The sequence below is a fragment of the Desulfosoma sp. genome (assembly GCA_037481875.1).
Taxonomy (GTDB): Bacteria; Desulfobacterota; Syntrophobacteria; order Syntrophobacterales; family DSM-9756; genus Desulfosoma.
Genome location: JBBFKY010000013.1, coordinates 1 through 88,887, shown reverse-complemented (window position 1 = coordinate 88,887; position 88,887 = coordinate 1). Strand labels below are relative to the sequence as shown.

Below are 88,887 nucleotides of genomic sequence, written 5' to 3'. Positions count from 1 at the left end.
AATCCCTTTACCAACATCCCAAAGGAGGCCCTTCCACCTCAATGACTTAATGACTTAATGACTCAATGACTTAATGACTTAATGCCTTAATGACTCAATGACTCAATGACTTAATGACTCAATGACTTAATGACTCAATGACTCAATGACTTAATGACTCAATGACTTAACCCCCCTTACCTACATCCCAGAGGAGTCCTTTTCACCACCATTACCCAGTCGAAGATTCCAAAACTGTGCTGCGAACACTCATGCACGCGACGCCGCCAACGCGCCCAGGGAAAGCCTCTCCCATTTGTCCCCGTGAAAACAAATCCCTGGAATAGCGGGTTGACGTGTCCGCCCCGCAATCGCCTACCATGGATCGCCCATCAGGGCGCACACTTGGGGTGCGCCCCTAAAGGATGTGGAACGTTTCACCTGAGGCAAAGTTTGCACGGTAGGCGCGTCTTTTCCAAAGTCACCGAGAAACTCGTACCTTTTCCCAGAAGGTCAGAAACGAATGCGGGCGAAACGCCCGCATTTCTTGAAAAACCAACACCTGCCCGTATTGTCGAGCAGGCTTCTAATGGGTCATCTTTTTGAGCTGTAATGCCAGTCGTCTGAGATGTTCCTGTTCTTCTTTCACCAGCAAGCCGATAAACTGACGCCCTTTTTCTTCTTCGGTGGCATCTTGCATACTCAGAAAAAAGATCACGGAATCCTTTTCGAATTCCATGGCCATGCGCAGAGCGTCCACGGCATCTTGCACCTTGGCGATCTTCGCATCCACGCTTTCACTGGTGCGAAAGACATGGCCGTCAGCCATCATTTTTAGGTAATGGGCCACTTCGTTATTGGGATCGTAAACCGTGGGTTCTGAGGCTTGAGGAGGCAGCTGCGCCTTGAGCTCCAGGAACTTTTTTTTGTGTTCCACTTCCTGTTGAGCCAAGTCTTTAAAGATGGCTTGCACTTCAGGATCTTCGATCTTGGCCAGAGCTTTTTCGTAAAAGGTCTTTCCGTTTTCCTCGATTTCCACGGCAATCTGAAAAACTTCCGCAGCATTGAATCCAAAAATCATTGAGTTTCTCCTCACAGTGCCTCGTTGCGACGGCTATTGCTATTCTTTGGCGAAGTCACCCTTGGAGGCGCCGCACACCGGGCAGGTCCAATCGTCAGGAAGTTTTTCAAACGGGGTGCCCGGAGCCACACCATTGTCGGGATCTCCTTTGGCGGGGTCATAGATGTATCCGCAAATCTGACAAACGTAACGGTCCATGGAATCCTCCTTCTGTGACAGTGTCCTCAATGAACATCATCTCTGCCTATCTATGTGCCGTTTCCAGAACACGGCACCAGGTGTGTCGCCCGTCAATATAATTCATTTGCCCGACATTGCAATGATCGGACGGCGCTTTTGCCAGATGCGACGTAATCGCAAAGCATTGCCGACCACGGAAACCGAACTGAAGGCCATGGCCGCCGCCGCCACCATGGGGTTCAGGAGAATGCCGAACGTGGGATAGAGCACGCCGGCAGCCACAGGAATACCAGCCGAATTATAGAAGAAGGCCCAAAAAAGGTTCTGACGAATGGTTCTTATGGTCAGCCGGGACAAGACCATGGCTTCGACCACCAAACGCACGTCGGGACGCATGAGAGCGATATCGCCGGCTTCTACGGCCACATCGCTTCCGCTGCCCATGGCGATCCCCACATCGGCGGCCGCCAAGGCCGGCGCATCGTTGATCCCGTCTCCCACCATGGCCGTCACATGGCCTTCACGCTGGAACCTTCGCACCACTTCCTCTTTATGCTCGGGCAACACTTCAGCCACCACATGGTCCACACCCACAAGAGAAGCCACTGCGTGAGCCGCTGCCTTGTTGTCCCCCGTCACCAAGCCCACGTGAACTCCCAAAGCCTTTAAGGCTTGCACCGCTTCTCGAGCGTTTTCTCTCAGCTTGTCCTGCAAAGCCAGCATGCCGACAGCCTCTGTCTCGCGAGCCACGTAAACCACCGTCTTGCCTTCTCGAACCCACGCGTCAGCCTGGGCTTCCAGGCCTTGGATCGGGATACCCAGGTCCTCCAGCAGGCGTCGGTTGCCCACCACAACCGTCATCCCTTGCACCTTGCCTTTGGCCCCAAGCCCTGAAAAGGCCTCAAAGCCCTCAACTTCTTGCAACGGCACCCCTTCAGCCCGACCATGCTCCACGATGGCTCGTCCTAGTGGATGTTCGGAAGCCGATTCCAGGGACGCCGCCAACTGCATCACTTCGCTCGGGGTCGTTCCCGACACCGCCGCCACATCGGTCACCACGGGACGGCCTTCTGTGAGCGTTCCCGTTTTGTCGAAGAGCACTGTGTCCACTTTATGGGCTTTTTCCAAAGTTTCGCCGCTCTTGATCAGGATACCGGCTTCTGCTCCCAAACCTGTTCCCACCATGACGGCGGTAGGTGTGGCCAGCCCCATGGCACACGGGCAGGCGATAATGAGCACCGAAACAAAATTGAGGACCGCTCGACCCCAATCCATCCCCGGCACCACCAAGGCCCACACCACAAAGGTGATCACGGCGATGCCGACGACAACGGGCACAAAAACCGCCGCGACGCGATCCGCAAGCCTTTGAATAGGCGCTTTGGACCCTTGGGCTTCCTCCACCAACTGAATAATGCGTGCCAGTGAAGTTTCGGCCCCCACCCGAATCGCTCGCACCATCAGGGCTCCAAATCCGTTGACCGTTCCCGCAAAGACCCGCGCCCCGGGCATTTTGTCCACAGGGAGGCTTTCCCCTGTGAGCATGGACTCATCCACCGCAGAGGATCCTTCCAGCACCTCACCATCCACAGGAATACGTTCCCCGGGTCGTATGCGAAGGAAATCCCCTACCATGACCGCCTCTATAGGAACCACTTCTTCCACGCCGTCTCGCACGATACAGGCGGTGGTCGGGCGCAGTTCCAAAAGCCTTTGAATGGCCATGGAGGTTTTGCCTCGGGCCCGCGCTTCCAGGAACCGTCCCAAAAGCACCAGGGCCACAATCATGGCCGCTCCATCGAAATACACATGGGGATGCAGACCGGATCGAGCAAAGAAGGAAGGAAAGAAGACAGCGGCAACGGAATAGATATAAGCCGACAGGGCCCCGACGGCCACCAGCGTGTTCATGTCCGAAGTCTTTTGCCGCAAAGCTTTCCAGGCTCCCTCAAAAAACCGACTGCCCACCCAAAAGACTGCGGGAGTGGTCAAAACGATAAGGAGCGTATCGAGCATGGACGAAGGGATGCGATCCAGCCCCGGCACATGGGTTCCCATGGAAAGGATCATGATAAGCCCGGAAAGCACGCACCCCACAACAACACGGCGTTTCAGATCGTCTTCTTCCGCCCGACGTCGTGCTTCTCCAGCCTCATCCCGCCGCCCTTCCTTGACGATGCCAAGGGATTCGTATCCCGCCTCCGTAAGAACCCGTTCGATGGCCTTGGGATCCAAGAGGCCCTCTTCATGGACAAGGACCGCTTTGCCGGAAGCCAAATTCACCGACACACTCGACACCCCGGGAAGATCCCTCAGCACGTTTTCCACACGCCGCACACAAGCAGCACAACTCATACCCCCAATGGAAACGATGGTTTTTCCGCCGACACCGAGGCTTGAGGCAAGTGTTCGACCGTTTTCGGTTGTCTCGATAAGGATCTTCTCAGAGGAGCTCATAGCCGGCTTTTTCGATTTTTTGGCGCACCAGCCCCATATCCAGGGGAGTTTCTGTTTCTACGGAAGCTGTCCCTTTCCCCAAGTCCACTTGGACGGAAAGAACTCCAGGAATTTCTTTCAAGGCCTTTTCCACCGCCTTCACGCAATGACCGCAGGACATTCCCTTGATTTTTAAAGTTTCTGCCATGTTTGCCCTCTCTTTTCCCATCGTGCTCGTATGTCTGACCCGTTTGTCAGTTCATGAAACAGGCCAAGCGCTATGGCCTCGCAGGCTTTCCCATCGTGATCGTATGTCTGACCCGCTTGCCGGAGAAACACGTGCCTCCGCCTGAAGACCACCAGGTCAGTCCGTGGTGCCGTATTTATCGGCTGCCCATGTTCTGGCATCCCTCTACGGCTGACCGATGTGATCGCCACAGGACCATGATTCTGTGTCGTTCTGCCCATAAGCCTACCCACGTTCCACAACATCGGTAGGGGTGGACCAATATGTCCGCCTCCGCTCGTCACCTACGGTGGGTTTCGGGGTGCACACACCGGTGCGCCCTACAGTAATCATCCTCAATTTAAGTGGACATCCAGGTGCGAACCTAAAGAAATCCAGGTGACGCTTTTGGCGCCGTACGGGGGCGCTTTTACGAATCATGGGATGCGCTGAGGCGCCGTTTCCAAAAGGCCAAAAGACCGTTTCTTCCAAAAACCACCTGCACCAATTCCCAACCTCGTTTGCCCCGCTCATTCAAAAGATTTTCCAGAATGGCCCCCTGATCTACCGGCACATCTTCCAGACTGCAGGCTCCTTGATCCGTGCAGAAGAAAGCCGTTTCACGAAAAGAATCCGCGGAGTGTCTCGTCACGGAATACTCAAACCTATCCACCTTTGTTCAACTCCTCAGTTTTTTCACAGGTCCCGACGCTGTGAGGTAAACCACATCCCAACCCGATCCTAAACGGAAAACAGTACGCAATTCGTCGTCGTAATAAGCACCGATGCCACAGCATCCCATTCCAAGAGCCGTGGAGGCAAGATACAGGCGCTGTCCCAACCTTCCGGCATCTAAGAGCGTCGATCGATATCCTCGCGGCCCATAGATCCCGAAAACCTTCTGCCAATCCACGCCATAGGCCACATGAAACAGCGCATGCCTCAGCCATTCCTGATCCAGACACGCGTGCGCCGAAGCCCGTCGAAAATCCCCCGAAAGGATCTCTCGTGCCTCCTGCGAAGACGCCTTCCAGGCATAGAGACCCGCCGGCAAATCTTCGGCTTCCCCGCATGCGATGAAGATTTCCACTGCCTCACATAAGGCCTTGTCCAGATGCAGGCTATGCCAGAGAGTCTGCCAGATCTGCGCGGAAACATGCGCCGGTACATAGTTTCGGTGCGACCGACGTCGCCACACACTTTCGACAAAGGAGAGACCTTCGGGCACAACGTTTGGACGTGGAATTTTCCTTACCTTTCCCTGATCCCCTTGCGGCGTCACGGCCTCATGGGCTTCTCCCTCTCTCACCTTTCCCAAGGCTTTGGTGGATTCCGTGGCCCGATGGGCTTCTAGAATGGCTGAAGGCACTTTGTCGGATACACTGAGGCGACAGGCTTCCGGTTGCACCATATCCCATGCATGACTCTTTTCAAGAAGACAAAACTCCCCTGAAACAGACCCGGTCGTTTCGGTTTCCTTCGTTGAACCTTCATCACTGAAGGCAATGACCGCCACACAGGCTTCCCTTTGGGGATCGACCCCAAGGAAACTGTTCAGTTCCCCGTCGTGGAAACAGTCCCAGACACAAGCTTTTATGCCTTCAGAGTGGAGAACCAATAAGGCGTTTTCCACCAGGTGTCCGGCATCCAAAAGACAGTATCGGTAGGCACGATCCCGATACTTCCAGGAACTTCGGAAAAAGAGTGTGGTCACGAAAAACGCAGCGGCCCACCGAGCCTTCGACCCGAGAAAACGTCCTGAACGCAGGCGCACCAAGCGGTATCGTGCCAGATCGTAATGATACAGGCCGTCTTCAAGGCCGACGATTCCCTGAACGGCTACGTAAAGCTCACAAGGATAAAGCGCTCCCGCCGACGGCACGGATCGAAAGAAGAAAGCGTCCGCACCTCTTCCACTTTGGGCTGTGATCCCGTAGGTCAAAGTGAGCATGCGGCTCAGGGTTTCGAAATCGAGCCGGTCCGGAACCGAAAGGACCGGGTCAAAAAGCACTTGAAAAAAGGGCCTTGAACTCCTTTGCAAATCTTCCGGTTTGGGCAAAGCCACCGTAGGAAGCCCTTGGTATGTTTTGAAAATCTCAGGACGGATATTCCAATCCAAAAAACCCCCGCCTAAACCGCCACGTCGATACGCCGTCCGCTCATGGTAGGAAACCCCGCCGCCCATCATCTACTCCCCAGAAGGCAGTCGAAAAACTCACCATGCCAAGCTCTAGAACGCCGTTTCAAAAAAGGGGCGAGGCGCCGCCTCGCCCCTCCAAGCCTGAAACTGTGTCTTTTCTTGAGACAATGGGCCTTCGGCCCGCAGTTTAGGCGGACGGGACGCCCGCCCTTCAAGGAAAAGATCCAAATTCAGGTGCCGCTCGGGACACTCTCATCGATGAACCCATTTTTCGGATGACAAAACCCGTGGTCCACGTCCCATGCTTCATGCCCTGATCTTTGATGGTTTTGGACTCATCCTCCCCACGGCATCTGGGCATAGGCTTCACTTAACTTGTCTCGAAACTGCCTGAAAAACATCTCATGTTGTTTTTCCCATCGGGACAGCATGGACAAGGCGTCCTTAACCTTTCCCTGCGCCTTGGACGCCATGTTGGCGTAAAACTCACTCAGATCCTTTTCGATGAGCCATGCCGTGTTGAACACCGTCACATCCGGCACCATGGACCCTTCCAGGCACTGTTCCATGAATTCCTTTTTCGCTCTTTCGTCAAAGTAATCCGTCGGCTCCAGAATCAATTCCTGAAGCTGACCGGGATCCACTTCTTTGCCGTGTCGCAGTTCGTCCAAAATGCGGCTGATAAAGGCAATATGCTTCTCTTCTTCGGCAATCAACCTCTTAAAGGCGCTCACCGCCGCCCCGATGCCCAAGCGCTGCAACGATGTTTGAAAAAAGAGCTTCCCGGTCTCTTCCTGATTCAAGGCATATTCGAACACTTTGATAACCGCTTGATTCGCGCTCATGACATCTCCTTTCTTTGCCCCTTCAAACCCTTATCCCCGCGCCTCGTTTAAGAGGGCTCTCAATTGTTCCAGATCCGTGGTCGGAGCCCCACATTGCCTGCCTCGGCACACATACGCCGTCGGTTTTCCTTCCACAGGATGCATAGAAGCAATAAAGGGAATCAGCTTTTCCAAGGAAACACGAGGCCCATCGTCGAAGGGTTTGACCACGACCACGGTGCGAGGCCGAAACCCTTCCCTCACGCACCGAAGCATGGCTTCGTTTTCCATATCTTTCCCCAGGCCCACCAGCACCACTTCACATCCAGGCCCTAACAGGCGATCAAAGCCGTTAAGAAAATGCGTGTAGGCTCGAGGGTATTTTTTCACTTCATGGGCAAAGCATCGCACCAAAGCCTCGGCGGTTATTTCCCAACGCATCTCTCCCGTGATCTGCGCAAGTCTTGTCAAGGTATTGAGAGCGGTAGAATTCCCCGAAGGCAGCGCTCCGTCGTAAACTTCCCTTTCCTTGATAATGAGTCGCTCTGCGTCCTTGGCCGTGTAGTCAAAACCACCCTTTTCATCGTTCCAAAACAAGGCCGTCATGGCCTCATGAAGCTCCATGGCTTTTTTCAGGTACGCCGGATCAAAGGTGGCCTCATAGAGCTCCAGCATGGCCCAAGCCAGAAAAGCGTAGTCGTCCAAGTACCCCGGATAAGCCACGTGACCGTGCCGGTAACGGCGGTACAGACGACCTTGAGCATCTCGAAGGGTGTTCCAAATAAACTCAACGGCTCGAATCGCCGCATGAAGGTAGGACTTTTCGCCCAGCACTCTGTAACCCAGGGCCAAAGCAGCAACCATCAGGCCGTTCCACGCCGTGAGGATCTTGTCGTCTTTGAGAGGGGCAGGTCGACTTTTTCGATGCCTCAAGAGGGACTGCCTGACGTTTTCCATGAGATTTTCAAATTCGGGCAGCGAAAGGCCTGCTTTTGGAGCAAGAGTTTCCAAGGGTTCGGCGAGATGCAGCACACTGCGGCCTTTTTCGAAGTTCCCTCGTCCCGTCACCCCGAAATAGGCACAGGCCCAGAGCGCCTGATCTTCAGGCAACACGGCGTGCACTTCTTCCGGCGTCCACGTGTAAAAAAGACCCTCCTCACCTTCGGTATCGGCATCCTCCGCGGAATAAAACCCTCCGTCGGGGTCGGTCATATCCCTCAAGACGTATTCAAAGATTTCCCGGGCCACCTGCGCATAAAAGGGTTTGCCGGTCACCTGAAAGGTTTCCACATAGGCCATGGCCAGAAGCGCCTGATCGTAAAGCATTTTTTCAAAATGAGGCACCAGCCATCGAGCATCCACCGAATACCGGTGAAACCCATAGCCCAACTGATCAAAGATACCGCCTTGGCGCATGGCCATGAGGGTTTCTTCCACCATGCCCAGGGCCGCCGGATTGCCAGTACGGGCATGATAACGAAGAAGAAAGGTCAACTGGTGAGGTGTGGGGAATTTGGGGGCTTCCCCAAATCCCCCCCAACGCGGATCAAAGGCTCCTCGAAGCTGGTTAAAAGCTAAATCCAAATCTCCGGCTTCCAGAAAGGATTCCTGCCCTTGAGAAGCCTGCCGCAGGACTTCGACGATCTTGAAGCCCGTGGACGTCAACTTGGCACGTTCCTCACGCCACAGCCGACTTACTTCTCGTAAGAGATCCAAAAAGCCCGGCATGCCCATTCGAGCCGTCTTAGGAAAATATGTGCCGGCAAAGATGGGCAAACCCTCCGGGGTCAGAAACACGGATAAAGGCCATCCGCCATGCCCGGAAATCACCTGACAGACACTCATGTACACGCCGTCGATGTCCGGGCGTTCTTCACGATCCACCTTGACAGAGACGAAGTGCTCATTGAGGTAACGAGCCACTTCAAGGTCTTCAAAGGATTCATGGGCCATCACATGGCACCAATGGCATGTGGCATACCCGATGCTTAAAAAGATGGGCTTGTCCTCACGCCGTGCCTTGGCAAACGCCTCTTCACCCCATGGATACCAGTCCACGGGGTTTTCGGCGTGTTGTAAAAGATAGGGGCTTTTTTCCCCCGCAAGCTTATTGGGCATAGATTGTCCTTATCGAGGCGTGTCATCTTGTCCGCCGGCATAGATACTGCACTTTGTAAAATCGATGGGTTGTCCGCATTGGGGACACATATGCTTTTTGTCAAATTCGTCGGAAAAGATTTCCTTTTCCGCACCGCATCCATCACATTTGCACACAAAAGAACGAAGATCCTTGAACTGCTCAAAACCCGGGCAATGTCTCGGCGTCGTCATGGCTTTCTCCTTTTCATCCCGCAGAGGCAAGGAAAAGGCCGAGATTTCTCGATGATTTTTCTCTGTACCTCTGCGTCTCTGTGGTTGATTTTTTAGACCCCCAAAGTCTGGCGCTCCCTTGGAGACGGTTAAGCACCGGCTTTGAGTTTTTGAGCGATCTCCTGTCCGTACCGCTTAGCCATCTGTGCGGCGCCGCTTAACGCTGAGGATTTAAGCTTCAAGGGCCCGCTGATCATGTCCATCTGGTAAATGTTTTTCATGGTTTCAAAGATACGCCCCGGAGCCTCGCCGCTCCAGCCAAAGGCTCCAAAGGCTCCGCCCACTTTTCCCTTCAAGTCGTATTGTTCCAGCTTGAAAAGGAAGGTTTTCATGGATGGCATCATTTCCCCATGATAAGTCGCCGATCCCAGAATCAACGCATCAAATTGCTCGGGATTTTCTTCGGCCTTTTCGAATTCTTGCACCCCTAAAACTTTCACGTCCACACCGGCTTCGCGCAGCCCTTCGGCGATGAGATCCCCTATGGCCTTGGTTTGGTTGGTCCGGGTGGCATAAAGCACGAGAGCTTTGGGCACAGCCGCGCTCCTTTTCTTTTCGTTTTATTGCTTGACCTCTTCCACGTGAACCACTTTACCTTTGTGCTTGGTGCCGCAGGCCGGGCAAAGGATCTCCATTTCCTCTTCCGGACCGATGTACTTTTCTCTGAGCTTTTCGGGACCCAGGAACGTCACGTCTCCACACGCACATTGAGGACATTCCCCTCGAACCGTGTATCTCCTTTTCGTCATAATGCCTCCCCCTTTGGTTAAAATGTGATCACCTGAAACCCCTGATCCACATACCTCGCCAGGCTCGCGTGACCTTTCATGTCCGCAAGCAACGTCAAGCCTTCTTTTTCCACGGCATCGAGCACGCCTAACTGCACAGAGCACGCTCGGCACACGCCGTGAATCAAACCCGCGTTCCTGACCTGAAGGTAAAGTCCCTGCATGGCATGTTCGGGCGCCGCGATCACCGGCACGACTTTCACAGCCGCCCCTTCCACCACCACAGCCGTTTCGTAGCCTCTTTCGTTAAAATCCAGGGCATTAAGTAAAACATGCACAAAACACATGACCTCGCCATTGAAGGCGCATAAAAGTACCTTTTTCATGGCATGGGTCTCCTTTCTTCGGCAGGCTTTGGAGTTCCCGAAAAGCTCTGAGACACCCTCTGCTTAAGGTTTCTTGAGCTTATCCAACTCTTTGAGGATCCCTTCCAAAGGAGGCCTTTCATTGATGTCATGCACATCGATAAAGCGAATCACTCCTTCTTTGTCGACGATGAAAATGGCCCGTTCTGAAACTCCATCGGAACGTAAGACCCCGTACTGGGATGCCACCGCTCCATGCGGCCAAAAATCGGAGAGAACGGGAAACCATAAGCCACCCATTTCCTGAGTCCAGGCAAAAAGGGTAGGGAGATTGTCCACGCTGATGCCTAAAAGAACGGCATCACGAGCCTCAAAAAGCTCTTTGGCGATGTTGTAGCCCGGCCATTGATCCGAACACACCGGTGTCCAGGCGGCTGGAACAAAAGAGAGTACCACATTCTTTTGGCCGCGGAACTGAGACAATCGAACTTTTTCTCCCGAGATGGAAGGAAGTGTGAAATCGGGTGCTGCATCTCCCACGCGCACCTTAAGCTGCGAATCCACGGGCTTCAGCGGTCCCGGCGTGTAGATCTTGCCCTGAAAAACTTCAGAAATTCCATAGACGCTTCCGTCATAAGCTAATAGGGCCGCCAAGCCGAGCACGACCATGCTTCTTCGAAGAAACACCGTCAAGATCCTTTTCATTTTTTTCTGCCTCTCCATGAGCTTCTTGGCTCACCGAACCATGCCCTTACCCACCCCTAAGACAGGCTTCTAAGGGCCCATAAGACGCCGGTAAAAATCTTCCGGGGTACCAAAACCGCCCGGTTGCGAATAAATGACCTTAGGTGTTCCCTTGGCGTCCTTTTGAAGCACGATAAAATATGGGGTTCGCACTTGCCCCAACGTCTTATGCACCAAATAGTCTCCATCGGGAATCACCGGAAAGGGCACCTTGTACTTTTGAACAAAGACATCCACTTCAAAGGCCGTGTTCCCTGCCCCGATACCCAGAATCTTCAGTATTTTTCCAGGACGGTTTCTTTTTTGGGCCAATTCGTAAAAGGCGTTCACTGTAGGCGCTTCCCTTTGGCAGTAAGGGCAATACATGCTCAAGATTTCCACAACCACCACATCGGCGTCCACCTGATCCACGGTAAAGGTCTTCACGTCGCCTATCCCGAGGTAGGCTCTCATAGCGGGATCCTTGGGCGCTTCCAAAACCAGAGGTGGAAAGGTTCCACCGACCTCAGGAACCCCCGAAGCCGCGTGCCCCCATCCTGCACAACCAAACCATGTTCCAAGGAGCACAGCCACAGACAAAACCGCATAAAAACCCTTGGATCCCTGCACGATTTCACCTCCCCACCGATCCGGGCGACAGCATCCGCTCCATCCATTCCATCTCCCGAAGCCCTTTGGATTGAAACCACCTTCCATTGTCAAACACACTGTAGTCGGCACCCATCATGGCCGATGAAAAGCGAATGGAATTGGCGAAAAAGAGCCATTGTTCCACCCACCTTCTTTCCAAGGGTTCGTCAAATGGATTGTCCGGAGGCCCTTGAACGCGTTGATTTTTCCACGCATGCACCATGATGTCCGTGGCCGTTTTCGTCATGCGGTTGGTTTCGAGAATGGTTTTTTCAAACCGTTCCCAATGGCCCTGCACCCACTGGGTTCCATGACAGGCTCGACACACCCCCTGCATGGCGGCTCGCCGTTTGCCCTGCTCGGTTTCATCAATAAGGGCGTCAGCTTGCCAGGTCCCATCGAGGTTCGTCGGTAAGGTCAAGCCATCGGCGCTTCTAAGGGTATGCACCTGAGCTTCCCGAGGGTGCGGATGGGCATAGACTAGGCCGAAAATCCGCCATGGAAGCCGGTCATTCATGGCATGGGATCTTTGAGCCACCACATTTTTGCCTTCATCCACAAGGAGACTCACATGGCATGTGGCGCAGGTAGGCGCGTTCATGTCTTTTCCCACCACCCAGGGAACATTGGTGAAATTCCACGACCCCTTTTGAGAGCCGTAGAGGTTCCCGTGTTTGCTCACGCTGTAAACTTTATAGGCGGGAACATCGGGACCTTTGTGGCATTGACTGCATGTTTCCGGTTTTCGAGCCACCTCGATGGAGAAGCTGTGTCGTACATGGCATGAGGCGCATGAGCCGTTGGAGCCGTCGGGATTCAAGCGTCCCACACCCACATTCGGCCATCCGGTAAGCACGACGAAATCCATTTCGCCGAAATCCGTGTCTCGGGAAACGGTCCCTCGCACTTGCACATCCGTGCCGTGACAGCTTAAACAGGAATCCTCGTTGGTATGCGGCATGGGAGGCATGGCTTGAAGGGCTGCGTTCTGAAAAACCTGAAGGCCGTTAATGGCATCCACAAGTTGGCCATACAAAGGGTTTTTCATGAGGTTGGTGTGCGCATGGGCCATGAGATTACGTTGGTATTGACCCGCTTCTTCCTGATGGCATATGCGGCAGTCTTCCGGACTGGTCACCACATAGACCTTGTAGCCATGGTGTTCCACGGTGTCTTTGTGAGCGTCGGCTCGCAGCGTGTGGCATTCGGCACATCCCACGCTGTGGTTTTTGAGTTCTTGAGGCACATTGGGAGAACTCACTTTGCGAGCCATCGGCTCTACGGCCATGGCTTCACCGGGCGTCACCTTGGCATGCCGGCTTCGCTGCCAATCGGAAACAATGCCTGGAGTGGCCTGCACATGACAGGATAAACAGTCTTGGGTTGCCGCACTATGAGGTGCGGCAAGTATCGGTTTGGGAAAATTCATGCCAAGAACCGTCATCATACCAAGGACCATGAAAGGAACAAACCGAAGTCCACTCTTCACCGCGGTGTCTCCTTTGTCAGCCTAAAGCCACGTCCAAAACCATCATGCACACAAAACCCACAAGACACGCCATGGTGACCACGTCGGCATGACCGCTTCTTTGCGCTTCAGGAATCACTTCTTCGACCACCACGTAAATCATGGCACCGGCCGCAAAACTCAAAGCATAGGGAAGCAAAGCCATCGAAGAAGCTGCCATGGCCGCTCCCAGAACCGCTGCCACGGGTTCCACGGCCCCGGATAACTGTCCATACCAGAAGGCTTTGAACGCCCTCAGACCTTCCCGTCGAAGAGGCACGGAAACCGCCGTCCCCTCCGGGAGATTCTGTAATCCGATACCCAAGGCCAGAGCCACTGCTCCGGCAAGGCCGGCTTCCTGGATCTGGGCTGAAACGGCTCCGAAAGCCACTCCCACGGCAAGGCCTTCGGGAATGTTATGAATCGTGACCGCCAAAACCAGAAGGATGCTGCGACGCCAGTGCGTCGGTAGACCTTCCGCTTGGTCCGTTGGAAACCCGATGTGAAGATGGGGAAGAATCGCATCGATGCTCCGAAGAAAGAGGCCTCCCGCAAGGAACCCGACAGCCGCAGGCATCCACGGCACGGCCGCTCTTTCCGAAAGCTTTAGAGCCGGTTCCAGAAGAGACCAATAGCTGGCGGCAATCATGACACCTGCGGCAAAACCCAGCATGGCGTCCAAAAATTTCTGGGGAAAAGATCGTCGCCACAGCACGGCGGAAGCTCCCACCGCCGTCATGAGCCAGGTGAAAATTGTCGCCGCCAGCGCCTGGCCTACCGCGGGCCAGGTGTGAAAAGCGTTCCAAAGGCTTTCCACGGTAAGCGCCATGGTTCGAGATCTCTCAGGTGACCGCTCCGGCTCCGTCCAAACGGGCTCGGCTCTTTTCCATGAACCATCCCTGAGGGTCCGAGTAATAGAATTTCAAGTCCTGAAGGAGTCGGCGATGCTCCCGTTCTTCGGCCGAAAGGCGCTGGAGGAACTCCTTTTGGGAAGGTTCCTTCACCTCGCTGAGTTTTTCCTCAAACAGACGAATGCAGGCCTCTTCCAGTTGAATACCCGCATCCAGAGCCTTGATCTCGTCCGTGCAGGCTTCGGGAAGCTTGTCTTTATCGAGGGTTATTCTTTGAGCCACGCGTCTGAAGAGATCCTGTTCAGGCGGGACATAGCGACAGGCGGCCGTCCAGTCCTTCCCTGCCTGAAGTTCTTCTTGAATGCGAGCCAGGGCTCTTTCATGTTCCTGTTCCGCTTCGTAAAGGACTCGAAAGGTCTCTCGACCGACGGCATCCTCACAGAAGCCCATGGCTTCCTGATACAGTTTTTCTTTCCTTTCTTTGATCTCCAAGACCTCGCACAGAAGATCGAGCAACATGTTTTCCGCCGCTTCCATCGGTTTTTCTCCTTCCATGATTTTCTGTGGCAGGTTCAAGTTCCCTGGATGCCTTTGATTTCAGATTCCCTGGATCCCTTTCTGAATGAAGGTCCGCTCCCTTGGAAGGGCCTACAATGTTCTCGGTGGAACACACCCCCGCAAGGGTCCTTTGGATGACCTCAATGTCGGTCCTTGCCCCATGAGTTCAGGTTTCGTCGGAGCCGCAATCGTAGGGGCGCACAGAGGTGTGTTCGCCGTGTTGGAAGGCTAGCCTGGCGATTTCTTGGGTACTGACAATGTAGGAATGCACCGGTGTGTGTCCCCTATGGCCGATCCCGTCCAAGGGGTTCGGGGGCGGACCCATCGGTCCGCCCCCTCAAGGACCCGGAACATTGGTCGGAAACGCCTTGAAATCCCCAGAGCTGCGTTCCATCCTGACAACATTTCTTTGGGCGGACACTTCGATTCGCCCTTACCACGATGAGAAGGATCTCACGGGGGACAAACCCCAACGGAAACGGCGCTCATTCGGCCGGAGGCGCGACCAGGGTCGTTCCAGGCGGTAGTGTAAACACCCTCTGGCCCAGTTCCTTGTCCAGCATGAAAAGGGCGCCTTGTGCGTCCCCCATGAGTTTCATCTGTTGGACGATTTCTCCAACACTGGCCTCTTCTTCCACCTGCTCCGAAACGAACCATTGGAGAAAATTGTTGGTGGCATGGTCCCTTTCCTCAATGGCCAGGTCCACCAGATGATGAATGAGACCCGTCACCTTGTTCTCATGCTTGGCCACCTCTTCAAACATGGCCAAAGGAGAATCCCAACGGTTTGGCGGCGCCGCGATAGAGCTCAAAAGGACACGTCCTCCGCGTTCCGTGACGTAGTCATAGAACTTCACGGCATGGGACAGTTCTTCGAGAGCCTGCGCTTCCATCCAACGGGCACATCCGTTCAAACCCACATCACGGCAATAGGCCGCCATGGCAAAGTACAGGTACGAAGAGTAGAGTTCGGCGTTGATTTGATCGTTCAACGCTTCAGCCATTTTTTCACTCAACATGCGTTCTTACCCTTTCCACAGGCCATGGAGGTTGCAGTATTCGCGAGCGTACACATTTTGCGCCTGAACACAAAAAGTGGCTTCGGGAGCATCCCCGGGTTTCAAGAAGTGGAAGTAGGAGATGTCATCGGCCACCAGCTCGATCCACTGAATGTAATGCTTTTCTTCCATGGGATGCGCCACGCTGCCTACTTTGACCTTGTAACCGTCAGCGGTCTTTTCCACCACCGGAACATGCTTTTCCTTGGAAGCATCCACGACGCCTTCCTTTTGCAGGTTCATGGGCTGACCGCAGCACACCAATTCACCCTTGCCGCCCCAAAGGACTTCCACAATGTTTCCGCACACATCACATTTGTACACTTCACGTCTTTCAGCCATTTGTACCGACCTCCCTCTCACATGATGAACGATAAGGTCCCTGCGGCAAACCAAATCCTGCCGCGTTTTGAGGCAGGGCGAAGAATCCCTTCGCCCTTACACGGGACACCCTTGAAACCCCAAGGCTTGAAGCTCTTCGGACTTCCCCGAGACCTTGGAGGCACCCTAAAGTTTTGACAGTGGCCCTAAAGTCGGTCGTTTTTCACGGCCTCCAGGACCGCGGCATAATCGGGTTCTTCGGTCAATTCCTTGACCAGTTGCGCATGCTTGACGATGCCGTCTTTACCAACGACGAAGACGGCTCGCGCCAAAAGGCGCAACTCTTTGATGAGGACGCCGTAGGCCTGACCGAAAGAGGCGTCGCGGTGATCGGAAAGTGTGATAACCCGTGTGATGCCTGCCGCCCCGCACCATCGCTTTTGCGCAAAGGGAAGATCCATGCTTACGGTCAAAACCACGACGTCTTCGCCGAGTTTTTCCGCTTCCTGATTGAAACGCCGGGTTTCCATGTCGCACACCGGCGTATCCAGAGACGGGACCGACGAAAGGATAACGGTTTTTCCTGCAAACTGGGAAAGTCGCACAGGTTGGAGATCATTATTGAGGGCCTGGAAATCGGGAGCCTTGTCTCCCACGGAAACAACGGATCCCACAAGGGTCAAGGGGGAACCTTTCATGGTCACAGCGCCGGGTCTTTCTGTCATGGGCATTCTCCTCTGCCTGGTGAAGGTGCACACGAAAAGAGTTCACGTGCCTTTGAGCCACCTTGATGCCATGCTTTGACCGTAACTTTAAGCGCCCCCTTGAGGATCGTCAACCGTCGAACCCCCTTTCTTCATGATTCTTGCACGGGTTCGAGGATCACACGCACATCGGCCACTGTGGCTCCCGATCCTTTAGGATGCACAAGGACCGGGTTCATATCCAATTCCTTGATTTCCGGATGGTCCAAGGCAAGATTGGAAAGACACACCAGATAGCGTTCCAAAATGGCCGTATCCGCTTCGGGACGTCCCCGAACCCCTTTGAGAAGATCGTAGCCTTGGATTCCACGCATCATGCGCCGAGCTTCGTTACGCCCGATGGGAGCCACCCGAAAATCCACATCTTTAAAAACTTCCACGAAGATACCCCCGAGGCCGAACATGAGCAAAGGCCCAAAAATCGGGTACCGGCTCATGCCCAAAATGACTTCTTCTCCGGGAGGGGCCATTTTTTGCACTAACACTCCCAAAATCTCAGCCTTTGGATCATACGCTTTGGCATTCGCGACGATACTGTCAAAAGCTTCCGCCACATCCTGAGCCGACGTCAAATGGAGCCGGACACCTTTGGCATCGCTTTTGTGAAGAATCTGGGGTGAGACGATCTTCATGGCCACGGGAAAGGTGAGACTGGTGGCATATTCCACAGCCTCTTCCCGCGTTACGGCCACAAAAGAAGGCAGAGTCTGAAACCCATAGCATCGCAACAGCTCCGCCCCTTCCCATTCCGTCAACGCTCTTCGGCCCTGACTCAAAGCGGCTTCAAGGATGCGGCGAGCCCCCTCTTTGTCATGTTCCAAAGCGAACTGAGCCAGCTTTTGACGGTTCAGCCAACTGGAATACCGATAGAGCGCCCCAAAAGCCTTGGCGGCATGCTCCGGAAAACGATAGACGGGAATACCATGTTCCTGAAGAACCTTGACGCCTGCCGAAACGTCAAAGATTCCCATGAAGCAACACAGAATGGGTTTTTGAGTCCTCTGGTCGATCTTGACAATGGCTTTGGCGGTTTCCAGAGCGTTGGTCATGGATTGAGGGGTCAGAATCACAAGAGCGCCATCCACGCCCTGGTCCTTGATGACGGCTTCCAAGGCCCGTTCGTATCGCTCCTGCGTAGCGTCCCCAATGACGTCTACAGGATTATGCAAATTGGCCGTGACCGGCAGATGGCTCTGCAGAGCTTCCACGGTCTCTTCTTGAAACCTGGCCAGTTCCAAGCCGGAAGAAACCGTCATGTCGGTGGCCACGATCCCCGGCCCGCCGGCATTGGTCACAATGGCGACCTTGTTCCCTTGAGGTGTTTTTCGACTGACGAAGGCTGCGGCAAAGTTAAACAATTCCTCGATGGAATCCACGCGAATGATTCCCGCCTGTTTAAAAATGGCGTCATAGACCGCTTCGGACCCGGCCAAGGATCCCGTATGAGAGGCGGCGGCTCGAGCCCCGGCTACGGTGCGGCCGGACTTGATCACCAAAACAGGTGTCGGTCGATCCCCCGAGGTCATTTCCTTGACTTCCTGAATGAATTCAGGACCGCGACGCAGTTCTTCCAGGTAGATCATGATCACCTGCGTGTCTTCATCCTGATGCAGGTATCTCAGGAGATCCAATTCATCCACATCCGCCTTGTTGCCGATGGAAATAAACTTGGAAAACCCAAAATCCCTTTCCGCGGCAAAATCCAACACCGATGTGCACAAAGCTCCACTCTGAGAAATAAAGGATATGTGACCGGGAGCGGGCATACGATTGGAAAAGCTGGCGTTCATGCGCACGGAAGGATGCGGGTTGATCACCCCCAGACAGTTAGGCCCCACAAGACGCATGCCCGCTTCGCGACATCGCGCCGCAACGGCCTCTTCGATGGATCGACCTTCAGGACCTACTTCACGAAACCCCGCCGACACAATGACAATGCCCTTGACCCCTTTCTGCGCGGCTTCTTCCACCGCATTCAGAGCCGCCTTGGGAGGCACCACCAAGATGGCCAAATCCACGGGATCGGGAATGTCGAGAAGGGTGGGGTAGGCTTTGACACTGAGAACCGACCGAGCTTTCGGATTGACGGGGAACAGAGTGCCTGTGTACCCCCCGCGCAAGATATTGGCGAAAAGATCGTGGCCGACCTTTCCGGGAACAGTGGAAGCTCCGATCACGGCCACAGATCCCGGAGAAAAGATGGCATCCAATCGTTCCATGAGTCCTCCTTGGCCCCGATGGCGATCCAATCCGGTCAACCGGTCGAAGTCGATCCCTGCACGCCTACATGGACTGTGCGCGTCCTCGGGCCATCGTAGTCACATAAAAAAATTCTTTGCCATGTTCCAAGAAGAAGCCGGCCTTTTTCCACGAGAACCGAGACACTGGAACCCGTGAGGGTTGTCTTGATATGGGCCGCGGCATTGCCTTCCGTATGCCGATAATGGGCCGTCCAGGGAATCAGGTGATCCAAGGTACGCAACACATCGTCCATGACCGCCGGATCCGCCCCTTCGTTGATGGTCACGCCCGCGGTCGTATGCGGCACATAAATGAAGCAGATACCGTCGGCGATTCCGGCTTCTCGCACTTTTTCGGCCACAGAAGATGTAATGTCCACAGCGTCGCTGCGGGACGATGTCTTCACCTGAAAACTCATCCGCTTCATGGAACGCCTCCCTGTCTTTATTCCAAGACCCCGCGAGGGACGTAAAGCCCCGAAGGGGTTCGCTTCAGTCCTTCGTCGAGTTCCTTCTCCATCTTTTCAAGGCGCCGAAGATCGGCATTCAGATCCGGAGTGAAGAAGTTGAAAAAAATGGCCATGGCCAACTCCACGATGCGTCTCATAACCGGGCTGGATCCCGAATCTTTAAGGTCTTGAGCGTGCTCGGAAAGGGCGAAGACCTTTTCCACTCGAAAAGGATCGTCTTCATTCAGCAGGGTCCACAGAGCCACCTCTTCCCAGTCCTTGGCAAGACCGCGACACACCTCCAGAGGGAATAACTCTCGCGTCGCTTCACCGAGGCTTTTATCCAGACGTTCTTCAGCAAGATACCGAGGAATCCTGATCACACCGTCTTGGATAGTTTTCAAACCCGTCACCCATCGCTCAAGAGCCGATTTGTCGGAAAAAAGTCCCTCATAAGGCACAACTTCCAGATTTGAGGTAATAAAGTCCACAAGATCAGGAAGATCCACTTCTCTTAAGGGGGCTAGCCCTTTTTGATCCCACATCTGAAGGAAGTAGGGGCGAGGGTCTTCGAGAACGTAAGGTTCGAGAAGTCTTCGAACCATTGGCACATCCGTTCTATATTCAGCGGGAATGCGGTTGAAAGACACCAGGGTCTCATGCACACGGGCCATGTGCCCTAAAGACACCTCGCGTATCGGGCTTTCCAAAAAGTCGGCTATTTTTCGAAGTTTATCCTTAAATTCTCTTCTAGACAGGGAATAGATTCCCAAAAGTTCACAGGAAAAACCTGCGCCGAGCGTCATAAGGATGACACAGGGACTGTCCTCGCTTTTTGAAAAAACGTAGGCACTATATTGAAACATGTGATCTTTAGCGGAAGCTGCAAGATAAGCTTCGTTTTTCATTTCTTGCGCCTTGACAAGAACCACCGGGGAAGAATCTTGCACGGGAGCGGAAGCTTCACAGACGACGAATCCCTTTTGTCGAAACCGATAAGCCGCCTGGCGCACGATGCGTGTCAAACGTTTATCCTGAACGATTTCTTGCAGGGCGCAAAAAGCTCGAAAACACACAGGACCGCCTTCGTGGCTTAAAGCTTCCAGCAAGGCCGCCGCAAGGGCTTCACGCTGCAACAAAGACTGTTTAAGGCTTCTTAAGCAGTTCTCCAGGCTGGGTCCTTGAGGGTCCTGCATGCGAAGGCGGTCCATAAAAAAGCTCAATTCCGCCTTTTCATTTTCGGAAATCTTCAGAAGATCGGCTGGTTTCTTTTTCTTGCTCATGCTTTTCTCCAACCATTGCTTGACCTCGTTCGCCAGGCTGTTTGAAAACTAGGTTGTGCAAAGTGTTCTTTGATCCAGAGCAGGCCATGAGTCTCGGTGTCAAGGCAAACGTTTTTCTGAATTTCCATCCGGTCCATGGCTTTAGGGGCGCAACGGTGTGTGTTCCCCCATTGGCCTTGCCATTACGGCTGTACAGGGGGCGGACACATGGGTCCGCCCACCTGGGGGCATGTCCCCCGGCTGTAGGGGCGCACCTCTGTGTGGGCCACCATTGTTCCTTCCCATACCGGCGGCTTTGGGGGCGGACACATGGGTTCGCTCCTACACGTTGCCGCCCGCCGATTTTATCGTTGCATCGGCAAACACGCTTGAGAACTTCGCCCAAGCCTTTCGCCGTCCTAAGGACAAAGATGCTTAGGCCCGTCCTTTCCGATCCCAAAAATTCTTGCGGCTGCAATTCACCCTATTCTAAAAGCTAAAAACCACGCAGGCAAAGAAAAAGCCCCGGAAACCATGCCGTGTTTCCGGGGCTCGCGAAGCTTCAAAACCTTCGAGAATCTATTCTTCCTCTTCCGCTTCCTCTCGAGGCTCGATGATGAGCGAATCCGCCACCAATTCCCAAAGGTATTTCACTTCCACATCCATGAAATCGTATTCTTTGCGCAGACTCTTCATGATCTGGTCGCGGCAGTTGTGGCACGGCGCAATGAGCAGCTTGGCACCCGTATCCTTGATCTGCTTGGCCTTGACACGTCCGTAAAAGATGCGTTCCTCTACATACGGAGCCGCCCACGCCCCGCCTCCGGCGCCGCAGCAATAGTTGTTGGCCCGGTTCGGGTACATGTCCACGAAATGCTCACAGCATTGCTGCACCACCCAACGAGGCTCTTCGTAATAGCCATGCCCAAAAGCTCGTTCACTCTTTCGAGCGTAATTGCATGGGTCATGGTAGGTGGTCAGTTCATGGTGGATGGATTTGTCCACCTTGATACGCCCTTCTTCCAGGTACTGCTTCAGGAGATCATGAATGCTGACAAACTTCACGCCTTCATCGGCAAACCAATTTTGCAGACCAAGCCTGGTCGCATAGTAGGCGTGCCCTCACTCGGGTAAGACCAGGTACTCGCATTCGAGTTCCTTGTAGTTCTGGACGATGCGTCCCACGATTTCTTTCATGGCCGCATCGTCGCCTGTAAACAAGCCCCAGTTCACCCCTTCCCAGTTCTTGGAAGCGATCGTCCAGGATTCATTGGCGGCATAAAGAATACGCCACCAAAACATCATGTCCTCGGGTTCGGCGAAGGGCTCCTTGGAATTGATGGTGAAAAGATACTTGGCTCCCTTTTTGTCGATGGGGATCTCAAACCCGGGCAACTCTTCAGCCAGTTCGGCGGCCAAATCTTCCAGCAGGTACCGGAAATCTTCCTCAGGAATACCCACGTTGTTTCCGGTCTTAAGGCACATCTCCACACCCTTGTGAAGCACCCCCGGTACCTTGTCCCGATCACGCATGCTGCGGGCGGAACGAAGCAGCTTCAAGAGATCGATATTCATGGGACAAGCGTACTCACAACGACCGCACAGGGTGCAGACCCATGGGAATTTGGAGTCCACCACTTCCTGGTCCAGACCCAAAACGGCCAGACGTACCACCTTGCGCACATCCAAGCCGTCCACCCCCGTGACAGGGCACCCACCGGCGCAGGTGCCGCACGTCAGGCACAGCTCGGCGTACTGGCTCGCCAGTTTGCGCCTCTCTCTTTTCGTCAACAGCAACGGCTCCATAGCTCTCTCCCCTGACTCGGTTCCCGTTTTATTGGTTCCACCTATACGTAACACAAGCTCGGTTCAGTTAAAAGAAATTTTTCCCAAGATCTTCGTTCTTGGACACCTAGTACTCATTGGGCAAGGAAGCCAGTTTTTGCATGGAAAACACGGGACCATCCTTGCACACGTATTCCGTGCCGATGTTGCAGCGGCCGCACATGCCGATGCCGCATTTCATGCGCATCTCCAAGCTGGTGATGATGCGCTCGGGCGGGAATCCTAAATCGGCAAGAACGGGCAGCGTGAACTTGATCATGATGGGCGGGCCGCACACAATGGCATAGGCGTTTTCGGCGCTGGGCGCTTTTTCCTTGGTGACGGCAGGAACAAAGCCCACGTTGTACTTCCACTGAGGATCGTCCGTGGCATCCACGGTAAGATGCATGGTGATGTCATCACGCCGTTCCCAAGCCACCAGCTCGTCCTTGTAAAGGAGCAGACCCGGATTACGGGCTCCATAAACCACTGTAATGTCCCCATAGTCCTTTCGGTGAGCGGGATCCAGCAACCAGACAATGGAAGACCGAAGGGTGGTAAAGGCGAAACCGCCACCGATAATCACCACGTTTTTGCCTTTCATTTCATCCCATGGGTACCAGTTGCCCAAGGGACCGCGCACACCCATGATTTCCCCAGGTTTCATGTTATGCAGGTAAGTCGTCACCCGGCCCACTCGATTCACGGTGAACATGAGAAAACCCTTTTCCGTGGGTGACGAAGCGATGCCGATAGGCACTTCCCCTTGACCGGCCACGGACAGTTCCGCGAATTGTCCGGGCATATACTGAAAAGCCGCTTCATCTTCTTTGTTCAAAAAAACGAGCTTAAAAGTTTTCAGGTTACGATCCGAGGTTTCCGTGATGATGTCCTGAATTCTGACCGGGTAAGGCAAATAGGGATTCTTCACGTCCATCCTCCACATTAGGTCGGGCACACACAGGAAGCCGCCATCATCCCTGCAACCCGTCGAATATCGATATTCACAGGGCAGTACTGCACGCATCGTCCGCAGCCCACGCACGCCGGCCCGTTTCCGTACTTGTCCACATAGTATTTGAACTTGTGCATGAATCTTTGGCGCACCCGCTGCAATTTTTGATTTCTCGGATTATGACCGGACCCATGCAACGTGAATAAAGGAAACATGCAGGCATCCCACAGACGTAGACGCACCCCTTCGTGCTGATACACTTCATCCTGAATGTCGAAACACCAGCATGTGGGGCACAGAAAGGTACAGGTCCCGCAATTGATACAGGCGAATTGGACCTCTTCCCAAAAAGAAGCCTGAAAAAGCTCCGTCATGGGTTTGTCTCGAAGAGGCTCGGGGGACAACAACCGAGGCAGGCTTCGTTCCGCTTCCTGGGCGATGGATGCTGCCTGGGCTCGAATGTCCTCATCGGCCGGTCGACCTTCTTCGATGTCAGCCAGCAGATCTTGCCCCGACTCCGTCACCGCCTCCAAAAGATAGCCTTCGGGCAGTTCGGTCATGAGCACATCCAGGGCTGTTCGATCAAAAGGGCCGGTGCCTACGGAAGTGCAAAAGCATGTGCTGCACGGTTCATGGCAGCCAAGCCCCACGAGTACAGTGGCCTGACGGCGCTTTCGCCACCACGGATCCACGTATTGTTCCGTGACGAAGTTGACATCCACCAGTTGAAACGCCTTGGCATCGCAAGGTCTAAGGCCCCACACGACGCGTTTTCCCAAATCCTTGGGAATCTCCGCCAAAATCCCTTCCTTGGGGTCGCCTTTTTTGAGGCTGAAGCGAAACATGGCTTCCTGCTGAGGATGCATCAATTCCTTGGGAGAGAGGCGCGTGTTCTGATAAGACAAATCCGCTTTGTCGGGCCGGTCCAAAAGCCGAAATCGGTAAGTGTCACCTTCCTTGACCGGCGCAAAGACTCGAGCTTTGTCCATGATACGGCCGATCAGAAGGGGCATTTTTTCTTTTGGCACATAGATTGTCAGCATGGATCCATCCTCTATCGCATTGGTTCTCGGCTGATGCGCGCTCTGGATTGGCGTCATTTGATAAAATCCTGCGGGTCATCGGGTCTATAGGTGTCTAAAGGCGGCCGCCCTTCCATGACCAAGCCCGCTTCATAGCCGTAGAGTTCCTTCACATCCTTTTCCAATTTCTTGGTGAACTGGCGAACGGAAATCCCCATGGGACAGGCCCGTTCACAAGCCCCACAGTCCGTGCATCTCCCGGCTAAATGAAAGGCTCGTAGCAGATGAAACGTGCGGGTGTCCGTGGCATCCAGTGTCTTCCCCACCCATTGGGGCCTCGATTCATCCACAAAGCAAGTGGGACAATAGCACATCGGACAAGCGTTTCGGCACGCATAACAGCGAATGCAGGAAGCGATAAGCTCCTCAAAATAACGCCATTTGTCTTGAGGCGGCATGGCTTCCACGCGCCGAACGTCCTCGTAGCGGTCGACTCCCGTCTGTTCCGACACCAAATCCCCAAGAAGTTCATCGTAGATCACAGGGTTGCGGTGCGTACAAATGCGGCAGTTGTCCTGCAGGTATTCCTCACGCCGAAGCACCTCTTCAAAGCCTTTTCCCGACACATGCAGTTCGGGACCGTTTTCCGTGACCTGCAAAGGCTCCCGCCCTTTCAAAAAAGCCCATATCTTGCGTCGATCCACCATGCCGTGACATGGGGCTCCAAGGATATAGAGCTGATTCCTCTGAAATTGATTTTCTTGCATCTGAAGGACCATGTTGCGACTGTCACACCCTTTGGCCACCACCGCCACACGGTCTTTGCGCTTGACGAGGTAATTGGCGAGATTCACGCCGCAGAAACTGTTCCAGACCAATTGATCCACCTGATCGACATGGCGGATCATGACAGGCTCACTCATCATGGGAATCGTCCCCTGACGAAACCCGATCACCCCGTCCACCTTCTTTTCCACCAAAAGACGCTGGGCAGCTTCCCGAATTTTTTTCGTGTACGCGTGCATCTATGCCACCTCAACTTGACAGGCCGCTTTCAAAGGCGCCTCAAGATCGTCCCATTCCGGTTTCCTTTTGATGAAATGCTTGGCCGGCCCCACGGCCCGCACCGCTTCCACCACTTCTCGAGCCGTCTCGGCAAACTTGGAAGCCTCCGCCGAAGAAATCCATGAAAAATGAAGCCGTCCCGGTTCGATGCCCGTATGCTCCAGGAAATTTTTAAGCAGAGCAAACTTTCGGCGGGCATAATAGTTGCCCTCGATGTAATGGCAATCCCCCGGATGGCAACCGGACACCCAGACGCCATCGGCACCATGGCGCAAGGCCGCCAAGAGAAACTTGGGATTGATTCGGCCGCTGCACGGCACGCGAATCACTCGAATGTTTACCGGATACTGCAACCGGCTTACACCGGCCAGATCCGCCGCTCCGTAAGAGCACCAGTTGCAAAGAAACGCTATGATTTTGGGTTCCCAGGCATTCATCGTATTCGCTCCCGGCATCGCCTTTTACAGGCTGTCGATCATGGTAAAGATTTGGGCATCATCGAACCCTTGGAGCTGGATCGCTCCTGAACGGCACGACGCCACACACAAGCCGCATCCCTTGCACAGGGCCGGATTGATTTCCGCCAGACCCCGCTCATTGAACCGAGGCGCCGAATAAGGACAAATGGCCACGCATGTGCCGCACGCACTGCACAGGAACGGATTGGTACGAGCCACCGTGCCGGGAAAATAGATGCGATCCCGAGCCAAGATCGTGGCTGCTCGAGCCGCCGCCGCTTGAGCCTGGGCGATACTTTCATCCAACGGCTTGGGATAATGGGCCAGGCCGCAGAGAAAAACACCGTCGGTGGCAAAATCCACAGGCCTCAGCTTGGCATGAGCTTCAATCAAAAACCCGTCTTCGTTCATGGGAACTTTGAACAACTGGGCCAAAGATTCGTCGGCATTGGGGAGTATGGCCGTGGCCAGCGTGATAAGATCGGCCGTCAACACCAAGGGTCGACGTAAAATGTGATCTGTGACGGTGACTCTTAAGGCACCGTCGTTTTGTTCCACCTTGGGCTTGTCTTCCAAGGAGTAACGAATAAAGAGCACACCGGCTCGGCGTGCTTCCTGGTAGAGCCTTTCTCGTTCCCCGTAACTTCGAATATCCCGGTAGAGTACATAGACATCGGTGTCGGGTTGACGCCTTTTAATTTCCAACGCGCTCTGAATGGTGTGGGTGCAGCACACTCGACTGCAATAAGGCCGCTCCGGTTCCCGACTTCCCACACACTGAATGAAGACCACGGACCTGGCCTGAGTGAGCGCAGCATCGTCTGTACGCAGCTTCTCGTCCAGCTCCAGATGCGTCAAAACCCGAGGATCTTGCCCGTAGAGGTACTCATTGGGTTTCCATTCTCGACCGCCTGTGGCGATGACGGCCACACCGTGTTCCACCGTGATCGGTTCGGCTCCGTTTTGAATCGTGGACTTGAAGTTACCCACAAAACCTTCCACAGCGGTCAAACGCGCATTCAGATGAACGGTGATGAGGGGATGTTCGTTCACCCTTTGACGCAGCTGCTCCACGTAGGCGCCGATATTCTCCCCACGCCACGTCTTGTGAAGCCTCAGAGCCTGGCCGCCAAGCTGCGGGCCGCTTTCCACCAAATTCACAGGATACCCCTGATCGGCTAGAGACAGTGCAGCGGTCATGCCGGAGACACCCCCGCCGACCACCAAAGCTCGCCGCGTCACGGCCAGTTCCGGTTCAGGCAGAGGTTCCAGGAGAGCCACCTTGGCCACGGCCATGCGTACCAAATCTTTGGCTTTTTCCGTCGCCATGGCCGGATCCATGCCATGCACCCAGGAATCCTGGTTTCGAATGTTGGCCATTTCAAACAGGTATTTGTTCAAACCCGCATCGGCCATGGTTTCCTGAAACAAGGGTTCATGGGTCCGAGGAGTGCATGCCGCCACCACAATGCGGTTCAGGTTGTGTTCGCGAATAACCTTTTTCATGACTTCCTGAGTGTCCTGGGAACAGGAGTAGAGATTGTCCGCGACATATTCCACATAAGGCAACGTCTTGGCGTACTCGGCCACGGCTCTGACATCCACCACGCCACTGATGTTGATACCGCAATGGCACACAAAAACCCCGATGCGAGGAGGTTCCCCGTAGACGTTACGCTGCGCCGGAATTTCCTTTTCCTTGACCAAAGTGCCCCGGACCGCCCCCAAAAGGCTTCCGGCAGCCGCCGCCGCAGCGCTGGCTTCCATTACCGATTGAGGAATATCCTTCGGGCCCTGAAAAGCACCGCACACAAAGACACCGGGTCGGGAAGACGCCACAGGATCAAAAGAAGAATGTTCGGCGAAAAGATCATCGTTCAGGCGAACTTGCAATCGCTCGGCCAAAGCCTTCGCCTCCGCAGGGGTCTGCAAGCCCACGGACAAGACGACCAGATCAAACACTTCCGAAACCACCCGGCCGTCTTCCGTGACGTAGGATACTTCCACATCACCGCCACTACCCGGCACTTCTTCCAGGCTATGGACTCGAGAACGAATAAACCGCACCCCGTGTTCTTCCTTTGCCCGGTTGTAGTATCTTTCGAAATCCTTGCCATGGGTGCGCATATCCATGAAGAAAATGGCCGTATCCAGGTCTTTTCCGATGTGTTCCTTGGCGATGACCGCTTCCTTGACGGCATACATGCAACAGACGGCCGAACAGTAAGCATGGTCGCAGTGATGAATGTCTCGAGAACCCACACACTGAAGCCACGCGATCTTTTTGGGTTCCTTGTGGTCCGAAGGCCGCACCACATGGCCCATGGTCGGCCCCGACGCCGAAAGCAGCCGCTCGAATTCCATGGCCGTCATGACGTTGGGCAATCGTTTGTAACCGTACGTGTCGTAAATGCTGGGATCAAAAGGTTCAAAACCGGGAGCCACAATCACGGCCCCAACCTGAAGTTCCTGAACATGTTCTTGATCCTCATGGACCACAGCGTCGGCCAAACAGGCATCCACACAGCGGTAACATTCCGAACATACGCCGCAGTCCAAGCATCTTTGAGCTTCCCGGCGTACCTGCTCTTCCGTGAATCCCAACTGCACTTCGTTAAAGTTTCCAAGGCGCTCCTTGGGGCTCAAGCGAGGCATGCGCTCTCGAGGTATCCGATCATAGCCTTCCGTCGGCACATTCTGGACCGCTTCCCAGCGCTTTTCTCGCCCTTGACGTAAATCTTCGCCGCGCAAAAACCGATCCATGGACACGGCGGCTTCCTTGCCGGCCGCAATGGCTTCAATGACCGTCCGTGGTCCCGTAACCGCATCACCTCCGGCAAAAATATCCGGATCGTCCGACTGCAAGGTCAGGGGATCCACCTTGATGGTTCGCCAATCACTCAAAGAGCAGGCACATTCCGGCGTGAGACACGACCAATCCGTCTCCTGCCCGATGGCGGCGATGACCGCGTCCACTTCCAGAATAAAATTGGACCCCTTCACTTCTACAGGCCGACGACGACCGCTCGCATCCGGTTCCCCAAGAGCCATCTTCACGCATTCGATGGCCTTGACCTTCCCGTTTTCCCCAATGATACGAACGGGATTGGTCAGGGTGAGAATCTCGATGCCTTCCTCATGGCATTCTTCAATCTCTTCCTCATTGGCAGGCATTTCCGCCAAACTGCGCCGATACACGATAAAAGGTTTCTTGGATCCCGTGCGCAGCGCCGTGCGGACACAGTCCATGGCCACATTGCCGCCGCCCACCACCGCCACGCGATCCCCAAGAAAGATTCGATTCCCCAGGTTCACTTCCCGCAAGAACTGAACCCCGGAATACACCCCTTCCAGATCTTCGCCTTCAATGCCCAGCTTCTTGCACTCATGGGCTCCGATGCCGATGAAAAACGCCTTGTAACCCTGCTCGCGCAACTGCCCGATGGTGAAGTCCTTCCCGATTTCCACTCCGGTTTTGAACTCCACCCCCATGTCACGAATCACCTGAATCTCCGCCTCGATGATATCCCGAGGCAGCCTATAGGCGGGAATACCTACCGTGAGCATCCCTCCCAGAACCGGAAGCTTCTCAAAGACCGTGACCCGGTAACCTTCCTGCGCCAAGTAATAGGCGCAGGTTAAACCCGCGGGGCCGGACCCGATAATGGCCACCTTTTCTTCCCGCTTTTGCTTGATTTCAGGAACAAACCGAGTTTCCGCCTTGAGATCCAAATCGGCGATGTAGCGCTTGATAAAGTCAATAGCCACCGGCTCATCCACTTTGCCCCGCATACAGGCGGTCTCACAGGGATGATGGCACACACGCCCGCAGATAGCCGGCAAAGGATTATCCTTCTTGATCAGCTCCAAGGCTTCCCGGTACCGCCCCTGGGCCGCCAAGGCCACATAACCTTGAACCGAAATATGGGCGGGACAGGTGGCCTTGCACGGAGAAGTCCCACGCTTTTCAATGGCAAAGGCTCCCGGAACCGCTTGAGGGTAAAGGCGATAGGCCGCCCGCCGCTCGCTTAAACCCATGTCGAATTCGTTTTTCAGGGTCACGGGACACACACGGGCACATTCTCCACAGCCCGTGCATTTTTCCAGGTCGATGAAACGAGGTTTTCGGCGAACCTTGACCCGAAAATTTCCAGGCTCCCCGCTCAGTTCTTCCACTTCACTCAGGGTCAAAACCTCAATGTTTAAATGCCGGCCGACCTCGACCAGTTTGGGAGAGATAATTCACATGGCACAGTCATTGGTAGGAAACGTCTTGTCCAATTGGGCCATCGCACCCCCGATGGACGGTTCTTTTTCCACCAGGTACACATAATAGCCCATTTCCGCCAAATCCAAGGCCGACTGCATGCCTGCAACGCCGCCGCCGACCACCAGGACCGATCCGACCATGGGGTTTCCAGTTCCGCTCGAATTCATCGTCTTTCTCCCTATCCACCCAGGATTCCATAAGATAATCCGCTCGGGATCGACCGCGCTGCGCTCTAAGCCCCATTTCCGGTGTCAAAAAGAAGACAACGGGACGGACAAGTTTGCTGCACGGCCGAAATCCCTTGGGGTTATAAAGCAGGGGTTCTAATAGAGTCAAGCCGCTGTGGCACATGGCCCAACTCTTTATTCAAACAGCTGAATTAAAAGCAGATGGGAAAGGAATCAGGTGTTTCGATCCTTTGGGTTCAGGCTTTTTCGACCAGTTTCGGTAGATGGGCCGGTTTGCTGTAGAGCACTTCACGAATTTTCCACAGAAGGGCTTCCCTTGTGAACGGTTTGTGAATAAAAAAGGATTGTTCCGCACCAACCCCGCGGTGCAGAAGCATATCGGCTGTGTAACCGGACATAAAGAGACAGGCCGCTTCGGGATGGGTTTTCGTCATATGATCCCAAAGTTCTCGACCACTCATCTCCGGCATGACCACATCGGTTAACAACAGGTGCACAGGGTCCCGTGTTTTTTCCGCCCATGCCAGGGCGGCCCTAGGATTGGGAAAAGCATGGACACGATAGCCGCTGTTTTCCAGGATCGACTGAGCCAGTTCCAGAACGACGGGTTCGTCTTCTACTAAAAGGACCGTTTCTCCAGCCCCGTAAAAATCTTCTTCCTTTAACAGCCCCGTCTCCGTGGCTTGACGTTCCTCATCCGTGAGCAAGCGAGGAAAGTAAATTTCGAACCGTGTCCCTCGTCCCGGTGTGCTCGTCACATCGATCCACCCCCTGTTTTGCTTCACAATGCCGTACACCGTGGACAATCCCAACCCTGTGCCCTTGCCCACTTCCTTTGTCGTAAAAAAGGGCTCGAAGATGCGTTCCAGCGTCTGAGCATCCATGCCGCATCCGGTATCCATCACCGTCAGTCGTACATACTGGCCTTTGGGAATGAAGACAGGGCCCGCCTTTTGGCTTCCATCCAAGGTGACGTTTTCCGTTTGCAGGGTGATTCTGCCAGTGCGATCGATGGCATCCCGGGCATTGATCACCAGATTCGCCACCATTTGATCCGCCTGGGAAGGGTCCAAAAGAATCGGCCACAAGTCACGTCCGGGTCGCATTTCCAAAACAATCTCTTCGCCGATAAGCCTTTGAAGCATGCGATGGGTTTCCGCCAGATGGTCGTTCAGGTTCAAGGGCACGGGGCGAATGACGTCCTTGCGCGCAAAGGTGAGCAGTTGTCGTACCACGCCGGCCGACCTTTGTGCGGCCTTGTGGATTTCGTTAAGCATCCGGTGCACGCGATCCTTGGAATCCACAAAACCCAAGGCCACCTCGGCATACCCCATAATGATCTGTAATGCGTTGTTAAAATCATGGGCGACGCCTCCAGCCAAACGCCCCACCGATTCCAGTTTTTGCGCCTGAGCCAGTTGATCTTCCAATTGCCGTTCCGCCGTGATATCGCGCTTCATGCCCAGGTAATGACTGATATGCCCTCTGTCATCCACAATGGGACAAATCACGGCATCTTCCCAAAAAAGCGTGCCATCTTTCTTTCGATTACAAAACACTCCTCGCCATACTTGGCCTCGGCTCAGTGTTTTCCAGAGAGCCTCGTAGGTTTCTTGAGGGGTTTGTCCGGACTTTAGAATTCTCGGATTTTGGCCGATCACTTCCTGAGGACTGTAGCCGGTGACCCGACAAAACTGTTCATTGACATATTCAATCTGTGCGGATGGATCCGTAATGACGATGGATATGGGACTTTGTTCCACAGCCCGTGTCAGCAGTCGCAAACGGGCTTCCATGGTTTTTTGTGCGGTGATATCGGTTTCAACACCAATGAAGCGCGCAGGCTTTCCCGCTTCATCCCAAGCGATCACTTTGCCACGGTCCAGCATCCAGGCATAGTCGCCCTTGGCGGTCCGAACACGGTAGATCGCTTCAAAATAGGGTGTTTTCCCTTCCAGGTGCTCTCGAAGCCGAGCCAACACTTTCGGGCGATCTTCCGGATGCACCGCTTCAGACCAGATTTTTTCATCCATGTAAGCCTTTAATGAATCCAGTCCTCGGCGTTCGGCCCACAGAGCATCCCGCACCACTTGCCGCCTCAGCACATCCCACTCCCAGGAACTCATGGACGCTGATTGGAGTGTCAGTCGATACTTTTCCAAAGTTTCATGAAGCAAGGACAAGGTGCGACGTTCCTCCGTCTGGTCTCGAAAGACCAGCACGCAGCCAAGGATGCGTCCAGAAGAATCCACCATAGGAGCTGCGCTGTCGGCAATGGGACGTTCTGTGCCGTCTCGAGCAATAAGCAAGGTGTGGTTGGCCAGCCCGACGGTCAGTCCCTTCTCCAACACCAAGGCTACTGGGTTTTCCACGGGTGATCGCGTTTTTTCATTAATGATTCGAAAAACTTCGGCACACGGTCGGCCTCGAGCATCAGCGAGATTCCAACCCGTAAGCTTTTCTGCCAAGGGGTTCATGTCCTGGATCATCCCGTCCTTGTCCGTCGTGATTACGCCCTCAGCCATGCTCCTGAAGGTGATGCGAAGAATTTCCTGTTGTTTTCGGCTTTCTTCCAAAAGAGCGGCGATTTCTTGCGTCTTTTGGCGCACGCGGGCTCTCAAAAGTCCCACCCACATAAAGCTCACAAAAACTAAAAGGCCAAGAGACCCGACGATCCATCCAATAAGGCGCCAGGGAAAGCGTGACTTCAAAGGCGTTCCCATCCATTTTCGATCGATGTCTTCAAGGGTTTTCGGAGAAAGGGCTGCAAAACCCTGCTCCACAGCCTGCAGCACATCTTCTCGGCCTTTGAGCACCGCTCGATGAAACCAGCCAGAATACAGTGTGAAGCCTTGCTTGAAATCCTCAAGCACGCCGTATTTGGTCATAAAGTAATAGGCCGGAGGATCATCGATACAAAAAATCTTGACCGCTCCCGAGGCGGCATCCCGCACAATGGCTTCGTAGCTGGAATATAAAACCAAGTTTGTGACACCCTTGGCGCGTAAAACCTCGATGCAGGCGTCACCTTCCTTCACCGCGACGGCAAAACCTCGGAGGGATTCGACATCCCCAAGGCCCGAGATGGTTTTATGGTAAAAGATACTCACAGGAATTTCAGCGTAGGGCTTTCCAAAGGAGTAGTGTTCGGCGCGTTCGGGTGTGAGAAAGATCGTGTCGATCAAATCCGCTTGACCTTGGCGAAACACCTGCTGCGCTATCGCCCAATCCATGGCCAGAAGTTCCACAGGACGTCCCGTAACCTTTTCCCACAAAGCCCAACGGTCCACCAGAATACCTTGAAGGCGCCCTTCGGGATTTCGAAAGATATATGGAGGATAATTGTCATCGAGAACGACGCGCAGGGGCCCTTCAGCAGCCGCCCTCACCCATGAAGTCGGGGCCATAAAGATGAGAAGAACCCACAGCATACAGACGGCTGCACCGATCCCTTGCGCCGAAAACGGCCAATGACCTCGATGCTTCGGCCTCATGGAACATGCTCCTGATGGAAGGAGGGAAACAGGGAAGCTTCGCCACACGCACAGCGAAATCGCTTATGCCTGATGTGACGGAAAGTTGTCAATATTCCGATGGGGTCGTTTATGTTCACGGTGACGCATTGATACTGCAGGACAACCCGAAACTTTGCGCCCAAAACCAATCGGTGAGGGGACACCGGTGTGTGACCCGTATGACCCGACCCATACCAGGGGATTCCGAGAAGGACATACGGGTCCGTCCCTACGGATGTTGGAGAACTCGCGCAGGCCGAAGAGAAGGACCATATAGGGTTAAGGTTCTGGCACGAATCCATCGTTCCGTCCTTACAGGGGTTTGTTTCTCGGCTGACATAGAATTTACCCCGCAGGGAGTGTTTCCAAGGAGGAATCCATGGCGTGGCCGAAAATCTGTTCATGCCGAGGGGAAACCACACGATTCTGTAGGGGCGCACCGATGTGTGCGCCCCGAAACCCACTGTAGGTGGCGGAAGACGGGACGGACAGACGGGTTCCGGCCCTACGGATGTTGGGGAACCTGCACAACCCGACGTGAAGGACCGTACAGGGTGGAGGTTCCGAAGCGGACATGTGGGGCTGCCCATAAAAGATCAGGGTGCATTTTGCGTTGAGGCATGTTCAATTTTTTCAGTGCAAACAAAACAGTCCGCCTCCATGCAAAAGATCACGGGCTGCTGTTTTTGCGGCATGCTCATGTGGTGACTTGACATTGTGTTTCAGGTGAGGCACCAGTGCGGGGAATTTATGGGCTGTGTCTGGAATTTCGGGGTAGCATATCGGTGGCGACAAGGAGCAAGACATGCAAGCGGACAAGCTGGATGAACGGTGCGTAACAACCCTTCGGCTCTTGGCGGTGGATATGGTGGAACAGGCCAAGTCGGGCCATCCCGGACTTCCTTTAGGGGCAGCACCCATGGCCTATGTGTTGTGGAGCCGCCATCTTCGCCATAATCCCTTGAATCCTTTTTGGGCAAACCGAGACCGATTCATTTTGTCCGCAGGACACGGATCCGCCCTCCTTTATGCCTTGCTCCATTTGACGGGCTATGATCTCAGCCTGGAAGAACTCAAAAATTTCCGCCAATGGAACAGCAAAACTCCTGGGCATCCCGAATACGGTCTGACACCCGGAGTTGAATGCACCACGGGTCCTTTAGGTCAAGGCTTTGCCATGGGTGTCGGCATGGCTTTGGCGGAAAAGTGGCTGGCCCAAAGGTTCAACCGGCCAGGGTTTCCTATTGTTGATCACTACACCTATGGGCTGGTTTCCGACGGAGACCTCATGGAAGGTGTTGCTTCGGAAGCGGCTTCTCTGGCGGGACACTGGAAACTGGGAAAACTTATTTACCTCTATGACGACAATCACATCACCATCGAAGGGGATACGGCCTTAACCTTTACGGAGGACGTGCTACAACGCTTTCAAGCTTATGGATGGCATACGGAACGCGTCCCGGACGGCAACGATCTGGAAGCGATCGATGCGGCCATCGTAAAGGCCAAAAGCGTCGCTGATCGTCCTTCCCTGATCGCCGTCCGGACTCTCATCGGCTACGGCAGTCCCAAAGAAAACAATCCCGCCTGCCACGGCGAACCCTTAGGTCCTGAGGCTGCGCAAAAGACCAAGGAATGCTACGGATGGCCTGCGGATCAACCGTTTCACGTGCCTGAAGATGTTCGTGAAAGCATGCGAAGGGCTGTTCCTGAAGGACAAAGGCTCCAAGAACAATGGCACGCTCTTTTAGCCCGCTATACCGAAACCTATCCCGAAGAAGCCACTCTTCTGAACAACTATCTTTCCGGAACACTGCCGCAAGGCTGGGAAAAATCGCTTCCCACCTTCGATGCTTCGAAAGGGTCTATGGCGACCCGCAATGCTTCCGGTATCGTTCTCAATGCATTGGCTCAAACCGTGACAAACCTCATGGGGGGATCCGCCGATCTGGCTCCGTCCAACAAGACGTTTCTGGCTCAGGGAGGTGACCGCAATCTGCATTTCGGCGTAAGAGAACATGCCATGGGCGCCATTCTTAACGGCATGGCCCTGCACGGCGGCGTGCGTCCCTACGGGGGAACTTTCCTTGTTTTCGCCGATTACATGCGCCCGGCCATTCGTCTGGCGGCACTCATGAAAACCAAAGTGATTTACATTTTCACTCACGATAGCATCGGGGTCGGCGAAGACGGCCCCACTCATCAGCCTGTGGAACATTTGGCTTCCCTTCGAGCCATTCCCAACCTGACGGTCCTTCGTCCCGGGGATGCCAACGAAACGGCAGCGGCCTGGAAGATCGCTCTGGAAACGGACGGTCCTGCGGCCTTGGCTCTGACACGCCAAAATGTGCCAATTTTGGATCTTGACCGCGCCAAGATCTTTGAAGGTGTCTCCAGAGGGGCCTATGTGCTCTCGGAAAGTGCCATACCTCCCCGCCTCATCCTTATCGCCACGGGCTCCGAAATCCATCTGGCTCTCCAAGCCCAAAAGGTTCTGGAACACGAAAAAGGGATTCCAACCCGCGTGGTTTCTATGCCCTCTTGGGAAATTTTTGAACGGCAAGAGGAGGAATACCGAAACGCTGTCCTGCCTCCCGAAATTCTTGCACGATGCGCTGTGGAGGCAGGATCTTCCATGGGCTGGCATCGATGGGTTGGATCTTACGGGGCTGTCATCGGGTTGGACCGTTTCGGAGCTTCGGCTCCTGGATCCTTGCTCATGAAACAATTGGGTTTCAACGTTGAAAACGTGGTGGCTACGGCTTTGAATGTGGTGGAACGGGTAGGCGCCTGAGCTTTTCCAAAAGAAACGAAAGGATCAAAAATCATGGACAAAGCCAGATGGGATTGGGGATTGTCCACACGATGTGTCCATGCAGGCACCTTTGCAGATACAGTGGCAGGCGGGGTCAACACCCCCATCTTTGCGTCCTCGGCGTTCCGCGTGCCCGGCCCTTTGGGGCATGTGGTTTACCCGCGTTATCAAAACATTCCAGGCCAGATGGCTGTAGCGGAAAAAATCGCTGCGTTAGAAAACGCCCAAGCCGGCATTGTGGTGTCTTCCGGTATGGCGGCCATAAGCAGCGTGTTTCTGGCCTTTTGTCAGAACGGAGACCATGTGGTTTTGCAGAGGGACCTTTACGGCGGGACTTTAGGCTTGACCCAAAAAGAACTGCCACGTCGAGGGATTCAGGTTTCGTGGGTGGATTCCCAAAGCATTGAGGACTTTGAAGCAGCCTTACGTCCCGAAACCCGCCTTATCTATGTGGAAACTCCTTCAAACCCTTTAATGAAAATTTTGGACTTGGAAGCTTTGGCACAATTGGCTCGATCCCGCGGCGTTCTCACAGTGGTGGATAACACTTTTGCCACGCCTATCAACCAAAACCCTTTGGACTTTGGGATTGATCTGGTGGTCCATAGCGGCACGAAGTATTTGAACGGACATAGTGACTTGTGTTGCGGCGTCGTCGTGGGTCGTGCCGAACTTTTGGCCGCTGTGTCTTCAGTAGTGTCCTTGTACGGACCCAGTTTGAGCCCCTATGACTGCTTTCTTTTGGAAAGAGGGCTCAAGACTTTGGCGTTACGCGTCGCCCGTCACAACCACAACGGGATGGCGGTGGCTTCTTTTCTCGCTCGGGATTCTCGCGTGGAAAGAGTTTACTACCCAGGACTTGCAGAACATGGCGATCATGCCATCGCCGTCCGTCAGATGCGAGGGTTCGGCGGCATGCTCTCCTTTGAACCTAAAGGAAACGCCGAAACCGCTCACCGCGTTATGGCACGATTCACTCTTTTTCAACCGGCCGTAAGCCTCGGAGGGGTGGAATCTCTCGCCTGTTTTCCCGCAGAAACCTCCCATGCCTCTGTTTCCCCTGCGCAAAGAGAAAACATGGGCATTCGTGAGTCGCTCATTCGACTTTCCGTAGGCATTGAAGATACGGAAGATCTTCTAAAGGACCTGGACCAGGCCCTGCGGGAAGTGCATTAAAATCGGCGAGTTATCACCTAAAACACCGGGGACGCTCTCAAGGGGGGAAACACGCTATGAAGCTTCCCCACGGACAATGCCGAAACCATGGAAAAGGCCATGCGCTTGGCTCATGGACCCGCAAAAAAGGGGATGAGTCACTGTCTTCATCCTGGGCAAAACATTTCTATGCAAACAGCACAACACCAAACCTGCCGGCTGATGCTGTGAGATAATGCGATAGGACACGAATCCGTAGGGGCGCACCGACGTGTGCGCCCCGCGACCACGCGCCCTCGTGGCGAGTTTTGGCGGATCCTTGGATTTGCCCCTACAGGTCGTTGAGGACCGGGAGGAAGGTTTCCATTTTCAAAGCGCCCGTGAATTGGATGTGGCGACTACAGTTCATGAAGAATTTCCACCTTGGCGATGGCACGCTGTTTGGCAAGCCAAGCCTGCCAAAGCTGGTTCTGCTTGATTTGGGTAAGGCGCGCTCGCGCACTTTCCCGTTCCTTTTCCAGCGTTTCCGGGTTCGGATTCTGTCGGCCGAGAAGTTGGCAAATGAGAAAAGTTCCTTGGTGAGACAAGGGATTTTGAAGCATATCGCCAGGTTTTTGCAATTGAAACACCGCTTCGGCGGCTTCTCCCCAGAGCCGCAACTTATCGTCCGGTTCCGTGCGTGAAAACCATTGGGTTACCTGAACGGCAACATCTTGGCTCACTTTGTCCAAAGTTCCCACGGAACGCGCTTTTTCCAAGAAAGCCTTGGCCGCCTTTTCCGCTTCTTCTCGAGCCCTTTCCATCCTGAGGTCTTGTTCCACAAGGCTTTTCACCTGCTCCAAAGGAGGAACCTGCGGCGGTTGAATGGCCTTGACCTGCCCCACCACAAACCCGTTGGTCCATTCCAGCACGTCGGAAACATCTCCTTCCCCAAGACTGAACAAACCCTTTATGACCTGTGGAGCCTGCCCCAGTTTGGGAAGCAAATCCCCGGCGGCAAAAGCTTTCTCGGGAGCTTCCACAGCGCGGTTAAGGCGCTGCGCGGCTTTGGCCACATCGCCGTCGGCATAGGCCGCATCGGCGAAGGCTCGAGCCTTATCATAGGCGATATCTCGAGCTTTTTCCCGCTTGAGATTCAGTTCAATCTGGGGTTTGGCTTTTTCTAAAGGCACCGTCTCTTCAGGACGAACGTCTTCCACTTTGATGATATGGAACCCGTAAGGTGTACGCACCAGATCACTCACTTCCCCAGGTTTCATGGCAAACGCTACTTCAGCGAAGGCGGGAATCATTTGATCTTTGCTAAACCAACCCAGATCCCCTCCATCTTGGGCCGACCCGTCCTGGGAATGGGCCTTGGCCAAGGCGGCGAAATCTTCACCTTTGCGCGCCTTTTCAAGAACAGCTCGAGCGGCACTTTCCGTCTTTTTCACTTCATCTTCGCTAGCTCCTTCGCTGAGGCGAAAAAGAATATGGCGAGCCTTGACCTGGTGTTGCTGATGGAACTTTTCGCGATGATCCTCGTAATAGGTGCGGATTTCGTCTTCCGTCACGGCCAAGCCGCCCAGTTCTTCATCCAAAACAAAAGGCACATAGACCAAAACCCTTTTTTCCGGCTCCTTGTAGCGGTCGGCGTTTTTTTCAAAAAAGGCTGTCATCTGAGCCTCATCCACGGTCACCTTATCCAAAAAGTTTTTGGGATCGAACTGAGCGTAAGCCACCTGAATTTTGCTGAATCGATACTGTAGGTCCGCCTCCACTTCCACGTCACTGACCATGGCTTGGCCTTTGACGAAGGCTTCCACACGCCTTAGGGTCAGATCCTGAGCCAGTTGTTGTTCAAACACCTGAGGGGTGAGCCGGTTATGCTGCAAAATCGACAAATACCTTTGCCTGTCAAACCGTCCATCCACCTGAAAAGCGGGAATGGACAGAACCTCCGCTTGAATGTCTTCCGGTCCGGCATGCAAGCCCAAAACATGGGCCGCTTGGGTGATCAGGATTCGGTCAATGAGCAGATTCAGGGCCTGTTGTTTCAGATTGAGACGTTCCAGCAGTTCCTGAGTGATCTGGTTGCCGAACTGGCGCCGATACATGTCCAATAGATGATCATAAGCCTTTTCGTAGTCGGCATAGGTCACATAAACATCCCCAACCCGCGCCAAACGGCTGGCCTTCATGGACTTATACGAATACCCGCCCCAAAAGATAAAAACCACGATGATGGCAAAAAGGGCGACTTTGATGATCCAACTGCCGGCATGTTCACGAAAAACGGTGAGCATGAGCTGTATATCCTCCTTTACGCAGCCATGATCGGTGTCGTATGGCGTCTTTCCAAAGCCCAATAGAGGATCGCTCCGAGGCACGGCACCGTGGCCACCACGGCAAACCAGACCATCTTGCGCCTTCGGCTGCGAAACTGACGCCTGGGAATCTCTTGAATGGCCCAAAAAGTAGGAACCATGGGAAGCACGAAAAGAGTCGCCAAAACGAGAATCTTCAGCGGTAAAGACATAGATCCGTCCTCAAAAAAATCGTGACCCGCACGCCCTCACATTTCCCGCCTGTTTCCTGGAGCTCCGCGTCCCCAGGAAAACCATCAGCCGCCCTGGCTGTGGAACAGCCTTCTAAGAAGCACTCTTGCCCAAGCGGCCCATGACGGCAAGCCTTTCTTTCATTTCTTCTCGGCACCGGCGGATCACCTCAAGGTGTTGTTCCATGGCTTGGCGAAACACCTGCTCCAGAGCCGATTGCAGCGTGTCTATAATCGCTTCGCTGCGCTGCTGCAAGGATTTCTTGTATTCTCGATAAAATCGAGCTCCCACCACCAGCTGTAGAAAAGCCCATGAACCCAAAGCCGCCAGACCCTGGCCGCTGAAAAGCTTTTCCACCATGGCGGCCACCAGGGCCACTGAGGACGTCATGCCCGGATCGGCCAAAGCGACCCGCCAAGCTTCCTGTCCTCCTAGGGCAAGCAGGAACAAGGTTGTGATCATAAAGCTCCACAGCCTTTGGCGACGACGCATGAAAGCTACGCCTTGTTTCTGGGCCTGAATAATAGCAAAGGTGACGGCTTCTCGAACTTCTTTCGCGATGGAAATCCGATCCAAGGATTCATGCAGCCTTTCCAGAAGTTCCCCTCGAAGAGGTTCCGCCAATCCTTCTCGTCGAGCCCAAATAACGCTTTGGTCCCGCATCGCGACCAGATGTTCCTGAAAACGTTTTTCAAGAGCCGAGGTCACTTCACGCGTCAAAAGGACGGCAGCATGCGACGCGTCGGGCTCCTTATCTCCTAGGCGATGCACCCAGGCCAACAGAGCGGCAGCGCCGCTGAGATCACCGGCATTCTGCAGGCTTTGGGAAAGGTTATGCACCAAAGGAAGATCACTCAAGACCCCTTGCACCACCGAAGCCGCCTCTTGAAGACTCCCGGACTCCAAAACACTACTTTCAAGAAGGTTCAAGGCCTGCACGGCCCGCTCCAGCTGCTCCATTCCTTCACGAAGGGCAAGGATCAAGGCTTGGAATTCAGCATCCAGATTGGCTTCTTTAATAGCCCGAATTTCTTTGGCGTTCCGCTCCCTAAACACCCAGCGGCGCAAAAAAGGAAACTGATTCCAGGGCGAAAGAGGTGATCCCTGCAAAACTTCTCCAGCGGAAATGACATAAAGGACTGGATCCTTGACTCCACTTTCCCGCACGAGCCGCTCAAAGGAACGAACCACCTTGAGAAGATCTTCGGAAAAGGCGGCTGCGTCCGATTCGGAAAACAGAAGGTCCGCTTTGTTAAGAACAAAGGCGAAGTTTTCTCGAGATTTGGGTGCTTCCCGAAGCATTTCGTAAAAGCGGCCGTCGGCGTATTTTTCCGGCGTTGTCACCCACAACACCAGGTCTAAGTGTTCCATGAACGCCAAAACCCGTTGTCGGTGCTCTTGAACTAGGCTGTCGAAATCAGGAAGGTCGGCCATAATCATGTGCCTGGCGGCTTCGGCTTCGTGGACCACTTCAGTCATGATGCCGTCTAGGGACTTAAGGGTTCCGGGCACCACACAGTGAACATGCCGATAAAGCAAGACTCGGTCCGTATGCGGCCTTCGGTGACTTACGGAAGCGATGGGTTCTTGGGCCAGAACGTTCATCAAGGTGGATTTGCCGACCCCTGTGCCGCCCACAAGCCCAATGAGGAGCGATCGATCTTCAAGCTGATGCAGCTTGTGCTCTATCTTCTGAAGTCGCTTTTGCAGAACCCGACGATCTTCATCCTTGATGGGCAGAAAGGATCCCGAAGTCAGCAGGGCATGCACATCATGGAGATGACCCCAAAGATCTTCAAGATTGGAAAAAGTCTGTCTCTTCTCAAGCATACGGCTTCCTTGAGTCTTCAGTATCCTTTTCGCTTCAGGCGCATGAACGGGAACTCGCAATCCCAAGATCTCTTATACCGTTTCGAAGCAGGGATTAGCCGGCGCCTCGCCCCTAGAAAGGGGAATTGGGCTGTTTTTTGAAAGGCCGGGAGTCTAACCCGCCATGTGCGCCGCCGGCTCACCCGCGCTCCGATGGGGGCGACCGTTACGGGACATGCTCCTTAATCCACACAGTGTCATCTTCCTACACTCGAATGTCATGGGTCCAACGACGCCATGTTTCCACGGCTTCCGCGGAAGGCATCAGAGGTTCCAAGCATGCTTCAAAACGGCGCTTTTGCGCTTCGACCACGGAAACAAGGCTGGCCCGGTATTTTTCGGAGAGCTGCCGTGCGATTTTTTGAATTTCCGTGTAAGCGAAGAGTTCCACGGCCCCTTTGGTGACAAACGGAGCGATGGCGGCATCCACGACGGCATCCACGACCGACAACCCTCCGCCCACCGCCACTTCCAGACTGAGAATCAAGAGTCCCCAAAGGACCGAAGTGGAATAAATACCCCACTTTTTCCCCTTGGGAATGTCTCGAGCCAGATCCAGAAAGACCTTTTCCAACCACTGAATAAGAAGTTCCTGTTCCCGATAGACATGTTCAGCCACTTCTTCGGGCGTCATGAGTACCCCAGGCTTTGTCACGGCCTGATGAATGGGGCTTTCGGGCCGGTCCGGCACTGTCTCTTCCAGCACCTTTCGTCCATAACGTTGAATAGCGGCCTGAATACCCCCCAAGTGAATACGGTTCTTGATCCTTTGCAGAGCTTCGCCACGATCGGGGGTCGGTTCGGAAGACTTGAGCCCCAAAAGGCGCAAAGGTGCCGTAACCCATCGGGACAACCAGCGCCTCGGACCCGCCAAAAGATCGTAGCGGGAAAACAAATCGCGAATTTCCGCCTGCAGATAGGATCGGGTTTCGGAAGAAAAACGGCTGTGCTGATCTTCGATGATCTGAGCCACGGCCTCTTCGCCATAACGCCGAAGCTGCTCTTTCCATCGGTGCGCCTGATGCAGCTCTGCGGAGATACCGTCCAAAACCTTTTCCATACGATGCTTCAGGGACTTCTTCCTCATGGATATCCAAGAGGCGCGCCTTCGGGTGGCTTCCTCTTGCTCCAGCTTGTTCTTGAGAGTCCTGGAAAAAGCTAGAAATGCCGGATCCCGCGGCAAACCCTGAAGAGGATTGGTGGCCATAAAAGGCAGAAGCCACAGAGCTCCTTCAGGAATCCGTGTTTCCTTTTCCAAAATTTCGCGAATGTCCGTCTCCTGAAATTCTCCCCCTAACTTGTTGCACACCACCAGAACGTCCGTGCCTTCTTCCACGATCTTCTTTAAAAACTTCGACGGCACCTCGTCGGCGTACTTTTCTTGACTCGTCACAAACACCACCAGATCCGCCAAGCGCCACAAGGTTTCCACCAGTTTTCGGTTGGCCACCTCCACACTGTCCACATCGGGTGTGTCCACCAAGATCACAGAAGCCCATTCCAGAAGATCATGAACCCAGAGATGAATCACACCCGGTTCCCCGAGTAAAGGAGACAAGCCATGGGACGGATCCAGAGGATGCTTGATGAAACGAAATTCCGGAAAGGGAAAGCCGGGCTCAAAGACCGCTTGCGCATGCACAAAACCGATGGCTCCCGCCGTTTTGGGCCTTTCCGCTCCCACGGCGCTCACGGCTGCACCACACACGGCGTCAAAAACCGTGGACTTGCCGGTTCCTGTGCCTCCCAAGAAAAAAACCCATAAAAGAGGCGTCTTTTCCTTGTAGGCCAGAAGGTTCTTTTCACGAACCACACTTTGCACTTCTTCGAAAAGTCGAAGGCCTTCCTCGGTAAATCCTGGTACCCTTAGGGATTCAGTAGGAAAAGTCGGCGAACCGTCGTTTGGCACCATGTCTTTAGAAGGTCTTAAGTTCTATGGGTTTTTGGCGTTCCACCATTGGGAAGGAAGAGTCTCGACAAGGGATCGGTACACGGCCATGGTCCAGGAGTTTCCGGCGGAAAGAAAGAGGTAGACACCGAAAAGTTTTCCTAAAGCCAGGCTGGTTCGAGTCCCATTTTCCCTGAGCAGCCTCAGATGCCGTTCTCGGAAAAATTTTCGGTAGAAAAAGGTGGCCGCTTTATTCGAAAGCACAAGATGCATGGACGCATAGCGGGGCACTCCTGGAAGCCGCAAGGCATAAGCTTTTCCCGCCCAAAGAATCTCTTCACCGTCTTCGCGGACTCCTTCAAAAGCCATCTGGACCCAAGGCGGAAGTTTTCTCGGTCCATAGCTCAAGGAGACCATACCCAAAACCGATCCGAGACGATGACCCAGACCCCGCACAGCCATCAAAACAGCTCGAAACAAGAGGGGAAGCACCAAAAGGACTCCCGCCACCAGAACAACGGTCAAAAAAAAGGTCAATCGTGGATAGGCCAAAGATAAGTAAGCATAGCCGATGGTCAAAAGATCTTCACCGAGGCTGATCACCATGTTGGAAAAGGGTTCCGGGCTCACCTGCACCAAAAGTCGAGTGCCAGCCTTGGTCATATGAGCTACTGAAGCCAGGCTCGCACCAATCATAAAAGCGATGACTTCCAAAGCCTGTGAACCTTCGCCCACTTGCAGAACAGCCAGCAACGCTCCACCTAAAGGACGGATGATGGTGTGCAGTGTATCCCATAGGGTGTCCATACCCGGAATCTTGTCTATAACAAATTCCACGAAATAAAGAAGGAGAGCCACAAAGATAACCGCATCGTCGGCCAATACAGACAGTTCCGAAGGCAGGCCGTGGACAAGTCCGTGCTTGAGGCAGAGGCCCACCACCGCCACCGTGGCATAAAGATTGATCCCACAAATAAAAGAAAGCCCCAAAAGCGATCCTAGTTGAGCGATGGCTTCCACGGTCCTCTCCCTCTTGGTTTTCGGGTCATCCTAGGGCCTTTAGGCTTCTCTGACAAGTGATGATCCTCGAGGTGATGACAACACCTTTGAAAAAACATGCTGTTCCTGTAGTATCTTTTGGACGTTGCTGGGATCCAGTCCTGGAACGAATCTTTCCCTGGCAGCGAGGGTGTCCCGTCGGAACACAAGGCGGGCCGGAGACCGGCTCTTTCAGAAAAAGACATGGTTTCACGCTTGTAGGGGCGAGGCGCCGCCTTCTCCCCTACTTTAAACCGGCAAGAGACCTTGCTCTTGCCGGTTCTCGGGGAGCCTCTAGGGGCTGCTCCAGCAATAAAGGATGGTGATCCTTTTCTTGGGAGTGCAGACCTTCGGCCCGCTCATCATGCGGGCGGAACGCCCACTCTCCTAGGAAAAAACCCGGGTTCCCATCGTCTTTCAGGCTCAATAGACATCCTCCGCACAAAAAGGCAGCAGGTTTATGAACGATGAAGCTTCTCGTTCCAAGAAAGATTCGATAATGCACCGTATTTCCGATATTGGGCCGAACCAAGAGGTGACCGGCGTTTTTGTGGTGGACGAAAAACAACTGCGCACCACCAAAAACGGCAAGCCTTTTCTCACGCTGAAGCTTCGGGATAAAACCGGGAGCCTCACGGCTCGGCTATGGGAAAACGCCGAGGAAGCGTCCCAAGCTATGGCCGGGCACAAGGTGTTTCAAGTTCAAGGGCGCAGTGAACTGTTTCGCGATGAAATCCAGATTCATGTGCATAGTTTTGAGCCGGTGCCCATGGCAAAGGTGAATCCAGGGGATTTTCTTCCCGTGTGCCCCAGGGACATAAACCAATTGTGGAATGAGCTTCAAGGCATGCTTCAAAAGCTGACCCAAAAGCCGCTACGAACCCTGGCCAAGTTTTTGTGCTCAGACAAAACCCTCATGCAACGTTTTCGAAAAGCTCCGGGAGCCAAATCCGTCCATCACGCTTATCTCGGCGGTCTTCTGGAACACACCGTAGGGGTCATGCGCCTGACGACGGTCATCGCCGATCAGTATACGTCCTTGGACCGAGAACTGCTGCTCATGGGAGCCTTTCTTCACGACATCGGCAAAGTTCAAGAATACACTTATGACCTGGTAATCGACTATTCGGACGAAGGGCGATTGGTAGGTCATATGGTTTTGGGAGTGGAAATCCTCAACAGCAAACTGGCTTTGTGCAAGGATTTTCCTCCCGAAACCGGTATGCTTCTGAAGCATTTGATTCTAAGCCATCATGGGGAAACGGAATACGGCGCTGTTCAGAAGCCCATGACTCGAGAAGCTTTGGCTTTGCACCTTGCCGATGATCTGGACGCTCGCATGAACAGCCTGGACGATATTTTGTCCAAGAATGAGGATCCCGAATCGGCATGGACGGCTTATCAGTCGCTTTATGGCAGATATTTTTATCGAGGCTATCGTAATGAGTCGCCCCCTGTAGAAGCTTCTTCGGCACTTTCCCGTGACGGTACCGTTCGAGAATCCTTTCAGCTGCCATTGTGGCCGGAAGCTGCTCGAAAAGGTTCAAGCCATGAGGACGCATGAACCTTTTGTGCGCGGCGTTTTTCTCAGTGTGGAAGGCATTGACGGTTCGGGTAAAAGCACGATTTTGGATCATGTCCGCCGCTGGATCGAAGGCTTGGGCCACAAGGTACGGGTGATTCGTGAACCGGGCGGCACAAGGTTGGGCGAAAGAATCCGTAATCTTCTTTTGGAACCTCGGCTTTCCCCCATAGCTCCATGGGCGGAAACCTGTCTTTATGCAGCTAGTCAGGCGCAACACGTATTCGAAACCATCGTCCCCTGTTTGGAACAGGGTGTCTGGATTCTCGCCGATCGTTTTCGGGACGCAACCGTAGCCTACCAGGGTTGGGGTCGAGGTCTGGGAGCCGAACGTGTGCAAGATCTTCAGAAAGTGGTGCTCGGCTCTTTGTTTCCGGACATCACTGTGCTTTTGGACTGTGAGGTAACCGTCGCCTGGCGGCGTTTGTCACAGCGTTCGGTGACGCGAGACCGAATGGAACAAGAAGGTCTGACGTTTCTGGAAAAGGTACGTCATGGGTATCTGGACCTGGCCCGTCGAGATCCAAAGCGCTTTATTGTGATCGATGCCGCACAGGATTTACCGAAAGTGATCGAGGATGTGATGACGGCTCTCGAGGCCACACGGCCCAAAGTCGAGGAAGACTTCCGAAGTAGGAAATGACCCATGTCCTTGCATCAAGTCTTTACAGGACAACCTCAGGCACAACATGTGCTCTTGCGTATGATTCGGAAGGGCAAACTTCCTCATGCCCTGCTCTTTACCGGTATGCCCGGAGTCGGCAAAAAGGCTCTGGCCTTGGAAGTCGCCAAAGCCTTGAACTGCTCGGAAAAAATGGAGCTTTCCCAAAACGAGTCGTCACCGATCATGGCCTGTGGGCGTTGTGTGTCCTGCAGCAAGATTGTCCGAGGTGTGCATCCTGACGTCATGGTCATTTCCAAGGACGGATCCGCCATTAAACTGGCTCAAATTCGAAGCCTCAAGGAAAGATGCCGTGTCCATCCCTATGAAGGCCGAAGACGGGTGATCATCCTTGAGGATTGTCAGGACCTTACCGAGGAAGCCGCCAACGCCTTGCTCAAAATCCTGGAAGAACCTCCGGCATCCAACGTTTTTCTGTTGTTGGCGCCGGAACCCTACAACCTGATGCCGACCATCGTCTCGCGTTGTTGCCACCTACGATGCCGTCCTTTGGATCCTCAAAGCGTGGCCGAAACGCTTCGAGATGAAATGTCCCTGGATGAAGAAACCGCCCTTCGCCTTGCGCACCTGAGCTTCGGAAGTTTGGAAAAAGCCCGCGCATGGGCTCAGGAAAAGCTTTTGGAACGCATGGAAAGTGTGATGGAGCGGCTGGAAAAAATTCTTCAAAGCCCTATGATCGACTTTTTTCAGGATGTGGCCCAATGGGCTAAAGAAACGGAAAACTTGGAACAAGACTTGGAATGTATTAAGTTCGCCGTGCGTGAGGTTTTGGTGACTCACCTGAAGTCGTCCGCAAACACTACGTGCACCGAAGCCGCCCCCGTGGCTCGAGCTCCATGGAAGCATTCACGGGTGGAAAGTCTGGTGCATGTGCTTGAAGTGCTAGAAACCGCTCTGCAGCACCTTAAGGCACACGCGGCCAAACAGCTTCTGCTGGAAGCCGTGTGTCTGAAGATAAAGGATGTGGTGTATGGACAAAGTGGAAAAGGTTATCGGTATCCGTTTCCGAGAGGGAGGAAAGGTCTATCACTTTGATCCCGGAAATTGGGATGTTCGCAAAGGTGATTACGTAATCGTTCATACCGAGCAGGGTATGGGCTTGGGAGAAGTTGTGGAAGGGCCGTGCAAGAGAAATCTCGACGTGCATCCCAAGGACATTAAAACGATAGAACGACCCGCCAATCCGGAAGAGATCGAAAAACACTTCGATAACATGCGCTTTGAAGAAGAAGCGGAAAGGTTTTGCTTGGAACGCATTCAGGCATTGAACCTACCCATGAACCTTGTGGATGTGGAATGCTTTTTTGATCGATCCAAAATCATCTTTTATTTTACGGCGGAAACCCGTGTGGATTTTCGAGAGCTGGTGAAAGATCTGGTGCGCCGTTATCGCACTCGAGTGGAACTTAGACAAATCGGTGTCCGTAATCAGGCCAAGATGGTGGGAGGATTGGGAACCTGTGGAAGGCCTTTGTGCTGTGCCACCTTTCTGCGTTCCTTTCATCCTGTTTCCATCAAAATGGCTAAGGAACAAAACTTGAGTCTCAATCCCGGCAAGATTTCCGGCGCCTGCGGGCGGCTCATGTGTTGCCTTCAGTACGAATACGATGTGTATCGGGAATACAAGCAAGGCATGCCCAAATTGGGCAAGAAAGTGGACACCCCTAAAGGTCGCGGCAAGGTGATTCGTCAAAATGTTATGGATCGCACCATCACCGTGCTTTTGGAAAGCGGTGAGGAAGTGGAAATTTCCTATGGACCTTTGCCGGAGGTCTCCTCAAGCCTGCCGCCGTGCCGCCGTGAGGCTCTGTCGGCTTCTCCCGCGAATCAGGACTCCTTGAAAAAAACCGTCTTGGATCCCGACCACAATGCCGACGACGAAGACGACGACCATGATGATGACGACGAAGAAGGAAGATAAAGCATGGAACAACGCTTCTACATCACGACGCCCATCTATTATGTCAATGCGGAACCCCATATCGGTCATGCGTACACAACCATTGTGGCCGATGTATTGAACCGGTTTTATCGCCTCATGGGTTATGAAACCTATTTCCTCACGGGAACTGACGAACACGGAGACAAAATCGTGCAGGCGGCCGAAGCCGCGGGAACCGATCCCAAAAGCTATGCGGACCGCATCAGCGCCTTGTTTCGAGAAACCTGGCCAAAACTGAACATCAGCCACAACGATTTTATACGCACCACCGAAGCTCGCCATGTGCGCGCGGTGCAAGACATTCTTCAAAAGGTTTACGACAAGGGGGACATTTATTTCGATACCTATCGAGGACTCTACTGCGTGGGTTGCGAACGTTTCATCACGGAACGGGAAATGGTGAACGGCAAATGCCCTGATCATGACAAAGAACCCGTGGAACGGGAAGAAGCCAACTATTTTTTTCGCATGAGCGCCTATCAGGATTGGCTTATTGATCATATCGAAAAAAACCCGGATTTTATTCGGCCGGAACGTTACAAGAACGAGGTTTTGGCTTTTCTGCGGGAACCTTTGGAAGACCTCTGTATTTCACGGCCTCGGGAACGGCTGAGCTGGGGTATCCCTCTGCCTTTTGATGAACGGTTCGTGACCTATGTATGGTTTGATGCCCTGATCAACTACGTGTCCGGTCTGGGCTACCCGAATGGAGAACTGTTTCAGAAATTTTGGCCTGTCGCCCAACACCTCATTGCCAAGGATATTCTGAAACCCCACGGCATCTTTTGGCCTACCATGCTCAAAGCCGCCGGCATTGCACCGTACCGGCATCTCAATGTGCATGGGTATTGGAAAATCAATGAAGGCAAAATGAGCAAGAGTCGCGGCACGGTGGTGCGTCCCTTGGATCTGGCTCCCACCTACGGCCTGGATGCCTTTCGGTATTTTCTGCTTCGTGAAATGGTTTTTGGGCTTGACGCCAATTTCAGTGAGGAAGCCCTTGTGCAGCGTCTCAATGCGGATCTGGCCAACGATTTGGGCAATCTGTTCAGCCGCACTTTGGCCATGACCGCTCGATATTTCGCGGGGTCGGTGCCGCCGTGGGGAGATCCGGAAGAACCCGAGGATACGGAACTGAGACATCTCTTGGAACAAACCATAGATGTCTATCGACAGGAAATACCGCAACTGGCCTTCCATAAAGCCCTGATGGCCGTCTGGGAAGTTATTAATGCGGCCAACAAATACATCGATCGCACAGCCCCTTGGGATCTTGCCAAAGAGGCTTCCCGTCGCGGTCGCCTGCAAAGGGTGATACGCACCTTGTTGGAAGTGAACAAGACCGTGGCTGTGCTTATCACCCCCTTTATGCCCGAAACCGCTGAAAAAATGCTTTCCCGGCTTGGGATAGCACGCAAGGCTCTGGAAGTGCGTCTGGACCGTGAAGCCGTATGGGGAAGCCTGGTGGAAGGAACAGCCGTGGAAAAAGGGGAAGCCCTATTCCCTCGGGTAGATACGAAAAAATCGGCTGCCCGCGAGGAAGCCCCGCCTAAGAAACCCGAGACGGCTTCGGCAAAAAAGGACACTTCTCTGAGCCGAACCGAAGCTCAAGACGGTCTCATCGGTATTGAGGAATTTCAGAGATTGGATTTACGAGTGGGCACGGTGGTGGCGGCTCAACGGGTGGCAAAATCCAAAAAGCTTGTGCAGCTTACGGTGGATCTCGGGGAAAAACGGCAGGTTGTTGCCGGAATCGGAGAACATTACGCCCCAGAAGATCTCGTGGGCAAAACCGTCATTCTGGTAGCCAACCTTAAACCGGTACGCCTCATGGGCGTCGAATCCCAAGGCATGATTCTGGCCGCCCATGACCCGCAAGGTCTTCGCCTCATCACCACGGACGCTCCCACTGTGCCGGGTTCCAAAGTTTCGTGATCTTTCCGCACTGCAGGGCGGCCAAAGCCATTCCAGCCGCACCAGACCATCCCGCCCTGCAGCCCCCACCGGCCCCTTCCATCACGCCCGACCAAGGTCTGTCTGACACCCTCAGCAGGGTTGGCCCTACGCCCTCTTCCGTCAAGCCTTTCCATCATGCCCGACCAAGGTCTGGGTAACACCCTCGGCGTGCTCCTTTACTTGCCCTGAAACACACGAGCCGTGAAAACGACGTGACAAAAAACCTGGTCGATCCGCCGAAGATCCTTTCAATGACGGTGGATGTGCAGCGCCACGTATATTAAAATTTTGACCCTCCTAAAAAGGTGTTTTCATCGACTGAGAGGACCAGAGTCGGTCAATCTGGGTTTTTTCAGTTAATTTGTGACAAAATTGGGTTAGGCAACGCAATTTGAAAAACTGAGAACGGAACAATTCGAAGAGGGCATTTTCGGTGAGCGCCCGCAACACCCAGAGTCGCACCCGGTCCGCAGACTACGGGCTTCGAAAAGGAGAATCCGGGTAAATGTGCAGGCGGGCGGGGGTAAGTCTTGGTGGACACGCGTGAAACGACGAGACCCCGAGGGGATCATTCCACGGGGTCTTGCGCGAAACAAGAACCGCTAAAATCAGCGGATTGCATTTTGGCTCCCCATGTGCAACCTTCTTCATAAACGTTTTCTTTGTCCCGCCGTTAACCGAAAAGTTTTCATATAAACGGGTTATCAAAGAGTATGTCGGTCCTGAGTTGCCGAAAGCGGTGTCAAAATCAATTTCCCTGACAATCGGTCGGCACAAAGAATTGATATCTAATGCAAGCCTACGTAGCGGCCCACGAGTGCCATGCTTTTGTACCACCTGCCGGTCGGCTGCCGCTCCGCCGTTACCGTCGCCCTCGGCCAATTTTGCCAGGTCGTCGGAAATGCCAAACCCAGGCCGGCGGTACTCGTGGCTGAACCACATCATCCAATCCCTCGGGCCACTTCGACCGGAAACAGCACTTTGTCACAACAGAATTTTGTCAATTTGTGTTAACCGCGGCGTAACTTCGTCCCTCCCACCCAATCAGGATCTTTCTTTTCCCTGGTGCGTCGACATGTCTCACTGATCAAACCCCAGTAACCGCTCCGCAAGCTCCAAGGCATCCACCGGCCAGAAACACTCGGGCCGAGGACGGTGCACATTCGGTTTTCCCGCTGCGGGCCGGCAATTCAGGACGGATTCGACCCACTGAGCGGGAACGGCGTCCCGGCCGTGGACAGCGCCTAGAAGTGCACCACAGATGGCGGCATTGGTGTCCGTGTCTCCCCCGCGCATGACCGTGTCCACAACGGCTTCCTCCAGGTTCGGGGCATACAGAAGCTGCCAGAGGGCGTTGCGAAAGGCCGTCAACACCCACCCCTGCAGGCGGACATAATCCGCTGGCGGTGATTCGGCGGCACCTCGGACCGCTTCCAAAAGGCTCCCATCCACCTTCATGTCTTCCGCCCAGGTCAAAATCTGCTCGTAGAGATTTCGGCCGTCGCATCCCTCGCGGATGGCATAGGCAATCGCCATAGCGAACAATGCGTTCGCTTGCTGACAGACCGGATGGGGATGGGTGATCGCCGCGTCCTGCCGTGCCCACTCCGCAACCAACGCCAGGTTGTGGTTGGCTCCGAAGATGCCTAACGGGCTGATCCTCATCATCGCGCCGTTGGCCTGGCTGTCCGGATTGGGACGGCCCCGCAGACCAGCTTCGACTGTCATACCACAATCGAAGGGACCGGATTTCAGCCAGAAGGTGTAGGCCTTTCTCGCTTCTTCGGGATCGTATCTTCTCTGGGCCGCCAGCAAGCGGGCCAGTGCAAGAGCCATTTCGGAATCGTCGGTCGGTTGGCCGGCAATGGTGTTCCACATGCCTCCATCGGCAAGTTCACGGACGCCATTCGGGTATTCCCGCCGAATGTCATCCGGAGTCCGAAACTCCACCAGGCTGCCTAGAGAGTCACCGGCAAGCTGGCCGAGAAGACACCCTTGGGCACGGGAGAGTACAGAAATGTCGCGAAGGTTCCGCCGCGTTGAGCTGTCGCCATTGTTCAATATTCTCATATGACCTCCCACCCTGAGTATTCGCTCAACACCATTCGAACAAACACGCCACCCGTTTCGACTACCGCATATCGATAACAATCAGGTTAAACCACGACTCAGCCACCTGAAAGCGGGAGTCGGTCCGAAAATTTCTAACACGCTCTCAGGAAGGCCCGACTCCAGATTTCCGGCCACAAGTCGATTTTGTCTTTGCCGCCGACCTGCTTGAACGCTGATCTTCGGTCACCGCTCGATATCTGAAAGGGCGCAAGACCGACTACGGCCGATTCCTCAGATTTTGAATACATTTTCTTTGCAGCATGCCCTCTTGAGACTTTTAGCCCAGGTTTGTCGTTTTTTGAAGTTATTGTTATTGCATGCTTTGTTTTTTCTTTACCACTGACTTGGATCTCATAGAAGTGAGCCACAATGCTGTATTTTCCTTTGAGACGCCCGATGCGTTCCAAAACCTTTTCGTTTTTTTGTGTCGCCTTATCTTCTATGAAGGGAATCGGCTGTCTTCTGAAGTTCCTGTTCAAACCTATGCCATTCAACGTTCCCAAGGGGCCATCGTCAAGCCCATCGAGTGTCCCCTCTGGTACTTAAAAACCTCGCCTTCTGTGGACACAAATGGAGTCCACGCCATTGCAGCGAAGCCTGCCAGATCGGCCTTGGTGGTTACCCCGGCATCCATCTCTCCAAAAGATTAGGCCGCCTGTTAGACAACAGCTCACATGGCACGGGAAACTTAAAGAATGATGGCGTGTCATAGATCGGTCCCACAGCATTCCTGTCTGGAAGCCAAAACATTTCAAACCCAGCGGCATTGATCTTCAGGAATCCAAGCCCACACCGGGGTTCCGAGCTGAAGACCTTCGGCGCTCACGCGATCCTTGGAAACCGACGCCAGTAGGCTTCTTTCGGCCAGGCGCACCGTAACCAAAATAAGGTCGTTTCGGCCATGAAGGGCAAGTTCCGTGATGATTCCTTGAAAAACATTGGGCCGATCTTTAAGGCTTTCAGGCAGACTTTTAAAAAGGCTCACATGTTCCGAAGGTACAACGGCTGTGGCTCCACGGGATCGGTTGAGCGCAAGCATAAGTTTCAGACCCCCACCAAGATCTTTCCAAACTTTTCCTGGCACACCCGCATCATTCCACGGACCTTCAAAAAGGTTCATTGGAGCTCGACCCAAAAGGCGCCCGCCATGCATCTGATGGATTTCGTCACAAACCCCCAGAAGCCATCCCCAATCGTGGCTGGTCATGACCACTGTGGTTCCCCACACCGCACGGGCTTTCAAGGCCGCCTGACGGAGAAGGTACGCGGTCTCCATGTCAATTTCGGCTGTGGGCTCATCCAACAGCAACACATGAGGCCGCAAAACAAGCCTCGCCGCCAAGGCCACTCGACGAGCTTCCCCTCCTGAAAGAGAGCGCACCGAACGAGGTCCAAAGACTTCGGGAAGCAATCCCACCCATCGGAGTGCCTCAGCCACGCGGGCCGTGCGATCCCGATGAATCCCTCGCACAGAGAGCCCATAGGCCACATTGTCAGCCACCGTGCGATCTAAAAGGTAGGGATTCTGGGGAAGCAACGTAACGACTTGGCGAAAGTGCGGGGCGTTATTCCGAGAGACCCTTTGGCCTTGAAACGAAATGCTACCCCTGACTGGGAACTCGACAAAGCCAAGGAGCCGAAGAAGCGTGCTTTTTCCGCTTCCGTTGGGGCCCACGAGACCCAAGACAACGCCCGGCGCCATCGACCAACGCTCGATGGAAAGAACCGGCCGGTCGTCATAAATGTGCACGACTCTGTCTAGTTCATAGAGCGGTGTCGATGAAGACATGAGAACATCCATCAAAGACTCGCCTTCATCATCACCGCACTTAGACCCGTTTTCTGAGACCATATAATGCGATGTTGACCAGGAAAGCCAGAGACAGAAGGATAAGACCCAAGGCCACGCCCGAGGCGAAATCGCCTTTGTTGGTCTCCAAGGCGATAGCCGTCGTCAATGTTCGAGTGTGCCACTTGATGTTGCCTCCAACCATGATGGCAATGCCCACTTCCGTGAGTACCCGGCCGTAGGCGGTCACCGATGCCGTCAGCAATCCAAAACGCGCCTCACGCACGCTGGTGAGGAACCGACGCCATCTTCCAGCACCCAGAGATAAAAGGGTTACATGAAGACGTTCGTCCAAGGCTTCCACAGCGGACGCCGTCAGAGCTATCACAATGGGAAGAGCCAAAAGGGTTTGCCCGATAATGATGGCGTGCACGGTGAAAAGCAAACCAAATCGGCCTAAAGGTCCATGGTGCGTCAGAAGCCCATAGACCAAAAGGCCAATGAGGACAGTTGGGAGCGACAGGAGCGTGTCCACAAGCGTGCGTAGAAAGCGACGCCCCGGGAATGAGGCGTACCCTAAAAGAAAGCCCAGCGGGACACCTCCAAGAAGGCTCATGATTAAGGAAGTCGTCGAAACCCAAAGCGTCGTTCGAAGAGCCGAGTAAGTTTCAGGATCACCACCTAGGAGCAGAGAGAGAGCTTTTCCAAATGATACGACAAAATAATCCACATGAGTCCTCTCAGAGCTTTGGATGCCGGGGAAGCCCCTCGTTTATTGAGGACCGCCAGCGTCCGGGAAAAAGACCTGCTTCCCCGAGACACGAAAGGCTTCGATGAAGGCCTGGCCCTCAGGTCCAACCATCCAATCGGTCAAACGCTTGGCTGCTTCAAGCTTAGTTTTAGGGCATTTTTCCGGACTTACAATGATCAAACTGTACCGATTAAGCAAAATCTCACCGCCTTCCACAAGTACGTCCAAAGATCCAGCACGCTTAGGATCCTCCAGGAATTTGGCCAAAGTGGCTCGATCCGTCAATGTGTAGCCGCGACGCTCAGCAGCCACATCCAACGTGGGCATCATCCCTTGGCCTGTTTCCAAGTAAGACGGCAAGGACGCAAAGTTTCCAATGCCGGCTGCTTTCCATAATTCCTTTTCCTTCTGGTGGGTTCCGGAATCATCCCCACGACTGACAAAAACCGAGGACGATGCGTAGATACGACGCAAGGCCTCTTCAATGGTCGTTCCACGGACAGAGGCCGGATCATTGGGGGGGCCCACGAGGACAAAATCATTGTACATCAGCCGACGCCGTTCCTTTCCGTAACCAGCATTCACATAAGCCTTTTCAGCCTCCGGAGCATGCACCAAAAGAATGTCCGCATCGCACCGCTTTCCAAGTTCCAGAGCCTTACCTGTCCCCGTCGGTACCCAACGCAGATCAATACCCAAAATTTTTTTGACTTGTGGAGCCAATGCATCCAGAAAACCAGTGGCATCCGTGCTGGTGGTCGTCGCCATCATAAGCACCTCTTCACCTGAGGCCATCGAAGTTCCCAGACCAGAGAGCAGCACCAGAAGGCCCAAGACACCAACCACACTCATCTTTTTCATGACTTCTCCTCCATGCACACAGCAACCCGTTTTAAGGAAACCTTTCGACTTCGATTCCTAGCCCCGGCACCCGCACCAAACAATCTCTTCAAGACCTTGATTCCAAAGAACAAAACACACACCGAAACATGCGTTGTATCTCATATGATATAACGGCGGGTCAATAAAAATTTGTGGTGACGCTCGGGGCGCGAAAGAGTTCTTTGGGCTATGGCCATGGAGAAAAGACGTCGAAAATGCCAACCACCGATGTTTTTCAAGCCAGGATAACCATTTTGAACAGGCTTGAGTCATCGGGTGATATTGGCTCGATCCGCCGTAAGCCCCTGAAGTTCTCCCAACAAAAAGGGCATGTGTATCTCATAAACATCATTCATACGTGACTTTTTCTTGCGTTCTTCGAGGAACGTAGAGATGGGTGGCGCTGCCGAGAAACACTTCAGCCGCTTCGCCTTCGGTTTCGGACAGTGTAGGATGGGCATGGACGGTGAGGGCCACATCTTCGGCGGAAGCACCCATTTCGATGGCCAAAACCCCTTCGGCGATCATGGTTTCGGCTCCTCGGCCCACAATTCCCATGCCCAGAAGCCGACCGGAATCAGGATCAAAAAGAATCTTTGTCAAACCGTCGGCAGCATCCATAGTCAGGGCCCGACCCGAAGCTCCCCAAGGAAACCTTGCGATTTTCACCGGAATTTTGCTTTGACGGGCTTCGTTTTCCGTAAGTCCCGCCCAAGCGATTTGAGGATCCGTGTAAACCACAGCCGGCACCGCTTGCACATCATACGCTGAAGGCATGCCTGCAATGGCCTCTGCGGCGACTTTCCCTTCACGCATGGCCTTATGCGCCAGCATGGGCTGTCCCGCCACATCGCCCACGGCGTAAATATGAGGCACCGAGGTTCGACGCTGATCATCGACCCGAATAAACCCGGCTTCGTTGACGGCAACACCGGCCTTTTCCAAACCTATGCCGCGGCTCCGGGGCGCTCTGCCGATGGCGATCAGAACACGATCAAACCTTTCGCGAACCGTCCCTGTAGGACCTTTAAGAACAACTTCCACGGCGTCGGCTTCTTCCCGAAGTTCTTCCACTTGGGTTTTGTAGCGCACCGATTCAAAAACAGCCCCGATCCTTTTGGCTAAAGGGCGCACCAAGTCTTCATCCACACCGCTCAAAATGTTGGTGCCTCGATGGACCAGTGTGACCCGACTTCCAAAGACAGCGTAGGCGTAACCCAATTCCAACCCGATATAGCCTCCTCCAACCACAAGAAGCCGTCTCGGAATCTCTTCCAGGGCCAAGGCTCCCGAGGAATCCATGATGCGCCCTTGAGGGCTCAAGGAAATGCCGGAAAGAGTTATGGGTTCGGATCCTACGGCGATGACGGCATGGCGAAATTTAAGATGCGTGATTTCGGAACCTTCTAATCGAAGAGTGTGCGCGTCTTCAAAAACAGCACGAGCCCTTAGAATCTGAACGCTTCGTCTCTTGGCAAGATTATCCAAGCCCGCGGCAAGTTTTTGGACAATACCGTCTTTCCAGCTTCGAAGTTTGTCCAAGTCCAGTTGCGGTTTTTCAAAACGCACGCCTCGATGATAGGCTTCCACAGCGTCCCAAATGATTTCGGCCGTCTGCAACAAAGCCTTGGAGGGAATGCAACCTCTTAGCAAGCATGTCCCTCCGCATTGAGGCTCTAGTTCCACCAGAGTCACCTCGAGACCCAAATCGGCGGCTCGAAAAGCCGCCGCATATCCTCCAGGTCCTCCCCCAATGACCGCCACCTCGGTTTCCTGACTCAATTCCCCCATCACCATAGCGCATTACCCCTCTATTGTCCTATGTGTGGAAAACCGGCTCGCTTCCCTTTGCCAAAGCCAATTGGTTCTCTTGGAATTTGGTTGATAACCAGACTCGGAATACTGCGGAACACCCTTTGAGTCATGTGCCTAAAAACGAAGTTTTCTCTGGGAGTGCGGGTGCCCCGTTTTCGTAAAGAGCGTTACGTCATTAGCGCGCTCTCTGGAAAACTGATGTTTCAAAGGTAAGGGCACGGCACACCGTGGCTTTACAAACCTGAACTGTGTCTGCTTCCGGAGGCGCGGACGTCTTGACCGCGAAGAAATGGGGCCAGAGGACCGCGCTTCCACAAAAACATCCGGTTTTTTTCCTGGTGCAGGAATTTTTTGAGAGAAACACGTCGAAGATGAAAAACATCCAGCGATTGTCCTAACACCGTGTGTCTGTCGGCAACCTGCTGTGAAAGCGGTCGGCTCGCCCGCGCCCATAGAAAAAGTACCTTCTTAGATAATCTTTTGGAGTCGTCATGCCGGTCAGCTTTTCGCGCTTTATAACGCGATCAAAAGTTTCCGCGGATCCTCCAGAAGTGCTTTTAGCCGATTGACGAAGCGAGCTCCATCCGCCCCGTCCACAACACGATGGTCAAAAGCCAAAACCACAGGCAGAATAAGCCGAACCGTTATGCTATGTTCTTCCAAAGTGCCTGTCACGACGGGTTCAAGCCGTGCTCTACCGGCCCCCAAAATAGCTACCTGCGGATAATTGATGATAGGCGTAAACCCTCGCCCACCCAAAGGGCCGATATTGGTGACCGTAAAGGTGCCTCCCGAAACATCGTCGGGGGTCAGTTCACCGGATCGAGCCCGTTGTGAGACCTGCCTGAGTTCAGCGGCCAGTTCCACGACGCTTTTACGGTCCACCTCTTTGAGCACCGGAACCACGAGACCTCGAGGCGAATCCACGGCCACGCCCACATTGAACTGCTCTTGAAAAACGATTTCCTGGCGGGCCTCGTCTAGGCGGGCGTTAAAAGCCGGAAACTCTTTGAGGACCGCCACGACGGCCTTGACAAGAAAAGGCGTGAGGGAAAGGTGCTTTTCAGCTTCGGGCGTTTCGGTATTCAGTTGCTGGCGAAGCCGTTCCAGCTCCGTGATGTCGATCCCTTCGTGGTGGGTCACATGGGGCACTTTTGCCCAGGATTCCGCCATACGGCGCGCGATAACCCGTCGAACCGACCGCAACGGGATACGACGTTCGCTGGGTACCGCCGGTGCCGCTGCCAGGGGTTTCTCGAGGCCGATTTCCTTGGCTGCAAGGCTCGGCGGCGGCACGGCTTCGGTCGGTACCGTCACATCGGGTACTCGGGCGGAAGGTGCCTCGGGCTTTTGCAAAGTCTGAGCCGCTTTTCGCACATCTTCTGCGGTCACACGCCCACCAGGCCCACTGGGACGCACGCTTCGAAGATCTACGCCCAATTCTCTGGCCAAACGCCGCGTTGCCGGAGAAGCCGCCACGGGAAGCCCTTCCTGGAGAGGCACGACCGGTTCCCGAACACTTGGAACCTTGGCCGGGAATTCTCGATCCTGGATCGCCGAGATCTCTTCGGCTTCAAGGACCGTCACCAAAGGATCTCCCACGTGCACCACTTGGCCTGCTTCCACATGCACCGTTTGGACCACACCAGTAAAGGGAGAAGGTATTTCCACACTGGCTTTGTCCGTTTCCACAATAAGCAAAGGCTGACCTTCCGTAACGGATTGTCCCGGTTTGACCAGCACCTCTATGATTTCTCCTTCATGAATGCCTTCCCCCAAATCGGGCAATCGAAAGACTTTTCCCATCGCCGATCCTCCGTTTCAGGCTGCCACCTCAAGGGTTTCCTTCACGGCACGCGCAATCCGCCCTGGGTTTGGAAAGTAGGCTTTTTCTCGAGCGAAAAGCGGCATGATGACATCAAAACCGGTCAGGCGACGTACCGGAGCTTCTAAATAGTAGAAAGCTCTTTCCACCAGGCGCGCCACCAATTCGGCGCCTGGGCCATAGCTTCGCGGAGCCTCATGGACAATGACCACGCGTCCGGTCTTTTTGGCGGAATTGACAAAAAGCGTGTCATCCAGCGGAGACAGGGTCAAAAGATCGATAACATCGGCTTCGATGCCGTCTTCTTTACTGAGTCTTTCGGCAGCTTCCAGGGTGGGTCGCACCAAGGCCCCGTAGGTAATGAGGGTCACATGACGACCTTCGCGCAGGAGCACAGACTGACCGATGGGAAAGGTTTCCTCTTCTTCAGGCACTTCCTCACGAAAGGCTCGATAAACAGCTTTAGGTTCAAAAAAAATCACGGGATCCGGATCCCGAATAGCGCTTACAAGAAGGGCTCGAGCATTTCTAGGACTTGAAGGAATCACCATCTTGAGTCCCGGCATGTGGGCGTAAAAGGCTTCTCGACTTTCGGAATGATGTTCCAAAGCTCGCACATTCCCGCCATAGGGGGTGCGCAAAACCATGGGAACCGTAAAACGCCCTTGAGATCGGTGCCGAAGTCGTGATGCATGGCATTCGATTTGATGAAAATTTAAATATGTAAATCCAGAGAATTGAATTTCGCATACAGGCCGAAGCCCATAAACCGCCATGCCGATGGACATACCCACGATGGCCGATTCAGCCAAGGGTGTATCTAAAACACGGTCCGGGCCGAAGCGATCGATCAGACCTTCGGTGACGCGAAACACCCCGCCGTCCACTCCCACATCTTCCCCCAGAACCACAACCCGATCGTCCTTTTCCATTTCCTGGCGCAACGCCAGGTTCAAAGCTTGCACCATGGTCATCTTAGGCATGGCGGGTCTCCTCCTCTTCTTCTTTCAAATACCGCCGGAGTTCTTCGCGTTGTTCCAGCAAATGGGCAGGCAGTTGTTCAAAGTGGTGATCAAACATTTGCAATGGATCTCCAAGGGTTTGGGAAAGCTCCTCATAGCGCTTCACAGCCTGCTGAATCGCTGAGTCCGCTTCCAAGGCCATGGCCTCGATCGCCTTTGAATCCAACAAGCCTTTAGCGATAAGGTATTTCTCGAACCTTATTATGGGATCTTTTCGAGCCCACTGGGCCACTTCCTCTTCGCTTCGGTATCGGCTGGGATCATCTGCCGTCGTGTGCATAGCCATGCGATAAGTCACACATTCAATGAAGGTCGGCCCACCTCCTGATCGAGCGCGATCCACCGCTTCCTTGGCCGCCGTGTACACGGCCAAAACGTCGTTCCCGTCCACCTGAATGCCTGGCATTTCATAGGCCAAAGCTTTTTGTGCCAGCGTTCGCGATCGGGTTTGTTTGGATCGAGGAATGGAAATAGCCCACTGATTATTTTGGCAGACAAAGACGGTTGGGGTTTGATAAACGGCAGCGAAATTGAGAGCTTCATGAAAGTCGCCTTCCGATGTTGCGCCGTCTCCGAAAAAAGTCATGGCCACTTCGTCGGTCTTTCGATACTTGGCGGCCCAGGCTAATCCGACCGCATGAAGCAGTTGGGATGCCACAGGAATGGCCACGGGCAAGTCTTTTTGCCCTTCGGGGATGCGTCCACCTTCATCAAATCCCCCGAAATACAAAAGAACACTTTCCATAGGGGTGCCACGCCACAGTTGCGCCGCAGTCTCTCGAAAACAAGGAACCATCCAGTCTCGAGGTTCCAGAGCCGCCACGGCGCCTAACTGAGAGGCTTCCTGCCCCTTGATGGGAGCAAAGGTGCCGATACGGCCTTGGCGCTGCAGCTGAAGCATACGCTCGTCAAAGCGACGACCCAAAACCATGAATCGGTAAAGTTTCAAAAGCAGATCTTGAGAAAGTTTTGGCTCGAGAGATTCATCCACAAGACCTTCTTCATCAAGGATGGCCAAAAACTCTAGGGGACTGTCCACTTCCAACGGCTTGCGCGGCATAAAGGACTCCTTTCCTAACCGAAAACTCTTGCCGTACTCCGATCCTTGAACGATCCCTCCACCAGAACCAACAGGCACTTTATCGATCCCGCTAACATGACCGGATCCACTTCGGCAAGGCATCCCTTGGCGAAAAATCATATGTCAATAAAAATCTTTGGAAACAGATGGAATGTGGATCTTGTAGGTTGTCTCGGAAAGGCTGTTCAAAACAGCGAAAGCATGCAGCATGGGCGTGCCGGTTTGAACCGTGTTCAGAAAGTGGCCCGCATGCCACCTTCAAAAACCTCGGTTGCAATTTTGAATTCCCTTCTTTATTTCTTGGCCAAGAACCTTAGTTTAATATTATGGATTATGGGAAAACTCGAACAGGGAGGTCCTAGCATGAAAGACAAGAGAAATTTACACCAAAAGGTGCAGGAACTCTGCGATTGTTTTGCCACCACAGATCCCCTCGTGGAAATGGCAAAGGTTCCCCATGAATCCGATAAAGAGGAAGCCGCCTTGAAATGGGTCGCTTTGGCCGTGCTCCATGGTGTGACCGCCGGTGCGGAAAAGATCAAGATTTCCCGCCATTCGGACGGCAGCGTCGCCGTGAGTGCCAAATATCGAGAAGCGCCTCTGCGGTCACCTGGTCCGGATATTGGATCCAAAGTCATGGAGATCTTAAAGCACGTGGTGGGGTTGGAAGGCGATAAAGGGAAATCTCCATTGGCACTTGGCATTCGCGACAGTCGATTGGAACTTAAGGTCAAGTACGAAAAGGACGATTCCGAAGAAACCGTGACCATTAAATTTCCAGGCTAGAATGCCGCAGCACCTTGGGGCGGACACACCGTTCCGCCCCTACAAGGTGCACGGGGTTTATGCAGAGGGGCTCATCAGTCCCAAACGGCTCCTTCGGGGCGGACACATCGGTTTGCCCCTACCGGGGCACACAGCAGGTATGCACGAACAGTTTGGTATTTGATGCCAAAAGGAATTACGCATCACCGCGAGTTATTTGAGGGGTGGAAAAAGAACGGATACACTGGTCCGCCCCTACACGGTGCTCAAGGCTTATGCAGAGGGGCTTGTCAGTCCCAAACGGAGCTTTTGGGGCGGACACATCGGTCCGCCCCCGGGTAGGGACGTGTTGACGGGTGAACTTATGGACTCGCCCTGAGGCGTGTTTGGCGTTCTACATATCTCTTAGCCTAGTTTCAAAGTCTTTGGCTTCCGCACGGTCCAGATCGAAGTCAAAGAAAATGACTCCCAGCCGGTTTCGACGCGCATCCAGCCATGTGTCAGGAATGGATTCCAGCGTAGGTTTTCCCAGCTCCACTTCCAACACCACGGGGTCACTGTAATGCCCGGCCCGATCTCGAATCCGAAGCGTTACTCTCAAGGTTTCCCAGATCGTTCTGGAATGAAAAGATGGTGTAGGCAAGGTGATCACCCCTTTGAACCGGGCTTGGTTGGATCCTTTCAAGCGAATCAGGTGCTGATCCCACATATGGCCTCCAAGCTGGGACACTTCCGCCCAAATGTAGTCCATATCCCCGTCAGGATCCGAACCGGCCACGAAAATTTCCCAAATTTTTCCAAACCACATGGACGACACGGCAAAAACACCGTCGAACCTCGGGGCATTGGGGCCTGTAGATACGCCCGTTACCAAGGGCCCATGCTGTGCGATGGGACGGCATCCCAAAGCGAGCAAGACCGCCAAAAACACTAAAGAAAACCTCATAGTTTTAAGGAAACGATCCATAGCCTGCTCCTATGGCTTCGAATGTGAAAAATCTCTAGTCAAGAATCATCTAACCAGTGTGAACCCAAGGGTCAACGCTGTCACCTCATCGTTTCTTAGAAAAGGTTTTTTTAACCCGGAACCTGTTCGAAAACCCGCAATACCAAGGTCATTAACGGCATTTCAAGTTTGGAGGGCGAGGGCGCGCCTCGCTCCTACCGGGTATTTTCTTGCGGACGACCGCCTCTGACCTGCTCATGGTGCGGGCTGGACGCCCGCACTCTCAGGAACGAATCTGTTCTCGAAAAGGCTCGTGGGACTTCCGGAGTCTCGCTCCTTTGTTGGATGGGCAAGAGCTGTGTCATTTCACGGGAGCCGTCCCTTCCCTCATTGTCACTCCAAGTGCTTCGCACCAGGCGGCTCCCATCCAAGTGTCATTTCGCGGGAGCCGTCCCTTCCCTCATTGTCGGACAGCTTGCTTCGGCAAGGTTTTTCTAGATCATTTGAAGATCCACCCCCGGAATCTGGGATGGTGATGAAAAAGCGTTTTTTTCATACATTTCCACCATGGACAAAAAAAGCAAGGCGTGCTGGAATTTGTTCTGATATCACGGTTGCAAATCCATGCATTCACTTGGCTCACACGGGCACATCCCGGAAAGGACAATCTCTATGATGCCGACAAACCCTGACCTTTTTCCCGTCAAGAAGGAAGGTGTCTTTCTCGCCCATTGCGCTATTTCTCCTCTACCTCAGCCGGCTTTCGAGGCCCTGACCCGTGTTTCCGTCGCCCAGATGCATCGGGGCGGATTCGGCCTGGCACCGTATCGAAACATTGGGGAGGAGCTGCGGAAAGCTGCCGCAGAACTTCTGCGCACAAGCCCTGACAATGTGGCCTTTGTGAAAAACACTTCAGAAGCCATGGGGATGATCGCCCACGGCTACCCCTTTCGAGAAGGAGATGAAATTCTCAGCTACATTCATGAATACCCGGCAAACCATTACCCTTGGCGTTTGCAGGAAAGAAGAGGCGTTCGACTGGTGCTCCTGCCCAACCGGCCCACAGCGCTTCGACCCACGCGAAGCCTTCCGTGCGGTTGGTCCATGGAAGATGTGGTCCGTTTGACCACACCTCGCACACGCCTGATCGCCATCAGCCATGTGCAGTTCACCAGCGGCTACGCCGCTGATCTGGATGAACTGGGAACCTATTGCCATGAACGCGGCATCGACCTTGTGGTGGACGCCGCCCAAAGCCTGGGAAGCCTCGTCATAGATCCCGCACAATGCCATATTTCGGCTCTGGCCGCTTCCGGTTGGAAATGGCTTTTCGGCCCTACGGGCACGGGGCTTTTTTATACTTCCCCGGAATTTCGACAAAAACTAGGAGATGTCCTGGTGGGCGCCGAGGCTATGGTTCAAGGCGATGATTATCTCAACCACACGTGGCAGCCTCACACCACTGCCCGTCGTTTTGAATACAGCACTTCCCCCACCATCCTGGCGGCGGCTCTTGCAGCAAGCTTGCAATCCGCCATTCTTCCGGTCGGTATTGAAACCATTCAAAAGGAAATCTTTCGCCTTCAGGACCGCATCCTTCAAAGCTTGGATGCCGAACGATACACACCCCTCGTTTTCCATCAACGACACCGGTCAGCCATTCTATCTCTCATATGCCATCGATCGCCGGAAGAGATCATGAAAGAGGCGGCATTACGCGGCGTCTTCGTCTCAGCGAGATCAGGTTACCTGCGTCTGGCCCCTCATTGGTGCACCTCGGACGAAGAAATCGATCAAGCCATGGCCGTGCTCAACAGCCTCTAGCGCAAATACCCCCAAGCCACCAGCCGTTGGTAGCAGTATTGGGCCATGGGCCCTTTTTTCACTTTTTTGAGGACCGTGTAGTACGCGCGGGCCGCTCGATCCCTATGGCCCATGGCTTCCCAGTTTCTTCCCATATAGAAAAGAACCGAGGGCTGGTTGGGAACAATCTTATCGGCCTCACTCAGGTGCTGCAAACTTTCCTGGTAATTCTGATCATGAAAAAGAACGACTCCGGCCACGTACCGAGCATGGTACAGATTGGGATACAGCTCGACGGATCGACGGGCGGAGCTCACGGCTGCTCGGGTGTTTCCCGCCGTTTTTTCAGCCACCGCACGGGACACCCAAATAAGGGCTTCCTTGGGGGCCTCATTGGTCGCACGGCTGAGAAGAGAGACGGCTCGAGATGCATTGCCTCGACTCAAGGTTTCTTTGGCTTCATCCATGAGGGCATAGGCCGGAGCCACGCTTCGCAGGTACTGGGTGTGTTCCTGAAAGGAGGTTTGCCGCAGCGCTTCCGGAGTTCGCAGACTCGGACCATACTGTTCCAGCCTTTGGTTGGCAGCCATGATACGTTCCGATGTCAAAGGATGGCTGGAAAAAAAACTTTCCAGAAGCGACGGCTGTCTCTTTCCCTCTTCCTGGAGCATGGCCATGGTCTGCACATAGCCTGCAGGGTTGTATTGAGCTCGCACCATGTATTCCATGCCCAGTTCGTCCGCCTGGCGCTCCTGATCCCGGCTGTATTTCATAAGAACCAAATTGGCCGCTAAAAGACCCGCTTGGGAAATCAAATCACTTCCGGCCACCCCGGCTGCTTGTAACATCGTTGACCCTATACCCGTTACAAGACCCGCGACCGTCTGGCGCGTGTAAAATGTGGCATGATGCATAGCGGACACATGGCCGATTTCATGACCCAAAACGGCGGCCAGTTGCGCTTCGTTTTGCAATTTGGCCACCATGCCTCGAGTGATGGAGATCTTTCCGCCCGGCAGGGCATAGGCGTTCATTTCGGATCCGTTCACCACGTTGAATTCATACGGCATGTTCGGTCGATGACTGACGATCGCCAAGCGTTTTCCAACGGTTTGCACGTAATCTTGCAGCACGGGATCTTGAAACAAGCCGTAAGACATTTGGGTGTAGAGAGGGTAAAGCTCTTGGCCCATGGCCATTTCCTGCTGAGGGCTCATGAGCGAAAATTGGCTCTGTTGCGTGACAGGGTTGACAGCACATCCCACCATGAGCAAGGCAAGCACCCACGGAAAAAGTTTTAGACCCACCCGGATCGGCACGGTTCACTCCTATTCGAGGCTTTTTCTGCAGCCGATTTCGACGATCTAGAGTTCTTCCTATGAATTCTTCACAATTTACGACCTCAAAGGCACCTTTTCATTCATCAAAGCATCACTGTCGAATGAGGCGAAAACCCAGATCCTGACTTCGACGATCAGGGCGGCTGAGAGCATCGCGCTTGGCACAGCGCACATGCTCAGGCCGACTGTGCCAGCTGCCGCCCCGAATCACGCGAGCCGTCACATTGGAATCCATCACGGCCGGATTTTTCGTCCCATGCTTTCGGTACGCGTTTGGATCATAACCGTCCATACACCATTCCCAAACATTTCCCAGCATATCGTACAAGCCAAAAGCATTGGGTTGATAAGAGGCGGCCGGTGCTGTGAACACGAAACCGTCAGAACACCCATGCACGTCCCAGGACGGAAAATCCTCAGCCGCCGTCCTGTCAGCCACATTGGCGTAGGAGCAGGCCGCATGAGAGTCTTCTCCCCAAAACCTGGCCTCCATACGGCCGGATCGACAGGCGTATTCCCACTGCGCTTCCGTCGGCAATCCAAAAGTAACCTGCGCCTTTTCTTCCAGCCATTTGGCCATGGCCAAGGCGTCCTGGAGAGAAACATGGACCACCGGGTGCGAATCATCCTGATAAAACCCCGGGCGTCTCCAGGAATACCCGCCCCTCTTTTCCCACGAGCCCGTATAGACCCACGAATAACCTTCCCTTTCGGCATCGGTCACGTATCCCGAAGCCTCCACGAAACGACGAAATTCTTCTCGAGTCACTTCCCTTTGGCCGATCCAAAAACCGTCCAAACAAACTTCATGAGTCGGTCCTTCATCCCGGTCCCTTCCCTGTTCCGATTCCTCACTACCCATGCGGAAACATCCCTCAGGAATCCAAATAAAGGTCATGCCCGTCACAGGTTCCACCCAGAGACGGCCTTCTCCATTGGATGAGACCGTTGTTTCCCTTTTTCCTGAAAAGGCCGTGGAAGTCCCTTGCAGGACGGCTTTTTTCACCGGGGACCATGCCGAAAGCATCTTTTGGACAAAACCCTCCAGGGGAGCAGAGAATCCCGGCCAAAATCGCCATGCCGTTACACTGCAGAAAATGATCAAAAGGGCAAGAGTCAGAAGTTTTTTCATGATTCTTCACTCTAGCGCGCTTCAGATCGAATGACATCCACCGGCTGAATCGCTAAGGCTTTTCGTGATGGATAAATGCCGGCCCCAATCCCTACAGCTACTGAGGCCACAAAAGATCCTACCAGTCCCATCCAGGATGTAGCCACGGGGTAATGCAACCATGTGAAGAGGAGAGTGCTGCAAAGGACACCAAGAAGAATGCCGAAAAATCCGCCCAGAAGCGCGATGGTCGAGGATTCGGTCAGAAACTGCACGGCGATATCCCGGCGTCTCGCCCCGACGGCTCGACGCAGCCCGATTTCCAAACGACGTTCGTTCACAATGAGAATCATGATGGAAAGGATTCCCATGCCACCAATGCTAAAGGAAACCACGGCGGCGATACGTCCCAACAGAGTAATCATGGTCATGGCCTCACTCTTGAGCGCCATCACGTCCCGCATGTCCACCACGGTGAAATCATCTCGCTTGCCGAAACTGATCTTGTGCCGCACACGCAAAAGATCTTCGATTTCCTTTTTGGTTGCAGATAACATTTCTTCTCGAAGCACACGCACATAGATGGTGGAGATGAAAGTCTTGTTGACGAAGCGATGCAAGAAGGTCTTGAGCGGCATAAAGATCTGGTTGTCTTGATCAAATCCCGATATGTCGGCCCCTTTTTCTTCCATGACGCCAATGACCTGACATGGCACACGGCGGATCAGAACGATACGGCCCAATGGGTTTTCATCAGGAAAAAGTTTGGAAGCCACCTTATGCCCTAGCACCACCACCTTGGCCGAGGATTTTTCATCCTCATCTGAAACGAACCGGCCGAGACGTGGGTAGAAGTGACGAACCGTGGGATAGTTCGGGGTCACCCCCGTGATTAAGACATCCTTGAGGACTTTCGAGTCGGCACGCACCACGAAAGCCTTGCTCGAAGAAGGACTCACGGCTTCGACCCACTGCGTCCCGTTCAAAATGGCCTCCGCATCTTCCCGGGTCAATGTGTTCGCCTGAGAAATGAGGCGCGTGCGCATACCAAAGGTTCGCACGGTTCCGCTTTGCACGATAAGAAGATTTTCTCCGAGAGCCGCGGTTTCCTGACGGGTTTTGAGGTTCATGGACTGGGAAAGGCTGGAAACCGTCACCAGGGAGAAAGTGCCCAGAAAAACACCGAGAACCGCCAGAACGGTGCGGAGCTTGAAATTGGCCAAAGAACGGCGGGCTATCTGAAGGTTAAGGGCAATACGGCGAAAATTCATGCCTCATGATCCCTTACGGACCGCCTCGATAGGAGGCACCGCGGCTGCCTTTCGAGCCGGCTGTAGGCCGAAAATCACACCCACCAAGGTGGCCATGATCATGCCCACGGCAAAAGCCTTCCAGGAAAAATACATAGGAAAATCGGCAACAGTTTTCAACAAAGGGCCGCCAAGCACGCCGATGCCAAAGCCTAAAAGGCCGCCTAACAGCGTCAAGGTGACGGCTTCGGAAAGAAATTGAAAGAGAATATCCCGGCGTCTCGCCCCCACGGAACGTCGAATACCGATCTCAGGAATCCTTTCACTGACCGAAAGCAAGAAAAGGTTGGCAAGGACAAACCCCGCCACCACAAGGGACAAAAGACCCGTGATTCCAATGAAGATAACCAAAGATCCCGTGAGAGCCACAAGGAATTTGACGATTTCCCTAGGAGAGACGATGCGAAAATCGTCCGGCTGACCTTCTTGCAACTGATGCCGTTTTCTCATGAATTGACGCACTTCGGCTTCAAAATGCTCCATCCGTTTTGGATTCACAAATCTCATGCGCACAGCCTGGACCCGATCCTTTTCGTTAATGACTTTCTTCATCAAGGTGGTGATAGGCATGACGATACGGTCGTCTAGATTGTGTCCTGGCCCCGTGGATCCCCTTTCTTCCAAAACCCCGATCACTTGCACGGCCAAATGGCGAACGAAAATGGACTTCCCAATGGGGTCCTCGTCGGGGAACAATTCCTGAACAATGGTTCTCCCGATCAAAGCCACATTACGCATGCCTTTGACATCCTGCTCGGTCAGGTCCCGACCCTCGGTCACAGGCCACGACCAGCTGAGACTATAGCCTGACGTCGTGCCTACAAGACGTGTCTGATGCTTTCGATTAAGATATGAGACGATCACATCGCCTCGAGAACTCATGGGTACCACCAGATACGCCGTGGGAAAAGCTTGTCGCAACGCTTCGACATCTTCCAAGGTGATCGTGCGTTCCCTTCTTCCAGTGGCCCGCGCCTCCTCGCTTTCTCCAAAAAGGAGCAAAGCGTCGGGACCGAACCGATCCACCATATCGTAAGCCCTTTTGTAAGCACCTTCCGTGGCCGCCACAATGATGGTGATGGCTCCCACACCTAAAGCCACACTCAAAGAACAGAACACCGCTCGAAGCCGATAGGCTCGCACGGCCCGCCATGCATCGACACATTGAAGCCAGAACCGCTTCATGCCTCAGTTATCCTCTCGAATCTTGCAAGGCTTCGTTTCGACCCGGCGGGATTCCTGTCAAGAAGGGCCTCGAGCACTGTCTTCCACTATGAGGCCGTCTCGCATGCGAAGTATTCTTCGAGTATACGAAGCCACTTCCGGGTCATGGGTGACCACCACGATGGTGGTTCCTTGAGTGTTCAGGTGCACAAGAAGTTCCATAATGTCTTTGGCCGTGGCCGAATCCAGGGCTCCCGTCGGCTCGTCCGCCAGAAGCAGCCGCGGGGAGTTCATGAGGGCTCGAGCGATGGCTACCCTTTGTTGCTGGCCTCCGGACAGTTGATTGGGTTTGAATTGGGCACGATCCTGTAAACCCACCAGGGAAAGCAGTTCCATAGCCCGTTGACGCCGGCCGTCCAACTTACGATCCAGGTAGAGTGTGGGCAAAAGAACATTTTCCAAGGCCGTGGCATAGGGCAGAAGATGAAAGCTCTGAAAAATGAAGCCAATATGTTCACTGCGCATCCGTGACAATTCATCGTCACTCATGTGTGTCACATCTTTTCCGGAAAGGACGTAACGGCCTTCGGTAGGCACATCCAAGCAGCCTAAGATATTCATGAGAGTGGTCTTACCCGATCCTGACGGTCCCATGATAGCGGTCAACTCCCCGGGTTCGATGGTCAAGCTCACTCCACGAAGAACATCCACGCGGACATCGCCCATCAGGTAGCTTTTTCGAACATTTTCAAGCTGACACAGGCTCATGCCACCCCTTTGTCATTCCCTTCGCCTTCACGGACGCCCCATGTGAGCAAACCCAAAAGCCAGGAAAGCCCAAGCCGCAAAACCCCTCTTAACGCTCTGAATGCTCATCGGCTGTGGAACCCTCCGGCAGGCCAATAGGTTCGCCCTTACGGATCCCCGCCATGACACCGAGAACTGAAGACCTTCGGAGTCCTCGGTCTTCCGAACAGTCCAACGGCACGTGCCACCCTTTTTCCGGAAGCGCAGGGTCTCACTCCTGGCTGAGAAGCGGGCCGAAGATCTGTGCTTCCACAGAATGAGCCTTCTTCAGGTTTGCAGGGGCACGGCGCGCCGTACGCCTAGGTCGCAAAACCTCTGTTTCCCGGAAAGCTCGAGCCTTCGACCCCGCATTTGTTCACGTGAGACGCCCGCGCTCCCTAGGAGACATTCCCTCCTGAACAAGCTGCTAGTGTCTTCCGGCACCTGCACCGGAGCCGGAGCCTGGCCCGGCACCGTGGCCGCCTTGAGCCTGAGGCAGAATTATTTTGGTAGCGACGAGCTGTCCTTCGCTCAAACCCGAAACAATTTCGGTCCGGTTTTCCCCGCGTATCCCGACGCCGACCGGGACCTTTTGCGGGGTTTCTTGACCTTCGACAAGGACGTAGACCACCTGGCGGCCGGCTTCAAACTTGATGGCCGAGTTTGGCACAGACAAAGCATTGGTTTTTTCGCTAAGCACAATACGGCAATAGGTGGTCATTTCGGGCCTCAAGACGGCGGCGTCTTCCGGGCTGATTTTGACGATAGCAAGGTAATAGACAATATTTTCTCGAATCACGGGCTGATGGTAAATATCCGTGATCGTCCCAAAAAATGTGCGATCCGGGTAAGTGTCTACGGAATATTCCACCATCTGATTCAAACGGACGCGCCCGATATCCGTTTCATCCACGTAGATCTGCATTTCCAATTGTGTGGGATCCATAATGACCACCAGGTTGGCCGTCTGCAACCCTGTGACGATGGTTTCCCCTTGCTGGGCCGCCACTTCCGTCACAACTCCGTCAATGGGAGCATAGATCCGCGTGTAGCTCAGACGAATCTCATCCTGTTTCAGTTTCGCTTCGGCCTCTTTCAGTTTCGCTTCGGCAACAGCCAGCTGGGTTTCCCATTCTCGACGTAATCTTTCCAGCACGGCTCGGGCCGCATCGTGTTCCGACTGGGCTCGATCCACCGCGTCACGTGTCGTATAGTCCTCTTGAATCAAGGCTTTTTCACGACGCAGATTGATCTCAGCCAGACGAAACCGAGCCTCCGCCTCTCGAATCCTTTGCGGGTACACGGTCTGCACTTCTTTTAAGGTATTTCGAGCCGCCTCCAGAGAAGCACGATCGAGGGCCAAGGTTTTTTGGATTTCCCGATCGTCGATGCGTGCAATGAGGTCACCCTTGTGGACTCTATCCCCGACCCGCACACGCATTTCTTCAATGAGGCCCGTGGCTCGAGATCCCACCTTGATAAGAGCGCCGACTCGCGATTTGATCATCCCTGTAGCCACCAATATCTCACGAATGGTAGCCCTTTCCACCGCAGTCGTTTCCAGAACCTGCACCGCCGACGGCGCCTTCCATTTTCGATATCCCAAAACACCCGCCGCCACGAGCCCAAGGATGACCAAAACCACAATCCCTTTTTTCACGTTCCGTCACTCCGCTTTCATGAGCTCATCCAATCGTTCCAAACCCACGGCCCGCTGTAAATTCACCAAGCTCACGTTCCATTGGCCCAAAGCTTCCTGAAGCCGGACTCGAGCCGCCCCTAAAGCACTTTCAGCCCGTACCAGGGACAACACATCCCCCTTACCGACCCGGTATTCCCCCAAAGCCTGACGATAATTGTGTTCGGCTTGCACGAGCACCGATCGGGCCAAATCCACGTTACGCCGAGACGTAAGTGCTCGATCATAGCGGCTGTGGCATTCCAGAAGCCCTTCACGCAACGCCTCGGAAAGGCGGTCCTGAGCTGCTCTGAGTTGGGCCGAGGCGGCTTTTCGGTTGTAGTACTTGTCCAGGCGAAAAAGGTTCCACGAAGCCGTGAATCCCACACGTTTCTCGTCGTCCACCTGAGCGTAAAGGCCCGTGCCGTCGTTGCTGATATAGCTCGCCTCGGCTTTTAGTTGAGGCCAGAAAGGAGAAAAGGTTTTCTGTTCCTGCGATTTGGCCAAAGCCACGGCCAGTTGCGCCAGACGCACTTCGGGGCGCAGTTTTTCCGTAAGAGCCAAAAGCTCTTCGCGTTCCTTCAACGTCCCGAGATACTGCAGTCCGCCCACCGCTTCTTCCGCGGCATCCAAAGGTCGACCCACTAGAGACCACAAGGTGGCGCGTGCTGTCGACAAGTCCCCTTCAGCGCTGTTTTTTTCAAAAAGGGATTCTTCATACCGCACCGAAGCCTGCAGAACATCGGATTTCATGGCAACACCCAAACGATACCGTCCTTCGGCGATTTCCAAGTCCTTGCGGGCGTCTTCCACTTGTAACGCCCGTTCTGCCACAATACGTGTCCTTGCCAGCACGAGAAAAAAGGCTTCCGAGACGTCTCGAATGACATTTAATTGAGCGGCACGCAGGGCTTCTTCCGCTTGAGCCAACTGAATCTTGGCTGCGGATCGTTCCGAAAACCGACTCCCTCCGTCAAAAAGGATGTATTCCGCTCCCAGCGACGATTGATCTCGACGATCCTCCGAACCTCCCCTGGAAACCTGAGACGTCGACCCCGTAAGATCCAACGATGGGGCGTAGGGAGAAAGGCTGGAACGTTCCAGGGCTTTTCTGGCCTGCAGATCCTGTTCGGCGGCTTTGACTTGAGGGTGTGTCGCCAAGGCTTGCTTCAGGGCATCTTCCAGGGTCAAGGCCACGGCGCCGGAACTTGAAAACAAACACACCCCAACGATGATAAATAAGTATTTAAATAGCTTAGCTAAAACATTTCCCTGATGCATCCGTGTGCAAGAACCCTTTAAAGGTTCGCTCGAAAATAAAAAAAGGCGATGGACTTCCTGGAAGCGCGGGTCTTCGACACGCTTATGCTGCGGTCGAAACGTCCGCGCTTCCAAGGAAAAATCCGTCTTGGGAAAAACGCGTCGAAGATTGCCAGGCAAGGAAGACGTGCGAAAGTTTTCCCGGCAGCGTGAGCGAGCAAGGAGCTTCTTGTGCGTCCGAAAAGCCCGCGCTCCCTGAGAAAAGGCCGTTTTCATACAGACTCCTCGAAGGTTGCCCGGAATTCGAAACCTTGGCGAAGTAAAAGCACCGAGGCATCCCGCTGGGACAAAGTCAAAGTGGCCTCCGCCGCCTGAACCAGGGCTTCGATGGAGAAAATTCCCGATAAACGGGCCAGTAATCCCAGGGAAGCCATGGCTCGATTTTTTCTTGAAATCCCCATCTTTTTAAAATCAACAACAATCTTTCGGGCTGCATGGTCCGGCACGGGAACATCCTCCCCTTGGATGACCAGAGTCCGTTCCGTCAGACGGGCCCACATGTCAGGCATGCGCTCCACACCTTCTCGGGCCAGAGCCACCACCACGTCGGGTTCTTCAATGCCCGGATAATCGATAGGAGCGGCGGACAAAAGCACCTCTGCAATGGAAGGCCCTCTCATGACCGTGATGTTGTAATCGCTTTTTTGGGTGACGTGAAGACCGGCGCGAACAGCCGTCATGGCCCACAGATGGGCTGCGGAAAGCACGCGTTCTCCGGCGGCTCCCAAAAAAATGGTGCCGTGCCGTGCGCGAAGGTTCGCTCGAAGGTGCGCTTCGATGCCCGTCCAATTCCATGTGGCTTCCCTGTCTCCTAGGTGTTTCGCGTAAGCGGATCCGTATTCCGGCCTTTCATTGTCGGTCACCATACCGTTCCAAAACCCCGCTTTTTCCACCATGGCATCCACATCCTTGGGGGATAGTGGATTGGTTTTCAGGTATCGGCCTGGGCAGAGGCCCCAGATGTCCACGACGGCAAATCCGGGGTACCGCAAAGCTTCCGAGAGTTTCTTGGAAAGATCGTCACTGTACACGGAACGGCGGACGACAAAAGGGGCTCCCGCCGCAGCCACCGTGCGACACAGGTCGAAGGGACGTTCGAGGTTATTGAGAAAGGCCGAGGCGACTCGCGCTTCCTGAGGCGTGGTGCAGGAATATTGTCCACCTGTCATGCCGAAGTTGAAATTGTTCAAAACAAGCAGAGTCAGATCCAAATTCCGACGACAGGAGGCCAGCACGTGAGCCCCCCCGATTCCAAGACCTCCGTCCCCCATGACCACCACCACCATGGCTCGCGGCTGAGCCAGCTTGATGCCGGCAGCATAGGTGAGCGCTCGGCCGTGCAGTCCGTGAAAAGCATGGGTGCCGAAAAAAACATCAAATAGCCCAGAGCAGCCGATATCGCTAACGATCACCACTTCATGAGGCTTGAGATTCAGTTCCTGAAAAGCTTTGTCTAGGGCATGAAGGCTTCGTTCATGGGAACAGCCGGGACAAAAGACCGGAGGACGCGACGGATTAAGAAGACTCGGCACGAATCACCTCCCAAACAATTTCTTCAGGGGAAATCATACGGCCGCACATAAGCCCGAAAAAGAGAACAGGCTTGGGACACAGAACGCGGCGCACTTCATGAACATATTGACCCAGGTTCGCTTCCACCATCAGCACCCGCTGAGCCGGTTCGGCGGCCGAGCTTAGAATCTTTTCGGGAACCGGCCAAAGGGTCTTGAGCACCAACAGGCTCACACGACGCCCTTGAGCCCGAAGTCGGAAGACGGCTGCACGGGCCGATCGAGCCGTGATACCGTAGGTTATCAAGAGCGTGCGGGCGTCGGCTTGAGTGTCCAGTTCAAAGAAGGAAAAGGTGTCGATCTGGGATTCCACCTTGTGCTTGAGGCGTTCCACAAGGGATTGCATGAGCGCTGGGCTGTTGGTGATATAGCCGTCCGGGCCATGCATGGAAGAGGTTTGCCGAACGGGTACGGATCCGCCTATGGGAAGAAAGGACGGCACGCCGTCCGGTCCCGGCGCAAAAGGGACATAGGGGCCTTCGGTGTGTCTTTTTCGATGCAGAACCTCAGGCTTTTCCACATCTTCCATAGCCACGGTTTCTCGAGTCATGGCAATCTCTTTGCTGGAAGCGACAAACACCGGACAACGCAAGCGTTCGGCCAGATTAAAAGCATGGACGGTCAAAGTGAAACAATCGGCAGGGCACGTGGCTGCAAGCACCACCACAGGCAGTCCGCCGGAATGTCCCCAGCGCATAAACTGCACATCCCCGTCGGCACCACGTGTGGCTGCCCCCGTAGAAGGTCCCTGACGCATGACATTGACGATCACCAAAGGGATCTCGCTTCCTATGGCAAAGGAAATATTTTCGCTGTAAAGGCTGAGACCGGGTCCTGAGGTGGCCGTCATGGCCTTGAGTCCTGCCATGGAAGCTCCCAGGCACGCCCCAATGGATGCCATTTCGTCTTCGCCTTGAAAGACGATGCCGCCAAGAGGCGGCAATTTTTTCAACATCTCTGAAAGAATAGTGGTCGCCGGTGTGATGGGATAACCCGCAAAAAAGCGGCAGCCGGCATAGATTGCTCCTTGCACCACAGCCTCATTACCGTCCATGAACGTCAAGCCCATATGGCGTCGCCCCCAAAAGTCTTGTCATGGTTCCACAACACCTTGATCGGTCCTCCAGAAACACAGCCGATTGTTTTCGCCACAGAGGCTTATACCACACAGCCTTGAAAGGATTCCATGAATCCGGTGTGAAAAAACATTGAGCCCTTAACCCTTGCCGAAGTATAAGAAGTCTTGGGCCCAGAGCTACCTTCTCGCACCCTCCTTGCCTTGTCCACGTACCCGGGCCCTCGAATACCAGGCGCAGCCGACATGTTTTTTCATTTTTTCAAACACCCAATCCGCGCGGAACGCCGTGCATGGACAGATGTCCTTGGTATGGGATCGTTGGCAGGGATGTTCTTCTTTCAGGGAAACGTTCAAACAAGGAGGATTGCGTTATGAAGACGGTCAAGGGGTTTCTTGTCATGGCATGGATTCTGGTGTCGGCCTTAAGCGCCTTCGCGGGAACTTTGGATGAAGTTAAGGCCAGAGGATACCTGACCGTCGGGGTGAACGGCCAGGTGTTCGGCTTTAGCATGCCCGACGAAAAAGGCGAATGGAAAGGCCTCGATGTGGATACGGCTCGAGCTATCGCCGCCGCCATTTTCGGCGATGCCACCAAAATTAAGTTTGTGCCCTTGACAGCCGTGCAGCGGCTTCCCGCCCTGCAATCCAAGGAAGTGGACGTGCTATGCCGCAACACAACGCAAACCCTGCTTCGCGAAACCACCAATGGATTGAATTTTGCTCATGTTAATTTCTACGACGGTCAAGGGTTCATGGTTCCCAAAAAATTGGGTGTCAAAAGCGCCAAAGAACTAAAGGGCGCCACCGTGTGCGTCCTTCCGGGGACGACCACCGAGCTGAACGCAGCGGACTTTTTCAGAAAAAACAACCTGCCATGGAAACCCGTGGTCATCGAACAAAATGCCGAATTGAACAAGGCGTTCTTTTCGGGACGATGTGATTGTCTCACGTCGGATGTGTCCCAGCTGGCCGGACACCGTGCCGTCGCCCCTAACCCTCAGGATTATATTATTCTGCCGGAAGTCATTTCCAAGGAACCTCTGGCTCCTGTGGTTCGACACGGGGATGACCAATGGTTCGACATCGTCAATTGGACCGTCATGGCTCTTATTCAGGCGGAAGAATTCGGAATTACGTCCAAAAACGTGGATGAAATGCTCAAAAGCCCCGATCCGGAAATTCAAAGGTTTCTGGGGGTGACTCCAGGACTTGGCGCCGCCTTAGGCCTGGATGACAAATGGGCCTATCATATCGTCAAACAAGTGGGGAATTACGGGGAAATCTTTGAGCGAAACGTGGGACCCAACACACCTTTGGCCATGGAACGAGGCTTGAACGCCCTCTGGACCCAAGGCGGGCTCATGTACGCCGCTCCTTTCCGCTAAAATCAAGGGCATGAAAACCGCACGAAAGGCACCGTGGCATGAAGGTGGTCACGGTGCCTGTTAAGGTTTCGAATATCCTAAGTGTTGAAGGCGGTCGTATCTCATCCCTCATCGACTCTGGACTCCATGGGGTCTACTCCCCTGCCTTAAAGACACGTGACGGAGGCTTTGATTGCGTTCCTCTTCGTCGATACCCTCTCACATGCCCCATGCCAAGGAACCTTTCTGGCTCGATCCAAGGATCCGTGCCGTGCTTTTTCAGGTGCTGGTCCTTGGAGCCGTCGCTCTCCTGGCTTGGTATTTGATCACCAACACGGTGGCTAATTTGCACCGGCAAAACATCGCTTCGGGTTTTGGTTTTCTCAAAAAAGAAGCCGCCTTTGAAATCGGTGAATCCCTGATTCCCTACAGTGCTGCGAACACTTATGCTCGAGCCCTTTTGGTAGGAGCTTTGAACACGGTGAAGGTGGCCGCCATCGGCATCGCTCTTACCGTGATTCTCGGGACATTCATCGGCATCGCTCGCCTTTCTTCCAACTGGCTCATCGCGCGCCTTGCGGCTGTCTACATTGAAGTCATGCAGGACATTCCCGTGCTTCTGCAACTTTTCTTTTGGTACGCGCTCTTTTACGAGATGCTTCCAGGACCCCGACAAGCCCTGAACCCTCTGACTGGGGTCTATCTATGCAATCGAGGTCTCATCGTGCCGGCCTTGGACCCGCATCCGGCATGGCGGTGGATGATCCTTGCAACCATGGGAGCCATCCTGGCTTCTTGGCTGCTACGAGCTTGGGCTCGACGCCGTCAGGACCGCACAGGGCGCCCTTTTCCCGTTTTTCGTGTCTCCTTGGCGCTCATCCTGTTAACCCCTCTTGGAACATGGTGGGCTTTCGGCAGTCCTCGGGCCGTTGCCCTTCCGGAACTTCAGGGATTTAACTTTGTCGGCGGCACAACTCTCAGTCCGGAATTTTCGGCCCTTTTGTTGGGTTTAGTCCTCTACACGGCGGCCTTTGTGGCGGAAATCGTTCGCGCAGGCATTCAAGCCGTGGGAAAAGGTCAGCGCGAAGCCGCCATGTCTCTTGGATTAAGGCCGGCTCAGGTGCTTCGGCTGGTGATTCTGCCGCAGGCCCTTCGAGTCATCATTCCTCCGCTCACAAGCCAGATGCTTAATTTGACCAAGAACAGTTCTCTGGCCGTGGCCATCGGTTACCCGGATTTTGTTTCCGTGGCCAACACGACCATCAACCAAACGGGGCAATCCATTGAAGGGGTCGCCTTGATCATGGCGGTCTATCTTTTCTTCAGCTTGTCCACGTCGGCCTTTATGAACTGGTACAATAAAAAAACGAAATTGGTGGAACGATGAGCGATTTCGAGACCACCCCTTCGTCACGCCATTTCACGAACTCGGAAGAAGTGAAACCGCCGGTGACGACGGTCGGGCGGCTGGGATGGCTGCGAAAGAATCTTTTCAATACCCCTTTGAATACCGTTTTGACCTGCCTGACTCTGTTCTTCCTGTGGAAAACGGTGCCCCCCCTTCTTCGATGGGCTTTTGTGGACGCAGTATGGAACACGCCTTCAAACCTGTGCCGACAATCCCAAGGGGCTTGCTGGTCCGTGATCAGTCAAAACATTCGATTCATTCTCTTCGGATTCTATCCCTATGAACAACAATGGCGGCCTACTGTGGCCATGGTTTTATTGCTTGGGCTTCTCTTTTTTTCACGGCACCGAAGATTTTGGACCAAGACTTTGGCCTATGCATGGATTGTGGGATTGGCCGCCATGGGCACCTTGATGGCCGGAGGCATTTTGGGGCTTTCACCCGTGGAAAGCACTCAATGGGGTGGACTGCCCTTAACACTGCTTCTCGCCGTCTTCGGTCTGACAGCGGCCTATCCTCTTGGTGTTCTTTTGGCCTTGGGACGCCAATCCCGCTTGCCCGCCGTGAAATTGCTTTGCGTGGTGTACATCGAACTCATTCGCGGTGTCCCGCTTATCAGTCTGCTCTTTATGGCTTCCATCATCTTCCCTCTGTTTCTTCCGGCCGGTGTCACCATCAACAAAATTCTAAGGGCCCAAGCGGCTATAATTCTCTTTACGGCAGCCTATATCGCCGAAGTGGTTCGAGGAGGTCTTCAGGCCATTCCCAAAGGCCAATATGAAGCGGCCGAATCCCTGGGACTCAACTACTATCTCACCATGCGCCTTGTGGTCCTGCCTCAGGCTTTGAAAATCGTGATTCCACCCACCGTGAGCATCCTTATTTCAGCCTTTAAGGATACTTCCCTGGTGGTCATCATCGCACTCTACGACGTGCTCAAAACCACGCAAACCGTGTTATCTAATCCGGAATGGATGGGGTTCAGCCGTGAAGCCTATTTGTTTCTGGCAATTCTTTACTTCACCGGTTGTTTTTCCATGTCTCATTACAGCCGCCGGCTGGAAAGACAGCTTGCCACGGAACATTAGATCTTTGCTCCCTAGAAGAGGATTTCTCAGCCATGCTTAAAGCAGACACTCCACAATCCCCTTCCGAGCCCACTCCCATGGTGGAAATGATCGATGTCCACAAATGGTTCGGCGAATTCCATGTCCTTCGCGGGATCAACCTCAAGGTACATGCCAAAGAACGGATCGTGATCTGCGGCCCGTCGGGATCGGGAAAATCAACCCTTATTCGATGTATCAACCGGTTGGAAGAACATCAAAGAGGGCGCATCATCGTGGACGGTGTTGAACTCACCCATAACATTAAAAACATTGAAAAAATTCGGTCAGAAGTGGGCATGGTCTTTCAGCATTTCAATCTTTTTCCGCACCTTACCGTCCTGGACAACCTCACCCTAGGCCCTATCTGGGTGCGCAAAGTGCCGCGCAAGCAGGCGGAGGAAACCGCCATGTATTACCTGGAAAAGGTGCATATCGCTGATCAGGCCCGTAAGTTTCCGGGACAACTTTCAGGAGGGCAGCAGCAACGCGTGGCCATCGCTCGCAGCCTATGCATGAATCCCAAAATCATGCTCTTTGACGAACCCACTTCGGCCTTGGATCCTGAAATGATCAAAGAAGTTTTGGACGTCATGATTGAGCTGGCTCAAGAAGGCATGACGATGCTGGTGGTCACCCATGAGATGGGATTTGCTCGAAGCGTGGCTCACCGGGTTTTGTTCATGGACGGCGGGCGCGTGGTGGAAGAAAACAGCCCCGACGAATTCTTTTCCAATCCCAAGCATGAACGCACCCGTCTTTTCCTAAGCCAAATTCTGCACTGAAATTGCTCATGAACCGTCTTGCCGGTGTAAAAACCCTGAATCCCGTTGGGTTGCGAAAAAACTTTAAGGAGTATCTTTCCCAGTGTGCGATTTGTATCATGAGAATTCAAAAGCCATGATAGAACCGATGGAAACAACCGTGGAAAACTCATGGGATGTGTTCGGCCTTGGGCAATGTTCCTTGGACTATCTGGGTCTTATCGATCAGTTTCCCGAACCCGACACCAAATGTGAATTTCGGGATCTGACCGTTCAGGGAGGCGGCCCCGTGGCCACGGCCTTGGTGGCACTCAGACGCTGGGGAAAACGTTGTCTCTTTTGCGGTGTTGTGGGGGATGATCCTTTTGGATCGGCCATTATGGAGTCCTTGAGAACTGAAGGGGTGGATCTGGACGGTATGCGCGTGCGCAAGGGAGAAGCATCCCAATTCGCTTTCATTGCCGCGGAACCCGGCACGGGTCGGCGCACAATCTTTTGGCGACGTCCGACGGGAAAGCCCCTTGAGCCCGACGAAATCCCATGGGATCGGTTACGTCGATCCCGAGTCCTCCTCACTGACGGCCTCTTTGTGGAAGCCGCTCTGGCCGCAGCGCAAAAAGCGAAAAACTGGAATGTTCCCGTGGTTGTAGACGCAGGGTCCCTTCGGGACGGCATGCTGGATTTAGCCCGCTGGAACGATCATTTCATCGCCTCGGAAACCTTCGCCAAGAGTCTCATGGGCAGGGAAGATCCTGAAGGCGCCTGCAGACGATTAGCCGCCCTCGGGCCGCAGGTGTGCGCCGTCACTTTGGGGGCCCGAGGCAGTGTCTACTGCAGCCAGGGGATCATAAGCTTTCAAGAAGCTTACCCCGTCAAAGCCGTGGATAGCACCGGATGCGGGGACGTTTTTCACGGCGCTTATGTCTACGGACTTCTGGAAGGCTGGCCCATTGCTCAAAGGTTTCGATGGGCCTCTTGGGCGGCCGCCCAGGTGGCGCAACACCTCGGCGGCCGAGCCGGTATCCCTTCAAAATAGGAATGTCTTAAATTGGATATCTTTCAATGTTTTGTAATGTCGAAATTTAGGTAAACTGTTCGTGAATCAAAACCAATGGTGGCATTATCTCTAACGAGATAAGCTTCAAAAACCAACGGGCCTTGGAATTTGAGATCTTTAGTGACCACAAAAGACCACAGGACGCTCGACCCTTTAGGAAAATCCTCAGCAAGCTTCTCTTTGTTCGTGGTTAATGCCATACGCGGAAGAGGTCCGGACGTATCATCAAGCTCATGATAGTAGCGCGTAAAATTCGATCCACTCTCAGGAGGAACCAGAACCGTCACATAAAGATCTCCAGGGTCTTTGCATTTATTTGTGACACTCACATTAAAGTTGTCATTGGTGTTAAAAAAATGCATCCCGGAATCGAGAAAAACTCTAGTCGCGTTATCTACCTCAACTTTGTTGGAAGGTTTTTGAATGTCCAGCACAACGCATTGTTTGTAATCGGCGCCGAACGTATCTGAAAATCCCATAAACGAACACAAAAGCATGATCAATCCGACCGGCAAAACCCTTGACAACCTTGGCTGCTTTTCCATGTTTTTTCCCTCCTCAGTCAAGAAGCTAAACCTTTTTGCGCTTTTCCTCTAGGGCATCGGCAGCGGCTGGAAAAAACTTTAAAGATTTTTTATGGTGCCCTAGCTTAGGGGCTGTCATTGCCGCGAGGGCAAACTCTCAGTTGAAAAAGAATGGTGTGGAGATAAATTTTATGGAAAAAATGGACAAGGTCTGGAAACCTGCAGTGGTGACCGTGGGTCAGGAAGTGCTTTACGGGGAAAGACCCAACGACAACCTGACTTGGTTGCTTCGTACCTTCGTCAGTTTCGGTCATCCCGCCGTAGTGGCCATGGTCCTTCCTGACGATGAGAGGGTCATCGGGGATCATCTGGCAATCCTGGTCCATCAAGGCTATCGGCCCGTTTTTGTTTCAGGGGGCATCGGAGGCACCCATGATGATCGAACCCGACAAGGGATCGCCTTGGGTTTGGGCCGACCTTTGGTGCGCCATGAAGAATGCTTTCAAAGGCTTGCGCGCCGGTACGGTCGCAAATTTACGGACCAGCGTCAACGAATGGCCTGGCTTCCGGAAGGCGCGAAACTTATTGACAATCCCATCGGTGCACCCGGATTTTCGGTGGATGCCGTTTATGCGTTTCCGGGATTTCCCGAAATGCTTCACCCTATGGCCCAAGAAACCTTGAAGCGCCTCTTTGGCCCGCCCGTCTCCTTAGAAAATCAGGTGCTCGAGCTGACACTCGGTGTTTCGGAAGGAGTGATTGCCGAGGAGGTGGAGCGATTCGCTTTGGAATACCCCAAGGTGCAGATCGGCCTCTATCCCAGCTTAAGTTCTCAAGGGGCCACAGTCACCGTCCGTTGCCGGCATTTCAACGCCACCCCACAAGACTGGGCTGCCGCGGAAGATTTTTTAAAGAACCTCGAGCGTTCTTACCCCGTCATCAAATCCGTGACGTCCTCTCCGCAATGCGCAGTTAACGGTAAGGCCCCATGATCCTGGTCCAAGGCTAAAACCCTGTGCGACAACTCACAATACCTATGGCATCTCGTGTCATTTTAATGGAGGGGCGAGGCGCCGCTTCGCTCCTACAAGCTTGAAACTCTGTCTCTTCCTAGGAGCGTGGGCGTCCCGCTCGCACAATCCGTAGAGGCGACGCGTCACGTCACCCCTGAGGGGGCCGGCCAAGGGGATCCTGCATCGGCGGCAGGAAAGCCGCCGTTTTTTGCCGATGGGCACAACGTGCCGTGCCCATCTTGAAATCGTTTGTTTTCCCCAGAGGGTGTTCTTCCCGCCCGGTTCTAGTGCCTAGGACGCCCTCGCTCCCAGGGCTTGTGACGCTCTTTATATAAGCGGGTCTTCTTTTTCGGGACTGAAGCAGAGTGGTAAGAGACCGGTTTTAGAGCCTGTTGATGGCATCGATGAGTTGTCGCAGTCGACCGAAATCCCTGCGGTTAAAGTCCACATAAAGGTAAGTTAAACTGCCACAGTCAGGTTCGTCTTTTTCCTCTTCATGGGGAGGTCCCAAGCGAATGGTACCGCCGGGTTTCAAAATGTCCTGAAAATCTTTATGCAACAAATCCTCGCTACCAGCCGGCAATGGTTCGGACAGACGCAAAATAAGACTGTCCTTCACATAGCGCAGACTATGATAGCGTCGATAAAATTGACGAATCTCGGCAACGGCTCCTTCCACGGAAGGAATGCGCCGAAAAAGGTGAAAATCGCTTGGTGAAATGAGACGTCGAGACAGCAGCTCGTCTTTTAGAAACTGCATGAAACGCACCCAGTAGGTATCTTCCGGGGGTTCTACAAGCACCAAAGGCACAGGGTTATGCTTTCCCGTCTGGAGCAATGTCAAAGTTTCCATGGCCTCGTCCAGAGTACCGAATCCTCCTGGAAACAAGACCACGGCGTCGGCTGCCTTCAAAAAAGCCACCTTGCGGTTGAAAAAATACTTGTAGGTAATGGATCTCGGCGTTTGGTGCACCACCGGATTGATAGCCTGTTCAAAAGGTAATCGAATGTTGACCCCGAAAGAATTCTCAGGGCCCGCACCTTCGTTGGCCGCCTGCATAATTCCAGGCCCTCCGCCGGTAATGACCATGAACCCAGATTCCGCGAGGGCTCTCCCAAGATTACGGGCCATGGCGTAGACAGCATCCTCAGGGGTCGTTCGTGCGGAACCAAAAACGGTCACCTTTCTTTTGTGTTTGTATGGGCCAAAGACCTTGGCCGTAAAACGCATTTCCTTGAGGGTGGTGTTCATGAGCTTGAGATCCAACACGGAGCGGCTTTCCTGTCCCGCCTTGAGGGCCGCAAGAATCATCTCTCGAACCAAGTCTCTGTGTTGAATGCCCTCCGCTCGATCCATAAGTTCTGCAATAAGCGGATCGATATGTTCGTTGGGTTCGTTAAACGAGAGGGGACGTCTTACCCGTTGCGTTTCTACCATGAAAAGGTATCCTTTCTGTTTGAGTGATTGGAGGCACTGGCGTCAACCTCTTGATCCCGTCTGGGAGCGCAAAGGCTGTCCTTCAAGCATTCCATTCGTTGAGGGAATCCATGATTCATCGGCCGGTTTTACAAAATTTCATGACCCATAAAAGACTGTTTTGGAACTGCATTCCGGCGTGACGGTGCTTACCGGCCCCAACAATACGGGAAAAAGCGCCGTTGTGAAAGCTTTGCGTTGTGTTTCGGAAAATCCGCCATCGGCCCAGCTCAGTCGCCACGGTGCCACCAAGGCCGTTGTGGGGCTCGGAGTGTTTTGTGACGGTAGACCGTCTGGACTCACACAAGTCTCCAAAAGAAAGGCTATCCCATGTGCTGCAAGCTTAAGAAGGCTTCTTTAAGAAAACACGAAGTTCAGGAGCTTTACGAAGCCCTTCAAGAAAGCGAAACACGATACCGTCTTGTCATGGACGCCACTTCAGACGGCATCTGGGATTGGGACCTACGCACCGACCGAGTCCATTACAATCCGGCTTACACCCGCATGCTTGGTTTCGAACCTGAGGAATTCAGCGGCAACGTGGCCGAATGGTTGGATCGCATTCACCCGGAAGATCGACAACGCGCCCTTTGGGAAAATCAGCGTTGCATCAACAATGAGGTAGCCCAGTTCGCTGTAGAATTTCGCATGCGCACCAAATCCGGGACCTGGAAATGGATCCTGGGCCGAGGCATGGCTGTGGAACGGGATGATTCGGGCAAAGCCCTGCGCATGATCGGAACACATACAGACATCACACGGATCAAGGAAAGCGAACGCCGGGAAACTTTTCAAAGATGGATCGCCGCCTTTCTTGCCACCATGACGCAGTTGGATGAGCACCTGCCCCTGGTGCTAGACAGCATCCTCAAGACTGTATCTATGGATTGCGGCGGCATTTATCTTCTGGATTCCCAAAAGAACATGCTGGAGCTGGTCTGCCACCAGGGATTATCCGAAGCCCTTGTCAAGGCTGTTGGATCCTTTTCCGTCGATTCTCCCAATATGAAACCGGTTCTTGCAGGAACCCCTGTGTCCATGCCTGACGAACCGTGGGCGGTTCCGAGATCCACCCTGAAAATTCAGGAAAGCCTTAAAACCATCGCCATGGTGCCCATTCAGTTCGAAGGGCGCGTGGTAGGATGCCTAGCCGTGGCATCCCGTACCATGGACGAAATTCCACAGGAAACGAGAATTTTTTTGGAAACCACGGCGACGCATCTGGGAAACGCCATTGGCCGTAACGAGGCTCGCCAAGAACTGGCGGAGTCCACCAAACAGTATGCCACGCTTTTTGAATTGGCCGGTGATGCTCTTTTTGTGGTGCGGGTAAGAGACCGCCGTATTTTGGACGCTAATCGAGCCGCTTCGACCCTTCTCGGCTATGCGCGAGAAGAACTGCGGGGATCTCTCTGGGATGCCATGATCGACGCCTCGGAAGGCAAAGATTTCGTGGACCGATGCTCCGCTCAATTGGAGTTACGATCCGTGTGCCTCGTGGAAGGACATTTGCGGACCCGACTCGGCACCACAGTTCCCGTGGAAATCAGCGCGAAACCTTTTGAACTCAAAGGGGAATCCGTCCTCTTTATGATGGCCCGAGATATTTCCGAAAGGCTGCGGGCACAGGAAGAAAAAGAAAAGTTACAGGAACAACTGCGGCACGCTCAAAAGATGGAATCTCTGGGACGATTGGCCGGAAGCATCGCCCACGATTTTAACAATTTCCTGGCACCCATCCTCGGCCATGGGGACATCCTTATCCGTTTGGTGGATGAGACCAGCCCTCTCAAACGGCACCTGGACGCTATCACCACGGCGGCGCTGAAAGCCAAAGATCTTGTACAAAAGCTTTTGGATTTTAGTCGAGATCACGCCCCGGCTTTTGAAATCCTCGATCTCACGAAGAAGTTAAAAACTCTCGAAGAAACCTTAGCCTCAACCCTGCCGCTTCACATTGATTTTCGGCTGATCCTGCCGTCGAATCCCGTTTGGGTCAAGGCGGATCCCATTCAGATGGAACGCGTGCTCCTTAATTTGGTGGCCAATGCCCGAGACGCCATGCCGCAAGGCGGGACTCTTTCCATTTTTCTGGAACAAAAAACATTTCATCATGAAAGCGATATGCCCAGCGCTAGGCTTAAGCCAGGCACTTACGCCGTGCTCACCGTGGCCGATACCGGTATGGGCATGGATCAAGAAACTCTGAGAAAAATTTTTGAACCTTTTTTTACTACCAAGTCCTTCAGCAAAGGCACAGGTCTAGGACTATCCATCGTCTATGGGATTGTGGAGAGCCATCAAGGCCGGATTCTGGCGAGTTCCATTCCCGGTATCGGGACGGCTTTTGAAATCTACCTTCCGGTAAAGCCATCCCCACAGGTCGCTGTCTAAGGACTGGCTACACCAGTGCCTCCATGGCCATTAAAGCAGGGACGAAGCACCGCTTCGCCCCTGCGAGCCTCAAACCGAGCTTGAGACCTTTCGTTTATCCTGTTAGTCCAAAGCGCGGCGGTCAGCCATATCAAAGAGCTTGCGTTCGCGCGGTCCC

General features: G+C 53.8%; 73 protein-coding genes. 17 read left to right on the top strand and 56 right to left on the bottom strand.

Going from position 1 to position 88,887, the window contains the following annotated elements; genetic code table 11:
• Nucleotides 1-565 precede the first annotated feature (565 nt).
• The 30 genes from WHS46_14075 to WHS46_13930 all read right to left on the bottom strand — a co-directional run bounded on the left by WHS46_14075 (nt 566) and on the right by WHS46_13930 (nt 33,989).
• On the bottom strand, nt 566-1,060 hold the full coding sequence (locus WHS46_14075; protein ID MEJ5349804.1) for a ferritin family protein: 495 nt from the start codon (nt 1,058-1,060) through the stop codon (nt 566-568).
• Nucleotides 1,061-1,099: 39 nt separating this feature from the next.
• On the bottom strand, nt 1,100-1,258 hold the full coding sequence (locus WHS46_14070) for a rubredoxin (protein MEJ5349803.1): 159 nt from the start codon (nt 1,256-1,258) through the stop codon (nt 1,100-1,102).
• 102 nt (nt 1,259-1,360) lie between these two features.
• Nucleotides 1,361-3,697, bottom strand: a complete 2,337-nt coding sequence (locus tag WHS46_14065) for a heavy metal translocating P-type ATPase (protein ID MEJ5349802.1) — start codon at nt 3,695-3,697, stop codon at nt 1,361-1,363.
• Entirely contained in the window at nt 3,684-3,884 is a 201-nt protein-coding gene (locus WHS46_14060) for a heavy metal-associated domain-containing protein (GenBank protein MEJ5349801.1), read from the bottom strand. Before WHS46_14060 ends, WHS46_14065 begins: the two co-directional genes overlap by 14 nt.
• A gap of 448 nt (nt 3,885-4,332) precedes the next feature.
• The gene (locus WHS46_14055) at nt 4,333-4,575 is read right to left on the bottom strand and encodes a hypothetical protein (GenBank protein MEJ5349800.1); all 243 of its coding nucleotides are present in this window, start codon (nt 4,573-4,575) and stop codon (nt 4,333-4,335) included.
• A 6-nt stretch (nt 4,576-4,581) separates the two neighbouring features.
• Nucleotides 4,582-6,090 carry a SagB/ThcOx family dehydrogenase gene (locus WHS46_14050; GenBank protein MEJ5349799.1) on the bottom strand — a complete coding sequence of 503 codons (1,509 nt, stop codon included), beginning with the start codon at nt 6,088-6,090 and terminating at the stop codon, nt 4,582-4,584.
• A 287-nt stretch (nt 6,091-6,377) separates the two neighbouring features.
• A complete protein-coding gene (locus WHS46_14045; GenBank protein ID MEJ5349798.1) occupies nt 6,378-6,887 on the bottom strand; it encodes a ferritin family protein in 510 nt (169 codons plus the stop codon).
• Nucleotides 6,888-6,917: 30 nt separating this feature from the next.
• Nucleotides 6,918-8,984 (bottom strand): thioredoxin domain-containing protein, encoded by a 2,067-nt coding sequence (locus WHS46_14040; protein ID MEJ5349797.1) that lies wholly within the window; start codon nt 8,982-8,984, stop codon nt 6,918-6,920.
• Between the two features lie 9 nt (nt 8,985-8,993).
• Nucleotides 8,994-9,197, bottom strand: coding sequence for a hypothetical protein (locus tag WHS46_14035; GenBank protein MEJ5349796.1), 204 nt, complete (start codon nt 9,195-9,197; stop codon nt 8,994-8,996).
• A gap of 128 nt (nt 9,198-9,325) precedes the next feature.
• Nucleotides 9,326-9,772: a flavodoxin domain-containing protein gene (locus tag WHS46_14030; GenBank protein ID MEJ5349795.1), complete on the bottom strand. Its 447-nt coding sequence runs from the start codon at nt 9,770-9,772 to the stop codon at nt 9,326-9,328.
• 24 nt (nt 9,773-9,796) lie between these two features.
• Nucleotides 9,797-9,985 carry a hypothetical protein gene (locus WHS46_14025; protein ID MEJ5349794.1) on the bottom strand — a complete coding sequence of 63 codons (189 nt, stop codon included), beginning with the start codon at nt 9,983-9,985 and terminating at the stop codon, nt 9,797-9,799.
• Nucleotides 9,986-10,002: 17 nt separating this feature from the next.
• On the bottom strand, nt 10,003-10,350 hold the full coding sequence (locus WHS46_14020; GenBank protein MEJ5349793.1) for a hypothetical protein: 348 nt from the start codon (nt 10,348-10,350) through the stop codon (nt 10,003-10,005).
• 63 nt (nt 10,351-10,413) lie between these two features.
• Nucleotides 10,414-11,034, bottom strand: a complete 621-nt coding sequence (locus tag WHS46_14015; GenBank protein MEJ5349792.1) for a peroxiredoxin — start codon at nt 11,032-11,034, stop codon at nt 10,414-10,416.
• Between the two features lie 69 nt (nt 11,035-11,103).
• On the bottom strand, nt 11,104-11,682 hold the full coding sequence (locus tag WHS46_14010; GenBank protein ID MEJ5349791.1) for a TlpA disulfide reductase family protein: 579 nt from the start codon (nt 11,680-11,682) through the stop codon (nt 11,104-11,106).
• 4 nt (nt 11,683-11,686) lie between these two features.
• Nucleotides 11,687-13,192 (bottom strand): multiheme c-type cytochrome, encoded by a 1,506-nt coding sequence (locus WHS46_14005; GenBank protein MEJ5349790.1) that lies wholly within the window; start codon nt 13,190-13,192, stop codon nt 11,687-11,689.
• A gap of 16 nt (nt 13,193-13,208) precedes the next feature.
• On the bottom strand, nt 13,209-14,039 hold the full coding sequence (locus WHS46_14000) for a ZIP family metal transporter (protein MEJ5349789.1): 831 nt from the start codon (nt 14,037-14,039) through the stop codon (nt 13,209-13,211).
• Nucleotides 14,040-14,052: 13 nt separating this feature from the next.
• Nucleotides 14,053-14,598, bottom strand: coding sequence for a ferritin family protein (locus WHS46_13995; protein ID MEJ5349788.1), 546 nt, complete (start codon nt 14,596-14,598; stop codon nt 14,053-14,055).
• A gap of 506 nt (nt 14,599-15,104) precedes the next feature.
• Nucleotides 15,105-15,638, bottom strand: a complete 534-nt coding sequence (locus tag WHS46_13990) for a ferritin (protein MEJ5349787.1) — start codon at nt 15,636-15,638, stop codon at nt 15,105-15,107.
• 6 nt (nt 15,639-15,644) lie between these two features.
• Nucleotides 15,645-16,019 (bottom strand): desulfoferrodoxin, encoded by a 375-nt coding sequence (locus tag WHS46_13985; protein MEJ5349786.1) that lies wholly within the window; start codon nt 16,017-16,019, stop codon nt 15,645-15,647.
• Between the two features lie 185 nt (nt 16,020-16,204).
• Nucleotides 16,205-16,723, bottom strand: coding sequence for a thiol peroxidase (tpx, locus tag WHS46_13980; GenBank protein ID MEJ5349785.1), 519 nt, complete (start codon nt 16,721-16,723; stop codon nt 16,205-16,207).
• Nucleotides 16,724-16,854: 131 nt separating this feature from the next.
• The gene (locus tag WHS46_13975) at nt 16,855-18,981 is read right to left on the bottom strand and encodes an acetate--CoA ligase family protein (protein MEJ5349784.1); all 2,127 of its coding nucleotides are present in this window, start codon (nt 18,979-18,981) and stop codon (nt 16,855-16,857) included.
• Between the two features lie 35 nt (nt 18,982-19,016).
• Nucleotides 19,017-19,430, bottom strand: coding sequence for a secondary thiamine-phosphate synthase enzyme YjbQ (locus tag WHS46_13970; protein MEJ5349783.1), 414 nt, complete (start codon nt 19,428-19,430; stop codon nt 19,017-19,019).
• A gap of 17 nt (nt 19,431-19,447) precedes the next feature.
• Nucleotides 19,448-20,734, bottom strand: a complete 1,287-nt coding sequence (locus WHS46_13965) for a hypothetical protein (GenBank protein MEJ5349782.1) — start codon at nt 20,732-20,734, stop codon at nt 19,448-19,450.
• A gap of 558 nt (nt 20,735-21,292) precedes the next feature.
• Complete coding sequence (locus WHS46_13960) at nt 21,293-22,519, bottom strand: (Fe-S)-binding protein (GenBank protein ID MEJ5349781.1); 1,227 nt, start codon at nt 22,517-22,519, stop codon at nt 21,293-21,295.
• A gap of 106 nt (nt 22,520-22,625) precedes the next feature.
• Entirely contained in the window at nt 22,626-23,474 is an 849-nt protein-coding gene (locus tag WHS46_13955) for an FAD/NAD(P)-binding protein (protein MEJ5349780.1), read from the bottom strand.
• An 8-nt stretch (nt 23,475-23,482) separates the two neighbouring features.
• Complete coding sequence (locus WHS46_13950; GenBank protein ID MEJ5349779.1) at nt 23,483-24,535, bottom strand: 4Fe-4S dicluster domain-containing protein; 1,053 nt, start codon at nt 24,533-24,535, stop codon at nt 23,483-23,485.
• Nucleotides 24,536-24,588: 53 nt separating this feature from the next.
• A complete protein-coding gene (locus tag WHS46_13945) occupies nt 24,589-25,539 on the bottom strand; it encodes a 4Fe-4S dicluster domain-containing protein (GenBank protein ID MEJ5349778.1) in 951 nt (316 codons plus the stop codon).
• Entirely contained in the window at nt 25,540-26,016 is a 477-nt protein-coding gene (locus tag WHS46_13940) for a hydrogenase iron-sulfur subunit (GenBank protein ID MEJ5349777.1), read from the bottom strand. It lies immediately after the preceding gene.
• 24 nt (nt 26,017-26,040) lie between these two features.
• The gene (locus tag WHS46_13935; protein MEJ5349776.1) at nt 26,041-30,447 is read right to left on the bottom strand and encodes an NAD(P)-binding protein; all 4,407 of its coding nucleotides are present in this window, start codon (nt 30,445-30,447) and stop codon (nt 26,041-26,043) included.
• 284 nt (nt 30,448-30,731) lie between these two features.
• Nucleotides 30,732-33,989 (bottom strand): PAS domain S-box protein, encoded by a 3,258-nt coding sequence (locus WHS46_13930; GenBank protein ID MEJ5349775.1) that lies wholly within the window; start codon nt 33,987-33,989, stop codon nt 30,732-30,734.
• Nucleotides 33,990-34,815: 826 nt separating this feature from the next.
• Between WHS46_13930 and tkt the strand changes: the two genes are divergently transcribed.
• Together tkt and WHS46_13920 are read left to right on the top strand one after the other, a co-directional pair.
• Nucleotides 34,816-36,804, top strand: coding sequence for a transketolase (gene tkt / locus WHS46_13925; protein MEJ5349774.1), 1,989 nt, complete (start codon nt 34,816-34,818; stop codon nt 36,802-36,804).
• A 33-nt stretch (nt 36,805-36,837) separates the two neighbouring features.
• Nucleotides 36,838-38,001 (top strand): aminotransferase class I/II-fold pyridoxal phosphate-dependent enzyme, encoded by a 1,164-nt coding sequence (locus tag WHS46_13920; protein ID MEJ5349773.1) that lies wholly within the window; start codon nt 36,838-36,840, stop codon nt 37,999-38,001.
• Between the two features lie 377 nt (nt 38,002-38,378).
• Here the strand turns inward: WHS46_13920 and WHS46_13915 are convergent, their stop codons facing one another.
• The 5 genes from WHS46_13915 to WHS46_13895 all read right to left on the bottom strand — a co-directional run bounded on the left by WHS46_13915 (nt 38,379) and on the right by WHS46_13895 (nt 45,294).
• Nucleotides 38,379-40,265, bottom strand: a complete 1,887-nt coding sequence (locus WHS46_13915) for a SurA N-terminal domain-containing protein (GenBank protein MEJ5349772.1) — start codon at nt 40,263-40,265, stop codon at nt 38,379-38,381.
• 17 nt (nt 40,266-40,282) lie between these two features.
• A complete protein-coding gene (locus WHS46_13910; GenBank protein ID MEJ5349771.1) occupies nt 40,283-40,498 on the bottom strand; it encodes a PLDc N-terminal domain-containing protein in 216 nt (71 codons plus the stop codon).
• A 112-nt stretch (nt 40,499-40,610) separates the two neighbouring features.
• Nucleotides 40,611-42,347, bottom strand: coding sequence for a GTPase (locus WHS46_13905; protein ID MEJ5349770.1), 1,737 nt, complete (start codon nt 42,345-42,347; stop codon nt 40,611-40,613).
• 244 nt (nt 42,348-42,591) lie between these two features.
• Nucleotides 42,592-44,199 carry a hypothetical protein gene (locus WHS46_13900; protein ID MEJ5349769.1) on the bottom strand — a complete coding sequence of 536 codons (1,608 nt, stop codon included), beginning with the start codon at nt 44,197-44,199 and terminating at the stop codon, nt 42,592-42,594.
• 120 nt (nt 44,200-44,319) lie between these two features.
• Nucleotides 44,320-45,294, bottom strand: a complete 975-nt coding sequence (locus WHS46_13895; protein MEJ5349768.1) for a DUF4126 domain-containing protein — start codon at nt 45,292-45,294, stop codon at nt 44,320-44,322.
• 478 nt (nt 45,295-45,772) lie between these two features.
• Between WHS46_13895 and WHS46_13890 the strand changes: the two genes are divergently transcribed.
• From WHS46_13890 to metG, 5 genes are read left to right on the top strand one after another with little or no spacing between them, the layout of a single operon-like run.
• A complete protein-coding gene (locus WHS46_13890; protein ID MEJ5349767.1) occupies nt 45,773-46,876 on the top strand; it encodes an HD domain-containing protein in 1,104 nt (367 codons plus the stop codon).
• Nucleotides 46,863-47,537, top strand: a complete 675-nt coding sequence (tmk, locus tag WHS46_13885) for a dTMP kinase (protein ID MEJ5349766.1) — start codon at nt 46,863-46,865, stop codon at nt 47,535-47,537. Before WHS46_13890 ends, tmk begins: the two co-directional genes overlap by 14 nt.
• Nucleotides 47,538-47,540: 3 nt before the next feature.
• Nucleotides 47,541-48,611 carry a DNA polymerase III subunit delta' gene (gene holB / locus WHS46_13880; GenBank protein MEJ5349765.1) on the top strand — a complete coding sequence of 357 codons (1,071 nt, stop codon included), beginning with the start codon at nt 47,541-47,543 and terminating at the stop codon, nt 48,609-48,611.
• Nucleotides 48,547-49,497: a stage 0 sporulation family protein gene (locus WHS46_13875; GenBank protein MEJ5349764.1), complete on the top strand. Its 951-nt coding sequence runs from the start codon at nt 48,547-48,549 to the stop codon at nt 49,495-49,497. Before holB ends, WHS46_13875 begins: the two co-directional genes overlap by 65 nt.
• 3 nt (nt 49,498-49,500) lie before the next feature.
• Entirely contained in the window at nt 49,501-51,453 is a 1,953-nt protein-coding gene (metG, locus tag WHS46_13870; protein MEJ5349763.1) for a methionine--tRNA ligase, read from the top strand.
• Nucleotides 51,454-52,554: 1,101 nt separating this feature from the next.
• On the opposite strand, the gene WHS46_13865 is transcribed toward metG, so the two are convergent.
• The 9 genes from WHS46_13865 to pdhA form a co-directional block, all read right to left on the bottom strand.
• A complete protein-coding gene (locus tag WHS46_13865) occupies nt 52,555-53,544 on the bottom strand; it encodes an ADP-ribosylglycohydrolase family protein (protein ID MEJ5349762.1) in 990 nt (329 codons plus the stop codon).
• Between the two features lie 134 nt (nt 53,545-53,678).
• On the bottom strand, nt 53,679-54,089 hold the full coding sequence (locus tag WHS46_13860; GenBank protein MEJ5349761.1) for a hypothetical protein: 411 nt from the start codon (nt 54,087-54,089) through the stop codon (nt 53,679-53,681).
• 248 nt (nt 54,090-54,337) lie between these two features.
• Complete coding sequence (locus WHS46_13855) at nt 54,338-55,387, bottom strand: ABC transporter ATP-binding protein (GenBank protein MEJ5349760.1); 1,050 nt, start codon at nt 55,385-55,387, stop codon at nt 54,338-54,340.
• Between the two features lie 28 nt (nt 55,388-55,415).
• Entirely contained in the window at nt 55,416-56,105 is a 690-nt protein-coding gene (locus tag WHS46_13850) for an ABC transporter permease (protein MEJ5349759.1), read from the bottom strand.
• 42 nt (nt 56,106-56,147) lie between these two features.
• Nucleotides 56,148-56,987, bottom strand: a complete 840-nt coding sequence (locus tag WHS46_13845; GenBank protein ID MEJ5349758.1) for a substrate-binding domain-containing protein — start codon at nt 56,985-56,987, stop codon at nt 56,148-56,150.
• A 369-nt stretch (nt 56,988-57,356) separates the two neighbouring features.
• Nucleotides 57,357-58,805, bottom strand: a complete 1,449-nt coding sequence (lpdA, locus tag WHS46_13840) for a dihydrolipoyl dehydrogenase (protein MEJ5349757.1) — start codon at nt 58,803-58,805, stop codon at nt 57,357-57,359.
• Nucleotides 58,806-59,336: 531 nt separating this feature from the next.
• A complete protein-coding gene (locus WHS46_13835; protein ID MEJ5349756.1) occupies nt 59,337-60,629 on the bottom strand; it encodes a dihydrolipoamide acetyltransferase family protein in 1,293 nt (430 codons plus the stop codon).
• A gap of 15 nt (nt 60,630-60,644) precedes the next feature.
• Nucleotides 60,645-61,631, bottom strand: a complete 987-nt coding sequence (locus tag WHS46_13830) for an alpha-ketoacid dehydrogenase subunit beta (protein ID MEJ5349755.1) — start codon at nt 61,629-61,631, stop codon at nt 60,645-60,647.
• Nucleotides 61,624-62,730: a pyruvate dehydrogenase (acetyl-transferring) E1 component subunit alpha gene (pdhA, locus tag WHS46_13825; protein ID MEJ5349754.1), complete on the bottom strand. Its 1,107-nt coding sequence runs from the start codon at nt 62,728-62,730 to the stop codon at nt 61,624-61,626. Before pdhA ends, WHS46_13830 begins: the two co-directional genes overlap by 8 nt.
• 384 nt (nt 62,731-63,114) lie before the next feature.
• Here pdhA and WHS46_13820 point away from each other — a divergent pair, with 384 nt between their 5' ends.
• Nucleotides 63,115-63,537, top strand: a complete 423-nt coding sequence (locus tag WHS46_13820) for a hypothetical protein (GenBank protein ID MEJ5349753.1) — start codon at nt 63,115-63,117, stop codon at nt 63,535-63,537.
• Between the two features lie 373 nt (nt 63,538-63,910).
• Here the strand turns inward: WHS46_13820 and WHS46_13815 are convergent, their stop codons facing one another.
• Nucleotides 63,911-64,483 (bottom strand): hypothetical protein, encoded by a 573-nt coding sequence (locus WHS46_13815; protein MEJ5349752.1) that lies wholly within the window; start codon nt 64,481-64,483, stop codon nt 63,911-63,913.
• Between the two features lie 651 nt (nt 64,484-65,134).
• On the opposite strand from WHS46_13815, the gene WHS46_13810 reads away from it, so the two are divergent.
• The gene (locus WHS46_13810) at nt 65,135-66,286 is read left to right on the top strand and encodes an aminotransferase class V-fold PLP-dependent enzyme (protein MEJ5349751.1); all 1,152 of its coding nucleotides are present in this window, start codon (nt 65,135-65,137) and stop codon (nt 66,284-66,286) included.
• Here WHS46_13810 and WHS46_13805 read toward each other — a convergent pair.
• From WHS46_13805 to WHS46_13765, 9 genes are all read right to left on the bottom strand, one after another.
• Complete coding sequence (locus tag WHS46_13805) at nt 66,283-67,584, bottom strand: M48 family metalloprotease (GenBank protein MEJ5349750.1); 1,302 nt, start codon at nt 67,582-67,584, stop codon at nt 66,283-66,285. The genes WHS46_13810 and WHS46_13805 overlap by 4 nt on opposite strands.
• 112 nt (nt 67,585-67,696) lie before the next feature.
• On the bottom strand, nt 67,697-68,737 hold the full coding sequence (locus tag WHS46_13800; protein MEJ5349749.1) for a formylglycine-generating enzyme family protein: 1,041 nt from the start codon (nt 68,735-68,737) through the stop codon (nt 67,697-67,699).
• A gap of 11 nt (nt 68,738-68,748) precedes the next feature.
• On the bottom strand, nt 68,749-69,987 hold the full coding sequence (locus tag WHS46_13795; protein MEJ5349748.1) for an ABC transporter permease: 1,239 nt from the start codon (nt 69,985-69,987) through the stop codon (nt 68,749-68,751).
• A 3-nt stretch (nt 69,988-69,990) separates the two neighbouring features.
• Nucleotides 69,991-71,211 carry an ABC transporter permease gene (locus tag WHS46_13790; protein MEJ5349747.1) on the bottom strand — a complete coding sequence of 407 codons (1,221 nt, stop codon included), beginning with the start codon at nt 71,209-71,211 and terminating at the stop codon, nt 69,991-69,993.
• Between the two features lie 57 nt (nt 71,212-71,268).
• Complete coding sequence (locus WHS46_13785) at nt 71,269-71,958, bottom strand: ABC transporter ATP-binding protein (protein MEJ5349746.1); 690 nt, start codon at nt 71,956-71,958, stop codon at nt 71,269-71,271.
• Nucleotides 71,959-72,403: 445 nt separating this feature from the next.
• Nucleotides 72,404-73,636, bottom strand: a complete 1,233-nt coding sequence (locus tag WHS46_13780; GenBank protein MEJ5349745.1) for an efflux RND transporter periplasmic adaptor subunit — start codon at nt 73,634-73,636, stop codon at nt 72,404-72,406.
• 6 nt (nt 73,637-73,642) lie between these two features.
• Nucleotides 73,643-74,935 (bottom strand): TolC family protein, encoded by a 1,293-nt coding sequence (locus WHS46_13775; protein ID MEJ5349744.1) that lies wholly within the window; start codon nt 74,933-74,935, stop codon nt 73,643-73,645.
• A gap of 251 nt (nt 74,936-75,186) precedes the next feature.
• Complete coding sequence (locus WHS46_13770; GenBank protein ID MEJ5349743.1) at nt 75,187-76,506, bottom strand: thiamine pyrophosphate-dependent enzyme; 1,320 nt, start codon at nt 76,504-76,506, stop codon at nt 75,187-75,189.
• Nucleotides 76,490-77,599: a 2-oxoacid:acceptor oxidoreductase subunit alpha gene (locus WHS46_13765; GenBank protein MEJ5349742.1), complete on the bottom strand. Its 1,110-nt coding sequence runs from the start codon at nt 77,597-77,599 to the stop codon at nt 76,490-76,492. Before WHS46_13765 ends, WHS46_13770 begins: the two co-directional genes overlap by 17 nt.
• A 395-nt stretch (nt 77,600-77,994) precedes the next feature.
• Between WHS46_13765 and WHS46_13760 the strand changes: the two genes are divergently transcribed.
• The 5 genes from WHS46_13760 to WHS46_13740 all read left to right on the top strand — a co-directional run bounded on the left by WHS46_13760 (nt 77,995) and on the right by WHS46_13740 (nt 83,301).
• Nucleotides 77,995-79,008 (top strand): amino acid ABC transporter substrate-binding protein, encoded by a 1,014-nt coding sequence (locus WHS46_13760; protein MEJ5349741.1) that lies wholly within the window; start codon nt 77,995-77,997, stop codon nt 79,006-79,008.
• Between the two features lie 250 nt (nt 79,009-79,258).
• On the top strand, nt 79,259-80,374 hold the full coding sequence (locus WHS46_13755; GenBank protein ID MEJ5349740.1) for an amino acid ABC transporter permease: 1,116 nt from the start codon (nt 79,259-79,261) through the stop codon (nt 80,372-80,374).
• Entirely contained in the window at nt 80,371-81,483 is a 1,113-nt protein-coding gene (locus WHS46_13750) for an amino acid ABC transporter permease (GenBank protein MEJ5349739.1), read from the top strand. Before WHS46_13755 ends, WHS46_13750 begins: the two co-directional genes overlap by 4 nt.
• A 32-nt stretch (nt 81,484-81,515) precedes the next feature.
• Nucleotides 81,516-82,286: an amino acid ABC transporter ATP-binding protein gene (locus tag WHS46_13745; protein MEJ5349738.1), complete on the top strand. Its 771-nt coding sequence runs from the start codon at nt 81,516-81,518 to the stop codon at nt 82,284-82,286.
• Between the two features lie 139 nt (nt 82,287-82,425).
• On the top strand, nt 82,426-83,301 hold the full coding sequence (locus WHS46_13740; protein MEJ5349737.1) for a PfkB family carbohydrate kinase: 876 nt from the start codon (nt 82,426-82,428) through the stop codon (nt 83,299-83,301).
• 23 nt (nt 83,302-83,324) lie between these two features.
• On the opposite strand, the gene WHS46_13735 is transcribed toward WHS46_13740, so the two are convergent.
• A complete protein-coding gene (locus WHS46_13735; GenBank protein MEJ5349736.1) occupies nt 83,325-83,867 on the bottom strand; it encodes a hypothetical protein in 543 nt (180 codons plus the stop codon).
• 170 nt (nt 83,868-84,037) lie between these two features.
• On the opposite strand from WHS46_13735, the gene WHS46_13730 reads away from it, so the two are divergent.
• Nucleotides 84,038-84,838: a molybdopterin-binding protein gene (locus tag WHS46_13730; GenBank protein MEJ5349735.1), complete on the top strand. Its 801-nt coding sequence runs from the start codon at nt 84,038-84,040 to the stop codon at nt 84,836-84,838.
• A 403-nt stretch (nt 84,839-85,241) separates the two neighbouring features.
• Here the strand turns inward: WHS46_13730 and WHS46_13725 are convergent, their stop codons facing one another.
• Complete coding sequence (locus tag WHS46_13725) at nt 85,242-86,297, bottom strand: TIGR00730 family Rossman fold protein (protein ID MEJ5349734.1); 1,056 nt, start codon at nt 86,295-86,297, stop codon at nt 85,242-85,244.
• Between the two features lie 160 nt (nt 86,298-86,457).
• Between WHS46_13725 and WHS46_13720 the strand changes: the two genes are divergently transcribed.
• Both WHS46_13720 and WHS46_13715 read left to right on the top strand, forming a co-directional pair.
• Entirely contained in the window at nt 86,458-86,697 is a 240-nt protein-coding gene (locus WHS46_13720) for a hypothetical protein (protein ID MEJ5349733.1), read from the top strand.
• Nucleotides 86,667-88,730 carry a PAS domain S-box protein gene (locus WHS46_13715; protein MEJ5349732.1) on the top strand — a complete coding sequence of 688 codons (2,064 nt, stop codon included), beginning with the start codon at nt 86,667-86,669 and terminating at the stop codon, nt 88,728-88,730. Before WHS46_13720 ends, WHS46_13715 begins: the two co-directional genes overlap by 31 nt.
• Nucleotides 88,731-88,887: the final 157 nt, after the last annotated feature.

Coding starts and splice junctions, on each gene's coding strand:
- WHS46_14045 (MEJ5349798.1), bottom strand. CDS start 6,887: ATGAGCGCGAATCAAGCGGTTATCAAAGTGTTCGAATATGCCTTGAAT.
- WHS46_13940 (MEJ5349777.1), bottom strand. CDS start 26,016: ATGAATGCCTGGGAACCCAAAATCATAGCGTTTCTTTGCAACTGGTGC.
- WHS46_13855 (MEJ5349760.1), bottom strand. CDS start 55,387: ATGGATGTTCTCATGTCTTCATCGACACCGCTCTATGAACTAGACAGA.
- WHS46_13995 (MEJ5349788.1), bottom strand. CDS start 14,598: ATGGAAGCGGCGGAAAACATGTTGCTCGATCTTCTGTGCGAGGTCTTG.
- WHS46_13750 (MEJ5349739.1), top strand. CDS start 80,371: ATGAGCGATTTCGAGACCACCCCTTCGTCACGCCATTTCACGAACTCG.
- WHS46_13760 (MEJ5349741.1), top strand. CDS start 77,995: ATGAAGACGGTCAAGGGGTTTCTTGTCATGGCATGGATTCTGGTGTCG.
- WHS46_13830 (MEJ5349755.1), bottom strand. CDS start 61,631: ATGCCTAAGATGACCATGGTGCAAGCTTTGAACCTGGCGTTGCGCCAG.
- tpx (MEJ5349785.1), bottom strand. CDS start 16,723: ATGACAGAAAGACCCGGCGCTGTGACCATGAAAGGTTCCCCCTTGACC.
- WHS46_14035 (MEJ5349796.1), bottom strand. CDS start 9,197: ATGACGACGCCGAGACATTGCCCGGGTTTTGAGCAGTTCAAGGATCTT.
- WHS46_13970 (MEJ5349783.1), bottom strand. CDS start 19,430: ATGAAGCGGATGAGTTTTCAGGTGAAGACATCGTCCCGCAGCGACGCT.
- lpdA (MEJ5349757.1), bottom strand. CDS start 58,805: ATGGTGATGGGGGAATTGAGTCAGGAAACCGAGGTGGCGGTCATTGGG.
- WHS46_14015 (MEJ5349792.1), bottom strand. CDS start 11,034: ATGAAAAGGATCTTGACGGTGTTTCTTCGAAGAAGCATGGTCGTGCTC.
- WHS46_13975 (MEJ5349784.1), bottom strand. CDS start 18,981: ATGGAACGATTGGATGCCATCTTTTCTCCGGGATCTGTGGCCGTGATC.
- WHS46_14070 (MEJ5349803.1), bottom strand. CDS start 1,258: ATGGACCGTTACGTTTGTCAGATTTGCGGATACATCTATGACCCCGCC.
- WHS46_13715 (MEJ5349732.1), top strand. CDS start 86,667: ATGTGCTGCAAGCTTAAGAAGGCTTCTTTAAGAAAACACGAAGTTCAG.
- WHS46_14000 (MEJ5349789.1), bottom strand. CDS start 14,039: ATGGCGCTTACCGTGGAAAGCCTTTGGAACGCTTTTCACACCTGGCCC.
- WHS46_14050 (MEJ5349799.1), bottom strand. CDS start 6,090: ATGATGGGCGGCGGGGTTTCCTACCATGAGCGGACGGCGTATCGACGT.
- tmk (MEJ5349766.1), top strand. CDS start 46,863: ATGAGGACGCATGAACCTTTTGTGCGCGGCGTTTTTCTCAGTGTGGAA.
- WHS46_13905 (MEJ5349770.1), bottom strand. CDS start 42,347: ATGCTTGAGAAGAGACAGACTTTTTCCAATCTTGAAGATCTTTGGGGT.
- WHS46_13730 (MEJ5349735.1), top strand. CDS start 84,038: ATGGAAAAAATGGACAAGGTCTGGAAACCTGCAGTGGTGACCGTGGGT.
- WHS46_13945 (MEJ5349778.1), bottom strand. CDS start 25,539: ATGCACGCGTACACGAAAAAAATTCGGGAAGCTGCCCAGCGTCTTTTG.
- WHS46_13955 (MEJ5349780.1), bottom strand. CDS start 23,474: ATGGACGTGAAGAATCCCTATTTGCCTTACCCGGTCAGAATTCAGGAC.
- WHS46_13725 (MEJ5349734.1), bottom strand. CDS start 86,297: ATGGTAGAAACGCAACGGGTAAGACGTCCCCTCTCGTTTAACGAACCC.
- WHS46_13800 (MEJ5349749.1), bottom strand. CDS start 68,737: ATGAAAAAACTTCTGACTCTTGCCCTTTTGATCATTTTCTGCAGTGTA.
- WHS46_13815 (MEJ5349752.1), bottom strand. CDS start 64,483: ATGGATCGTTTCCTTAAAACTATGAGGTTTTCTTTAGTGTTTTTGGCG.
- WHS46_13745 (MEJ5349738.1), top strand. CDS start 81,516: ATGCTTAAAGCAGACACTCCACAATCCCCTTCCGAGCCCACTCCCATG.
- WHS46_13835 (MEJ5349756.1), bottom strand. CDS start 60,629: ATGGGAAAAGTCTTTCGATTGCCCGATTTGGGGGAAGGCATTCATGAA.
- WHS46_13930 (MEJ5349775.1), bottom strand. CDS start 33,989: ATGAGGCCGAAGCATCGAGGTCATTGGCCGTTTTCGGCGCAAGGGATC.
- WHS46_14075 (MEJ5349804.1), bottom strand. CDS start 1,060: ATGATTTTTGGATTCAATGCTGCGGAAGTTTTTCAGATTGCCGTGGAA.
- WHS46_14040 (MEJ5349797.1), bottom strand. CDS start 8,984: ATGCCCAATAAGCTTGCGGGGGAAAAAAGCCCCTATCTTTTACAACAC.
- WHS46_13865 (MEJ5349762.1), bottom strand. CDS start 53,544: ATGAGAATATTGAACAATGGCGACAGCTCAACGCGGCGGAACCTTCGC.
- WHS46_13790 (MEJ5349747.1), bottom strand. CDS start 71,211: ATGAAGCGGTTCTGGCTTCAATGTGTCGATGCATGGCGGGCCGTGCGA.
- WHS46_13785 (MEJ5349746.1), bottom strand. CDS start 71,958: ATGAGCCTGTGTCAGCTTGAAAATGTTCGAAAAAGCTACCTGATGGGC.
- WHS46_13775 (MEJ5349744.1), bottom strand. CDS start 74,935: ATGCATCAGGGAAATGTTTTAGCTAAGCTATTTAAATACTTATTTATC.
- WHS46_13820 (MEJ5349753.1), top strand. CDS start 63,115: ATGAAAGACAAGAGAAATTTACACCAAAAGGTGCAGGAACTCTGCGAT.
- WHS46_13915 (MEJ5349772.1), bottom strand. CDS start 40,265: ATGCTCACCGTTTTTCGTGAACATGCCGGCAGTTGGATCATCAAAGTC.
- WHS46_13910 (MEJ5349771.1), bottom strand. CDS start 40,498: ATGTCTTTACCGCTGAAGATTCTCGTTTTGGCGACTCTTTTCGTGCTT.
- WHS46_14065 (MEJ5349802.1), bottom strand. CDS start 3,697: ATGAGCTCCTCTGAGAAGATCCTTATCGAGACAACCGAAAACGGTCGA.
- WHS46_14020 (MEJ5349793.1), bottom strand. CDS start 10,350: ATGAAAAAGGTACTTTTATGCGCCTTCAATGGCGAGGTCATGTGTTTT.
- WHS46_13845 (MEJ5349758.1), bottom strand. CDS start 56,987: ATGAAAAAGATGAGTGTGGTTGGTGTCTTGGGCCTTCTGGTGCTGCTC.
- metG (MEJ5349763.1), top strand. CDS start 49,501: ATGGAACAACGCTTCTACATCACGACGCCCATCTATTATGTCAATGCG.
- WHS46_13765 (MEJ5349742.1), bottom strand. CDS start 77,599: ATGGACGGTAATGAGGCTGTGGTGCAAGGAGCAATCTATGCCGGCTGC.
- WHS46_14060 (MEJ5349801.1), bottom strand. CDS start 3,884: ATGGCAGAAACTTTAAAAATCAAGGGAATGTCCTGCGGTCATTGCGTG.
- WHS46_13875 (MEJ5349764.1), top strand. CDS start 48,547: ATGGACAAAGTGGAAAAGGTTATCGGTATCCGTTTCCGAGAGGGAGGA.
- WHS46_13795 (MEJ5349748.1), bottom strand. CDS start 69,987: ATGAATTTTCGCCGTATTGCCCTTAACCTTCAGATAGCCCGCCGTTCT.
- WHS46_13985 (MEJ5349786.1), bottom strand. CDS start 16,019: ATGGCTGAAAGACGTGAAGTGTACAAATGTGATGTGTGCGGAAACATT.
- WHS46_13965 (MEJ5349782.1), bottom strand. CDS start 20,734: ATGAGCAAGAAAAAGAAACCAGCCGATCTTCTGAAGATTTCCGAAAAT.
- tkt (MEJ5349774.1), top strand. CDS start 34,816: ATGCAAGCGGACAAGCTGGATGAACGGTGCGTAACAACCCTTCGGCTC.
- WHS46_13950 (MEJ5349779.1), bottom strand. CDS start 24,535: ATGCTGACAATCTATGTGCCAAAAGAAAAAATGCCCCTTCTGATCGGC.
- WHS46_13990 (MEJ5349787.1), bottom strand. CDS start 15,638: ATGTTGAGTGAAAAAATGGCTGAAGCGTTGAACGATCAAATCAACGCC.
- WHS46_13920 (MEJ5349773.1), top strand. CDS start 36,838: ATGGACAAAGCCAGATGGGATTGGGGATTGTCCACACGATGTGTCCAT.
- WHS46_13810 (MEJ5349751.1), top strand. CDS start 65,135: ATGATGCCGACAAACCCTGACCTTTTTCCCGTCAAGAAGGAAGGTGTC.
- WHS46_14025 (MEJ5349794.1), bottom strand. CDS start 9,985: ATGACGAAAAGGAGATACACGGTTCGAGGGGAATGTCCTCAATGTGCG.
- pdhA (MEJ5349754.1), bottom strand. CDS start 62,730: ATGCCGCGCAAGCCGTTGGAAGTGGACAGTCCCCTAGAGTTTTTGGCC.
- WHS46_13735 (MEJ5349736.1), bottom strand. CDS start 83,867: ATGGAAAAGCAGCCAAGGTTGTCAAGGGTTTTGCCGGTCGGATTGATC.
- WHS46_13890 (MEJ5349767.1), top strand. CDS start 45,773: ATGAACGATGAAGCTTCTCGTTCCAAGAAAGATTCGATAATGCACCGT.
- holB (MEJ5349765.1), top strand. CDS start 47,541: ATGTCCTTGCATCAAGTCTTTACAGGACAACCTCAGGCACAACATGTG.